The following is a 115,343-nucleotide window of genomic DNA, read 5'->3' as shown; positions in this document are numbered from 1 at the left end:
GAGAGGTCGGCGGAGCCGAAGGCGGCGCGCAGCCGGGCGGTGACCCGTACGGCGAGGATGGAGTCGCCGCCGAGGGCGAAGAAGTCGTCCTCGGCGCCGATCGGGCCGGCGTCCAGGACCTCCGTCCAGGCCCGGGCGACCAGCCGCTCGGCGGGGGTGCGGGGGGCGGTGCGCTCGCGGCCGGCGGCGTAGCCGTCCGGTCCGGGCGCCGGCAGGGCGCGCCGGTCGAGCTTGCCGTTGGGGGTGAGCGGCAGGGCGGTCAGCGGCACGTAGGCGGCGGGCACCAGGTAGGCGGGCAGCAGCCGTTCCAGGTGGGCGCGCAGCTCGGCGGCGCCCGGGGGCCGCAGCGGGTCCGCGCCGACGACGTGGGCGACCAGCCGGCGGGTGCCGGCGGCGTCCTCGTGGACGCCGACGGTGGCCAGGCCCACGCCGGGGTGGGTCTGGAGGGCGGCCTCGATCTCGCCGGGTTCGATCCGGTAGCCGCGGATCTTGACCTGCTGGTCGGCGCGGCCCAGGTAGCGCAGGGTGCCGTCGGCCTGCCAGCGGGCCCGGTCGCCGGTGCGGTACATCCGGGTGCCGGGGGCGCCGAACGGGTCGGCGAGGAAGCGGCCGGCGGTCAGCCCGGGCCGGTTGAGGTAGCCGCGGGCCAACCCCTCGCCCGCCACGTACAGTTCGCCGACCGCGCCCGGGGGCAGCGGGGCCAGGTCGTCGTCGAGCACGTACAGCCGCAGGTCGGCGATGCCGGTGCCGATCGGGCCGGGGCCGCCGGCGGTGGCGGTGGCGAGGTCCAGCGCGGTGTGGGTGACGTGCACGGTGGTCTCGGTGATGCCGTACATGTTCACCAGGCGCGGCGCGTCCTCGGGGTGGCGCCGGTACCAGTCGGCGAGCCGGGTGACGTCCAGCGCCTCGCCGCCGAAGACCACCGTGCGCAGCGCCAGCCGGGCGGAGACCTCCGGGAGCCGGGCGTCGGCGCGGGCCAGCTGGTGGAAGGCGGACGGGGTCTGGTTGAGGACGGTGACCCGCTCGTCGGCGAGCAGCCGCAGGAAGTCCTCCGGGGAGCGGGCGGTGTCCTCGGGCACCACCACCAGCCGGCCGCCGTGCAGCAGCGGGCCCCACAGCTCCCAGACCGAGAAGTCGAAGGTGTAGGAGTGGAAGAGCGTCCAGACGTCCTCGGCGCCGAAGCCGAACAGCTCCCGGGTCCGCTCGAAGAGCCGTACCACGTTGGCGTGCGGCACCACGACGCCCTTGGGACGGCCGGTGGAGCCGGAGGTGTAGATGGCGTAGGCGGGGCTGTCGGGCAGCGGGCGGTGGCCGGGGCCTCCCCGCGGGCCGAGCGGGCCGGCCGGGCGCCGGGCCAGGTCGGCGTGCACCCCGGGGTCGGCCAGGGCGAGGACGGGCACGTCGACGCCGGTCGGCCCGTCCGGGGCCTCCAGCGTCTCCGGGGTCTCCCGCGTCTCCGGGCTCTCCGGGGCCTCCATGGTCACCAGGGCCACCGGGGCGGCGTCGCGCAGCAGTTCGGCTCTGCGTTCGGCGGGCAGGCCCGGGTCGAGCGGCAGGTAGGCCGCGCCGGTCTTGAGGACGGCGAGGACGGCCACCACCAGCTCGGCGGTGCGGGGCAGCGCGAGGGCCACGTACCGCTCGGGGCCGGCGCCGAACTCGGCCAGCCGGTGGGCGAGCCGGTCGGCCCGGGCGTCCAGCTCGGCGTAGTCGACGTGCTCCTCGCCGCAGGTGACGGCCTCGGCGTCCGGGGTGCGGGCGGCCTGCTCCTCGAAGAGCTCGACCAGGCTGCGCCCGGGCCGGCCCTGCGCGGTGCCGTTCCAGTCGACCAGCAGCCGGCGCCGCTCCTCGGCGGTGGTCCAGGCCAGCGCGCGCAGCGGGCGGTCCAGTCCGGCGGCCAGCTCGGTGAGCAGCAGGCAGAGCCGCTCGGCGAGGGCGCGCACGGTCGCCGCGTCGAACAGGCCGGGGTCGTAGGCGAGGTCGAAGCCGACCTGCCCGCCCTGGTAGGCGCGCAGCACCAGCGGGAAGCTGGTGGCATCCCGGGAGGAGACCTCGGCCAGGCGCACCCCGGTGCCGGCGGCCCGGGCGTCGTCGAAGGGGTAGTTCTCGAAGGCGACGATGCTGTCGAACAGCGCGCTGCCGGACGGGACGTCGCTGTAGCCGGTGAGTTCGGCGAGCGAGACCGCCGAGTGCCGGCGGGCCTCGGCCTGGTCGTCCTGGAGTTCCCGCAGCCAGTGGGCGGCGGTGCGGGCGCCGTCCACCCGGACCCGGGTGGGCAGGGTGTTGATGAACATGCCGATCATCGACTCGACGCCGGGCAGTTCCTCGGGCCGGCCGGAGACGGTGGTGCCGAACAGTACGTCCGGTTCGCCGCTGCAGCGGGAGAGCAGCAGCGCCCAGGCGCCCTGGACCACGGTGCCCAGGGTCAGCCCGGCGTGGCGGGCGGTGCGGGCGAGCCGCTCGGAGACCTCCTCGGACAGGGCGGCGCTGTGGCTGCCGGCCGAGCGGGCCCGGTGGGCCTCGTGCCGCACCCGGTCGGCGGGCAGCGGGGTGGCGGTGGCGAAGCCGTCCAGGACGGACCGCCAGTGGGCGCGGGCGGCCCCGGCGTCCTGCCCGGCGAGCCAGTGGACGTAGTCGGCGAAGGGCCGGCGCACCGCCGGGGCGGGCGCCGCGCCGGTGGTGAGCGCCGCGTACTCGGCGAACACGTCGGTGAGCACCTGGGCGAGGCTCCAGCCGTCCAGGATCAGGTGGTGGGAGGTCCACAGCAGCTGGACCCGGGCCTCGGGCAGCCGGACCACGGTGAGCCGGGTGAGCGGGGCGGTGGCGATGTCCAGGCCGAGGGCGAGGTCCTCGGCGCGCAGCCGGGCCAGCCGTTCGGCGCGCTCGGCCGGGTCGGCGGCCCGCAGGTCCAGGTGGGTCACCGGCAGCCGGACGCCCCGGCGCACCACCTGGAGCGGGGCGGGGACGCCCTCCCATACCACCGAGGTGCGCAGCGCGGGCGTGCGGTCGGCGACCCGCTGCCAGGCCAGGGCGAGGGCGTGCGGGTCGGCGACGCCCTCCAGCAGCAGGGCGGCCTGGTCCAGGTAGACGTCGTCCTCGCCGCCGACCAGGCGGTGGAAGAGCATGCCCTCCTGGAGCGGGGTGAGCGGTAGCAGGTCCGTCACGTCCCGGCCGTCGCCGACCAGCCGGTCCAGCGTCTCCTGGTCGAGCCCGGCGAGCGGGAAGTCGGAGGGGGTTCGGCCGCCGGCGCCGGGGCTCGCGCAGTGCTCGACGATGGCGCCCAGGGCGGTGGTCACGGCCTCGGCCAGCCGCCGGACGGTGTCGGCCTCGTGGACCACGTCGCTGTAGTGCCAGGTGAGTTCGAGTTCGCCGTCGGCGACCACGGCGGAGACGTCGAGCAGGTGGGCCGGCGGCTCGTCCGGGGCGAGGTCCGGGCCGGGGGCCGGCCCGGCGGGGGCGAAGTCGCCGGCCTCGGGGGCGGTCCACTGGCCGTGGTAGTTGAAGCAGACCTGCGGCAGCGGGACGTCCCTCAGGGCCCCGGCGCCCTCGGCGGGCGAGCCGAGCCGGGCGAGGGCCTCGTAGCCCAGGCCGCGGCGGGGCACGGCCCGCAGCCGCTCCTTGACCTGCTTGAGGGTGGCGGCCCAGTCGGGGGCGTCGGCGGGGCCGGCCGGGGCGAGGGTGACGGGGTACTGGGTGGTGAACCAGCCGACGGTGCGGGACAGGTCGAGGTCGTCGAAGAGGTCCTCGCGGCCGTGGCCCTCCAGGGCGACGGTGACCCGCCCGGTGCCGGTCCAGTCGGCGAGGGCCCGGCCCAGGGCGCTGAGCAGCACGTCGTTGACCTGGGTGCGGTAGACCTCGGGGACCTTGCGCAGCAGCGCCCCGGTGGTGGCCCGGTCGAGCCGGCTGCGCAGGGTGCGCACCGAGCCGGCCGTGGGGGTGCCGGGCAGGTCGACGGGCAGCGGCTCGGCGGGGGCGGCGGTCTCGGCGCTCCAGTACGGCAGGTCGGCGTCCAGGCCGCCGGCCCGGACGAGTGCGGCGAGCCGGTGGGCCCAGTCGGTGAACGCGGTGGGCTCGGGCGCGGGCTCGGGGGTGGCGCCCGCGGCGGCCCGCCGGTAGGCCTCGGGCAGCTCGGCGAGCAGCACCCGCCAGGAGACGCTGTCCACGGCGAGGTGGTGGGCGGTCAGGAAGAGCTGGGGCCGCTCCCCGTCGGCGGGGCGGAACAGGACGGCGCGCAGCAGGGCGCCGGTGGCCGGGTCCAGTTCGGCGCGGGCGGCCTCGGCGGCCGCGGTCCGGTCCGCGCCCGGGTCGAGGGCGGTCAGCGGTCCCGCGGCGTCGGCGACCGGTTCCTGGCGCCAGCCGGCCCCGGTGCGGGTGAAGCGGGTGCGCAGCGCGGGGTGGGCGGCCACCAGGACGGTCAGTGCCCGTTCCAGGGCCGGTTCGTCCAGGTCGTGCGGCAGGTCGAGCAGCATCGACATGGTGAAGTGGCGCAGCGGACCGTGGGCGGCGAAGAACCACTCCTGGACGGGGGTGAGCGGGGCGGGCCCCTCCTCCCGGTGCCGCTCGACGGCGGCCCCGGCGCCGGCGGTGCGGGCGGCGGCGGCCAGGTCGGCGACGGTCTGGTGGCGGAAGACGTCCTGGGAGCCGATCCGCAGGCCTTCGGCGCGGGCCCGGGAGACGGCCTGGATGCTCAGGATCGAGTCGCCGCCGAGTTCGAAGAAGTTGTCGGTGACGCCGACCCTGGGCACGCCGAGCACCTCGGCCCAGATGGCGGCGAGGGTCTCCTCCTCCGGGGTCCGCGGGGCGACGAACTCCCCTTCCCGGGCCTCGGTCTCGGGGGCGGGCAGGGCGCGGCGGTCGAGCTTGCCGCTGGTGCCGAGCGGCAGCGCGTCGAGCACGGTGAAGGAGGACGGCACCAGGTGGTCGGGCAGCACCCGGCGCAGGGCGGCGCGCAGTTCGGCGAAGGGGCGGACGGCGCCGTCGGCGAACACCAGGTAGGCGGCCAGCCGGTTCTGTCCGTGGGCGTCGGGGACGGCGACCACGGCGGCCGCGGCGACCTCCGGCAGGTCGAGCAGGGCGGCCTCGATCTCGCCGGGTTCGATCCGGTGGCCGCGCACCTTGACCTGGTCGTCGGCGCGCCCGAGGTACTCCAGGCGCCCGTCGGCGGTCCAGCGGGCCAGGTCGCCGGTGCGGTACATCCGGCTGCCGGGCGGCCCGTACGGGTCGGCGGTGAAGCGGGCGGCGGTCAGGCCGGGGCGGCCGGCGTAGCCGCGGGCGACCTGTTCGCCGGCCAGGTGGAGTTCGCCGCTCACCCCGGGCGGCACCGGCCGGAGCCGCCCGTCCAGGACGTAGGCGCGGACGTTGGGCAGCGGGCGGCCCACCAGCGGCCGGTCCCCGCCGTCGATCCGGCAGGCGAGCGCGTCGACGGTGCACTCGGTGGGGCCGTAGTAGTTGTAGGCGGCCGTCCCGGGGCGGGCGGCGAGTTCGCGCCAGAGCCGGGGGGCGACCGCCTCGCCGCCGAGCATCAGTACCCGGGGGCGGTGGCGGGGGTCGTCGAGCAGCCCGGCGGGCAGCAGTTGGCGCAGGTAGGAGGGGGTGAGGTCGAGGAAGTCGATCCGGTGGCGCACGACGTACTCGACCAAGGCGGCCGGGTCCATCCGGGTGGTCTCGTCGACCAGGTGCAGCGGGTGGCCGTCGGCCAGCAGCAGCAGGCCCTCCAGCGAGGTGTCGAAGGAGAGGGAGGCGGTCAGCGCGACGTTCAGCGGCCCGCCGCCGGCGTCGGCGACGAAGCCGGCCCGGTGGGCGGCGAGCAGGTGGGCCAGGGCGCGGTGCGGGACGGTGACGCCCTTGGGGCGGCCGGTGGAGCCGGAGGTGTAGAGCACGTACGCGGTGGTCGAGAGGTCCGGCGGGGCGAGCGGGCCGGTGGCGCCGGTGTCGTCGCCGGTGTCCGGGTCACCGGGGTCGGTGTCCGCCAGGGCGCCCAGGGTCTCCTCGTCCAGCAGCAGGGCCGGGCGGGCGTCCTGAAGCAGGTACTGGACGCGCTCCTCGGGCAGCGCCGGGTCCAGCGGCAGGTAGCCAGCGCCGGACTTCCAGACCGCGAGGACGGCCACCACCAGGTCGGCGGTGCGCGGCAGCCGCAGCGCGACCAGCCGTTCGGGGCCGGCGCCGCGGGCGATCAGGTGGCGGGCGAGCCGTTCGGCGCGGGCGTCGAGGGTCGCGTAGTCGAGCCGCTCCTCCCCGGCGACCAGGGCGAGGGCGTGCGGGGTGAGGGCGGCCCGGCGGCGGAACAGTTCGGGGTGGCTCACGGCTTCGACGGGCAGCGCGGTGGCGTTCCAGTCCCGGGTGACCCGCTCGGTCTCCCGCGCGGAGAGCAGCGGCAGGGTGGCGAGCGGGCGGTCCGGTTCGGCGGCGGCGCCCTCCAGCAGCCGCAGCAGCTGGTCGGCCGTCCGGCGGGCGGTGGGGGCGTCGAAGAGGTCGGCCCGGTACTCCAGGACGCCGGTGAGCGCCTCGCCGTCGGGGACGAACTCCACGCTGAGGTCGAAGGTGGCGGCCTGCCGGGGCACGGTGACCGGGGCGGTGGCGAGTCCGTGCGGGTCACCGGCCGCGGCCGGGGCGGGGTGCAGCAGCACCAGCACGTCGAACAGCGGGTTGCGGCCGGCCTCGCGGGGCGCGCCGACCGCCTCGACGATCCGCTCGAACGGCGTGTCGCCGTGGGCGAGGGCGTCGTTGCCGGTGGCGGTGGCGGCCGCGAGCAGCTCGCGGAAGGAGGCGTCGGGCGCCACCCGGGTGCGCAGGACCACCGTGTTGACGAAGCAGCCGACGGCCCGTTCCAGCTCGGTGCGGGTGCGGCCGGCCATCAGGGAGCCGACGGTGACGTCCTCCTGGCCGGACCAGCGGGCCAGCAGCGCCTGGGTGCCGGCCACCAGCGCGGTGTTGAGGGTGCCCTGCCGTTCGGCGGCGAGTTCGCGCAGCCGGGCGGTGAGCGGCGCGGGGACGGTGAAGGTGTGCAGGGCGCCGGGGCCGGCCTCCTCGCCGCGCCGGGGGTGGTCCAGCGGCAGGTCCGGCGGCACCGCGCCGGCCAGCTTCTCCTTCCAGTGGGCGAGTTGCTTCTCCAGCCGGTCGCCGGAGAGCTGCTCGCGCTGCCACACCGCGAAGTCGGGGTACTGGGCGGCGACCTCGGGCAGCCCGGGTTCGGCGCCGCGGGCCAGGGCGTCGTAGGCGGTGCACAGTTCGTCCAGGACGACGCCCATGGACCAGCCGTCGGTGACGATGTGGTGGGCGGTCAGCTGCAGCACGTGGGCGTGCGGCGACTCGGCCACCAGCAGGGCGCGCAGCAGCGGCCCGCGGGCGAGGTCGAAGGGCCGGGAGTACTCCTGGAGCAGGACGGCGTCCAGGCTCTCGCCGTCGGCCGGTGTGCGGACCGGCAGGTCGACCGGCCCGGCCGGCAGGACGGTCTGCACCGGCCGGCCGTCGCTCTCCGCGAAGGTGGTGCGCAGCGCCTCGTGGCGCGCCACCACGGCGGTCAGCGCCGCGGCGAGGGCCGCGCGGTCCAGCGCGCCGGTGAACCGCAGGGCGACGGCGCTGTTGTAGCGCGGGTCGCCGGGGCGCAGCCGGTCCAGGAACCAGAGCCGCTGCTGGACGAAGGAGGGCGGCAGCGGCCGGCTGCGGTCGGCGCGCGGGATGGCCCGGTCGGCGGCGGCCTGCGCGGTGCCGGCCCGGCCGGCCAGCCGCCGGCGCAGGGCCTCGCGCAGGTCGGCGGGCAGGGCGGCGGCGCGGTCTCGCTTCGAAGTCGTCATGGTCGGCTCCTCACCGTTCGTCGTCGTCGGGGCGGCCGGAGGCGGCGGCTTCGTCGGGTCCGCCCAGGGCGGCGGCTTCGAGTTCGCTGAGCACCAGGTCCTCGACCAGGTCCGCCAGGGCGGCCACGGTGCGGGAGACCAGCACGTCGCGGGGGGTGAGCGTGACGCCGAAGGCGTCGTTGGCCCGGGAGGCGATCAGCAGGGCGCGCACGGAGTCGCCGCCGAGCTGGAAGAAGTCGTCGGTGGCGCCGACATCGGTGTGCAGGGTCTCGGCCCAGATCTCCGCCACCGCCTCCTCGGTGGGGGTGCGGGGTGCGACCCGCTCGGCCGGGCCGGTCTCCTCCGGCCCGGGGGCGGGCAGGGCGGCGCGGTCGGTCTTGCCGCTCGCGGTGAGCGGGAAGCGCTCCAGCACCGCGAAGGCGGTGGGGACCATGGGGCCGGGCAGCGAGCGGGCGGCCAGGGCGCGCAGTTCGGCGCCGGTGGGCGGTTCGGCGCCGGGGGCGGCCAGCAGGTGGGCGACCAGCCGGGGCAGCCCGGGCTCGTCCTCCCGGATGCTCACCACGGCGTCCAGTACGGCCGGGTGGCGCGTCAGCACGGCCTCCACCTCGCCCGCCTCGATCCGGTGGCCGCGCAGTTTGAGCTGGTGGTCGGTGCGGCCCAGGTAGTGCAGTTCGCCGTGGCGGTCGCGGCGCACCAGGTCCCCGGTGCGGTACATCCGGCCGCCGGGCGGGCCGTACGGGTCGGCGGTGAAGCGGGCGGCGGTCAGGCCGGGGCGGCCGAGGTAGCCGCGGGCGAGGGCCGGTCCGCTGAGCCACAGTTCGCCGGGGACGCCGTCGGGCACCGGTCGCAGCCGGGCGTCCAGGACGTACGCGCCGGTGGCGGGCAGCGGGCGGCCGATCGGCGGGGCGGCGCCGTCCGCGGTCAGCGGCGCGGACCAGGTGGCGACCACGGTGGCCTCGGTGGGGCCGTAGGAGTTGACCATCCGGTGGTGCGGGGCCCAGCGGGCGACCAGGTCGGCGCCGCAGGCCTCGGCCCCGACGATCAGCGTCCTGAGGTCGGGCAGGCTGCCGGGGGTGTCGGCCGGCAGGGTGGCCAGGGCGGCGGGCGGCAGCAGGGTGTGGGTGATCCGCTCCGCCCGCAGCAGCCCGGCCAGCCGGTCGCCGAGCAGGGGGCCGGGCTCGGGCACCACCAGCCGGGCGCCGTGCGGCAGGGCCAGGCACAGTTCGAGCACCGAGGCGTCGAAGCTGGGGGTGGCGAAGGCGAGCACCCGGTCCCCCGGGGCGGCCCGGTAGTGCGCGGCCTCGGCGGCGGCGAAGGCCGCGAGCCCGCGGTGGGTGACGACGACGCCCTTGGGGGTGCCCGTGGAGCCGGAGGTGAAGATGACGTAGGCGGGGTCGTCCGGGTCGAGCGGGCGGGTCCGGTCGGCGTCGGTGGGCCGGTGGCCGGGGGCGCCGGCCGGCTCGGCGGCGAGGAGCTCGGCGACCTCCTTGGCGTCCAGGGTCAGGGCGGGGGCCGCGTCGCGCAGCATCGCCTCGATCCGTTCCTCGGGGTAGTGCGGGTCGACGGGCAGGAAGGCGGCGCCGGTCTTGGCCACCGCGAGTTCGGCGAGCACGGTGTCGGCCGAGCGGGGCAGCAGCAGGGCGACGAGCCGCCCGGGGCCGGCGCCGCGGGCGATCAGCCGGTGGGCCAGCCGGTTGGCGAGGGCCTCGGCCTCGGCGAAGGTCAGCTCCAGGCCGGCCGCGCTCAGCGCGACGGCCCGCGGCCACCGGTCCACGGCGGCCTCGACCAGGGCGGGCAGGGTCGCCGGGGGCACCGGGCCGGTCTCCGGGCGGGCCGGGCCGCGCAGCAGCCGCTCGCGTTCGCCGGGCGGCAGCAGGTCGAGTCCGTCCAGCGGGGTGGTGCCGTCCGAGTCGGCCAGCGCGGACAGGGTGTGCAGCAGTTGGTCGGCGAGGCGCCGGGCGGTCTCCCGGTCGAGGAAGCGCGGGTCGTGGCCGAGTTCCACGGCGAGCCGCTCGCCGGGCGAGACCACCACGGTGAGCGGGTAGTTGGTGGCCTCCCGGGCGTCCAGTTCGCGCACCAGCAGGCCGTGCGCGCCGGCCGTGGCGTCGCCGACCGGGTAGTTCTCGAAGACGACCAGGCTGTCGAACAGCTCGGTGCCCGGCGGGACCTGGCCGAGCCCGTGCATCCGGGCCAGCGGCAGGTGGTCGAAGCGGCGGTCCTCGGCCTGCTCCTCCTGGAGGGTGCGCAGCCAGTCGGCGCAGGGCCGGCGGCCGTCGACGGCGACCCGGGCGGGCAGGGTGGTGATGAACAGGCCGACGATGCCGTCGGAGCCGGCCAGGTCGGTGGGCCGGCCGGAGACGGTGGTGCCGAAGCAGACCCGCTGTTCGCCGCTCCAGCGCGACAGCAGCAGCGCCCAGGCGCCCTGCACCACGGTGTTGAGGGTGAGGCGGTGGCGGCGGGCGAACTCCTGGAGCCGCTCGGTGTCCGCCTCGTCCAGCCGGTGCGAGAGCCAGTCCCCGGAGCGGGCCGTGTCGCCCGGGGCGGGGCGGCGGTCGTAGGGCAGCGCGGTGGGGGCGGTGAGGTCGGCCAGCACGCCGCGCCAGTGCTCGACGGCGGCGCCGGTGTCGCGCTCCGCGAGCCAGCCGACGTAGTCGGCGAAGGGCCGGCGCTCGGGCAGTTCGGGCCGCTCGCCGCGGGCGAGGGCGGCGTGGGCGGCCAGCACGTCCGCGAGGACGTGGAAGACGCTCCAGCCGTCCAGCAGCACGTGGTGGAAGGCCCAGACCACCCGGACCCGGTCCGGGCCGAGCCGGATCAGGTCGAGCCGCAGCAGCGGGGCCCGGTCCAGGGCCAGGGGGTGGGCCCGCCGTTCGGCGAGCAGGTCCTCCAGCCGGGCTTCGCGCTGCGCCGCGCCCAGCGCGCTCCAGTCGTGTTCGGTGACTGGGAGCGTCGCCTGCCGGTGGACCACCTGGAGCGGCACGGGAACGTCGCGCAGCACCACGGAGGTGCGCAGCACCGGGGTGCGGTCGACGACGTGCTGCCAGGCGGCGGCCAGCAGGCCGGGGTCGCGGGCGCCGTCCAGGACGAAGGTGATCTGCTCGACGTAGAGGCCGTGTTCGGCCTCGTCGAGGCCGTGCACGACCATGCCGGTCTGGGTGGGGGTGAGCGGCTGGATCTCCGTCACGTCCCGGCCGGTGCCGGCCAGCCGGTCGACGCCGGTCTGGTCCAGGCCGGCCAGCGGGAAGTCGGAGGGGGTGCGGCCGCCGGCGCCGGGTTCGGCGCAGTGGCGGACGATCTCCCGCAGCTCGTCCAGCAGTTCGGCGGCCAGCCGGGCGACCGTCCCGCTGTGGTGCACCTCGCGGGAGTAGGACCAGGTGAAGGAGAGCCGGCCGTCGGCGACCAGGCCGAGCACGTCCAGCAGGTGGGGGCGGCGGGCGGTGCGGTCCATGCCGCCGGTGAGCGGGCCGGCCGGGGCGTGCAGCAGGCCGCCGGGGGTGGCGCTCCGGTCCTGCCGGCCCAGGTAGTTGAAGCCGATCTGCGGCAGCGCGAGGCCGGGCTCCGGCTTGAGGTGGCGCAGGGCGCCGTGGCCGAGGCCGCCGTTCGGGACGGCGCGCAGGCTCTCCTTGACGGCCTTCAGGGCGGTGCCGGTGTCCGCGTCCGGGGGCACGGCCAGGGCGACGGGGTACATCGCGGTGAACCAGCCGACGGTGCGGGACAGGTCGACGCCGTCGAGGAGTTCCTCGCGGCCGTGGCCCTCCAGGGTGACCAGGACCCGGTTCCGTCCGGTCCAGCGGGCCAGCACCCGGCCGAGGGCGCAGAGCAGGACGTCGTTGACCCGGGTGCGGTAGGCCTCCGGGACGTCCTGGAGCAGCCGGCGGGTGTCCTCGGCGCCCAGGGCGAAGGTCAGCGACTCCTCGGCCTCGGCCGTGTTGGCGCCGTCGAGGTCGGTGGGCAGCGCGGTGGCCGCACCGTCCGCCAGGCGCTGCCAGTACGGGAGTTCCGCGTCGAAGCCGCCGGCCGCGGTGTGCGCGGCGAGGCGTTCGGCCCAGGCCCGGAAGGAGGTGGTCTTGGCGCCGAGGTCGGGCCGCTGGCCCGCGGCGGCCGCGCGGTGGGCTCGTTCCAGGTCCTCCAGCAGGATCCGCCAGGACACCGCGTCGACCACCAGGTGGTGCGCGGCCAGCAGCAGCACCGGGCGGGGGTTGCCGGCGAAGCGGCAGAGCGCGGCGCGCAGCAGCGGCCCGGCGGCCAGGTCGAAGCCCTGGGCGAGGCGCTCGCCGAGGTCGCGCAGGGCGCTCTCGCGTTCCTCGCCCCCGGCGGCGGGCAGCTCGTGGACCCGCAGGTCGGGGGCCTGGCCGGGCTCGGTGCCGTACTGGCGCCACCGGCCGTCGGGGAGCGGCTCGCAGCGCAGCCGCAGGGCGTCGTGGTGGTCCAGGACGGCGGCCAGGGCGGCCCGCAGGGTGGGCTCCTCGGTGCCGGGGGCGAGGGTGAAGGAGACGGACTGGGTGAGCCGGGCGGGGTCGCCGTCGAGGGTGTCCAGCAGCCAGTGCTGGACGGGGGTGAGCGGGGTCTCGCCGGTGACGGCGCCCTGGTCGGCGTCCGTGCCGGGGCGCGGCGCGCGTTCGGCGGCAGCGGCGAGTTCGGCGAGGGTCTGGTGGGCGAACAGGTGCCGGGGGGTCAGCGCGAGGCCGGCCCGGCGGGCCGCCGAGACGATCTGGATGCCGAGGATGGAGTCCCCGCCGAGGGCGAAGTAGTTGTCGTCCGCGTTCACCTCGGGCACGCCCAGCACCTCGCGCCAGATCGCGGCGAGGGCCTGCTCGGTTCCGGTGCGCGGCGGCCGGTCGCCGCCGGTGGCCCGGGTGGCCGGGACCGGTTCGGGCAGGGCGCGCCGGTCCAGCTTGCCGGTGGCGCCGAGCGGCAGCCGCTCCAGCGGCACCACCAGGGCGGGCACCAGGTGGTCGGGGAGGGTGCGGCCGAGGAAGGCCCGCCACTCGGCCGGGTCGGGCAGGGCGCCGTCGCGGGGCACCGCGTAGCCCACCAGCCGCTTGTGGCCGTCCTGGTCGACCACCCGGGCGGCGGCCGCCGCCACCTGCGGGTGGCGGGCCAGCGCGGCCTCGACCTCGCCGAGTTCGATCCGGAAGCCGCGCACCTTGACCTGGTCGTCGGCGCGGCCGAGGTAGTCCAGTTCGCCGTCGGCGCTCCAGCGCACCCGGTCGCCGGTGCGGTACATCCGGCTGCCGGGCGGGCCGTAGGGGTCGGGCAGGAAGCGCCCGGCGGTCAGGCCGGGGCGGCGCAGGTAGCCGCGCGCCACGCCGGTGCCGGCCAGGTACAGCTCCCCGGGCGCGCCGACCGGCACCGGGCGCAGCCGCTCGTCCAGGACGTAGGCCCGGGCGCCGCCGACCGGTCGGCCGATCGGCGGGTCGCGGTCGGGGTCGGCGGGGTCGCAGGTGTGGGCGGTGGCGTAGACGGTGGCCTCGGTGGGGCCGTAGATGTTCAGCACCCGGCAGCCGGGGACGGCCTCGCGCACGGTGCGCACGGTGCGGGCGGGCAGTCCTTCGCCGGCCAGCACCACGGTGTCCGCGCCGATTCGCAGGGCGCCGTCGGCGAGCAGTCCGCCGAGGGCCGAGGGCACGGCGCTGAGCAGGCCGGCCCTCCGGGGGCCGGGGTTCTCGGCCAGGGCCAGCAGGTCACGCAGGAGTTCCACGCAGCCGCCGGAGAGCAGCGGCGCGAAGATCTCGAACACCGACACGTCGAAGTTGAGCGAGGTGGCGGCGACCACGTGCTCCAGGCCCCGGCCGGCGAACTCGGCGGCGGCCCAGTCGGTCAGGGCGAGCACCGAGGCGTGGGCGACCACCACGCCCTTGGGGCGGCCGGTGGAGCCGGAGGTGTGGATGACGTACGCGGGGTGCTCCGGCAGCAGGGCGCCGTGCCGTTCCGGGTCGCCGACGGCGTCGGTGCGGGCGGCGGCCAGCCGTTCCCGGCAGGCCGGGTCGTCCGGCACGATCCGGGCGTACGGGCCGTCGGGGAGCCGTCCTGCGGTCGCGGCGTCGGTGATCACGGCGTCGGGCCGGACGTCCTCGAAGAGGTAGGCGATCCGCTCGGCCGGGTATCCGGGGTCGACCGGCAGGTACGCGGCGCCGCTCTTGAGCACCGCGAGGAGCGCCACGGCCAGTTCGACGGTGCGGGGCAGCGCGAGCGCGACGAAGCGCTCGGGTCCGGCCCCGGCCGCGATCAGCAGCCGGGCCAGCCGGTTGGAGCGTTCGTCCAGCTCCCGGTAGGTCAGCAGGCCGTCGCCGGAGCGCACGGCCGGGGCGTCGGGGGTGCGGGCGGCCTGCCGGGCGAAGGCCTCGGGCAGGGTGCGCCGGGGCGCCCGGCGCACCGGGCCGCCGAGGCGTTCCAGCAGCTCGCGTCCCTCGGCCGGGTCCAGCAGCGGCAGTTCGCCGGCCGGCCGGTCGAGGCCGGCCGCCATCCCGGCGAGCAGGGTGCGCAGGCTCGCCCCGAGCCGCTCGACGGTGGCGGCGTCGAAGGCGGCCGGGTCGTGGTCCAGGCTGACCTCGATGGACTCGCCGGGCGCCACCACCACGCCGAGCGGGTAGCTGGTCGGCTCCAGCACGTGCTCGGTCTCCACGCCCAGGCCGTGCCGGGTCAGCGACTGCGCGTCGAAGGGGTAGTTCTCGAAGACCACGATGCTGTCGAACAGGGCGGTGCCGCCCGGCAGTTCGCTCCAGCCCTGGAGCTGGGCCAGCGAGACGGCGTCGTGCCGGCGGGCCTCGGACTGGTGGTCCTGGACCTCCCGCAGCCAGTCCAGCAGCGGGCGCCGGTCGTCGATCCGCACCCGGGTGGGCAGGGCGTTGATGAACAGCCCCACCATCGAGGTGACGCCGGGGAGTTCGGCGGGCCGGCCGGAGACGATGGTGCCGAACACCACGTCCTCGCCGCCACCGTAGCGGGAGAGCAGCAGCGCCCAGGCGCCCTGGAGCACGGTGTTGACGGTCAGCCCGGCCTGCCGGGCGGTGGCCCGCAGCCGCTCGGACAGCTCGGGGCCGAGGGCGACCTTCACCGAGGCCGAGGAGGAGGCGCGGTGGGCGCCGGCCGGGCGGCGGTCCCGGGGCAGTTCGGTGGGGGCGGGGAAGCCGGCCAGGGTGTCGCGCCAGTACCGCTCGACCGCCGTCCGGTCCTGGCCGGCCAGCCAGCGCAGGTAGTCGGCGTAGGGCGCGCGCTCGACCGGGGCGGGGCGGCGTCCGGCGGTCAGGGCGGCGTAGCGCTCGCAGACCTCGTCGAAGACCTGGGCGGCGCTCCAGCCGTCGAGCAGCACGTGGTGGAAGGTCCACACCACCCGCACCCGGTTCGGGGTCAGCCGGATCAGGGCCAGCCGCAGCAGCGGCGCGCCGCCCAGGTCGATCCCGGCCGCCCGGTCCTCGGCGAGCAGCCGGGCGGTGTCCCGCTCGACCTGTTCGGCGGGGCGGCCGGTCCAGTCGTGGTGGGTCACCGGGACGGTGGCCCGGTGCTGGACGACCTGGAGCGGTTCGGCGCCGTCCTGCCAGCTGAGCCGGGTGCGCAGGACGGCGTTGGCGTCGGCGGCCCGCTGCCAGGCCTCGGCCAGCGCGTGCGGGTCGGTGACCCCGGTCAGCACCAGCTGGACCTGGTTGACGTAGGTGTCGCCGTCCGGGTCGAGCAGGCTGTGGAAGAGCATCCCGGCCTGCATCGGCGTCAGCGGGTAGACGTCGGCGACGGTGCGGCCGTCCCCGGCTATGCGGTCCACCGCCGCCTGGTCGAGGCGGGCGAGCGGGAAGTCGGCGGGGGTGCGGCCGCCGGCGCCGGGTTCGGCGCAGTGGGCGACGATCCGCTCCAGCGCGTCGAGCATGGCCTCGGCCAGGGCGGTGACGGTGTCGGCGCGGTGCCGGCCGGCGCTGTAGTACCAGCCGATCTCCAGTTCGCCGTCCTCGACCCGGGCGACCACGTCCAGCAGGTGGGGGCGCTCGGTGCCGGGCGCCTCCGCGCCGCCGAGGCCGCCGGGGACGGCGCGGACCAGGGCGGCGCCGTCGGCGGACCAGTCGAAGCGGCCCAGGTAGTTGAAGCTCACGCCGGGGGCGGGGGCGTCGGCGAGCGCCTCGTCCCGGGCCAGGTGGCGCAGCGCGCCGTACCCGAGGCCGCGGTCCGGCACGGCCCGCAGCTGTTCCTTGACGGCCTTCAGGGCGGTGCCCCAGTCCCCCGGCGGGATGTCGAGGGCGACCGGGTGGAGGGAGGTGAACCAGCCGACCGTCCGGGACAGGTCGAGGCCGTCGAAGAGCCGGTCCTCGCGGCCGTGGCCCTCCAGGCCGACGGCGACGGTGCCGCGCCCGGTCCACTCGGCGAGGACCCGGCCGAGCGCGGTGAGCAGCACGTCGTCGATCCGGGTGCGGTAGACCCCGGGGACCTCGCGCAGCAGGGCGTCGGTGCGTTCGCGGTCCAGCCGGACGGTCACCTCGCGCAGGTCGGCGGCGGTGTTGCCGCCGTCGCCGTCCACCGGCAGCGGGGTGGCGCAGGCCCGGGCGGCGGCCGCCCAGTGGGCGCGCTGGTCGGCGAAGCCGCCGGCCGCGGTGTGCCCGGCCAGCCGGCGGGCCCACTCCCGGACGGAGCTGGTGCGGGCGGGCAGCCGCAGCGGGCGGCCCTCGACGGCCTGCCGGTAGGCGGTCTCCAGGTCCTCCAGCAGCACCCGCCAGGAGACGCCGTCGACCACCAGGTGGTGGACGGCCAGCAGCAGCCGGTCGGGCCGGGCGCCGGCCGCGTCGGCCTGCGGGGTGGCCGGCGCGGTGGCCGTCGGGGCGGTGAACAGCCGGGCGGTGAGCAGCGGGCCGCCGTCCAGCCGGAAGGAGGCGTGGGCGGCCTCGGTCACCGCCGCTTCCGCGCCGTGGTCGTGGACCTCCAGCAGCTCGGGGGCGCTCTCCTCGGCGGGGGCGCAGTGCTGCTGCCAGGTGCCGTCCCCGGCGCGGGTGAAGCGGGAGCGCAGCGCGTCGTGGTGGGCCCACAGGGCGGCGAGCGCGCGGCGCAGGGCCTGCGGGTCGACGGCCCCTGGGGCCTCCACCACGACGCACTGGTCGAAGTGCTCGGCGTGCGGCGGGTTCGGGTCGAGGAACCAGTGCTGGATCGGCGTCAGGCCGACCTCGCCGCTGACCGGTTCGGTCCCGGCGACGGTGACGGCGCTGCCGGCGGCCGCGGCCAGCGCGGCGACGGTGGGGTGGCGGAACAGGTCGCGCGGGGAGAGCGCGAGTCCGGCGGCGCGGGCCCGGGAGACGACCTGGATGCTCAGGATGGAGTCGCCGCCGAGCAGGAAGAAGTCGTCGTCCAGCCCGACCCGTTCGACCCCGAGCAGCTCGGCCCAGATCGCGGCGAGCAGCCGCTCGCGGTCGGTGCCGGGGGCGCGGTGGGGGCGGTCGCCGCCCGCCGACCGGTCGGGGGCGGGCAGCCGCCGGCGGTCCACCTTGCCGTTGGCGGTGAGCGGGAGTTCGGGCAGCGTGACGAAGGCCGCGGGCAGCATGTAGTCGGGCAGGTCGGCGGCCAGGTGGGCGCGCAGTTCGGCGGCGCCGGGCGGCTCGGCGCCCTCGGCCGGCACCAGGTGGGCGGCGAGGCTCTTGCGCCCGGCGTCCTGGTACAGCGAGACGACGGCCTCGGCGACGGCCGGGTGGGCGGTGAGCCGGGCCTCGATCTCGGCGGGTTCGATCCGGAAGCCGCGGATCTTGATCTGGTCGTCGGCGCGGCCGACGAAGTGCAGTTCGCCGTCCTCGCTCCACCGGACGGTGTCGCCGGTGCGGTACATCCGCCCGCCGGGCGGGCCGAAGGGGTCGGCGAGGTAGCGGGCGGCGGTCTCGCCGGGGCGGCCCGCGTAGCCGCGGGCGAGGCCGGCCCCGGCGATGTACAGCTCGCCGGTGACGCCGGGCGGCTGCGGCTGGAGCGCTCCGTCCAGGACGTACACCCGGGTGTTGTCCAGCGGGCGGCCGATGGGCAGGACGGCGGGCAGTTCGTCACCGGCCCGGAAGGCCCGGCGGGTGGCGAAGGTGGTGGTCTCGGTGGGCCCGTAGCCGTCGACCACGGTGAGGCCGGGGCAGGCCGCCAGGACCTTGCGGACGACGGCGCCGGGCACCGCCTCGCCGCCGGTCCACACCTCGTGGGCGCCGCGCAGGCAGCCCGGGTCCTCCTGGGCGAGCAGCCGGAACAGGCCGGCGGTCAGCCACAGGCAGCGCACGCCCCGCTCGGTGACGGCGTGCCGGACGGCGGCGGCGTCCAGGTCCTGCGGCGGGGCGAGCACGGCGGTGCCGCCGCGCAGCAGCGGCACCCACAGTTCGTACGTGGCGGCGTCGAAGGCGTGCGGGGAGTGCACCAGCACCCGGTCGTGGCCGGCGAAGGCGCGGTCCAGGGCGAGCGCGGCGACGTCCCGGCGGCGCACCGCGACGCCCTTGGGGGTGCCGGTGGAGCCCGAGGTGAACATCAGGTACTGGACGTTGTCGGGGTGGACGGCCGCCGCGGCCGCCACCGGCGGCCGGTCGCCGGGGAGGTCCACCCGCAGCACCTGCCCGGCGGGGCGCAGCTCGGCGGCCGTGCCGGCCCGGTGGGCGTCGGTGAGCAGCAGGTCGGCACCGGCCCCGGCCAGCATCCGGTGCAGCCGCTCGCGCGGCGCCCGGCCGTCCAGCGGCACGTAGACCGCGCCGGTGCGCACCAGCGCCAGCTGGGCGACGACCAGCTCGACGGAGCGTTCCATCAGCACCCCGACCGGCTGCTCCACCCGGACCCCGTGCGCGGTCAGCCGTCCGGCCAGCTCGGCGGCGCGGGCGTCGAGTTCGCGGTAGGTCAGGCGCCGGTCGCCGGCCTCCAGGGCGACGGCCGCGGGGGTGCGGAGCACCTGCGCGGCGAACAGCTCGGCGATGTCGGCGGCGGGTTCCTCGACGGCGGTGGCGTTCCAGTCGGCCAGGACGCGCCGGCGTTCCTCGCCGGTCAGCAGCGGCAGCCGGGCCGGCGGGCGGTGGGCGCCCTCGGGCAGGGCGGTCAGGACGGCGGTGAGCTGTCCGGCCAGCTGCCGCACCGTGGACTCGTCGAACAGCCGCGGGTCGTAGCAGAGCCGCAGGGACAGCTCCGGGCCCGGGTAGGCCAGCAGGGTGAGCGGGTAGTTGGTGGTCTCGATCCCGTCCAGGTCGCGCAGCCGCAGGCCGTGGGCGTCGGCCGCGTCCTCGTCGACGGGGTAGTTCTCGAAGACCACCAGGCTGTCGAACAGGCCGGTCCGCTCGGGCAGTTCGGTGCCGGCCCGCATTCTGGTGAGCGGGACGAAGCCGTACCGCCGGTCCTCGCTCTGCTCCCGCTGCAGGGTCCGGAGCCAGTCGACCAGGGTGCCGTCCGCGGGCACCGCGGTGCGGGCCGGCAGGGTGGTGATGAACAGGCCGGTCATGGTCTCGACGCCGGGCAGCTCGGGCGGCCGCCCGGAGGAGGTGGTGCCGAACACCACCTCGGCCCGGCCCGCCCGGCGGCCCAGCAGCACCGCCCAGGCGCCCTGGACCAGGGTGTTGAAGGTCAGCCCGGAGCCGCGGGCGAGGTCCTCCAGCGCCCCGGTCGCGGCGGCGGGCAGGGTGAACGGCACGGCCCGGGTGGACTCGGCGCGGTGGCTCTGCACCGGCTCGCGGTCGTAGGGCAGCGGTGTCGCCTCGGCGAGCCCGGCGAGGCGGGTGCGCCAGTGCTGTTCGGCCTCGGCGTGGTCGCGCTCGCCCAGCCAGGCCAGGTAGTCGCGGTAGGGCCGGCGCTCCGGCACGGTGCCGTACGGGACCTCGCCGTCCCGTCCCGGCCCGGCCAGGGCGGCGTGCGCCGCGAAGACGTCCGAGAGCACCTGGAACAGGCTCCAGCCGTCCAGGACCAGGTGGTGGAAGGACCAGAGCACCCGCACCCGGCTCTCCGGGAGCCGGATCAGCAGCAGCCGCTGGAGCGGGGCCCGCGCCAGGTCGAGGCCGCGGGCCCGGTCGCGGTCCAGCAGTTCGGCGAGCCGGTCGCGGCGCTCCTGCTCGGGCAGTTCGCGCCAGTCCAGGTGGGTGACCGGGACTGGCGCCCGGCGGTGCACCACCAGCAGCGGCTCGGGCACCTCCTGCCAGCGGACGTGGGCGCGCAGCACCGCGGTGCGGTCGGTGACCCACTGCCAGGCGGCGGCGAGGCGGGCCGGGTCGGGCACGCCGTCGAGGACGAAGTCCAGCTGCTGGAAGTAGGCGCCGCTGTCCTCCTCGGCGAGGCCGTGGAAGAGCATGCCGGACTGGGTCGGGGTGAGCGGCAGCACGTCCTCCACCGCGCCCGGGTCGGCGCCGGTGATCCGGTCCACGGCCGCCTGGTCGAGCCGGGCCAGCGGGAAGTCGGACGGGGTGCGCCCGGCGGCGCCTGGGCGGGCCGCGTGGCGGGCGAGGTCGGCCAGTTCCTCGGCGAAGCGCCGGGCCAGCGCCTCGACGGTCCCGCTCCGGTGGACGGCGGCGGAGTGGAGCCAGGTGAACTCCAGCGCGTCGCCGTCGAGGCGGCCGACCACCTCCAGCGGGTGGGGGCGTTCCGTGCCCGGGTCGGCGTCCAGCTCCAGCGGCCGGAAGGTGCCGCGGAACAGCCCGTCCGGGTCGTCCGGCAGGGCGATGCGGCCCAGGTAGTTGAAGCCGATCCGGGCGGCCGGGACCTCCGGCGCCGTGCCGGGGCGCCCGAGGTAGCGCAGCGCCTCGAAGCCGAGGCCGCGCCGGGGGACGGCGCGCAGCTGTTCCTTGACCTGCTTGAGGACGGTGTCCCAGTCGGCTCCGGCGGGCACGGCCAGGGCGACGGGGTGGCGGGTGGTGAACCAGCCGACCGTACGGCCGAGGTCGAGCTCGGCGAACAGTTCCTCGCGCCCGTGGCCCTCGACGTCCACCACGACCCGCTCCAGCCCGCTCGCCCCGCACAGCGCCCGGCCGAGCGCGCTCAGCAGCACGTCGTTGGCCTGGGTGCGGTAGGTGTCGGGCAGGGTGCGCAGCAGGGCGGCGGTGTCGGCGGGGCTCAGCCGGACGGTGACGGAGCGTTCGGTGGCGTAGGTGTCGGGGCCGTCGAGTTCGGCGGGGAACGGTTCGGCGGCGGGCTGCCCGGGCTCTTCGTCGCGCTGTCCGGGCACGGCCCGGGCCCAGTACTCCGTCTCGTCCTCGAAGCCGCCCGCGGCGGCGAAGGCGCTCAGCCGCTCGGCCCACTGCCGCAGCGGCGAGGACTTGCCCGGCAGGGCCGCCGCCCCGTCCCGGCCCTCGCGGCGGGCGCGGTAGGCGGTGTCGAGGTCCTCCAGCAGCACCCGCCAGGAGACCCCGTCGACCACCAGGTGGTGGACGGCCAGGTGCAGGACCGGGGGCCGGTCCCCGGCGCGCTCGTGCAGCACGGCGCGCAGCAGCGGCCCGCCGCCGCCCAGGTCGTGGGGGCCGAAGTGCGGGGTGTCCCGGTCCGGGCCGGTGTGCCGGGCCAGGGTGAGCCGGGCGGCCGGCTCCCGGATGTGCCAGCGCGCGGCGCCGGCGCCGTCCGGGGCGGTGAAGGCCGAGCGCAGCGCGTCGTGGTGGGTGACCAGGTCGTTCAGGGCCTCCTCCAGGGCCGCCCGGTCCAGGTCGCGGGGCAGCAGCAGGGAGAGCGCCTGGCCGAAGTGGCCGGCCCGGTCGGCGGCCCGGCCGAGCCACCAGCGCTGGATCGGGGTCGGCACGGCCTCCCCGGTGGCGGCCGCCGGCGCGGGCGCGGGCGGCGCCTCGGCGTCCTCCGCGGCCAGGGCGAGCGCGGCGACCGTCTGGTGGCGGTAGAGGTCCCGGGAGGTGAGCGCCAGCCCGGCCTGCCGGGAGCGGGCCACCACCTGGATGCCGAGGATGGAGTCGCCGCCGAGGTCGAAGAAGTTGTCGTCGGCGCCGACCCGCTCCAGCCGCAGCACCTCGGCCCAGATCCCGGCGAGCGCGCGTTCGGCGGGGGTGCGGGGGGCGACGTGGCGGACGGCGCCGGCGGCCGGCCCGGGGTCGGGCAGCCGGCCGCGGTCGAGGGTGCCGTCGGGGCCCAGCGGCAGGGCGGGCAGCGGCACCACGACGGCGGGGACCAGGTGGTCGGGCAGGGTCAGGGCGAGGGTGCGGCGCACCGCCTCGGGCTCGACCCGGCCGCCGGGGACGGGCACCACGTAGCCGACCAGCCGACGGGGGTCGTCGGTGAGGACTGCGGCCGCCTCGGCCACCCCGGGGCAGCGCCGCAGCGCCCGCGCCACCTCGTCCGGGTCGGTCCGCAGCCCGCGGGGCTTCGCCCACTGCTCGACCCGCCCGAGGTGTTCCAGCTCGCCGCCGGCGGTCCACCGCACCAGCTCCCCGGTGCGGTGGAGCAGTTCCCCCGGCGCGCCGTACGGGTCGGCGACGAACTGTCCGGCGGTGCCTTCCGGCTGCTCGGGGAAGTCGCCCGAGAGGTACAACTCGCCTGGCACGCCCTGGGGTTGGGGGCGCATCGCGCGGTCGAGGACGTAGCCGCGGGTCCAGCCGGGCAGGCCGGACGCGGTGAGCGCCCCGGGCAGCGCGGTGTCCGGCTTCCAGGCGTCGAGCAGCGCCCGCTGCTCCTCCTCGGGGATCAGCGGCAGCTCGGCGAGGGTGCGCTGCGGGCCGTCCGCCATCCCGGCCAGCAGGCGGTGCAGGTGGTCCGCCAGCGCCGTCACGGTCCGCCGGTCGAACAGGTCGGTGTTGTACTCGGCCGTCAGCGTGCAGCCGCCGTCGTCGTCGTCGGGGGTGAACTCCAGCACCAGGTCGAAGCGGGCGGCCGGGCGGGGCAGCGGGTGCTCGGCGAAGCGCAGGCCCCCGGCGGGCGCCGGGGTGACGGGGGTCTGCTGGACGACGACGACCTGGACCAGCGGGGTGCGGCCGGGGTCGCGGGGCGGGGCCAGTTCCTCGACCACCCGGTCGAAGGGCACCTCGGCGTGGGCGAAGGCGTCCAGCAGGGTGGTGCGCATGCCCGCCACGAAGTCGTCGACGGTGGCCCGCTCGTCCACGTCGCCGCGCAGCACCACGGTGTTGACGAAGAAGCCGGTCACCTCCTCCAGTTCCCGCCGGTCCCGCCCGTTGGTGACGGTGCCGAAGGCCACGTCCCGCTGGCCGGAGTGGCGCGAGAGCAGCAGCGCGCACGCCCCGGCGAACAGGGTGAACACCGTGGTGCCGCGGCCGGCGGCGAGGTGGCGCAGCCGGTCGACCAGGTCGGCCGGCAGCCGGTGGCGGTGCGCCGCGCCGTTGGTGGTGCGCTGCTCGGGCCGGGGGCGGTCGGTGGGCAGGCGCAGGGTCGGCAGGTCGGCGAGGGTGTGCTTCCAGTAGGCGAGGTCGGGTGCGTGGTCGGTCCGGCGGTGCTGCTCCCAGTGGGCGAAGTCGGGGTACTGGAGGGCGGGGGCGGGCAGGGCGTCGGGTTCGCCGGTGGCCTCCGCCCGGTAGAGGGCGGCCAGTTCGCGGGTGAGGACGCCCACCGACCAGCCGTCGGTGACGATGTGGTGCTGGGCCAGCAGCAGCAGGTGCTCCTCGGCGGCGAGCCGGACCAGCAGCGCCCGGGCGAGCGGGCCCCGGGCGAGGTCGTAGGGCCGTTCCAGTTCCTCGGCCAGCAGGCGTTCGGCCGCCGGGGCGCGCTCCTCCTCGGGCAGGGCGCCGAGGTCCTCGGTGCGCAGCGGCAGCTCCGCCCGCCCGGCGACGCGCTGCACCAGCTGCCCGTCGAGGCTGGCGACGGTGGTGCGCAGCGAGTCGTGCCTGGCGGTGAGCCGCCGCAGGGCCCGGTCGAGGGCGTCCCGGTCGAGGGCGCCGTGCAGCCGCAGGGCCACGCCGGTGTGGTTGCCGGTGCCGCCGGGGGCGACGTCGTCCAGGAACCAGAGCCGGCGCTGGGCGCTGGACAGCGGCAGCGGCTCCCCGCGCGGGGCGGGCGGGATCGGCCCGGTCGGTGCGGCGGCGGGCACCGCGTCGAGCAGCGGGGCGAGGGCGGCGACGGTGCGGGCGGTGAAGACGTCGCGCAGGGTGAGCCGGACGCCGAGGCGTTCGGTGATCCGGGTCAGGGTGCGGGCGGCGAGGACGGAGTCGCCGCCGAGGTCGAAGAAGTCGTCCTCCACCCCCACGGCGTCGTGGCCGAGCACCTCGGCCCAGACGGCGGCCAGGGCCCGCTCCCGCTCGGTGCGCGGGGCGGTGCTCCCGGCGGCGGCCTGCCGGGCGGGCGCGGGCAGCGCCCGCTGGTCGATCTTGAGCTGCGGGGTGAGCGGGAACTCGGCCAGCACGACGACGGCGGCGGGCACCAGGTGGGCGGGCAGCGCGGCGGCCAGGGCGGTGCGCAGCTCGGCCGGGTCGGGGGCGTGCCGCGGGTCGGCGGGCGTGGCGTAGCCGACCAGCCGGGTGTGGCCGGGCTCGTCCTCGCGGACCGTCACGACGGCCTGGTCGACGGCGGGGTGGGCGCGCAGCGCGGCCTCGATCTCGCCCGGTTCGATCCGGAAGCCGCGGACCTTGACCTGCCGGTCGAGCCGGCCGAGGAACTCCAGTTCCCCGTCGGCCCTCCAGCGGGCCCGGTCGCCGGTGCGGTAGAGCCGGGCGCCGGGCGCGCCGAAGGGGTCGGCGACGAAGCGCGCGGCGGTCAGGCCGGGTCGGCCGAGGTAGCCGCGGGCGACGCCCTCGCCGCCGAGGTACAGCTCGCCGTCGGTGCCGGGCGGCTGGGGCCGCATGGCCTCGTCGAGCACGTACACCCGGGCGTGCGGCAGGGCGCCGCCGATGGTGGGTGAACCGGCGCCGGCGGTGAGCGGGCCGGTCCAGGTGGCGACGATGGTGGCCTCGGTCGGACCGTAGGAGTTGATCATGCGTCGGCCGGGCGCCCAGCGGTCGACCAGTTCGGCGGAGCAGGCCTCGGCCCCGACGATCAGGGTGCGCAGGTGGCGGCCCGCGCCGGCGGGGACGGTGGCCAGGGCGGCGGGCGGGATCAGGGTGTGGGTGATGCGGTGCTCGTCCAGGACGGCGGCGAGCTCCTCGCCCAGCCAGGGGCCGTCCGGGGGGATCACCAGGGTGGCGCCGGTGAGGACGGAGACGAACAGTTCCAGGACGGAGGCGTCGAAGCTGGGCGAGGAGAACTGGAGCACCCGGTCGCCGGGCCGCAGCGCGTAGTTCTCGACGGCCGCGGCGGTGAAGCCGGCGATCCCCCGGTGGGTGACGACGACGCCCTTGGGGGTGCCGGTGGAGCCCGAGGTGTAGATCACGTACGCCGGGTGGTCGGTGCCGGCCGGGGCCGGATCGCCCGTGCCGTCCGCGGCGTCCGGCCCGTCCGGGCCCGCGGGCAGGGCGGTCTCCAGGGCCCGGCTCACGGCGGCCGGGTCGTCCAGGACGATCGCGGGGGCGGCGTCGGCGAGCATCAGCGCCCGCCGCTCGGCGGGGTAGGCCGGGTCCACGGGCAGGAAGGCGGCGCCCGCCCGGACGACGGCCAGTTCGGCGGCGACCAGCTCCATGGAGCGCGGCAGGACCAGCGCCACCGTCCGCTCCGGGCCGGCGCCGCGCCGGCGCAGGTCACGGGCCAGCCGCTCGACGCGCTCCGCCAGGTCCCGGTAGGTCCAGTTGCGCCGGCCGTCGGTCACCGCGGGCGCGAGCGGGGTGCGGGCCGCCCGGGCGGCGAACAGCGCGTCCAGGGTCCGGGGCGTCGGGGAGGTGCCTGTGGGGACTTCGGTGGTGCCGCCGGCCTGCGGCGGGGCGGACGGGTGCACGGGCCGGGCAGGCCGGTCGGCCATGGCGGAAGGTCCTTCCGATGGGGGCGACGACGAGGGCACCGGGGCAGGCGGTAGCCCGCCCTCGGGCCCGGAGGTACAGGGGAACGGGAACACGGTGGAACAGCGGAACGGTGGTGCGGCAGTGCGGTGGGCAGGCGGTGCGGGGGTCGGGCGTACGGCTGCGGGGCCGACCGGCTCAGCCGGCGGCGGCCCGGCGGGCCGTGCGCCCGGAGACCTGCACCCGGTCGACGCGGCCGGTGGCCAGGTCCCGGTGGAAGCGTCCGCCGGGCTCGGGGCGGCCGGTGTCGGGGGCGAGCAGGTCGTAGGAGAGGTCGGTGTAGCAGCGCAGCGGGATCGGCGGGTCGCCGTCGACCGAGAGGGTGGCCGTTGCGTCGCCGGCCGCCTCGATCCGGTAGCGGACCGAGCCGTTGCGGTAGTCGCCCGCGCATCCGGCCAGGGTCCCGGGTTCGGCGAGCGGCACGGGTCCGCGCGCGTCCACCGGTTCGATCGCCGCGGGCACCCGCAGCCCGGCCGACTCCTCCAGTTCGGCCGCGAGGTCGCGCCAGAGCGCGGTGGCGGCGCCGGCGTTGCCGGTGAAGGCGACCACCACTCCGCTGTCCGGGTCGGCCCGCAGGTGGCAGGAGGTGCCCATGGCGTTGCCGTCGTGGCCGCACCAGAACCGCCCGTCCTGCCGGTAGAGCGCCACGCCGGCGCCCCAGCCGTCCGCGAGCGCTCCGGGCCGGGCGGCGGGCTGCGGGCGGCGCATCAGCTCGGCGACGTCCGGGGGCAGCGTCTTGGACCGGCCGACCAGGGCGGCGCCGAGGGCGGCGAGGTCCGCGGCACTGGCCAGCAGGGCGCCGGCCGGGGCTTCCAGCGGGGCCAGGTTCTGCCGGACCGCCCGGGGCCGGCCGGTCGCGGCGTTGAGCGCGTGGCCGGCGGCGACCGGTCGCCCGGGCGCGGCCGTGTCGACGAACACCGGCCCGGTGCCGAAGGGTTCGAGCAGCAGGGCGCGCGCCGCCTCCTGCCAGGGCATCCCGGTCACCGTCTCGACCAGGCGCCCGGCGGCGACGTAGCCGGCGTTGGAGTAGGAGAAGTCCGTCCCGGGCCGGAACAGCGCGTCCGGGGCGGTGCACACGGCGGACAGGTAGCGGGTGGCGGTGGTGCGGGCGGCGGCGTCGGAGTCCGGCCCGGTGGGCAGTCCGCCGGTGTGGCCCAGGAGGTGACGAATCGTTACTTCAGGCAGCTGCCGGAGCTCCGGAAGGTACTCGGCGGCCGGCTCGTCGAGGTCGACGTCGCCGTCGTCGGCGAGCAGCATCACCAGGGCGGCCGTGTAGGGCTTGGTGAGCGATCCCACCGGAACGGCGGTGTCCTCGGTGAAGGGCTCCGCGGTGGCGGTGTCGGCCACCCCGGTGTGCAGGGCGACGGTCTCCGCGCCGGTGTCCAGCACCAGCTGGGCACCGGGCACCCGGTGGGCGCGCGCGAGCGTGTCGAGCCGGTGCTGCAGCTCGCTGCGCAGGACCTGCGGAACCCGTTCTCGTACGGGCGCCGGACTGGCGTAGGGCATGGCGGAAGCTCCCGTTGACTGGTTCTCGGGTGCGGGCGCGCCGGGCGCCCGCAAGGGAATTGCGGATCGGAGTGCGGCACAGCGGGGAATTTCCGGCCGTCGGCGCCGCCCGCTTCAGGACGCGCGGGAACGAGGGGAATCGCGGGATGCCCCGTCGCCCACGACCGGCCGGCCCGGCATCGGGAATCCCCGGGGCACCGGCGACCGGGCGCCGCACCCGCCCTCGCGGAGCCGTTCCGGGGGCGCATCGACGTGCCCGGGGCGGACGGTGCGAATGCGACCCGAATTCCCCGCCGCACGATGAACGGCGGGCCGGCGCGCGGTGAACCGCGAACGGCCGAATACCCTACCCCGCCGGAACGGTCGGACAGAATCCCGTCCCCCGGCGACCAGCCGCTCTCCCGGCCCCCACCTGCGCAATGGCCGTACCCGGCATGTCCATCCCCCCTGTTTGCGATCCGTCCCCGCACCCGTCGTGCGGAACGCGCCGACGCGGCCGGGGAGCCGCAGAATCCCTGCCGTCCCGAACGCCCGGACGACGAACGCGCAACAGTCTTCACGGCGGGTCAGCCGCTCGCAACCCCTTCCGATTGAACGGAAAGCGACTCCGTCGGTAATCGGAACGCCAAAATCCCTGGTGCGACTCCCGGCCGTGCCCGGAGCACCCGAGAACGGGCTCGAATTCTTTGGCCGAAAATATGAGGTTCAGATCTCACCAGCCACTCGAACAGCTATTCGCAGCAATATCCGAGTGATTTCCCGGACGACTGTGACGGAAGTGCCGGAATACAACGGAATCAATCGGGTGAGCCGTGAGTGAAACCGCCCGGACCCGACAACAGGTCCAGCGCGGCGTCGACGAGCACCCCGGGGGCCGGGCCGACGTCCAGCACCGCACCCCGCTCGTCCGGCTGGAGCGGTTCGAGCGCGGCGAGCTGCGAACCGAGCAGCGACCCCGGCATGAAGTGGCCGGTGCGCCCGCCGATCCGCTCCGCCAGCAGCTCGCGGCTCCCCGTCAGATGCAGGAAGAAGGCGTCCGGGCCGGCCTCCCGCAGGACGTCCCGGTAGCGCCGCTTCAGCGCGGAGCAGGTCACCACACCGCCGGTGCCCGCCGCGTCCCGTTCGCGCAGCCACCGCCCGACGGCCTCCAGCCAGGGCCGGCGCCGCCCGTCGTCGAGCGGGATGCCGGCCGCCATCCGGGCGATGGAGTCCGGCCGGTGGAAGTCGTCCCCGTCCGCGAAGGGCACCCCCAGGCGTTCCGCGAGCAGCCGGCCCACCGTCGACTTGCCGGTGCCGGCCACCCCCATGACCACGACGCACGGGGCGCGGCGCTCGTTGCCCCGGGCCATCGGCGCCCCTACCCCCAGAACTGCGGGGGCGGCCCCTGCGAGCCGGCCGGGTACTCCTCCAGCGGCACCAGGCCCCGCTCCCAGCCGGCCAGCACCGGTTCCAGCACCCGCCAGGCCTCCTCCGCCTCGTCGCCGCGGATGGACAGCGCCGGGTCCCCGTTCAGGACGTCCAGCAGCAGCCGGCCGTAGGCGGGCAGCTCCTGCGGGTCCATCCGCGCGGTCATCGAGAACGGGGCCAGCCCGTGGGCGTGGGCGCCGATGCCGGTCAGGTCCAGGGTCAGCCCCTCCGGCTCCAGTTCGAAGCGCAGCACGTTGGGCCGGGCCTCCTCGCCCCGGCCGAACGGCAGGTGGGGCACCGGGCGGAAGTGCACCGCGACCTCCTTGCGGTCCTCGCCCAGGGCCTTGCCGCTGCGCAGCCGGAACCTCGTCCCGGCCCACCGCCAGCTGGTCAGCTCAAGTTCCACCTCGGCGAAGGTCTCGGTGCGGCGCTCCGGGTCGACGCCCTCCTCCTCGGCGTAGGCGGGGACGTCGCGCTCCCCGATCCGGCCGGGCAGGTAGCGGGCCCGGCGGGTGCGGTGCACCACGTCGTGCTCGGTCAGCGGCCGTACGGAGCGCAGCACGTCCACCTTGCGGTTGCGCAGGTCCCGTTCGCCGAGCGTGATCGGCGGCTCCATGGCCACCAGGCAGAGCAGCTGCAGCAGATGGTTCTGGATCATGTCCTTGAGCGCCCCGACCTGGTCGTAGTACCCGGCCCGGCCCTCCAGCGCCAGCGTCTCGTCCCAGACGATGTCCACCTCGGAGATGTGGGTGCTGTTCCAGATCGGCTCCAGCACCCGGTTGGCCAGCCGGCTGCCGAGGACGTTCTGGACGGTCGTCATGGCCAGGAAGTGGTCGACCCGGAACACCGCCCGCTCCGGCAGGAGCTCGGCGAGCAGCCGGTTCAGTTCCTGGGCGCCGGCCAGGTCCTCGCCGAACGGCTTCTCCAGCACGATCCGGCTGCCGGCCGGCAGGCCCGCCGCGTGCAGGGCGGTGATCGCGGCGGGGAAGAGGGCCGGCGGGAGGGCGAGGTAGACGGCCACCGGTCCCTCGCCGGCGACGACCGCGGCCACGTCCGCGGGGTCGGTGACGTCGGCCCGCCGGTAGCGGACGGCGGCCGCCACCGCCTCCCTGGCCCCGGCCGGGAGGTCGCCGGCGTGCCGGTCGAGCCTTGCCGCGGCCCAGCCGCGGTACCGCTCGGTGTCCCAGTCCTCCCTGCTCGCCCCGGTCACCCGCAGCGAGTCGCCGACGTGTCCCGCCGCCCGCAGCGCGGCCAGCGCCGGCAGCAGGAAGCGGGCGCTGAGGTCCCCGGTCGCGCCGAGGATCGCGAGCCGGTCGATCATCCCCGCCCGCCCGTCCTCGCCCGGCCGAGGCTCACACCGCCGGCGATGATCCCGATGTGGCTGAACGCCTGGGGGAAGTTGCCCATGAACTCTCCTGTGGACGGGTTGATCTGCTCGGACATCAGCCCCAGCGGGCTCGCCCGGGAGCACAGCGAGTCGTACAGCTCCTCCGCCTCCTCGATCCGGCCCTGGCCGACCAGGTTCTCGACCAGCCAGAAGCTGCACAGGACGAAGGCGCCCTCGTCGCCCGGCAGGCCGTCCGGGGACTCCTCGTGGAGGTAGCGGTAGAGCAGCCCGCCGCCCGCCGACAGGCGCTCGGCCACGGCCGCGGCGGTCGCCACCATCCGCGGGTGGTCGGCCGGCACCACCTGGCGCAGCGGCAGCGCGAGCAGGCTCGCGTCCAGCGCGCCGCCGCCGTCCAGGTGGGCGCTGAGGGTCCCGGCGTCCTCGTCCCAGGACTGCTCCAGGATGAGCCGGCGCAGCTCCTCGGCCGAGGCGCGCCAGCGGTCCGTCCCGGCGGGCCGGCCGAGCCGCTCGCCGATCCGCGCGGCCCGGTCCAGGGCCACCTGGCACAGGCCCGCCGAGTAGGTGAACACCCGGCCCTCGCTGCGCACCTCCCAGATGCCCTGGTCCGGCTGCCGCCAGGCCTGCCCGGCGGTGTCGGCCAGCTTGGCCAGGCCGGCCCAGAGCGCGGGCTGGATCTCGCCGCCGGCGCGCAGCCACTGCTCGGCGCAGTCCAGGATCTCGCCGTACACGTCGTGCTGGCGCTGGTCGGTCGCGCCGTTGCCCCAGCGCACCGGGGCGGAACGCTGGTAGCCCTCCAGTTCGCCGTCCTCGATCTCGTCCGGCACCGGGCCGCCCCGCAGGTCGTACATGATCCGGGGCCCCCGGCTGGCCTCGAAGGCGTCCAGGACCCAGCCGAGGAAGGCGTCGGCCTCGCCCCGGAAGCCGATCCGGCGCAGCGCGAACACGGCGAACGCCGCGTCGCGGATCCAGCTGTAGCGGTAGTCCCAGTTGCGGATCCCGCCGATCGGCGCGGGCAGCGAGGAGGTGGGCGCCGCGACCAGCGAGCCGTTGGCCCAGTCGTCGCAGAGCTTCAGGGTGATCGCGGCCCGCCGGACCAGGGGCTCCCGGGGGCCGTCGTACGAGAAGTGCCCCATCCAGCGCCGCCAGGCCTCGGCGGTGCCCTTCAGGGTCGCGTCGGCGTCGAAGCGGTGGTGGCGGTGGAAGCGGCCCCAGGACAGCACGAGGTCCAGGCGTTCGCCCTGCCGCAGCTCGTGGGTGCTGTGCAGGCCGGTCAGCGGACGGTTGGAGCGCAGGTGCAGGCGCAGGTCCGGGCGCCGGTGGGGCCGCACCTCCAGTCCGCTGAACAGGGCCCGGGCCTGCGCGCCGCCGCGCGGCTCCAGTTCCGCGCGCAGCCGGACGGTCCCGTCCACCACCACGGCGGAGCGCACGAGTTCGCCCCGGTCGGCCGGTACGTCGTCGGTGAGGTCGGCGCCGGAGCGCAGGGTCAGCGCGTCGGTGACGCGCACCAGGCCGGTGGGGCCGCGCAGTTCGGTGATCAGGACGCCGGTGTCCGGTTCGTAGCGCTGCCTGGCCTCGACGAGGTCCTCCGGGGCGAGGGTGAAGTGCCCGCCGCGCGCGTGGTCCAGCAGGCCGCAGAACAGCGGTTCGGAGTCGAACCGGGGCAGGCACAGCCACGGGATGGCACCGTCCAGGCCGACCAGGGCGGCGGTCGCGCCGTTCCCGATCAGGCCGAGGTCCTCCAGCGGCAGGTAGCCCTGGCGCCGGTGAACGGGCCGGAACGGTGGGTCGGGGTCGTGCATGCCGCCTCGCTTCCGCAGTGCCGGGGAGTCGGTCGAGGGGGAGGTGGTCCCGGTGCGGCTCCCGCTCCGCCGGCGGCCGGTGACCGGCCGCGCGGCCGACGGCTCCCACCTTCCCGGGGATCGGGCCGGTCCGCGATCCGGCCGCTGCCGGCTGCGGTGCATTCCGGTGAAAGACCCCGGCCCCCGCGGCCCGCCGCCGCCCGCGCGGCCCTGCCGGGCACGGTGGGGCAGCTGCTAGCGTCTGAGCCCGGACGATGGACGGCGGACGGCGGAGGTTGCTGTGGTGGACAGGGGCGCGGAGCGGGCCTTCATCGGGTCGTTCACCTCGACGGGCGGGCGCGGGATCGTCCTGGCCGCGCTGGACCCGGACACCGGGGCGCTGACCGCCACCGGGGCCGTCGACGCCGTGGACCCGTCCTACCTCGCCCTCGGGCTCGCCACGGGCGGCCCCGTGCTCTACGCCGTGTCCGAGACGGCGCCGGGCGCCGTCACCGCCTACGACATCGCCGGTCCGGTTCCCCGCCCGCTCGGCGCCCCGGTCCCGGTGGACGGGGACCACCCCACCCACCTGAGCCTCGCCCGGGGCCGGCTGCTGACCGCCAACTACGGCTCCGGCAGCGTCAGCGTGCTGCCGCTCGCCGCCGACGGCACCCCGCGGCCCCCGAGCACCGTGCTGCGCCACCGGGGCAGCGGGCCGCACCCGGACCGCCAACGGGCCCCGCACGCCCACCAGGTGCTCCCCGACCCGTCGGGGCGCTGGGTGCTCGCGGTCGACCTCGGCACCGATTCGGTGCGGATCTGCGCCCTGGACCCGGCGACGGGAGGGCCGGCCCCGCACTCGGAGACCGCGCTGCCGCCCGGCACCGGTCCTCGGCACCTGGCCTTCCACCCCTCCGGCCGCCACGCGTACGTGCTCGGCGAGCTGCGCCCCGTGGTGACGGTCTGCCGCTGGGACGCGGCGGCCGGGGCCCTCGAACCGGTCGCGGAGGTCCCGCTGTTCCCCGAGGGCTTCGAAGGCCCGGTCTCCCCGTCGGCCCCGGTGGTCTCCCCCGACGGCCGGTTCCTGTGGGCGGCGGAGCGCGGCACCGACACCATCGTGGTGCTCGCCCTCGACGGGACGGGCGAGCGGGCCCGGGTGGTCACCTCGGTGCCCTGCGGCGGCCGCTGGCCGCGGGACCTGGTGCTGGGCCCCACGGGCACCCGCCTGTACGCGGCGAACGAGCACTCCGGCGACGTCACCTGGTTCGAGGTGGACGGCGCGACGGGCGTCCCCCGCCGGGCGGGCTCGCTGGCCGTCCCGTCGGCGTCCACCGTGCTCTTCGGCTGACCGCGGCGCCGGGTCCGCCCCAGGGCGCCCGGCCGGTCACTCCTCCTCGGCGCGGACCACCACGACCGGGACGGTGGCGTGCCGGGTGCAGTGCTGCGCCACCGAGCCCAGCAGCATCCCGGTGAAGCCGCCGAGGCCGCGGCTGCCCACCACCAGCAGGTCCGCCCCCCGGGCCGCCTCGACCAGCGCCCCCGCCGGGGTGCCGTGGCGCGCCTCGGTGCGCACCTCGACCGGCGGCCGCTCCCCCACGGCCTGCCGGACGGCCCGGTCGGCCTCCTGCCGCGCCCGGCCCTCCAGCGCCGCCTCGTCGGTGATCCCCGGGGGGAACCAGCCGCGGGCGCCGTGGTACGTCGGGTACTCCCAGGCGATCACCGCCACCACCGCACCGCCGGTGAGCTCCGCCTGGCGCACGGCCCAGCGCAGCGCCCGCCGGGACGGCTCCGAGCCGTCCACCCCGACCACGATGCGGCCCTTGTCCTCAGGCCGGTCGGCCATGGCTCCTCCTCGACTCGACGGCGGCGGGGGATCGCACCGGTCGGTGGTCCGCCGTCACCGGGCTCGGTGTCCAGCCTGGTACCGACCGCACCGGGCGCGCAGTGCGGCTGGTCCGGGCGGGTGGGCGGGCCGCGGCCGACGACGGGCGGGTCCCGGGTCGGCGGCGCGGGCGCACCGACTGGAAACCCGCACATGAAAACGGATATCGTTTCGCCGGATCCCCCGTGCCGGACCGGTTGCGGGGCCATATGAACATGACAAACACTGGCAGAAGGCGAAGCCTCGAATGCGCACGGACACGGCGGGAGTCGGGATGCGAGTGGACGCCGCGCTGGCCGGGACCTGGGTGGACCGCTGGGAGCGCCAGCAGGAGCGGTACGCCGTGGAGCGCGAGGAGCGCTTCACCGTCATCGCCGACGTACTGGAACAGACCGTCGGACACCGCGGGCGGCCGCTCGTCGCCGATCTCGGCAGCGGCCCCGGCTCGCTGTCGGCGCGCGTCGCCGCCCGCCTGCCGCACGCCGAGATCCTCGCCGTCGACATCGACCCGCTGCTGCTCGCCCTCGGCCGCGCCCGGCACCCCGAGGTCGCCCGCTGGATCGAGACCCTGATCGGCCGCCCGGGCTGGATCGGGGACCTCGGGCTCGACCGCCCGCTGGACGCCGTGGTGTCCACCACCGCGCTGCACTACCCACCGCCGGACGCGCTGCTCGGGATCTACCGCGACCTCGCGGGCGTGCTGCGGCCCGGCGGCGTCCTGGTCAACGGCGACCACCTGATCCCCGAGGACCGGCCGCTCGCCGAGCTCGCCCTCGCGATCGGCCGGCGCCGCGCCCAGCGCCGGGGCGCCGACGCCGCCGAGGACTGGTCCCAGTGGTGGGCCGCGGCCGGGCGGGTCCCCGAGTTCGCCGACCTGCTGACGGCCCGCGAGCGGCAGCTGCCCCCGACCGACGGCGCCGGCAACGGCCTGTCGGCCGCCCGGCACGGCGAACTGCTGCGGGAGGCCGGCTTCCGGCAGGCCGGACCGGTGTGGCAGTACGGCACCAGCTCCGTCCTCGTCGCCCTGCGCTGACCCCGGCCCGGAAAGCGATCCGGAGCGACCCCTCCGGGAGGCGATCCGGAGCACCGGTTTCCGTACCGGCACAGTCTTTGCGAGCGCGTGGCACACGCGCCCTGTTGATCACCCAGGGAAACGGTTAGCGTTTCCCTCGGTCGCCGACGCCCGCCGCGGTGGGAGCCGCACGCGGCGTCCGACCGCGCGCGCCACGCCGACGCGCGGACCGCCGGGGGACGCGGGCCGACACGGGGCAGCCTGTCGGCGGCTGCGGCCCCCTCCGCCGACTTCTCACGGAGAGCTGGTTTCGCATGCGGCCCTTACCGCTGTATCTCGAACCACGGCTGGAGCCCCCGCTCCGATCCCTCCTGGAGGAACGCGACCTCCTCCACACCCTCACCGATGCCCTGGGATCGCCCCTCAACCTGCTCCTGCCCGAGCAGATCGCCGAGAACCTGGCACGCTTCCAGGCGGTCTACCGCAAGCACCACCTCACCGGCCGGATCCACTTCGCCCACAAGGCGAACCGCTCCAGCGCCCTGGTCCGCCGGCTCGCCGCCACCGAGGCCGGACTGGACGTCGCCTCGCTCGCCGAGCTCCAGCACGTGCTCGGAGCCGGCTGCCCGCCCGAGCGGATCATGGCGACCGGGCCGAAGAACCGCGAGTACCTCTGGCTGGCGGCCCGCACCGGCGTCACCGTCCACCTCGACTCCCGCGCCGAACTCGACGACCTGGCCGACCTGGTGCGCAAACAGGCCCTGCCCCCGGTGCGCGTCATGCCCCGGCTGTCGGGCTTCCGGGCCCCGGGGACCACCGTCCTCACCCGGCCGAGCCGGTTCGGCACCGACATCGGCGAGCTGACGGAGCTGATCGACGCGCTCGAACGCCACCGGGACGCCGTGGAGACGACCGGCGTCGCCTACCACCTGGACACCACCGGCGTACCGGAGAAGGCCGTCGCCCTGGAAACCTGCATCACGGTGCTGAACGAGTGCCGGCGCCGGGGGCTGCGGCCCCGCACCGTCGACATCGGCGGCGGGTTCGGGGTCGACTACCTCGCCGACGCCGGCCAGTGGGAGCGGTACACCACCGAACTGACCCGTGCCGTCCTGGGCAAGCGGCCCGCGCTGACCTGGCAGGGCCACGGCTACGGGCTGCGCAACGAGTCCGGCAGACTGCGCGGCACCCTCGGCCTGTACCCGGCGCACCGCCCGGTCGCCGCCGAGGCCTACCTGGACGAACTGCTCTCCTACCCGGCGCCCACGCTCGGACGGCCGCTCGGCACCCTGCTGCTGGAGAACCTGTACGACCTGGCGGTGGAGCCCGGCCGGGCGCTGGCCGACCAGTGCGGGGCCACCCTCGCCCGCGTCCTGGAGGTCCGGCACACGGCGGCCGGCGAACACCTGGTGCGGCTGGAGATGAACGCGCGGGACGTCGGCCTGGAGGAGCACGGGGTGCTGATGGACCCTCTGCTGATCCCCCGGCCCGGCGCGCCGGCCACGCCCGGCGCGTCTGACGGCCCCTCGGACGGCTCACCGGACGGCCCGCCGGGGGACCCGGTCGGGGTCTACCTGATCGGCAACCTCTGCCTGGAGACCGACCTGATCACCCGCCGGACGGTCTTCCTGCCCCGCCTCCCCGCCCCCGGCGACCTGCTCGCCTTCGCCAACACCGCGGGCTACCTCATGGACTTCAGCGCCGGCCGCGCGCTGCGCCAGCCCGTGGCGCGCAAGGTCGCCGCGTACCGGCAGGACGGCGCCTGGCGCTGGCGCCTGGACGAGCAGTACTGGCCCGTCGACGTGACGGCCGCCGCAGGACACCGGGGGGACGGACAGCCATGAGGTACGACAGCATCACCGACGCGATCGGCAACACCCCGCTGGTCCGGATCGACCCGGCGGTCACCGGCCTGCGGCACATCGACCTGTACGCCAAGCTGGAGATGCTCAACCCGTTCGGATCCGTCAAGGACCGCGCCGCCTGGAACATGACCCGCGAGGCCCTGCCCGGCGCCGTCGAACGCGGCGACACCGTCGTGGAACTGTCCAGCGGCAACACCGCCAAGGCACTCGCGCTGATCGCCGGCCTGCACGGACTGCCCTTCAGGAGCGTCACCAACCGGATGAAGGTCCCCGAGGTCAAGGACCTGCTCCTGCTGCTGGGCGCGGAGATCGAGGAACTGCCCGGCCGCACCGAGTGCCTCGACCCGACCGACAACGACGACCCGCTCACCCGCATCCACCGGATGCTCTCCGAGACGGACTCCGGCTACCTGCACACCGACCAGTACTACAGCCCGCTCAACCTCGACGCCCACCTCACCGGCACCGGGCCGGAGATCGTCCGGGACCTCGACGGCCGCGCCCCCGACCACTTCATCGCCTGCGTCGGCACCGCCGGTTCGTCCACCGGCGTCGCGGCCGTGCTGCGCGCCCACAACCCGGCCGTCGAGGTGCTCGGACTGGTCGCCCACAAGTCCGACTTCATCCCCGGCATCCGCACCATCGACGAGGTGCACGAGGTCGGGCTGTTCGACCCCGCCACCTACGACGCCATCGCGTCGGTCACCTCCGACCAGGCCATCGAGGGCATGCTCACCCTGCTGCGCCGCTGCGGCCTGCCGGCCGGCCCGACCGGCGGCGGCGCCCTCTTCGGCGCCCTGCGCCACCTGCGCACCGTGGACGCCGAGTTGACGCGACGGGGAGGCGGCGAACGGCACACCGCCGTCTTCATCGTCTGCGACCGGGTGGAGAGCTACCTCAGCTACGTCCGCCGCCGCCGGCCCGAGCTGTTCAACCAGCCCGCCCGGCCGAACTCGGTGGAGGCCGTGACCCCGGCCGAGCTGGCCGCCGCCCGGACCGTCGAGGTCGACGCCGCCCGGAAGTGGATCGCCGAGGACCGGCCGCTCGTGGTCGACCTGCGCGGTCCGTTCGCCTACGCGGCCCTGCACATCGAGGGCTCGATCAACATCGCCGACGAGCTGTTCGACGAACTCCTGCACGGCGGACTGCCGTTCGGAACCAACCAGCCGGTGCTGCTGGCCTGCCCGGTCGGCGAGAAGTCCGCCCGGTACGCCGCGCTGCTCGCCCGGATGGGACACCGGGACGCGCGCAGCCTCACCGGCGGCATCATCGCCTGGCGCGACGCGGGCGCCCCACTGGTCCGGGACTGAGCGGAGCCGGCCATGACCACCCTCACCGAGCTCCACGACTGGCACCGCGACCTGCGGGCGCAGTTCCCCATCATCACCGGCAACCCGGACCGGGCCTACCTGGACAGCGCGGCCACCTCGCAGAAGCCCCGGGCGGTGCTCGACGCCGTCCAGCGCTACCTGACCACCGCCAACGCCAACGCCGGCCGCGGCACCTACACCTGGGCCAACGCCACCACCGCGCTGGTCGACCGCACCCGCACCCGGGTCGCCCGCTTCCTCGGCGACCCGGCACCGCAGCAGCACTCCGGCGTCCACTTCGTCAGCGGCACGACCGAGGGGCTGCGCACGGTGGCCCGGGACTGGCTCCCCCACCACCTGCGGGACGGCGACGAGATCATCGTGCCGTTCGCCGACCACCAGGCGAACGCGCTGCCGTGGCTGGAGGCCCAGCGGCTGCTGGCCGGCCAGGGCGTGCGCATCACGGTGCGCGAGCTGCCGTACGACCCGGCCTCGCACGACTACGACCACCGCGCGCTGGCCGGACTCGTCACCGACCGCACGGCGTTCGTCGCCGCCACCCATGTGCACCACGTGTACGGCGGCGACATGAACGTCCACCGCATCCGGGCCGCGGTCGGCCCGGACGTGCCGATCTGCCTGGACGCCGCGCAGAGCGTCGGCCACCTGCCGGTGGACGTCGGCACGCTGGACGTCGACTTCGTGGTCTTCTCCGGACACAAGGCCATGGCCCTGCCCGGCACCGGCGCGGTGTGGGCCCGCAACACCCGGGGCCCGGTCTTCACCCCCGGCGGCTGGAACGGCACGCCCAACACCTGCGGGATCGCCGCCCTGGAGGCCGCCCTGGACTGGCTCGACGCCGCCGGGCCGGACCGCGTCCGGCGGTGGAACACCGCCCTGGCCGCCCGGCTCACCGACGGGCTGCGCACCCTGGACCCGTACGAGGTCCTCGGCTGCCGGTCGAGCCTGGCCGCCGGTTCCGCGGTCCAGCAGCGCGAGGGCATCGTCACCTTCCGGCACCGCGGGATCGGCTCCAACGACCTGGGCTTCGTCCTCGACAGCCACGGCCTGATGGTGCGCGCCGACGGGCACTGCCAGGCAAGGGCCGGGGAGCGCGAGAGCTCGGTGCGGGTGAGCCTGCACGTGTACAACGGCCCGGAGGAGATCGACCGGCTGCTCTCCGTGCTGCGCGGGCTGCGGTAGCGGCCCGGCCCGGGCGCGGCGTTCCGCGCCCGGGCCGCTCCGCCGGCGTGGAGTCGGGCGCCGCCGGCGGGCCGTCACATCCGCTGGAGGTTCCGCACCAGTCCGGTCATCTTCGGCGAGGGGGCGACGTTCAGCTCGCGCTGCAGGAACGAACGGTAGTGCTGGTACGAGCGCAGCGCGCTGGCGAGGTTGCCCTCGGCGAGGTGCACCTCGACCACGATCCGGTGGGCCGTCTCACGGACCGGGTCGATGGCGATCGCCGCCAGCGCGGTCTGCAGCGCCGACAGATAGCGCTCCGCGTCGCACAGTTGGTGCGCCAGACCCTCCAGGGCGTACAACCGCAGCTGGTCCCACCGCTCCCGCTCCAGCGTCAGCCACTCCTCCTCCCAGCCCGGCAGCAGCTCGGCGGCGAGGTCGTCCACGATGTCGTCGCAGCTGACCGGCAACCGGTCGAGCCCGGACACGACCTGCCGTGCGGAGCAGCGCGCCGACCGCAGGTCCACCCGGACCGCCGGGGCGAGGCGCAGCCACTGCCCCGGGCTCTCGACCGGTATGGCCCGGCCGCGCCGCACGTGGTAGAGGGCGGTGCGCAGGTTCGCGGCCGAGCGGTGCTGGGTGCAGTCCGGCCAGAGCCGTTCGGCGACCGCCCCGCGCTGGACGCCGCCGTCGTGCAGGGCGAGGAACGCCAGCAGGTGCTGAGCACTCACCGGAAGGGACACACAGCGTCCCGCGTCGGTGGCCTCGAAGCCCCGCAGCAGCTCGATGCCCGGACCGTCCCACAACACACCCCCACTCTGGCCCGGCAGTCCGTCGCCCGCACCCGTTCGGACGTGCCCCGGTTGCGGCCGGGGCCCGTCACGGCCGTGTCCGTCCGGCCCCGGAGCACCGTCGCGCGTGCGTAGCACGGACGTTGTGACGGCGTCACGGTGACGCCGCCCGGGCGTCACGGCCGTCGTCGCCGACCGTGACGGCAACGCCCCGCAGTCGACCGGCCGACACCCTAATGGGCCGCCCCCGAACGGGTGTTGGAGGAGTCGCCGGTCCGTCGTGGACATCCGGACCGGTCCGCGGGACCGCCGGCGGTCACGGCGCGTGCATCCACCGGTCCGTGACGCGGCGAACGGCCGCGGCGGATCCGTCACGAGGACGCGACGCGCCGGCGACGGCACCCGCGCGCCGGCCGTGACGCTCCCCGGCACACTCCCGCGACGGCCGGCCCGTTGACTGGCACCACCTGCTGCCCGGCGGAGCGCACCCGAAGCCCCGCCCGACACCGGAAGGCGATTCCCCATGAAAGCCAGATCGGTGCTGGACGACGTCCGCGCCCCCGAGGACGAACTCCTCGGCGACCCGGCCGTGTGCATCGCCGTCCTGGACGGTCCCGTCGACCTGTCGCACCCCTGCTTCCAGGGCGCGGACCTCACCCGGCTGGACACGCTCGTCGCCGAACCGGCCGGCAACGGCCCGATGTCGCTGCACGGCACCCACGTCGCGAGCCTGCTCTTCGGCCGGCCCGACGGTCCGTACGCCGGGATCGCCCCGCGCTGCCGCGGACTGGTCCTGCCGGTCTTCACGGACGCGGGCGAAGGCCGGGTGCCGCAGCTCGACCTGGCCCGGGCCGTCGAACGCGCCGTGCAGGAGGGGGCGCACATCATCAACATCAGCGGCGGCGAAGCCGGCACGGACGCCCAGCCGGACCCCGTGCTGGAACGGGCGCTGCGGCTGTGCGACGAGAACGGGGTCCTGGTGGTCGCGGCCGTCGGCAACGACGGCTGCGACTGCGCCCAGGTGCCGGCCTCCGTCCCGACGGTGCTCGCCGTCGGCGCGGCCGGACCCGACGGCGAGCCGCTGGACATCAGCAACTGGGGCTCCGCGTACGCCGCCCACGGCGTGCTCGCCCCCGGGAGCGACATCGAGGGCGCCGCCCCGGGCGGGGGCGGCGCCGCCCTGACCGGCAGCAGCTTCGCCACACCGCTGGTGGCCGGGGTCGCCGCCCTGCTGGTCGCCGCGCAGGTGCGCGCGGGGCGCCCGCCCGACCCGCGGGCGGCCCGCCGGGCCCTGCTGCGGGGCGCGCGGTCCGTGCCCTGCGCACCCGCCGACGCACCGGAGTGCCGGCGCCGGCTGGTCGGCCACCTGGACGCGGCCCGGGCCTACGGGCTCACCGCCCGAGGAGACCTGACGGACCGGCCGGCCAGTACCGGGACCACGGCGGACGCCGCCCGCCGCACCATCCCCTCCCCCGAGGTCGGGGCCGCCGCGGCCGGCGCACCCTCGCTGCTCGGGGCCTCCCCTTACGACTCGCACGAGGGAGCCAGCACCATGGACACCCAGAGCGTTCCCGTCGCCACCGCCGAGGCCGTTCAAGCCCCCCAGGTCGCACCGGCCGCGCAGGCCGTACCGGGCCCGGAGGCCGTCCAGGCCTTCCAGGCCGCACCCGCCGCGCAGAGCGCACCGTACGAAGCCCTCCCCCCGGCCGGAGCCGTCGCCGGGGTGGCGGGCGCCACCGCCGCCGGCGCCCAGCCCGCGGGCGCCACCGCCGTCCCGCCGCCCATGCCACTGACCGCGCCCGCCGTGGCCGCGCCCCCGCCGTCCACCGGCGCGACGGTGTCCGGCCAGGCCCCGGCGGCCCCCTGCGCGTGCCAGGGCGGCGGGCCCTCGGGGGCCGGGCTGCCAGGGGCCGTACCGTCGGGATCCGTGCCCTCGGGCGGCGGCGTCCGGCCCTCCTGCGCCTCCACCAACAACCGCCCGCTGGTGTTCGCGATCGGCCAGGTCGGGGTGGACTTCCTGACCGAGGCCCGCCGGGACAGCTTCCGCCAGCTGATGGACCCCGTCGAGGTGCCGGTCGAAGGCAAACCCGATGTGATGAAGGAACTGCCCGCCAATCCCTACGACGCCGACCAGCTGCACAGGTACCTGACCGCCAACCCGTGGGCCTCCGACAAGGTCACCTGGACGCTGAACCTGGAGAGCACACCCGTCTACGCGATGGAGGCCGAACCCGCGGCCGGCATGGACTGGACCAGCAACCCCCTGGTGCAGCTCGGCTCGAGGGCGGAGGTGGAGGCGATCGTCAACGACCGCAGAAAGCTCGCGGACGCCCTGCTGGCACTCGCCGCACCCGCCGCCCCGGTGTCCACGATCTACCGGTCCTTCCGGGACGCCTACCTCGGCCAGCACAAGTACACCCAGGACGAGGACGGCTACATCTCCCGGATCTCGATACCCGGCCGACTGACCGACCGGACCGTACGGCTGTTCTCCGGACAGGTCGTGCCGGTCGTCGAGGTCAAGAGCCGCGGCGTCTACATCTGGTACCAGAAGCAGCTGGTGGACGCCGTGGTGAAGGCCGTCATGCACCAGGCGCACCACGACTCGCTGACGGTCGACGAGACCTACGTCCGCAAGACCATGGACGCGTTCCTCGACAAGGTCTACTACCAGTTCCGCAACCTCGGACAGACCTCCGCCGACCGGGCACTGAACTCCGCCGGGACGAACGCGTTCTCGATCGCCGGCCCGATCAGCAAGGCCATGCTGCTGGGCCAGAGCGTCCCCAGCACCGTGACGGAGTCCGGCAAGCCGATCTCCCTGTACTGCATCGACACCATCTCCGTCGCGAAGAGCCCGTACTGCCGCATGGGATCGGACTGCCAGGACGTGAAGGTGACCTTCTTCGACCCCGAGGACGACCGGCACGCGCGGGTCTCCATGCTGTTCACGATCGACGTCAGCGACGAGTTCCCCGTCACCCTGGCGCCGGCCCACCAGTTCCTGGAGTCCTGAGCACCCGGCACCGTCGGTGGCCACGCCGACCGGACGCCCCCACGCCACCCGTCAGGAGGAGACGGATCATGAAAACCCCCGCAGGGCTCCCCAAGCCCACTCCGAGACTGCCGGTCCTCGCCCCGCCGGTCCGCCGGGACGGCCGGGACGAGGCCGGAACGCTGCCCGGCAACCCGGGCGTCGTACCGGCCCGGTCGGCCTGCGCCGGCCTCACCGGCCCCGCCCGGAGCATGTGCTACGCGGCCCTCTGACGCCCCGCCCCGACGGGCCCCGCCGAGGACGGAGTGCAACCAGCACGACGAGAAGGGATGAGCAGAAATGACCAACGAAGAATTCCGTGAGGAGCGCCGGACGTGGACCCCCACGCCGCAGCTCCCGAAGCTGGCGGAGCCGGTGGACCGCACCCGCCGCACCGGCGGCGCCCTGGGCAACACCCCCGGCATCGAGGCCGACTTCGACTGGGGCAAGCTCGCAGGCACCCTGGCGAACGTGGCCTCCAGCATCTTCTGATGAGGCACCCCGCGCCGGCGACGGGCCCCGAAGGGTCCGTCGCCGGCCACCCGCCCGGTGACGCCGCCTCAAGCGGCCTGTCGCCGGAGCACCGAACAGGAGAGACAGGACCATGTACGAGCAGCCGCCGCCCCAGGTGCCGCCGATCGACCGCACGGTCGGCTACGACGCGTACCTGAAGGTGTACAAGGAGACCGTCGACGTCGGCGACGACCGGAACGCGGCCGCGCGGCCCGTCCGGGCGCCCGTCGGATTCACCGGCGGCCCTCGGCCGACCAGCGTGGTGGCCCCCGCCTTGAAGGAGGGCGCCGATCCCACCGAGCACGCGACCACACTGATCATGGACGGCCCCGGAGGGATCTACGGCCCCAGCTTCGCGGACCCGGCCCCCTGGGCCTGCGGCGGCGCCCCCACCCCCGGCTGCCTGCCGCCCCCACCCCCCGCCATCGGAGGCCTCTACTGAACCCTGCCAGCCGTCCCCGTACACACGAAGGGAAGCGCGACCATGACCATGGAAGACGTCCGCGAGGAACACCGGGTGTGGTCCCCCACCCCGCAGCTCCCCAGAATGGCCCCTCCGATCGACCGCACCGGCCGCACCGGCAGCGCCCTGGGCAACACCCCCGGCGTCGAGGCCGACAGCTTCTGGGACATCGTCAAGACCATCGCCCCGATCGCCGCCAGCGTGCTGCTCTGACGGCATCCACCCACGGACACCTCGTCCGTACCGTGCCGACCGCGCGGCCCATCCGCCGCCCGGCCGGCACTCCGCCGCTCCGCAGCTGCCCGGTTGCCCGACCCCTGTCCGGCCGAACGTCCGTTCAGTAGCATGAACCCGCCTCCGCCCGCGGCCCCGAGGGGACGAGTGACCGCCATGACCACCCTGACCGCCAGCGCCCCGCCCGTCGACGTCCTGGACATCGGCGTCATGGACATCGACGTGGACATCGATCTGCTCCTGGACGGCGACGACGCCGCGGGGGCCCCGGATCCGGGAGCCCTCCTGTCCGGAGCGCCGGTGCTGATGACCCCGCCGCAGAGCACCCAGGCCGTCTTCGAGTTCGACCCGCCGGTCCAGCTCGACCCGCCGCTCCTGGTGGACGCGCTGCCCCCGCAGGTCACCCAGGCGGTCGTGGTCGACCTCCCCGGCCTCGCCGACCACTGACGACCACTGAAGGCCCGCGCCGCCGCATGGACCCCGACCTCCGCTCCGCGCACCGCTACACGCGCCCCTTCGACCGCTTCCCCTCCCGCCGCGAGCACCAGGCCCGGTGGGCCGAACTGTCCCGCGCGATCGCCGCGGCCGGCCCACCGGGCGGTGAACCGTCCGAGCACAAGGGCGAGTTGACCGTCCTCGGATCCGGCATCGAGGCCGCCGGCTTCACCCGCGCCGACGAGCGGCTGCTCCGCGAGGCCGACCACGTCTTCCACTGCGTGGCCGACCCCGCGACGATCGTGCGCATCAACGCCTGGCGCCCGGACGCCTACGACCTCGGCGTCCTCTACGACGACGCGAAGGACCGCTACCTGACGTACGTCCAGATGTCGGAGGCGGTCCTGCACTTCGTGCGGGCCGGGCGCCGGGTGGCGGCGGTCTTCTACGGCCACCCGGGCATCTTCGTGCTGTCCAGCCACCGCGCCGTGCGGATCGCCCGCCGCGAGGGCCACACCGCCGTGATGCGCCCGGGCATCAGCGCCCTGGACGTGCTCTGCGCCGACCTCGGCGTGGACCCGAGCACCCCCGGCATGCAGACCTTCGAGGCCTCCGACCTGCTGATCCGCGACCGGCGCCTCGACCCCGGCCTGCACCTGGTGCTCTGGCAGGTCGGCATCGTCGGCGAACTCGACTACCGGCGCGCCGGGTTCACCAACCGCCACCTGCCCGTCCTGCTGGACCGGCTGGAGGAGGTCTACGGGCCGGACCACACCGTGGTCAACTACATCGGCGCCCGCTACCGGGGCCTCGACCCCGTCACCGCCCGGTACACCGTCGCCGCCCTGCGCGACCCGGCCGTGCAGCGCACCGTCACCAGCGCCTCCACCTGGTACCTGCCGCCCGCCGTCGCCGCCCCGGCCGACCCGCGGGTGCTCGAACGCCTCGGCCTGCTCGAACCCGGCCGGACCGTCCGCCCGCCCGACGGCCCGCTGCGGGTCGTCGACGCGTACGGCCCGCGCGAACTCGCCGCCCTCCGCGGCTTCGCCGACTTCCGCGTCCCGGCCGGCTACCACTGGCAGGAGGACACCCCGGGCGCCCGCTTCGCCCTGGCCCTCGGCGAGGACGGCGCCCTGCGCGAGCGCTACGTCCGGGATCCCGCGGCCGCCGTCGCGGACTGGGCCCCGCCGGACCTCGGAGCCGACGAACGCGCCCTGCTGGCCCGGCGCGAGGACCTGGCCCTGCAGGCCGCCGCCCGGGGCGTCCCCCGGCGGCCCGGGCCGGAGGCGGCACACCGCCTGCGCACCGTGCTCACCCGCAAGTCGGAGGCCCGCCGGCTGGCGCGGGACGGTTCGGCGGGCTGGCCGTCGATCCGGCGGGACCTGGACTCCGTCCTCGCCGGGGCCCTGTACCCGTGGACGGGCCTGTACGGCACCGCGGACGACGGCCTCTCGGTCTACGTCCTGGGCCGCGCGACCGACCCGCCCCGGCACCGGGTCCACGTCGACGGCCTCCGGGTGACCGACCCGAGTTACGCCCACGGCGTGCTGCGCTGGCGCGCGGCGGACGGCGGCGTCGGCGGCGAGCTGCGGACGGAGTTCGGCCGCGACGGCCGGCGCCGGCTGTCCGGAACCGTCGCGGGCGCGGCGGTGCGCCTGACCGAGTACCCGCTGCCGCAGGTGCCGCCGCTCGCCGACCTCGTCGGCGGGTACCGCGGCGAGGGCGTGGGCGTGGACGTCGTACCCGGCGCCCCCGGCTCGGCCCCGCGTCTGCGCGTCACCGTCGACGGCGAGCCCGTGACCGCCGCGGTGGTGATCGGACCGGCGGGTTTCGAGGTGGACGGCGTCACCGTCCCCTTCTCCGCGGCGGTGGCGGAGCCCGCCCCGGGCCTGTTCGGGGACTACCGGCTGCGGCTGCCCGACCGCCCGGGCGGCGCCCTCCTGGAGGTCGCCGCGGACGGCGTCGTGCTCGACGGCCGGCCCGTCCCCGGGGCCGGGCCGAGCGGACGGCGGCTCGGCTGGCGGGACGGACCGGAGCTCCTGCCCTCCGCCGACCTCACCCTGCTGCTCGACCCGATCACCCTGCACCCGATGCTGCACGGCACCGGCCGGACGGCGGACGGCGAACCGTTCCCGCTGCTCGGCATGGTCCCGGTCGACGGCGACGCCGCCCGACGGCTGGCCGCCCGGCCGCGGTTCGGCATCCCGGCCGGCCCCTGGGCCCACCTGACGGCGCTCGCCGCCGGGGCGAGCCACGACGGCGGGCTGTTCTGGTGGCACGGCTGGGAGCAGTCGGCCACCGCCCTGCGGACCGTGGAGCAGGCCCTGCGGGACGGCGGCCGGTAGCGCCCGGCACGGACCCGGCACGGACCCGGCCGGCGACGGCCGGGTCCGTACGGACACGGGAACGGGGACGGGACGGGGATCAGCGCAGGCCGGCGAAGAGGTCGTCCTCGGGAAGGGCCGCGCCGGTGGTGTCCTTGACCCGCACGAAGGTCTCCACGCCCATCAGCTCGGTGAACCGCTCCTTGCCCATCTTCAGGAAGAAGATGTTCTCGCCCTGGCTGGCGTGCGCGGCCAGGGCGTCGAACTTGCGGCCGCCGAACGCGGTGGTGTCCACCCAGGTGGTGATCTCCTCGTCCGGCAGGCCGATCTCCGACATGTCCGGCAGCTCGGACGCCTCCGGCTCCGCCGCCCCGGGCTCCCGCGCCGCCTCCGGCTCCTCCCAGTCCGCGCCGAACTCGCGCATGACCTCGCCGAACCGCTGCATGGCCGAGCGCGGCGCCGTCGTCCAGTAGACCTTCGGCGTCGGATCGGTCAGCTCCAGCGCCGCCATGGTGATGCGGTTGGCCTGGATGTGGTCGGGGTGGCCGTAGAACCCGTTCTCGTCGTAGGTGACGACCACGTCGGGCCGGTAGTGCCGGATCAGTTCGGCGAGGCGGGCGGCGCCCTCCTCCACCGGCGTGCGCCAGAACGACCCGGGCTCGTCGTTGCTCGCCCAGCCCATCATCCCGGAGTCGGCGTACTCCAGCAGCTCCAGGTGGCTGACCTTCAACACCTCGCAGCTGGCCTCCAGTTCCTGCCGGCGCATCGCGGCGACGGCCTCCGGGTCGTGTCCGGGCTCGCCCGGCTTGACCCCTCCCGGTCCGTCACCGCACCGGCCGTCCGTGCACGTCACGAGGACCGTGCGGACGCCCTCCGCCGCGTACCGGGCGAGGACACCCCCGGTCCCGGTGGCCTCGTCGTCGGGGTGGGCGTGCACCGCCATCAGCGTCAAGGGCCGGTCAACCATGAAAATCCATCCTCCGATGTGAAAAGTACTCGCCCCAGTCTGCGCCACGGGGCGGGGTGGTCGCCGGGGTTGTTCCGTTCCGCGTCGCGCACCCGGCAATCCGCGAGACGGCCGCTATCCACGTCCGGCGGCCAGGGTGACCGGCAGGCCCGCCTCGATGCGGCCCAGCAGCCGTCCGCCGTGGACGCCGGGGGTGTCGAAGACGCCCTGGCCGTCGGGGTCGTCGTCGGCGCCGGCGCTCAGGACCTCGGGCACCAGCACCGCCGCCGCGGCGGCGGGCGCCTCGGCGCCGGTGGGCGCCGAGTAGGCGGCGGCGAGGTACGCGGGCGCCAGGACGGGGCCGTGCAGGGTCCCTTCGACCAGGTCGGGCTCGAATCCGGCGGACAGCACCGTGACCCTGGCGTGCAGGTCCCCGTGGACCATGACCAGCTTGTCCGTCATGTTGCCGACGAAGGCCTCCACGTGGACGCTGCCGCGGACCAGCAGCTTGGCGTCGCCCTCCAGGTACACGGCGGCCGCCCGGAGGTCGCCCAGCACTATCAGCGCGGAGCAGCCGTCGTCGATGGTGAGGACGGCGCCGCTGACGTCGAGGTCACCGTCGACGACCAGGCCGGTGCCCTCCAGCTCTGCGGCGTCGAGGTCGAGGTGCCCGTCTATCGCCAGGGCGCCGGCGTGGACGTCGTACGACTCCTCGTAGAGGTTCTCGTACGTGGAGACGGGCAGGCCGCGGCGCTCGAACAGGGCGACGGACTCGTCCCAACTGTGCAGCGTGGTAGTGATGTTCATGGGGCAGACTCTGCCATGCGGCACTGTCAGCCGATCGCAACCGGATCGAGACCGATCGTTTCGCCCGTCCCGGACCCGCCGCTCCCCCGGGTTCCCTACGCTGTGGCCGATCCACTGCGGCCGGCCCGCTCCGGCCGGCCGCGTTCGGTCCGGGATTTTCGAGGGGGAGCCCATGGAGCTCGACGCGTTCATGGAACTGGCCGGTCCACCGATCGGCGCCGCGATCGCCGCGTACGGCGACTCGGTGCTGACGCAGGCGCAGGACGCGGCCGCGACGGCCACCGTGGGCCTGGGCACGCGCATCCTCCAGCGCGTCTGGAACCGGCGCGACGAACGGCAGCGCGAGGACCTGGAGACCAACGTCCTGGAGGCGGCGGAGGAGGGCGCGGGCGCGGACGCCCAGGGCGCGCTGCGGCAGGCCGTGCGGCGCACGCTCCACCAGGACCCGGAGCTGCTGGCGGAGCTGGCCGCGCTGCTGGCGCGGGCGCAGCCGGCGCCGGTCAGCATCGTGGTGAGCGGCCAGGGGGCCGTCGTCAACACCGGCAGCAACAGCGGGACGATGAGCAGCAGGACCGTCGTCCACCGGGACGGCCCCCGGTGACGTCGCCCACCCACCACTTCAGCGGCGCCGGACAGATCGCCAGCTTCAACAGCTCCAACGACGGCCTGATGGTCACCCAGGTCACCACGATCGTGCTGCCCGCCGAGGCGCTGCGCTCCGCGGCCGACACCCCGGCCGTCGACGTCGTCCACCTGCTCCGGCCGAACGGCCGCTTCACCGGCCGGCAGCGGGAACTGGCCGCGCTGCGGGAGGTGTTGAGCGCCGAACGCGCCGGGCCCGGCGCGGCGACGGCGGTGCTCCACGGGCTGGGCGGGGTCGGCAAGAGCACCCTGGCGCGGCAGTACGCCCAGACCTTCCGCACGGCGTACGACCTGGTCTGGTGGATCGAGGCGTCCTCCCCGGGGGCCGTGGAGGAGGCCCTGGCCGAGATCGCCCGGCGGCTGAACCCCGTGTGGGCCGGAACCGCGCAGCGGCCGGAGCTGACCGCCTGGGCGCTGGCCTGGTTCCAGCACCACACGAACTGGCTGCTGGTGTACGACAACGTCGAGGACCCGGCGCTCCTCGCGCCGTACCTGGGCAGCCTCACCGGGGGGCACCACCTGGTCACCACCCGGCTCGCCGACGACTGGGACGCGATCGGCGTCGACTCCGGCGACGCGCTGCTCGCACTCGACGTCCTCCCCCAGGAGCAGGCGGCCGAGCTGCTGTGGTCCTGGGTCTGCGAGTGGGACGGGTCCGACGAGTCCCGCTGGGAGGTCGGGCAGCTGGCCCGGGAGCTCGGCGGCCTCCCGCTCGCCCTCGACCAGGCGGGCGCCTACCTGCGCCGGACCCGCACCACGGTCGCCGCCTACCGCGGCCGGCTCGGGCTCCAGCTGTCCAGGACCCCGGCGGGCCGGGACCCGCAGCTCACCGTCGCCAGGGTCTGGCAGGTCACCCTGGCGGCGGTCGCCGAGGACGATCCGGTCGCGGTCGACCTGCTGCACGCCCTGGCCTGGCTGGACGCCGACGGCTGCCCGCGCGACCTGGTGTACCGGCTGGCCCCGGACGAGATCGCGGCCGACGACGCGCTCGGCGTCCTGCACGCCTACAGCATGATCGGCTACGCCTGGCGCGACGTCCGGGTGCACCGGCTGGTCCAGGGCGTACTGCGCGCCGACGCCCTCGCCCGGCGCCCGGCGGGGGCCGCTCCCCGGGGCCGGCACGAGGCCGAGCAGGCCCTGCTGCGGACCGTGCGTCCGGCCGGGCCCGACCAGGACCCCGACGCCGCCGAGCTGGCCCGCCTGGTCGGCCAGATCCGTGCCCTGGCCGCGACCGACCCCCGGGACGGCTGCGACTCGGCGGTGTTCAACCTCTACGCCGGCGCCGCCCTGCACCTGGAGGCCCGGGGGCAGACCGCCTGGGCGCTGCCGCTGTACGAGGGCTACGACGCCCAGATCCGGCACGGGCTCGGGCCCGAGCACCCGCTCGCGCTGGTGGCCCGCTCCGCACTCGCCCGGGTCCACCTCGCGACCGGCCGGCCCGACCGGAGCATCGGGATCCTCGGCCCGCTCCTGGAACAGAGCCTGCGGGTCCACGGCCCCGGGCACCTCACCACCCTCAACATCCGCAGCAGCCTCGCCTCCACCCACCAGGCCCGCGGCAGCGTCCAGCAGGCGGTCGAGGAGTACGAGCGGGCCGCCGACGACAGCCGGGTCGCCCTCGGCCCGGACCACCTCAGGACCCTCACCCTGCTGAGCGACCTGGCGGGCGCCCACGCGGCCCTCGGCCGGTTCGACCGGGCCATCGGGATCTACGAGGACCTGCTCGGCAGGGCCCCCGCCGACACCGAACCCGACGGCCTGCCGGGGCCCATGGCCGGGCTCAACGGCCTACGGCTGCGCAACAACCTCGCCGGGGCGTACGAGACCGTCGGCCGCTACCGGCAGTCGATCGCCCTCCACCAGGAGGTGCTGGCCGACTTCGAGGAACTCGTCGGCTCCGAACACCCCGACACCCTCAGCTGTCTGAGCAACCTCGGGTACGCCCACCACGCGGCCGGCGACCTGGAACGGGCCAGGGAGATCTACCAGGACGTCCTGACCCGGCGTGCCGACGCCCTGGGCGAGGAGCACCCCGACACCCTGCTCAGCCGGAGCAACCTCGCCCACCTCTGCCTGACGAGCGGTGACATCGCGACCGGGTTCGACCTCTGCCGCACGACACTGACCCAGCGCACCGGTGTGCTCGGCCCGGAACACCCCGAAACCCTGTCCAGCCTCTCCATGCTGGCCTCCGCCCACGACGCGGCGGGCGAGCCGGAGCGGGCGCTCCCCCTGTTCGAGGAGGCCCTCCGGCTGCGCCGCGAGGTCCTCGGCCCGCATCACCCGGACACGCTGCGCAGCGCCGGGAACCTTGCCTCCGCCTACCACGGGCGGGGCGAGTCCGCCCGGGCCGTCCCGCTGTTCGAGACCGTACTGGCCGAACAGGAGCGGGTGCTCGGCCCGGAGAGCCGCGACACCGTGCTCACCCGCAACAACCTCGGGGTGGCCTGCCGGGGCGCGGGCGACCTGGAACGGGCCCGGTCGCTGCTCACCACCGTGCTGGAGCAGCGCGCCCGGCTGCTGGGCCCGGACCACCCGGACACCCTCGGCAGCCGCGCCGCCCTGGCCCGGGTGCACGAGGCGGCGGGCGACCTCACCGGGGCCGTCGAGGGGTACCGGGCCGCCCTCGCCGGGCTGACCCGGGCGGTCGGGACGGACCACCCCGTCTCCGTCGTGGTGGCGAGTCTGCTGGCCGAAGCACTGCGCACGCGCGACGATCCCCGTCCGCGGCAGTAGCCCCGGCCGGCCGCCGCCGGCCGGGCTCCGCCCACGCCCCTTCAGGACAGGTAGTCCTCCAGCCCGCCGTCGCGCCGGGTGTCCAGGGTGACGCAGTGGAAGCCGCCGCCGAGCGCCCGGGAGTGCCGCAGCCGGTGCGGCAGGACGGTGATCCCGGCGTGCTCCAGCTGCTTGATCAGGCTCTCCTGGCCGGACTCGACGATCGCGGTGTCCGGGGAGACCATCAGCAGGTTCATGCTGATCCAGCTCTCGCTGAGCGCGTGCTCGGGCGTGTCCCCGGTGGGCTCGGCCGGCGGGCACCACAGGATGTCCCAGCCCTTCAGCGGCGCCGGGACGGTCTCCGGGCTGATCCGCTCGGGGTTGAGCAGCACCAGCCCCGGCCGCAGCAGCGCGATGGTGCTGTCGATGTGGGTGTACCCGTAGATGTCGCGCAGCGGGTGCAGCCGCAGGCCCCCGTCACCGAGCAGGCCGAGGGTGGACTCCAGCCACCGCAGGCCGAGTTCGTTGCCGCTGCGGGAGACCTGGTAGAACACGTCCCGGCCGAGCCGCAGCACGTTCGCCGCGTCGAAGACCGGCTCGGCCTCGCCCAGCAGCGGCAGCCCGTCCGCGTCGAACTCGAAGAGCTCGTCGCCCAGCCGCGGCCGGGGGGCGGCCACCCAGCGCGCGCCGCGGCGCAGGTAGTCCTGGAAGAGCCCGCGCAGGCCGAACACCTCGAAGTAGCGCTGCCGCATCGGGCTCGCCACCTCGATCAGCGTCTCGCCGGCCACCAGGGTGAGGTCCCGCGGGCAGTAGGAGTGGAAGCCGCCGTCGGCCTCCCAGAGCGGGGAGGCGAACCCGGCCGCGTGGTCGACCGCCTCGGGCCGGTGGACGGTGACGCCGAGGCCGCGCAGGGTGGCCACCAGCGCCTCCAGGTCCTCCTCGGTCTCCTCGACGACCTGCTGGGGGTAGGGGCCCGCCTCGATCGAGGCGAGGTCGGCGGCACTGGTCTTCGGGAAGCAGGACAGCCAGGAGGACGGCTCGGTCTGCTCGGGCAGCCGGGCGCCGGCGGCGGTCCCGACCACGATCTCCCGCAGTGTGGTGAATTCGTCCCAGCTGTGGACCGGACGGGCCGAATCGGACATGACTCTCCCTTGACACGGGTTTGGGGAAACGCGAAAAGGACGGCGGACGCGACGGCTCGGAACCGCGCGGCTTCGAACCGCGCCACAGGACGGCAGCGCCCGGTGGGCTCCGAAGGACCGCGGGCCGTCGGCGGAGCGGGGTCCCCCGGACATGCGGAAAACAGCGGCGGAAATCGGGACGGATTGATCGCCGGAGCGGCTCCGGCCGACCACGGCGTTACGGGAAATCACCGGCCGGGCAGCCGAATTCGCATTTCGGAGGGCCGGGATCGCCTGTCAAGCTACCCGGACGACCGACGGCGGCGCAAGGACCGTGATCGGCACCGAACGCGCCGCCGCGCCGGGCCTCCGGTCGGCCCGTCCGTTGTTCAACTCCCCCGTGCCGAGGCTGATCAACACCGGGGCGAGGGCCCGAAAGCCGACCCCGGGAGCCGACCCGGGCGAGGGCCGGCGGCCGGCCCGGACACGGTGCCCGTGGGACCGGCCGTCGCCTCTGGGCCCCGCGCTCCGGGGCTCACCACCGCCAGGCCCGGCGGATCCGGCTCCCGCCCGCCAGGGCCAGCAGCGCCCCGCCCGCCGCGGCGACCCCGGCCACCGCCAGGTTCTGGCGCTGCGCCCGGCGCCGGCCGGCGGCCTCCGCCCGGGCGGACGCCGCCAGGAAAGCCCGCTCGACCCCGGCCGCGGCCAGCTCGCCGGCCGCCACCCGCCGCTTGAGCTGCTCCAACCGGACACCCCGGCAGAGCAGTTCGGGGTCCTGGTCGGCGGCCTCCCAGCCCCGGGCGGCCGCCGAGAGCCTGCGCTGCTCGCCCAGCGCCTCGCGGCCCTCCGCCAGCCACCCGCGCAGCCGGGGCCAGGCCTGCGGCAGCGCGTGGTGGGACAGCTCGACGGTGTCCCGGTCCACCACCACGAGCCGGGCCCGGACCAGCCGTTCCATCACCTCGGGCACGCCGGGATCGTCGAACTCGGCCCGCCGGACCGGCTTGCGGGTGCCCTCGTCGCCCCCCGGCACCAGGTCTCCCCCCGATAAGAGCCCGCCGCCCGGCGTCAGCCCGTCGCCCAGCGCCGTCGCGCCGCCGGCCGCGTCCTCGCCGGCGCCGAGCAACTCCCCGCCGAGCCGCAGGAACACCGCCCGCGCCCGAGCCTGGCCGGCCGGGTCCAGCCCGTTGTACAGCGACTCCGCCGTCCGGGCCAGCGCGCCCTCGAAACCTCCGGTCGCCTGGAAGCCGGCCAGGGTGAGGGCGTTGCCGCTGCGCCGCCGCCAGGTCTCCAGCAGTGCCGTGGACACCAGCGGCAGCGCGCCCGGCTGCTGCGCGGCGGTCGAGATGAGGACGGCCAGCAGGGAACCCTCGACGGTACAGCCGGACCGCAGGGCCGGCTCGGTGATCGCCCGCCGCAGCTCGTCCGGCGCCGGACGCCCCACCGACAGCACCGCGTTCCGGCCGGCCTCGGCCAGCCCCGGGTGCTCGGCGAACAGCGGCCCGCACTGGTCCGAACGGAGCACCAGCACCACCCGGCACCGGGCCGGCGCCGCCACCGGCAGCCCCTCCGGCGCCTGCCTCGCCGCGCCCGCGGCGGTCGCCACCAGCGCGTCCAGGAAGCGCGCCCGCTCGGCGGCGTCCCGGCAGCGGGTGCGCAACTGCTCGCCCTGGTCCACCACCAGCACCGGGTCGCCGGCCGTCGGCCCCGAGGCGCCCCGCGCGCTCTCCCCGACTCGCTGCCCGAGCCGGGCGAGCGCGAGCGCGTACGCCTCCATCGGTCGTTCGCCGGGAGTCAGCAGCGCCACCGGGACACCGCCGTCGGCCGGGGGCCGGCCCGCTCCGCCCCCGGCCCCGGTTCTCCGCCCGGCGGCCGCGCCGGCGCCCGGAACCCCGCCGAGCCGGGCCAGCAGACCGGCTCTGACCAACGAGGACTTGCCCGCCCCGGACGGCCCGGAGAGGATCACCAGCCGCCGTTCGGCCAGCAGGGCGGCCAGCCGGTCCAGCAGCGCCTCGCGGCCGAAGAAGCGCTCGGCGTCGGCCGCCTCGAACGCGGCCGCACCCGGATAGGGGGCGCTGCCGGCGTCCTGGGAGCGCCGCCGGGCCGCGGTGTCGGCGGCCAGTTCGGCGGCGAGCAGCTGCCAGCGGTGCCGCCACTCCCGTACGTCCCCGCCGCAGGCCTGCACATAGGCGACGGTGACGGCCAGGCTGGGCAGCCGCCGGCCGCCCGCGGCCACCGACAGGCTGGCCGCCGAACAATGGGCCCGCAGGGCGAGTTGACGGTACGGCGGACTTCCGGCGCTCTCCCGCAGGGCCCGAAGATCGCCCGCGAAGCGCAGCAGCGGCCCGTCCCCGGGGTCCAACGGACTTTCCCGACGCGGCACTACGGCCCCCTTCTCCGTTGATGCGGTGTCCTGAAACCTTGAGTGCCCACGCGCCACACGCGCCGCGTGCGCCTCGTGTCCATCCCCCGGTTATTCATCATGCACAGCACCCGTTGGCGTCAAACAATGGTGCGCGCGGGTCGGTTGTTCCGAGTTGATGTTCAATGTCCAGCCGTACGGCGCCGAACAAAGCCGGTGGGATAGAACCGGACCCCGCAGCCTTCGGCGACTTCGGAGACATCCATGAAGTTCACGCGGTACTGCCGTTCCCTCCTGTCCACACCCGCGATGGCAGTGGAGCGGTACACCAAGAGCCATCAGTCCGGAGCCGACATCGCCATGGTCGATCTGGAGGATTCGGTCCCACCCGCCCGAAAGGAGGAGGCCCGTCGACTGGCCGAGGAGTTCTTCGCGCTCCCGTCCGCCAAGCTCGCGCGCAGCGCGGTGCGCATCAACACCCTGTCCGGACCGGACGGGCTGCGCGACCTGATCGCCATCGCCCGGTACCGCGTCAAACCGGACCTGGTGCTGATCCCGATGGCGGAGTCCCCCCGGGACATCGAGATCGCCGCCGGCGCGCTCGCCGCGGACTGCCCGGAGACGGAGTTCCTCGCGGTCGTGGAGACCCCGCTGGGCATCGAGCACGCGCCCGCCATCGCGGCCGCCGGACACCGGCTGCGCGGGCTGGTCTTCGGCTCGGCGGACTACGCCTTCGCGGTCGGCGCCCGGCTCTCCTGGGAGGCCCTGGCCCACGCCCGCGGCCGGGTGGTCAACAGCGCCCGCGCAGCGGGGGTGGAGGCGATGGACGCACCGTTCTTCGAGGTCTCCGACCTCGTCGGGCTGCGCCGGGAGGCCGGGCTCGCCCGGGACTTCGGGTTCAGCGGCAAGATCGCCGTCCATCCGCGCCAACTCGCGCTGATCAACGAGCTGTTCAGCCCGGGCGAGGAACTGCTGGAGCGCGCCCGCCGGGTGGTCGCGGCCGGTCTGGAGAACGGCCGCTCGGTGACCGTGGTGGACGGGGTGATGGTCGGCATGCCGTTCTTCGAGGCCTCGCAGCGTCTGATCGAGCAGTTCGACCCGCCCCGGCCCGACGGTTCGCACCACACGCAGCACCCCCACCGCGCAGAACACGCGCAACACGCGCAACACGTGCAGCACGCGCAACACGCGCAGTACCAACCGCAGGGCCACGAGCCCACCGACCCCCCGAACCACGCGACGGAGAAGTGACGATGACCGAAGAATCCATCCTCGGCCCGCGCCGGTACCGCAACGCCGAGGCCATGCTGGCGAGCGCCGACCCGGTCTGGCAGGCGGCCGCCGCCAACGGTCTGATCGGCATCACCGCGGACTCCGAGTCCAACAACCGGCTGATCGTCCGCGAGACCGGCCACGAGTTCGCCAACATGGTCTCCTGCTCGTACCTGGGCCTGAACAACCACCCCGCGGTCCTGGCCGGCGCGGTGGACGCGCTGACCGAGTCCCGCAGCACCTCGCTGGTCCTCTCCACCACCCGGATCCGGCACAACCTGCTGGTGCGGCTGGAGGAGGAGCTGGGCGAGCTGTTCGGCGCGAACATCCTCCCGGGGGCGTCCTGTACCACGCTCACCGCGGGCATCCTGCCGCTGATCGCCTCCGGCCACCTGGACGGCACCTGCCAGGGCGGCGGCGGCCCCCGGGTGATGGTCTTCGACCGCTTCTGCCACTTCTGCATGGCGTACATGAAGCCGGTCTGCGCGGACGAGTCGCTGGTGCTGACCTGCCCGCACAACGACCTGAACTACCTGGAGGACATCTGCCGCAAGTACCCGCGGGTCGCCTACGTCGCCGACGGCGCCTACTCGATGGGCGGCACCGCGGCCCTCGACGGACTGCTCGAACTCCAGGACCGCTACGGGCTGTTCCTCTACATCGACGACTCCCACTCGCTGTCCATCGCGGGCGAGCGCGGCGAGGGCTACGTCCGCTCCCGGCTGGAGATGAACCCGCTGACGGTGATCACCGCGAGCCTCGGCAAGGCCTTCGGCACCAGCGGCGGCGTCGCGATGCTCGGCAACCGGGAGCAGTTCGAGTTCCTGCACCGGCACGCCGGCCCGATCGGCTGGTCGCAGAACATCCCGCTGCCGATGGTCGGCGCCTCGCTGGCCAGCGCCGCCATCCACCGCTCCCCCGAACTGGCCGACCTCCAGGGAGCGCTGGCCCGCAACATCGAGCTCTTCGACGAGCTGCTGCCGACCACCTTCGCGGGCAACGGCCTGCCGGTGCGCCGGGTCGACGTCGGGGAGGCCGAGCGGGCGGTCAAGCTGTCCGCCCAGCTCTTCGAGCGCGGCTTCTACAGCTCCGCGGTGTTCTTCCCGATCGTGCCCAAGGGCGAGGCCGGGCTGCGGCTGATGCTGCGCGCCGACATGGACGAGCGGCTGATCCGCGAGTTCGCCGGCCACGTCAAGGAACTCACCGCCGACCTCTAGGACCTGGGAGCAACCGCGATGGACGCAACCGAACCGGCCGGCTACCGGCTGATCGGCGAGCGCCGCTACCGCGAGGTGGTCGGGCGCTACTACGAGGAGTTCGAGGTCGGCGAGGTGGTCGAGCACCGCCCCGGGCGGACCGTCACCGAGCTCGACAACGTGCTGATGAGCATGCTGAGCATGAACGACGCCCCGCTGCACATCGACGCCGCCTACAGCGCGCACACCCCCTGGGGGAAGCCGATCGTCTCCAGCCTGGTGACGCTCAGCATCGTCGGCGGGATGACCGCCCGCTCGACGAGCGGGCGCACCATCGCCAACCTGGGCTGGGAGAACATCCGGATGACCCACCCGGTGTTCGCCGGCGACACCCTCTACGCGGAGACGGAGACCCTCGCCAAGCGGCTCTCCGAGAGCCGCGCCGGGCAGGGGATCGTGCGCTGCCGCACCACCGGGACGAAGTCCACCGGCGAGGTCGTGGTGGTGTTCGAACGCAGCTTCCTCGTCCCGCTGCGCGGCCACGGCCTGGACGAGGTCGCCGGGTACTGACCCGGCGCCGGGCCCGACGGTCTCCACCGTCGGGCCCGGCGCGCGCGAGGGGAGGGCGGTCGGCCGGCCGCCCTCCCCTCGCGCGCTTCGTTCACGCCTCGCGGCGGACGTCCACCAGCACCTTGCCCATGGTCTGCCGCGCGGCCATCGCCCGGTGCGCGGCCGCCACCCCGGACAGCGGCACGGTCCGGTCGATCCGCGCCACCACCCGCCGCTCGGCGGCGAGCCGGAACAGGTGGTCGGCGATGCTCTCGAACAGCGCCCGGTCCGTGAGCACGTGCCTGAGCCAGAAGCCCTGCACCCCCGCCGAGCGCTCGGTCAGGTCGCCCATCGTGAAGCCGTCCTCCACGCCCTCCCGCGCCCCGACCGACACCAGCCGCCCGAAGGGTGCCAGTCCGGCCAGCCCGGCGCGCAGCACCCGGCCGCCGACCGAGTCCACGAACAGGTCCAGCCCGCCCGACTCCGCGAGCCGCTCGCCCAGGTCGGGATCCTCGGAGTCCAGCACGGCGTCGGCGCCCAGCGAGCGCAGGAACTCCCGCTTCTCCGGGGTGGAGGCCAGGGCGACCACCCGGCCCGCCCCCAGCTCCCTGGCCAGCTGCACCGCCAGGTGACCGACCCCGCCCGCGGCCGCGGACACCCCGACGGCGTCGCCCGGCCGAAGCCGCCCCGACAGGACCAGCGCGCCGTACGCCGTCGCCCCCTGCTCCAGCAGCGCGAGCGCCTGCTCGTCGTCCACGCCGTCCGGCACCTCCACCGTGTGCGCCGCCTCGGGGACGGCCGCCCCGGCGTACCCGCCGCCGGTGCGCAGCAGCGCGACGACCCTCCGGCCGTCCTCGCGGCGCCGCCCGACCGCGTCGACGCCGAGCACCAGCGGCAGCGGGAGCTGCAGGTACTCGCCGGCGCGGATCTCCAGGTCGGCGTAGTTGAGCCCGGCCAGGGTGACGTCCACCAGCACCTGGCCCGGCCCGGCCACCGGTTCCGGCACCGTCTCGATGCACAGCTCCTCCGGCCCGCCGTAGCGGTGGATCAGCGCGGCGCGCATCCCCTTCCCGTCCCGTTCCGCTTCCGCCTGGCCCACGGTCGTCTCCTCCACGGTCGTCTCGATCTCGGTCGTCTCGTTCACGGTCGTCTCGTTCACGGTCGCGTCGTCCACGCCCGCCCCGGGCCTCATCCGGCGAACAGCGCGAGCAGCGCGCTCTCCAGGGCGCGGACGGCCTCCGGGCTCTCGGCGACCACGCAGTACATCACCGAGCCGTCGGCCGGCCCGAAGTCGTTGCTGTACAGCACGCCGGTGCCGGTCCGCGGGTCGAAGGCCAGCCCGGCCGCGCCGAGCGCCGCCACGGCCTCGGCGAAGGACGGCACCTTGAGGCCGGCGAGCTCCAGCAGGTGGCGCGAGCCGCGGTGCTCCTCGCGCAGCAGGCGGGCGGCGAAGATGTCGTGCAGGTGGCTGGAGCCGGTGAGCCGGCCGTTGGTCTCGTGGAAGTAGATCTCGCCCCCGGGCGTCAGCACGGCGTCCGCGCTGACCGTGCCCCGGTAGCCGATCACCCGCAGCGACTCGCACAACCGGGCGCCCTGCTCGACGAGTTCGGCCAGGGCGCCCGCGTCCGGGGTGACCGGCGGGGTGATCTCGCCGACCACCACCGGCCGCATGACCATCTCACCGCAGCCGGCGAGCACCACGGCCGCGTCGTCGACGAGGAACTGGGCGTACAACGGCGCGCAGTCGGGGAAGTACCGCTCCACCACCACCCGTTGGCCGCGCCCGCCGGTCAGCCAGGTCCACCGCTCGGCCACGTACGCGGCCACCGCCGCCCGGTCCGGCAGCGGAACCACCCGCTCGGCGCCGACCGCCTCCACCTTCTCGTCCCGGGCGAGGATCTCGTTGCCCAGCCCGCCCGCCTGGTACTCGACCTTCAGCATCACGCTGTGCCCCTGCCCCAGCAGGTGCTCGACGGCGGCCTCGACCTCGGCCGGCGAGCCGGCCACCGTCCCGGGCGGGATCGGCACCCCGACGCCGGCGGCCAGCGCCCGGAACCCCGCCTTGCTGTTGACCAGGGCGTTGCCGCCCTGCGCGGCGAAGGGCAGGCCGGGCATCGCGTGCGCCAGGCCGAGCGCGGCCGCCAGCCCGGCCACCGCGCCGTTCGGCGAGACGGCCAGCACCTCGTCGACGGTGCGCCCGTCCAGGACGCGGCGCAGCTCCGCGAGGAAGGCCGGGTCGACCAGGCGGTCGGTGGTGAGCGCCTGGTCGCCGTGGACGCCCGGCGGCGGCACCACGAAGGTCAGGCTGTCGGCCCGCACCCCGGTCAGCCCGGCGACGTACGCCAGGTACTCCGGGTCGGGGCCCCAGGGCAGCACCAGGACGTCGCCGTCCTCGGCCCACCAGAGCATCCGCTGTGCCCCGCACCCGGCGAACAGCTGCTCCAGCGGCGTCGCCCCGGTGAGGTCCCCGACCATCTCCTCGGTGCGGTTGTTCGCGATGCAGAGCGTCGTCATCTGGTGAACTCTCCCGGTGTCCGGCGCTGTCGCGGCCCACGGTCCTGGTCCCGCGCACGACACGGGTGTGGCGTGCGCTACTGGTGTAGCGCACCGGGGTTGTTCTGGTTCGGTCCTCGGTCATTGAACAAAACGCCGAACAACCGGCGGCCGGTCCGCCGCTGGGCGGACCGGCCGTTCCGGCTGTGGCGCCCTGCGGGGCGCGGGCGTCAGTCCAGGGTGCCGAGCGGGATGTCGAGGTAGGACTCGGCACCCCGGGGCGAGGTGAACTCGATGCTGGTGGGGGTGGAGTTGGCGTCGGCGAAGAACTGGTCGTGGGTGCCGATGACCAGCTGGAGCACGCGGCCCTTGGCCAGGGCGTAGTGGGCGGGCTGCAGCGGGAAGGACACGGTGGTGGCCTGCCCGGCCTGCTCGTTGGTGAGGGTGTACGGGGCGTGGGTGATGATGCGGGCCTGGCCGGTGGCAGGGTCGCAGTCCAGCAGGTAGGCCACGATCGTGGCGTCCGTCGCCCGGGGCTTCACCGTCACCCGAAGCTGCACGTCTCCCTGGACGCGCATGGGCTGCTCCAGCGGCGCGGTGGTCCAGATCGCGGCGAGCTCGCGGTCGACCTCGGCGGTCCCGTAGACGTGGGGCCGGCCCAGGCGCTCGGCCAGGCCGGTCTGGACCAGCTTCGGGGCGACGACGACCTCGGTGTCCCGCCCGGTGGCCCTGACGGAGCGGGCCCAGCCCGACTGCGGCTGCCCCTCGGCCAGCCGCGCCTCGCTGTGGCCCGCGGCCGCGGCGGCGAGGTGGAACCGCCTGCGGGGCAGGGCGTAGCTCTCCCAGTCCTCGTGGCGGAGTTCGGACAGCAGGTTGTGCATGTACTCGGAGCGGATGCCGAACTGGGGCGCCGCTCCGTCGCCCGCGTTGCCGCCGAGGTGGTGGTCCATCCAGCGGTAGGCCATCTCGGTGGGCTTGGAGACGAGGCCGAACAGGCCGGGGAGTTCGCCGTTGCCGTGGTCGCCGATCTGGACGAGCAGTGACTTGGGGCTCGTCAGGTTGCTGAAGAGGTCGACGACGGCGGGCACCGAGAAGATCGTCTCGTGCCAGGCGGTGGTCAGCAGGATCGGCGTGTTGGCATTGTTGTACGCGTCCAGGTGCGTCCGGGGCGAACGCACCGCCGCGAACTCCCTGACCTCGTCGTCGACGACGTTGTTGCGGATCTTCTCGATGACGCCGCGGAACTCCTTCGAGCAGCGGTCCTCGCCGAAGAGCTGCACGAGCGCCTCGAAGGCCTTCAGGTGGCGGGTGCCGTTCTCGTACAGCGAGGCGAACAGGTCGCCCCAGGCGCTGGTGCCGGCCACGGCCTTGACCCGCGGGTCCTGCGCGGCCACCAGCAGGCTGGTTCCGGCGCCGTAGGAGGAGCCGAAGAACCCGATCCGGTCCGGGTCGACTCCGTCGATCTGGACCAGCGCGTTGATGATCTCGGTCCCGTCGGCCACGTCCTGCGGACCGGCGACGTGGATCTCGCCGCCGGACTCGGCCAGACCGCGCTGGCTGTAGGCCAGGACGGCGTAGCCGCCGAGGGCCCAGCGCGGGAACATGCCGAGGTAGGCCTTCCGGCCGATCCCGATCAGCGGCGCGGGCATGACGACCGCGGGACAGGTCTGTCCGGGCGCGAGGTTGCGCGGGATGCTCAGCGCCGCGTCGATCATCGTCCCGTCCGCCATGGCGATCGAGAGCTCGCGGTACTCGGCGATCTCCGCGTAGGTCTCGTACTCGTCGGCCAGGCCCCACTGGTCGAGGCGGCCGATCCGGCGCGGCGAGGGGTCCAGTACCGCTTCGCGGATCGCTTCCAGCCTGGAGAGGTCCTCGGCGCTGAGCGCGAACGGGGTCTCCGGGGTTCCTTCGATGGACATGGCTGTGCCCGCCTTTCGCGGCAGTGCTTCTGACTGGGTGTCAGAGACATGCTCACCTCACCGCGATCATCCCGGGGGAATACCTCCCACCGATCACTCGAACGAGTGATCGGCATCGCCTCCGGGCCGGTTGGGGCGCCCTCCTGAAGTACAGGACCCCGGGCGACTCGCACCTCCCGCCCGTCCCCGGGGAGCCGACCCTCGACCTGTCGGCTCCCCTGGGCGATCCACGCGCCGGGGCACAGGCGGTTCACCGCGGACGTTCCGTGCCCGACGCGCCGTGGCGGGATCCCGCGTCAGCCCTTCTCGCCGTCGGCCCAGGTGATGTCCATCTGGTCGATGAAGTAACGGCCGTCGAAGCAGAGGAAGACCTTGTACGAGGTGTCGTTGTCCGCGATCCAGGTCTTGTTCCACTGCACGACGGTGCCGGCGCCGTCGCGCTTGGGGAAGTAGAGGCCCTCACGGCGCTCCGGCCGGTTGTAGAAACCGTGCCCGTTGGGCAGCCGGTACGGCGTCCGGAAGATGGCGTCGCTGCCGCCGATGCGGTCGAAGAGCGCGGCGGGGAAGTTGGTACGGGCGACGAGCTTCGGCGGGACGTAGTGGACGTCGACCTCGGCGGAGTCCACGTAGCGGGCGGGTTCCCCCTTCAGCCGGTGGAAGGCCCTGCGCGCGGCGCCCGCCGTGTCGTAGCTGTCCGTGAAGGTCACGAGACTTCCCTCCCGACCCTCCTTGTACCAGTCGCCCTGGGAGTACTGGTCGAAGTCGAAGGTCTCGATGCGCGTGCCCGGGGTGAGGAGCTCGCCGGGGACCTCCCGGAAGCTGGTCTCGTCGAAGATCTGCTCGATGGTCCGCACGTGCTTCTCGAAGCGGCGGGCCTGCACCCGGACCCGTCCCGTTCCCACCGGGAGGTCGGTGACCTTCGGCGCCGGAGCGGGCGCGGGCTCCGGCGCCGGGACGGGCGCGGGCGCCCAGGCGGTGCAGGACAGGTCCTGGGCGCCCGCGCCCTTCTCCAGCACCAGCGGTCCGCCCGGCCGCTCGGCGGCCGGGTCGGCCAGACCGAGGAGGCAGTTGGAGGAGTCGTGGAGGGCCATCAGCCGGCCGGTGTCGCGCTGGACGTAGGCCCGCCACGCCTGCCGCCAGTACGAGGAATCGCTGCCGGTGTCGGAGAACTTGGGCCGCAGGGTGACCGCGGCGCCCCGGCTCGACTCCTCGGCGGTCAGGTACAGGCCGGTGGCGACGTGCCGGATCCGGTGGTTGAGCACCCGGAACCGCTCGGCCACCCACTGCTCGCCCTCACCGCCGGTCTCGGGCGCGAGCACCACGGGGGTGCCCTCCGGGCTTCCCGCCGCGGCGCCCGCCACCAGGCCGGGAATGCGGTGCAGGCGGAGCGCGAACACTTCGGTGGGCCAGTCGACCAACATGGCGAAAACCTTCTCGTCAAAGAAACATGACAGGACGTCACATCATGATCACCCACTCGGGTGCGGTCGCGCCAGGCGCCTCCCGGCCTGCCCGACCGTGCGTCCCGGGGCCGGCTCCGCCGCTCCCCGGCCGGGCCGGCAGAGCGGCGCACCGTCCTCGTGGGTACCGTGGACGTGCTGGTCGACCGACCCGCCCGGCTCACCCGACCCGTCCGGCCCGGCCGACCCGGCCCGATCCGACCATCGCGGTTCCGTCCGCAGAAGGGGGAACGAACTCCCATGACCACCACCGTCGCCGCCTACGCCGCACCGGGCCCCAAGGCCCCGCTGGAACGCACCACCATCGAGCGCCGTGCGGTCGGCGAGCACGACCTGCTGATCGACATCGCCTTCGTCGGCATCTGCCACTCCGACATCCACCAGGCCCGCGAGGGCTGGGGCGAGGCGGTCTTCCCCATGGTGCCCGGGCACGAGATCGCGGGCGTCGTCACCGGGGCCGGCCCCGGCGTCACCAGGTTCCGGGTCGGCGACCGGGTCGGCGTCGGCTGCATGGTCGACTCCTGCCGCACCTGCGACAACTGCCGGGCCGGCCTGGAGCAGTACTGCGACGACGGCCCGGTGTGGACGTACAACGCCGTCGGCAAGGACGGCCGGCCCACGTACGGCGGCTACGCGAAGAACGTGGTCGTCGACGAGAACTACGTGGTGCGCATCCCGGACGCGCTGCCGCTGGACAAGGCCGCCCCGCTGCTGTGCGCGGGCATCACCACCTACTCCCCGCTGCGGCACTGGAACGCCGGGCCCGGCACGCGGGTCGCCGTCGTCGGCCTCGGCGGGCTCGGCCACATGGGCGTGCAGATCGCCCACGCGCTCGGGGCCGAGGTCACCGTGCTGTCCCAGTCCCTGCGCAAGAAGGACGACGGCCTGCGGCTGGGCGCCGACCACTACCACGCGACCAGTGACCCGGCGACCTTCCAGGAGCTCGCGGGCACCTTCGACCTCGTCCTCAACACCGTCTCCGCCCCGCTCGACTTCGCCGCCTACTTCTCCCTGCTGCGCACCGACGGGGCCATGGTCAACGTCGGCCTGCCGGAGGAGCCCGTGGAGGTCGACCTCCGGCGGCTGGCCGGCAAGCGCCGCAGCATGAGCTCCTCGGGCATCGGCGGGATCGCCGAGACCCAGGAGATGCTGGACTTCTGCGCCGAGCACGGCGTGGCGGCCGAGATCGAGCTGATCGGCGCCGACCGGATCAACGACGCCTACGAGCGCGTCCTCGCCAGCGACGTCCGCTACCGCTTCGTCATCGACACCGCCACCATCTGACGACCGGCCGGGCCGGGCCGCACCGGGCCCGCGCCGCGCCGGGCCGAACACTTCGGAGGAGACCGTGCAACCGATCCTGGTGACCGGGGCCGCCGGCCGCGTCGGGGGCGTCGGGCGGTCCGTGGTCGAGGACCTGCGGCGGCGGGGCCTGCCGGTCCGCGCCCTGGTGCACCGCGAGGACGAGCGCGCGCGGGCCCTGCGGGCGACCGGCGCCGAGGTCGTCGTCGGGGACCTGACCCGCACGGACGACGTCCTCGCGGCCCTGGCCGGCTGCCGCCGGACGTACTTCGGCATGGGCGTCTCCGACCAGTACCTGGAGGCCGCCCTCACGGCGGCGGCCGTGGCCCGGGAGGCGGGGCGGCTGGAGGTGTTCGTGAACATGTCCCAGCTGACCGTCTCCGAGCTGGGACTCTCCGCCGCCGGCGAGTCCCACCAGCACCGGCAGCAGTGGCTGGTCGAGCAGGTACTGAGCTGGTCGGGCCTGCCCGTCGTCGAGGTCCGGCCCACCGTGTTCCTGGAGAACCCGCTCTTCCGGGCCGGACTGGCCTCGATCGCCAGGGACGGCACCGTCAGGCTGCCGTTGGGGCGGGCCAGGACCTCCCCCGTGGCGGCCGCGGACGTCGCCGCGGTCGTCGCGGAGGTCCTGGCCGACCCGGCCCCGCACCTCGGCCGGGTCTACGAGCTGACCGGCCCGCGCTCCCAGGACGGCCCGGCCATCGCCGCGGAGGCCTCCGAAGCCCTCGGCCGGCCCGTCCGCTACGTCGACGTCCCGCTGCGGGAGTGGATCGACCACGACCTCGCACCGCTGGAGCTGCCGGAACACGTCCTCCAGCACATCTCCACCATGGCCCGCCTCCACGCCGAGAACCGCTACGACCGCCGGACCGACGGCGTCCGGCAGGTCACCGGCCGCCCCGCCACCGGCGTGGGCGACTTCGTCCGGCGGAACGCCGACCTGTTCACCGGCTGACCACTGGGGACGCAACGGGCCGGCGCTCCCCCGCCGCGAGCGGCCGGGCCGGCGTGTCTCCTACTGGAAGGAGACGCGGTGGGTGCCCGTCATGGACGTCACCAGGGAGTACAGCGAGGTGGTGGCGGTGATGAACAGCCGGTTCCGCTTCGGGCCGCCGAAGGTGAGGTTCGAGACCGGCTCGGGAACACGGATGCGGCCGAGGAGGGTGGCGTCGGGGGCGTAGCAGTGGACGCCGTCGTCGAAGGCCGCCGCCCAGAGCCGGCCGTCGCGGTCGAAGCGGATGTTGTCGAAGCGGCAGCCGACGCCCTTGACGAAGATCCGGTCGCCGGTGAGGGTTCCGTCCTCCCGGATGTCGAAGACCCGGATGTGCCCGGCCCGGCTGTCGTTGACGTAGAGCTGCCGCTCGTCCGGTGACAGGACCAGTCCGTTGGGCCCGTCGAAACCGTCGGCCGCCAGCCGGACCTCGCCGCTGTGCGGGTCGATCCGGTAGACGTCGCGGGCGCCGATCTCGGATTCGGCCCGGTGGCCCTCGTAGTCCGAGGTGATGCCGAAGTCCGGGTCGGAGAACCAGATCGCGCCGTCCGAGCGGACCACCGCGTCGTTGGGCGAGTTGAGCCGCTTGCCCCGGTAGCGGTCGGCGAGGACGGTGATCCGGCCGTCGTGCTCGGTGCGGGTCACCCGGCGGTCGCCCTGCTCGCAGCTGATCAGCCGGCCCTCGCGGTCGAGGGTGTTGCCGTTGGGGTGCCCGGCCGGGGAGCGGAAGACGCCGACCGTGCCGGTGGCCTCGTCCCAGCGCAGCAGCCGGTCGTTGGGGATGTCACTCCAGATCACCTGGCGCCAGGCGGGCAGGTAGAGCGGGCCCTCGGCCCAGCGGCAGTCGCCGTACAGCTTCTCCAGCCGGCTGTCGCCGTTGGTGCAGCGGCGGAACCGCTCGTCCAGGATCTCGTACAGCTCGGACCCGATGGAGCCGGACATCATTCACCCCGTGTCGCCTAGTACCGAATACCGTCCCGATAATTGGGAGTATGCCAGAACACGGTATGGTCCCACCATGACCATCGATCATCTCGACGACACCGACCGGGCGTTGCTCGCCCTGCTGCAACAGGACGCCGGACAGGCGTACGCGGCGCTGGGCAGGGCCGTGGGCCTCTCCACGGCGGCGGCGCACGAGCGGGTGCGCAAGCTGCGCGAGCGCGGCGTGATCCGCCGCACCACGGTGGAGCTGGACCCCAGGAGCCTCGGGCTCGGGGTGCTCTCCTTCGTGATGGTGGATTCCACGGCCTGGATGGGGGACTCGGCGCCGGCTTTCACCGCGATACCCGAGATCGAGGAGGCGCACATCATCGCGGGCAGCGCCTCGGTGCTGGTCAAGGTGCGGACGGCGACCCCCGAACAGCTTCAGGACGTGCTGCGGCGGCTCTACGCGATCGACGGCGTGAGCGGCACCCAGGCGACCGTCGTCCTGGAGACCTTCTTCGAACGGCCCCCCGCGCCCGAGGGCTTCGACGGCCCGCGCCCCGGGCTCCGAGCCGGGCGCGGCTCCGGTCGGTGACCGGGCCGCACCCGGAGCGGTGCACCGGGGCGCGGGGACGTCGGCGGGAACTCCGGGAGCTCCGGGGACTCCGGGGTGTCAACGCCCCTGGAGGCGCTTGACGTTGTCGCCGAAGGACCAGCCCTTCGAGCCGTCCCAGTTGAGCGACCACGTCATGAGCCCCTTCAGCGAACCGTTGAAGGCGTTCCACGACTGGCCGACCAGGCCCGTGTCCATGTAGCCGCCGCCCGCACCGGGCTGGGCCGGCAGGCCGGGCACCTGCTTGTCGTAGGGCACCCGGATGGTGGTGCCCTGGATGGTCAGGCCGTTGTTCAGGCAGGTGGTCTGCGCGGTGAAGCCCTGGACGGTACCGGCCTGGTAGGAGTCGCCGGAGCAGCCGTACATGCTGCCGTTGTAGTACTGCATGTTCAGCCACCACAGCTGCCCGTTGTCGGCGTACTTCTTGACGATCGGCAGGTAGGCGCCCCAGATCGACCCGTAGTTGACGCTTCCGCCGGTGACGTACGCGGTCTCGGGGGCCATCGTCAGGCCGAAGCCCGCGGGCATCTGGGACAGCACGCCGTCGATGATGCGGATCAGGTTGGCCTGGGAGGCGGACAGCGTGTTGATGTTGCCGCTCCCGGACAGGCCGGTCTCGATGTCGATGTCGATTCCGTCGAAGTTGTACTTCTTCAGGATCGGGACGACGGTCGCGACGAACTTGTCGGCGACGGTGCTGGAGCTCAGGTCGATGCCGGCGGCGGCGCCGCCGATCGACATCAGGATCGTCGCCCCGGCCGCCTTGGCCTGGCACATCTCGGCGGGGGTCGAGACCTTGACGTTGGTGTCCATGCCGTCCTGCCACAGGACGGTGCCGTCCGAGAGGATCACCGGGAAGGCGGCGTTGATGACGTTGTAGCCGTGCGCGGCGATCCGGCTGTCCGTGATGGGCGTCCAGCCCATGCCGGGGTGGACGCCGTTCAGGGCGCCGTCCCAGTTCTCCCAGTACCCCTGGAGGACCTTGCCGGACGGCTTGGGCTTCGTGGGGCAGGTGTCGCTCGGCGGCGTGGTGGTGGGCGGCGTCGTGGTGGGCGTCGACGTCGTCGGCGGTGTGCTGGTGGGCGGCGTGGTGGTCGGCGTCGACGACGTCGGAGGCGCGGTGGTCGGCGTGGTGGCGGTCGGCGAGGGGCTGCTGCCGCCGGGGCCGGTGAGCGACACGTCGTCCGCGTAGAACGCGGGCTGCCCGTACCAGCCGTGCAGGAAGACGGTCACCGAGGTGGTGCTCGCCCCGGTGGTGAAGCCCACGCTGAGCTGGCTGTACGAGGCGCTGTTCGCCGTCCAGGTGGAGGCGTTGGTGACACCGGTGCCGGTGGCGCCCAGGTAGATGTAGCTGCCCTGGACGTAGGCGCTCAGCGTGTACTGGGAGTTGGGCTGCACGCTGATGGTCTGGGTGCACTGGGCGGTGTCCTGGCCGGTCGGCGTGGCCTTGAGCGCGGAGGCGCCGGAGTGGACCGGGCTGCTCACCGCCGCGCCCGCCCCACCGGAACAGGTCCAGTCGGAAAGCCCGTTCTCGAAGCCGGGGTTGGCGACCAGGTTGGGGGTGGCGGCCCCGGCCGTGACGGTGCCGGCCACGGCGATGCCGGCGCCGATGACGGCTGCGGCGCTCACCCCGGCGAGGAAGCGCTTCAGGACGGTCGGCCCGGGCTCGGGGCGGCCGGTCCGGGGCACCTGTACCGCGCGTTCCACGGTCGCCCGCTCCGGGCGGAATCCGCCCGACGGGCGTGGGGTGCGCGACCTCCGACGAAACATGCTGTGCTCCCTTTCCGCCGAGCGTCATGGACATGACCGACGCGTGGGGGCGTGACGCCCGGCTCTGGGTGAGGTGGGGGGAAACATGTGGGGCTGTGCCGGACCGGATCGTAGGAGGGGCGGCAAACGGAGTCAATAGGTCTGGACCAATTGCGGGGGGCGCGGCTCGCCGACCCCGCCATACGGTGAATGCAACCACCTTTAACAGTAGTACTTTTAATAAGTCGTTATGCGCGTTGCCCTTCCTCAGTCACGGCCCACCCGCAAGGCTTCGCCTGTCTCCGCCGGAACGCGCGACCCGCGCCGCCGGCACTTCACGGGGAGGTCTCCACGTGCCCAAGGGGCGACACAACAAGCTTCTGCTGAGCACCGTCACACTGACCGCGCTGGGCCTGGCCACCACCCAGGCGCTCGCCGCGCCCTCCGACGCTCCCGGCCCGCGCCCGCACCAGGCCCAGCACCAGGCCGAGATCGGCCAGAAGCACGCCAAGAAGGTCAAGACCCAGGCAGCCGCCGGCCCGGCGTTCACCGCCAAGTCCGAGGCCCCCGGGGAGGACGAGGGCGACGAGGCGGAGAACTCGGCCGAGGGCACCGCGCAGTACACCGAGGCCCGCACCGCCCCCGGCGTGGTCGCGCCCGGCGCCTACGGCGCGGCCTGGGCCCAGCTGCAGTCGATGCCGCACACCGCCGGCAGCTGGGACCACGTCACCGACAAGCCCTACGACTCCGACGACCCGCGCTACCGGGACGTCAACTCCAACTCCAGCGGCGGCTCCGGCTACGTGACCGGCCGGATCACCGGGCTCGCGGCCGACCAGGACGGCTACGTGTACGCGGGCGGTGCCAACGGCGGCGTCTTCCGCTCCCGCACCGGCGGCGGCCGGTGGCAGTCCATCTCGGACAGCCTCCCTTCCCTCTCGACGGGCACCCTGGACCTCGATGACGGCGGCCGGCTCTGGTACGCCACCGGCGAGTCCAACACCGGCGCGACCTCGTACGTCGGCACCGGCGTGTACGTGCTGCCGGACCCGAAGCGCGGCGAGTTCCAACCCGGCAACCGGGTCGGCGGAGCCGAGCTGGAGTCGACCATCATCCATGCGCTTCGCTTCGGCGGCGGCAAGGTGTGGGCGGCCACCAGCCGGGGCGTGTGGAGCCACTCCACGACGGACCTGTCCGGTCCGTGGACGCTGGAGTTCGCGCCCAACCCGGAGTACCTGCCCGGTGGTTCGAAGGCCGGCGACCCGGCCGCGCCGTACAAGAACATCGCCAACGACATCGCGATCGACCCCAAGGACCCGGGCAAGGTCGTCCTCGCCGTCGGCTGGCGCGGTGGCGACAGCTACAACGGCTTCTACAGCAAGGCCGCGGACGGCACCTGGCAGCGCGTCGGCTCGCTCGGCGACCTGCCGACCGACGCCGCGAACGTCGGCAATGTGACCTTCGCCGCCTCGGCCGACGGCTCGCGCTACTACGCCATCGACCAGTCCCCGGAGGTCTCGGCGACCGACCCCGACACCGGACTCAAGGGCATCTACGCCTCCAAGTCCGGCTCCCCGTTCGGGCCGTGGACCCGGATCGCGGACAAGGACAAGCTGAAGAACTCCGGCTCCGCACTCCAGGACGAGGGTTACCAGCCCGGCATCCAGGCCTGGTACAACCAGTTCCTCCAGGTCGACCCCGCCGACCCGGACCACGTCTACGCGGGCCTGGAGGAGGTCCTGGAGACGAAGGACGGCGGCTCCACCTGGACCGTCCCGGGCCCGTACTGGAACTTCGGCTTCCCCTGCTGGAGCATCGACCCGACCAAGCAGACCGGTGACTGCTCGCAGACCACGCACTCCGACCAGCACGCCGTCGCCTTCGGCACGTACCAGGGCAGGACCAGCGTCTACGTGGGCAACGACGGCGGCGTCTACAGCCGTCCGGTCGCCGGCGCGGCCGACGCCTCCGGCCACGCCACGGACTGGAAGTCCCTGGCCGACGGCACCATGGACACCCTGCAGTACTACTCGGTCGGCGTCGGCAAGGACCCGGCGGACCGCTCGGGCCGGGGCGTGATCGTCAGCGGCGGTCTCCAGGACAACGGCGAGTCCATCCTGCGCGCCCACGACAAGGTGATGGGCTCCAACTTCGGCGGCGACGGCGCCGACACCCTCGTCGACCCGGACAACGGCTGCAACATCGCCGAGGAGTATGTCTACCTCGACGTCTGGGTCACCCAGAACTGCGCCGTCAACAGCGGCGTCTGGAAGACCGACCCGGCCAAGGCCACCTCCTACGAGGTCGCCCCGCCGGACAAGGACACCAGCTCCGCCCGCTTCATCGCGCCGATCACCTCGGACCCCAAGGACGTCAACACCTGGATCGCCGGCGGCCGGCACGTCTGGGTGCAGCACAAGGGCTACGCGATCCGCAGCGGCAGCGAGTGGGCCAACGCCTACGACCTGGGCGCCGGCCACGTCGCCACGGCGGTGGCGACGGTCGACGGCACGGTGTACGCGGGCTGGTGCGGCCCCTGCAACAACGTCGGCTTCAGCCGCGGCATCGCGGTCGGCAAGACCGACGGCACCGGCTGGCACCAGCTCGACCTGCCGGTGGACGGCACCCTGCCCAACCGCTACATCTCCTCGTTCGCGGTCGACGAGAGCGACGCCCAGCACGTCTTCGTCGCCTTCAACGGCTTCTCCCGGACCTGGACCGAAGGCCCCGGCGCCGGCGTCGGCCACCTCTTCGAGACCCGCGACGGCGGAGCCACCTGGACCGACGTCTCGGCCAACCTGCCCGACGTCCCCGCGACCTCGGTGAAGATCCTGCCCAACGGCGGCCTCGCCCTCGGCACCGACCTCGCCGCTTTCTACCGCGCCCCCGGCACCACCGACTGGCGCGTCCTCGGTCGCAACCTGCCCACCGCCGCGGTGCAGCAGCTGAAGACCGGCCCCGACGGCAGGCTCTACGCCGCCACCTTCGGCCGTGGCATCCGGTCCTTCGACCTGCGCCGCCTGGGCCACGGCCGCTACGACGAGACGGACGGCTGACCGGCTCCGCTCCGCCGCACCCGCACGACGCCGCCGCCCGATCCGCTCCTTACGAGCGGGTCGGGCGGCGGCGTCGTGGTCCGACGGCCGTGGTCAGTCCACCGCCGCCCCCACTACCCGTGCGCCGCGGCGGCGGCCGCCGCGAGCGCGGCGACCTGGGGCTTGCGGATGTCGGAGTGCGCACCGGAGAACGGCTCGCCCGCCACGTTGTCGATGACGGTGGCGGCGTTCACCCGGTAGAAGGTCCCGGGCACGAAGGCGTAGTCGATGCCGCCCTCGGCCGGCATCACCCGGTCCCCGGTCGGCGCCACGGCCTGGTACCCGTCCGCACCCATGCCGTCCCAGCGTCCGGCGACATCGGCCTCGGAGTCCTGGCGGGCGAGGAAGGACGCCTTCGGGTACCACACGCCGACGGCCCAGTCGTGGACGCTGTAGGTGGAGACGAGCGGACCGCGCACCCGGTCCGCGAAGGCGTTCAGCGCGCCCGCGCTGCCGAAGGGGTTGTCCTGGGCGTGGGCGAAGGACCAGTGCGAGAACGCCCCCTGGATCAGCAGGAGCGAGGCGACCGGGCTGTCGGCGGGGGCGCCGACGCCGGCCAGGGCGAAGGAGACCAGCCGGGCACCGAAGCTGTGGCCGAGGAGGTGCACCCGCAGGCCGGGCGAGCGGCCGTGCAGGGTGGCCAGCAGCGGCCCCAGGCCGCCCCGGCCGATGTCGCCGGCCCGGGCCTTCATGATCGAGAACGAGAGCACCCGCAGCACGTCCTTCGCGCCGTTCACGGCGTGCTGGAACCAGTCGCCGATGCCCTGCGTGGAGGAGCCGGGCGGCGCGCTGCCGAAGGCCTCGGCGGCGGCCCGGTACGACGTCCTCGGATCGGCGTCCAGGAGCAGCGCGGTCTCGCCCGCGTCCTCGAACCCGCCGTCGGGCCCGGGCGGCGGCACCAGGGACCGGATCAACTCGTGGATCCGCCCCAGTCGTTGCTCCTTGGCCGCATCGGGCTCGGCCGCACCGGCGGCCGCCACCGCCTCGTCGATGCGTCGGCCGATCTCGGCCACCGTCCGCTGCTGCTCGGGGTCGGCGAAGCCCTTGCCCAGCGACGCGGCGATGTCCGCCCCGGAGACGGCCGCCGTTCCGGCGCTGAGGTCCAGCAGGGCGCCGTCCCCGGCCTGGGGCGAGGCGACCGCCGGTGGCGGGGTCGCCGGCGTGGGCGGGAACCAGAGCGCGGGCCAGTGGACGCCCGCGAACCCCACCGTGCCGAGGTTCGCCGCGCCGCTTCCGGCCTGCCGGATCAGCGGGAACATCGCGTCGTAGAGCTCGCGGGCGCTCTGTTCGTCCACGCCCCACCCGTGGCTGAACACGAACAGGTCCGTCACCCCCTCGGCCGTCACCTCGTCGAGGAAGTCACCCGCCGCCGGCGCGGTCAGCACCCCCTTCTCGTCGAAGGCGAGGTCCCACACGGGCTCGTCGGTCGGCAGTCGCCTCATCGCACATGACCTTTCGGATGGCCGTTCGTCGGTTCGTCATACGTTCGCCAGCATCCGCATCAGGTCCACCAGGCCCGCCCCCTGGGCGTACCGCTCCCGGCCGAGGTCGGTGGCGGAGGCGGTGAGCAGGCTCTTGACCTCCCGCGGTCGGCCGATGAACTCCGGGCGGGCGGACAGGAAGGCCGCGATCACACCGGACACGTGCGGCGCCGCCATCGAGGTGCCGGACTGCTCGGCGTACGTCAGCAGGCTCTCCGGCACCGGATCCCCCGGGGCCGGGGTCAGCCCGGCGGTGGCCCGCACGTCGCCGCTGGCCGCCGAGGCGATCCACTCGCCGGGCGCCACGACGTCCGGTTTCATCCGGCCGTCGAGCGTCGGGCCCTTTCCCGAGGTCCAGGTGACGCCGAACGCGTGCGGCGCCTCCCGGTGGGTGGAGCCGACCGCGATGCAGTCCTCGGTGTGTGCCGGTTCGGTGATCGAGCCCATGACGGCCGAGGTGTTGGCGGTGTCCCGGGCCGTGCTCCGCGCACCGAAGTTGCCGGCCGAGATCACCACGACCACACCGGAGGCGACCACCTGGCCCACGGCCTGGCAGAGCGGCGACTGGCCCGCGGCGTACTGGTCGGGCCTCCACTCGCAGCCGAGGCTCATGTTGACGCCGTGCACGCGCAGCACCGCCGGGTCCACGTTGACCTCGGTCCGCAGGTAGGTCAGCGCGCGGATGACCGCGCTGGAGGAGGTCACATAGGTGCCCTGGCGGCTGAGCCTCATGACCTTGATGCTGACCAGATCGCAGTCCGGCGCCATCCCGGACAGCCGGTCCGCGCCGGCCCTGGAGACGAATCCGCCGTCCCCGGGCTCGTCCGGCGTCGCCACCCGCGGCGTCATGCCCTCCGGGGTGCAGCCCGCGATGATGCCGGCGACGTGCGTGCCGTGCCCGCTGTCGTCCACGAGCGGCGACGCCGGGTTCCGGCCCGTCGCTCCGCCGGGCGGCTGCGCCGCGGGGTCGTCCGGGTTCACCAGGAAGCTGAAGTCGCGGTGCAACCGGGTGGTCCTCCCCTGCGGCAGGTCCTCGCCCCGCCCCTCGGCCGCGAGCTCCAGCCGGGAGAAGTGCGGGTGGGCCGCGTCGATGCCGCTGTCGATGACCGCCCACACGATCCCGCTGCCGCGCGCGTCGTAGGCGCGCCAGGCGGCGTTGGCCTTCACCGTGGGTGCCGAGCGGTCGATCTGGGGGTCCAGCGGATAGTCCGGCCACACCCGGAAGATGACGGGCGGCCGCCCGGTCCGGACGGCGGACTGCCGGTCGTCCTCCACCAGCTCGCGGAGGTCCCCCCGGGAGAGGACGGTCTGGTACAGCTTCGGCGCGACCAGCGCGAGCCCCCGCGGCACCTCGGGCTGCACGTGGCTCCCCGAGGTGACCTCCACCGGCCACCACCCGCTCGACCGCCCCGCGTAGTGCTCCCAGAGCGCGTAGAACTCGTCGCGGACCGCCTGGAGTCCGCCGGGAAAGCGCAGGTTCAGCTCGATCAGCATCGGCACCTGCCGCTCCGGGTCGGCCGCGGGCTCCGCGGCCTCGCGGAGCCCGGCGCCGGGCGGGGACAGGTTGAGGTCACCCACGATGGGCGACCGGAAGGGGCTCTCCGGCTCGTACGCCATGACCGTTCTCGTCTCCGGGGCGGGCGCGGCGGCCGACCCGTCGGCGCCACCGCTCCTGCTGCGAGTGTCAGCCGGTCCCACAGCCGCTGCAACTCGCCGGTGCCCGCCCCGGCACGGGCCTCCTCCCGTGCTCGACGGCGCCCGTTCGCCCCACCGGTCCGGCCGTTTCGCCCCCTCTCCCCAGGACCGGCCGGGCAGCACGCGCCGGAACGCGGGCGCTCCCGCCGTCGCGAAGGTGACGGCGGGAGCGCAACGGCCACGGGAGTCGCGCACGAACGGGCACGACGCCGCGACGACACGACAACGCGGGCGCGACGAGGCGACGACGCGAGGGCGCGGGGGGAACGGCGTGCGCCGGGCCGGTGGAAGCCGAGCGCGGAGCGGGTCACGGCCGGGCGGTCGGCGGGCCGCCGGTTCGCCAGGGCGGCGAGGGTCCGCGCCGCGAGTTCGGTCAGAGCTGCCGACCGGTCCGGGGGGTGCCGGTGTCGCCTTCGAGGAGGTGTTCCAGCCTGGTGAGCAGGCCGGCGAGGGCGCGGTGTTCCCCGTCGTCGAGCCCGGCCATCAGCCGCTGTTCCATCAGGCGGTGCCGGGCGATGACCTGGTCGACGAGGCACAGGCCGCGGTCGGTGAGCCTGAGGTGGATGATCCGGCGGTCGCGTTCGTCGCGCTCGCGGGCGATCAGGCCCTTGCGTTCCAGCTGGTCCGCGCGGGCCGTCATGCCGGAGCCGGTGACCATCTCGCCGGCGGCCAGTTGTCCGGTGGTCAGGCGGTGGGAGGGCCCGGCCCGGCGCAGGACCGCGAGGACGTGGAAGTGGGCGACGGTGAGCCCGTTCTCCTTGAGGGCGGGCGCCAGGTGCCCCTTCCAGAGCGCGATGATGCGGTACATGCGGTCGAGCGGCCGTACGGGCGGGGCCGACGGGGGCGGGGGTGCGGGCGCGTCCTGGGACATGGCGGTTCTCTCGGTGGTGCTGGTTCGTCGGTTCGTCGGTTCGCGGGGTCGCCGCCGGCGGCTGTGTCGGAGGCGGCGCCCGGCGGACCGGCGGTCATGGCGCGGGTCCGGTGCCGACCCGGGGAGGGCCGGCACCGGACCCGTCACGGGCGGGTCACCCGGCCGCCGGGGCCGGCTGCGGCACGCGGGCGGGGCTGCGGTGCAGCCCCTTGCGGTCGTAGAGGCGGGTGACGGCGAGGCCGAGGGCGACGGAGATCGCGAAGCCGATGCCGACCATGGCCCAGGCCCGGCCGAGTCCGGCGTCGGCCTGCGCGCCGAAGTAGAGGATGGAGCGGACTCCGTCGACCACCTGGCGGAAGGGCTCGAAGTCGGCCAGGAACCGGTAGAAGTCCGGCAGCGCCTGCAGCGGGATGGTGGCGCCGGCGGACGGGATCGCCAGGCCGACCAGCACCAGCATGGACACGATCGGGCCCGGGGTGCCGAAGGCGGCGAGCAGGGCCAGCCCGGTGATGCCCATCGCGGCCGTGGCGCAGGTCCCGAAGAGCCACAGCAGGGGCAGGTGGGAGGCGTCGATGCCGATGACGCCGACGGCGGCGGCCATCGCGAGGGCCGAGGTCAGCGCCGCGAGGACGACCATGAGCACCGAGGCGACCGCGAAGTGGCGGGTCCGGCTGATGTGCTGGGCGGGCGCCGTGCTGCGGAACGGGCCCTTCTCACTGGAGATGTAGCCGAGCGCCGTGTCCACCTGGGTGTGGATCACGTTGGCGCCGAGCATGCCGCCCAGGACCAGGACGAGGGTGTAGAAGAAGGCGCTCAGGCCGAGGCCGCTGTGGTGGCCGAGCGGGTGGCCCTCCTGGATCACGGCCTTGACCGGGTCGGTGACCATCAGCTGGGCGGCGGCGCCCGGCGCGGCCTGGTGCGCCGCGGAACCGTCCGCCGCGGCCGCGCCCGCCTGGTGCGCGGCCTGCTGCTTCGCGAGCTGCTCGGTGAGCTGGTGGCCGAGCTGGACGGACGTGGCCTGGACGACGTTGCGGTTGATCTCCGTGGCCATGGAGGAGCCGAAGCTTCCGGCCGCGGGGTTGGTCAGCACCGTGATGGTCGGGGGGTGCGGGTCGTGCTGGGCCGGTCCGGCGAGTGCGGCGACCGTGGCGGAGAAGTCTTCCGGGATGACGAGCGCCCCGAACACCTTGTCCTTGCCCAGGAGGTCGTCGGCGGTGGCGCGGTCGACCTGCTTCCAGGAGACCTTGCCCTTCAGGTCGTCGGCCCCGGTGACCTGCGCGACGATCTGCGCGCCCAGGTCGATCCGCTGGCCGGCCACCTGGGTGCCGCGGTCCGCGTTGACCAGCGCGATCGGCATGTCCTTCGTCGAGCCGACCGGGTCGTTGTTGGCACCCAGGTAGAGCAGGGACAGGACGAACGACAGCAGGCCGAGGATCACCGCCGACGGCAGCCACAGGCTCTTCCTGCGCAGCAGTCCGCGGGCGCTCACGTTCGCGACACGGCTCGGCTCAGACATCACTCCTCCCGGAGTTCCGGGGCGGGGCGGGGGTCGCGGCGTGGCGCCCGGTTCCGGTGGGGCTTGGGGCTGGCATGGTGCTCCGGTTGCGGTATCGCGCCGTGACGGCGCTCCAGGTAGGGACGAACAGCCGGTTCCCGGCGTTGTGGCTGTTCAAAAGCCCAACTGGAACCTTCACTATCCAGCCCGATAGTGGCACTATCAGTGGACGGAGTCCATTCGACGGCCTGCGAGACTGATCACAGACACCGAGTCCGAGCGAGAGCGCGCATGAAGATCTCCGACCTGAGCCGGCAGTCCGGGACACCGGTCGCCACCATCAAGTACTACGTACGCGAGGGCCTGCTGCCGCCCGGACGACCGCTCGGCGCCACGCTCACGCTCTACGGCGACGAACACGTCCAGCGGCTGCGGCTGATCCGCGCCCTGACCGCCCGCGGCGGCCTGTCCATCGCCGCCACCCGCGACGTCCTCGCCGCACTCGACGAGCCCCTCGACCCGCTCGCCAGGCTCGGAGTCGTCCACTACGCCCTGCCCACGCCCGTGGACGCCGCCGAGACGGAGGCCGTCGACCAGCAGGCGCACCGGGTCGACGAGCTGCTCGCCGCCATGGGCTGGAACGTCTCCGAGGACTCGCCGCACCGCCGGGCCCTCGCCGCGAGCCTGATGGACCTCGACCGCCTCGGCGTCAGCTACCGCACCGAGGACCTCCTCCCCTACGCCGAGGTCGCCGCCACCGCCGCACGCCTCGACCTCGACCAGCTCGAAGGCATCAAGGACCCCCTGCGGCTCGCCGAGCACGCCGCCATCGTCGTCCTCCTGCTCGAACCGGTCCTCGCCGTCCTGCGCCGCCTCGCCCAGGAACACGAATCCCAGCGCCGCACCGCCTGGGCCCGCACCACCGAGAAGCCCGGAGAGAGCGAGAAGCCCCGGGAGAGCGACTGAGCGAGGGCGCCGATGCGGCCCGGCCCGTTGCTGTACCGTCCATCCATGATCGGCTCCGCGCTGGTGCGCCTGGCGACCTTCAACGTCCTGCACGGGCAGCGGCTCCCGGCCGACGGCCACCCGCCGGCGACGGCCCCCGGCACCGCCGCCGTGCACCCGCTCGTCGACGCCGTCGCGTCCCTGGACGCCGAGGTGGTGGCGCTGCAGGAGCTCGACCGCTTCCAGGAGCGGTCGGGCCGGGTGGACCAGGCGCGGGCGGTCGCCGAGGCGACCGGTGCCGCGGACTGGCGCTACGCCTCGGCGTTCCACGCCCGGGCCCTGCCGGGCCGGACCTGGGTCCGCGACCGCTCCGAACCGGGGCTGCGGGTGTACGGTCCGCCGGGCGCGGGCCACGACGGCGAGGTTCCCTCGCACGGCATCGCGCTGCTCTCCAGGCTGCCGGTCCTCGGCTGGCGGGCCCGGCGGTTCGGCGCGCCTCCCCTCGCCGTCCCGCTGCGCCTTCCCGGGCAGGCGGGCCTCACGGTGATCCGCGACCATCCGCGCACGGCACTGGCCGCCGTCCTGCGGGGGCGGCGCGGCCCGTTCACCGCGGTGGCGCTGCACCTGTCGTTCGTCCCGGGGTGGAACGTCGGCCAACTCCTCGCCGTGCACCGCTGGATCGCCGGCCTTCCCCGGCCGCACGTGCTGCTGGGCGACTTCAACATCGTCGGCGCGATTCCCGCTGTCGCGCTCGGCGCGGCCGAGCTCCTCTCCCCGTCGAGGCCCTCGCAGCCCCGGCCGGACGGCCCGCCGACCCGGTCCGGCTGGCTTCGAGCGGCCCGGGTCCGGACCTTTCCCTCGCACCGCCCCCTGGTGCAGCTCGACCACGTCCTGGCGGCCGGGCTCGGAGCGCACCGGGCGGCTTCGGTGCGGGCGCCCAGGATGCCGGTGTCGGACCACCGGCCCGTGGTGGTCGAACTGCCGCTGTAGGCCGGGCCCGTCCTCCCGTCGGGCGGGAGGACGGGCCCGACCGGTCAGCGGCCGGTCAGCGGCCGGTCACCAGCTGGTCACCAGCTGGTCACCGGCGAACGGTGCCGCTCCCGGTCGGGCGGCGCGGTGACGACGACCGGCCCGGTAGTGGAGGGAACGGTGCCGGGCCGGACGGCGAGGCCGCCCGCGACGGCGTACATGGCCTCGTCGAAGGCCTGGCCGCCGGTCGGCGTCCTGCCGACCGCGAAGACGGCCACGGCCCTGCCGTGGAGGACGGACGTGGAGAGGTAGTCACCGACCATGCCGCCCCCGCTCGTGGCGGCGATCCGGGACACCGACATCGGTCCGGCGACGGTCCGCGGCGCACTCCAGGTGGCGCCCCCGTTGGTGGAGGAGACGAAGCCGACCTCCAACTCGCAGGTGTCGGCGGTGCAGTCGGCGTTCGAGTAGAAGTAGTAGTACAGACCGAGCCTGGCGGTGCGACCGGCGGTGGTGCGGTCGACGCCGAGGCCGGGGATGAAGTGGTCGACACCGCTGGTGGCGGGGTCGATCGGCACCCGGGTCACGGCGGACCAGGTGGTGCCGTCGGCCGAGCTCGCGTAGACGATGTCGTTGGCCGCGCAGCCGGCCCGGAAGCGGCAGTCCTGCCAGGCGACGTAGACCCTGCCGTCGGCGTCGATCTCCGCCGAGGGCAGGCCCTCGCCGTCGCGCAGCCCGCCCGCGACCTCGTGCGCGACAACATCGGCGACCAGGACCGTGGAGCTCCAGGACCTGCCGCCGTCGGTGGAGCTGAACGAGCGGATCGAGGTGGTGTCGGTCGAGAAGGGGACCACGACCGTCCCGTCGGGCCGCACCAGCGGCTGACCGCCGAGGCCCAGGTTGACGCCGGACGGGCCGGTCGGGGCGGACCACGTGGCGCCGCCGTCCCGGGAGGCGGACATCACCATCAGGTTGTCGGAGGAGGGGATGTCGACCTCGACGTAGCAGGTACCGAAGTACGGGCTGGTCGGAGTGTTGTCGCAGACGATCCACTCCTTGTCGTAGGCCTGGCCGTCGTGGCCGACCGCCCGCACAGGGTGCTGCCAGTGCAGGCCGTCGGCGGAGCGGCTGACGGTCACACCCACCGGGTTGCGTCCCGAGTCGATGACCAGGCCGGCCACCATCCAGGTGCCGTGCCTGGCGTCGTAGGCGACCGCGGGGTCGGAGGCGCGGGCCCAACTGCCGCCGCCCCAGTGGGTGGTGAGGCCGGGCAGCATGCCGTGCTGCCAGCTGAGGCCGCCGTCCAGCGAGGTGTTCCAGCCGAGGCCGGCCGCCCCGCCGTCGGTGAACCGCCCCACCTGGGCGGCGGAGACGATCGTGCCGCCGTAGGCGAAGGTGTCGGGCTCCACCTCGGTGGCGTACTGGCTGCCGGCGCTGGTGAACGGGTCGCTGCTCACCCGGACCAGGCTCGGTCCGCCGCCGTCGACGGTCAGGGCGGTCGGGTTGGTGCCGGACGTGGCGTCGCCGGCGGCGCGGGCCGGCGGCGCGGACGCGCCGGCCGGGCTCGCGTTCCAGGCCGCGCCGGCCAGGAGGAGGGCGGCCGCCGCGACGGCGGCGAACGGCCTGCGCCAGGGGGTGGGGGTGCGCGGGTGCTTCATCCGAAGCTCCTTCGCGTGGGGGGGTGGTTCGGACGACCCGGCGGGCGCGGCAGGCCGCACCTCGTGGTCCTTGCCCTTGCCCCGATGCCCGGGCTCGGGCGCGATGACGACGGCAGCCGCCGGGCCCCTCGGCGAGGTGGGGTGTCGTGATGGCCGGCGGCGCGGGAGTCGGCGGACCGCGCGAGCGCGACGATCCGTCCTCTTCCCAGGGGGGAGCGTGACACGGAACGTCCCTCCGACCGCCGGGGATCCCGGCAGGCGCAAGGGTGAAGGGCGCCCATGCGACCGTGCACACATGTTCGCAAATCGGAAGTGTGAGCCGGATCATGACATCGCACAAGATGTACGGCCGAATCTCACGGAACGACGGCTTGGGCGTTTAATCCCCCGCGGGGAACGGGAATCGGGCCCACACACAAGCCCGGATCCACGTCCGCGCCCACGCTCACGGCCCCAGGTCCTCCGCCGGGTGGGCGAGGACCTGGGGCCGCAGAGCCGGTCGGGAGGGTTACGCGGGGAAGGGCCAGGTCGGGCACCACGGCCAGACGATCTGGCCGGGGAGCGGCGGGCCCCACGGCGGGCAGGCCGGGAGGGGCGCCGGGGTGGACGGGGCGGAGGTCCACAGGACCTTGCCGTTCAGGACGACCGCGATCGCGCCCTCGTTGTAGATGGCCAGCTCGGCACCCGGGCGGCCGCCCGTCTGGCTGTTCCACAGCGGCGTGTTGGCGGCGGAGTACACGACGAGGTTGCCGTCGCCCTGCATGACCAGCACGTTGCCGTCGGGCATGGCTCCGGGGGCCACCCAGACCGGCTTGTTGTCGCGGTAGAGCACGACGTTGCCGTCGCCCTGCATGGCGAACACGACCCGGCCGTCCGGCGAGTACCAGGCCTGGTTGCGGGAGATCGCGGTGTTGCCCGGGATGCGGGTGGGCGTGGACAGCGCCGCGACCGCGGCGGGCGCGGCGGCGGGCGCCTGGGCGACCGAGGGGGCGGCCGGGGACGGCGCTGCCGCGGCGGCGTGGGTGGTCCCGGCGGTGAGGGTGGCGAACCCGACGGCGGCGACGGCCGCCAGGGCGGCGGCCCGGGTGCGGAGAGTGGTCATGGCGGGCTTGGGATCCTTCCGGACGGGGACGGCGAGCCACGGGGGCCGCCGTTCTGACGGCGCGTCAGCCTGGTCCTGCGCGCCGGGCGCCCAGGCTATGGCGGCCGTCCCGGGGGGCTGCGGCAGATCGACCGGCAGCTTCCCGGCACCCCCTCGGGTCCCGGTGGCGCCCCTCCGCCCCTCACGCCCCTCCGGCCGCCCGGCCCTCCCGTGACGACCGGTCGCCGTCACGCGAGGGCCGGATGGTGCCTCAGACCGCCGGCTTCCGGGCGGCGGCCGACTCGCCGGTGAGGAGCGCCGTGATCTCCTCGGCGAGGTGCGGGCCGAGCTCGCCCCAGCCCTCCTTGTAGCCGTAGACACCGGCGAGGGTGCGGGCCTCGTAGTCGCCGTTCATGATCTCGAAGTCGTCGGCCGTGATGAGTGCCGGGTGGGCGACGCCGACGGCCGCCGAGACCTTCATCAGCTCCCTGCGCAGGGTGCGCAGGTAGGAGGCGGCCCGGTCGGCCTTCGAGGCCGGGTCGATGCCGCGGGCCAGCCACGGGTTCTGGGTGGCGATGCCGGTGGGGCACTTGTCGGTGTGGCACTTCTGGGCCTGGATGCAGCCGATCGACAGCATCGCCTCACGGGCCACGTTGATCATGTCGACGCCCAGGGCGAAGGCCACGGCGGCGTTCTCGGGCAGGCCGAGCTTGCCGGAACCGATGAAGGTCAGCTCGTCGGTCAGCCCCAACTCGGCGAAGGTGCCGTAGACCCGGGAGAAGCCCATCCGGAACGGCAGCGACACCGAGTCGGCGAACATCCGCGGCGCCGCCCCGGTGCCGCCCTCGCCGCCGTCGATCGTCACGAAGTCGACCCCGCGGTCGCCGCGCGCCATCAGCGAGGCCAGCTCCTGCCAGAAGCCCATCTCCCCCACCGCGCTCTTGACCCCGACCGGCAGACCGGTCTCGGTGGCGAGCAGTTCGACGAAGTCGAGCATCGAGTCGACGTCGCCGAACGCGGAGTGCCGCGACGGCGAGGCGCAGTCCCGGCCCTCCGGGATGCCGCGGATCCCGGCGATCTCGGCCGTCACCTTCGCGCCCGGCAGCATCCCGCCCAGCCCCGGCTTGGCGCCCTGGGAGAGCTTGATCTCTATCGCCTTGACGGGCGCGCCGGCGACCACCTCCTTGAGCTTGTCGAGGTTGAAGGTGCCGTCCTCGTTGCGGCAGCCGAAGTACGCCGTGCCGAGCTGGAGGACGAGGTCTCCGCCGTTGCGGTGGTACGGCGAGAGGCCGCCCTCCCCCGTGTTGTGCATCGTGCCCGCGAGCGCCGCCCCCTTGTTGAGCGCCGTGACGGCCGCGCCGGAGAGCGATCCGAAGCTCATCGCCGAGATGTTCACCACGCTCGCCGGCCGGAAGGCCTTGGCGCGCCCGCGCGGCCCGCCCAGCACCTTGGCCGAGGGCAGCGCGGCCTGCGGGTCGTGCGCGTCGGGCAGCGTGCCGGCGAAGGTGCGCTGCTTCAGGTAGGCGTGCCCCTGGACGTGCTCGACGTCGACCTCGGTGCCGAACCCGAAGTAGTTGTTCTCCTCCTTCGCCGACGCGTAGATCCACGTGCGCTGGTCACGGCTGAACGGGCGCTCCTCCTCGTTGGAGGTCACGATGTACTGCCGCAGCTCCGGCCCGATCGTCTCCAGCAGGTACCGGGCGTGCCCGACCACCGGGAAGTTCCGGAGCAGCGCGTGCCGCTTCTGCACGAGGTCGCGGGCCGCCAGGAGGGCCACCGCTGTGGCGGCGGCCGCGCCGATCTTCCGGGCTTGCATGGACGTTCCTCCTCGATGTACGGCTCCACCGCCGGGCGGTGGAGCCGTCGTGTCGTACGGGGTGCGGGACGGCGGGGACACGGCCAACCGGGCAGCAGCTCCGTCGAAGAATGCGACACGATGCTAGAAGGCCGCGCCGACCCTCCTGCGACCAGGGGGTGCCAGCGCGCCTTCCCGGGCGACGAAGGCACGCTGGCTAGCGTGGTGCCTCCACCCGATGCCCGGTCCCGAGGAGACCCGCCATGGCCAAGATCGCTCTGTACGGCGCCACCGGCATGATCGGCAGCCGCATCCTGCGCGAGGCGCTGGACCGCGGCCACCACGTCACGGCCGTCGTCCGCGACCCCGGGAGGCTCACCGAGAAGCGTCCCGGCCTCACCGTCATCACCGGCGACGTCCTGGACCCCGCTTCGGTGACCGCCGCGGCCCAGGGGCAGGACGTGGTCGTCAGCGCCGTCGGCGGCAGCGACGGGCCCGGTCACATCGCCACCATCGCACCCTCCGCCGAGTCCCTGGTGGCCGGGCTGCGTCCGCTGGACGGCAAGGCCCCGCGGCTGATCACCGTCAACGGCGCCGGTTCGCTGCGCACACCCGACGGAAAGCAGGTGTGGGACGCCGAAGGACTGCCCGAGCCCCTGCTGCAGATCATGCACGCCCACGGCGACGCCCTCGACTTCTTCCGCTCCGTCCACGACGTCCGCTGGACCTGCCTCAGCCCCGCCGGACAGATCGAGCCCGGCGAGCGCACCGGCACCTACCGCACCGCCCTCGACGACCTGGTCGTGGACTCCGAGGGCAGGAGCCGCATCTCCGCCGAGGACTACGCGGTGGCCCTCGTCGACGAGATCGAGCAGCAGAACCACGTCGGCGAACGCTTCGCCGTCGGCGACTGAACCCCGCGCTCCGCCCGTGGTGTCCGCCCGGTGGCGGCGAGAGCGGGTCGGGCCGAGGTGCGGGCGGCCCCGGGAACCCCTCCCCCGCGGTGTGCGCGCCTGTACGATCTCCTCACCGGAGCGGCCGGTGAAGCTCCACTTCTCCACCGCTCCAGCGGACTTCACCGGTTCGGCGTTCCCGCCCGGGTCGGGGACGAGCCCCTGAGGAGCAGAGCGGATGACCACTCCCGAGACCTTCGCGGCCTTCCACTCCTCCCTCGGCGCCCTCACACCGGCCCCGGTCGGGGCGGCGGGTGCGGCGGCGGCGCCGGGTGGGGGGCCGGCCGTGCCGCCCTGGCTGGCGCAGGTGTCGGAGGCGCTGTTCGAGGGCATGGACGCCGACGCCGCGCGGGCCTGGGCACGCCGTGTGCGCCGGGAGATGGAGCGGCTGAACGGCAGGGTGCCCTTCAGCGTGGTCCACGACTGGTACTGCTCCGCCGTCGGGCCGGTGCTGACCGAGGCGAGCGCACGGCGCGGCGGGTCCGTGGCGCAGCACCGGCACGTCCAGGCGCTGCACGCGGACGCCCTGGGCGGCGGTCGGATCGACGAGGGCACGTGGCGCGCGGCGCTCGAACCGGAGCTGCGGGAACTCTTCCACCACGCGTACCCGTACGCCGAGGCCCACGCGGCGGCCGCGGCCGCCGCCGGCTCCTACGCGCTGGCGAACGGCTACGACGCGGCCGAGGCCGCCCAGTACGGCGAGACCTACGCGGAGCTCAACACCACGGCCAACGTGCGGGCCCATGCCGACGCGAACGCCCTGGCCAACGCGGCCGCCGTGGCGGCCGCGTACGCGGCGGCGGACCCGGCCGCCTACGCCGCGACCTGGCCGTCCGCCCGGGTCCGCGCGGTGGTGCTGGTGCACGCCGACCGGCGGGACGAGCGCGGCGAGCGCGCCACCCGGGCGCGGCTGGCCGACGGCCTCGCCGCCTGCCTGGCCCGCGCGGAAGCCGCCTGACCCGGAGCTGAGCCCGGCACCCTGAGTCCGGCACCCGGGGTCAGGCACCCGGGTCCGGGCCCCGGGCTCAGGTCCGGGCGCGGACCGGATCAGCCCTTGAGCGGCCCGCCGTTGATCGCGACCCGGCGACCGTAGCGGGTGTGCGGGTGGTAGTCGTACGTGGCGTGGTGCTGGACGCAGCGGTTGTCCCAGAACACCAGCGTGTTGGGGGTCCAGCGGATGCGGCAGCTCAGCAGGGGCCGCTGGGCGGGCAGCGCGCAGAGCAGGTCGAGCAGGGCCCGGCTCTCGTCGGGCGACAGCTGGGGGATGCGCGCGGTGTAGGCCTTGTTGACGTAGAGGATCCTGCGGTCGGTCTCGGGGTGCCGCACCACCAGGGGGTGTTCGCTCTTGGGGATCACGTACCCCTCGGGCGGGGTGTAGCCCTGGAAGGCGACGAGGCCGTCGTGGATCGCGGTCAGGCCGTCGAGCAGCTCGCGCATCGTCGGGGACAGCATCTCGTACGCCAGGTGCATGTTGGCGAACAGGGTGTCGCCGCCGCTGCCCGGTTCCGGTACGCGGGTGATGTGGAGCATCGACCCGAGCGAGGGTTCGGCGTCGGCGGTGCCGTCGGCGTGCCAGCCGTTGCCGGCGACGTTGTCCGCCTCGGCACCGGTGCTGATCTCCAGGACGTACGGATCCGCGTCGACCGGGGGCGGGTTGACCGGGCGCAGTTCGCCGAAGTGCCCGGCGAAGCGCTTGTGGTCCTCGTCCGTCAGCTCCTGGTCGCGGAACACGAGGACGTGGTGGTCGAGGAACGCCTGCTTCAGCTCGGCCAGTTGATCGTCCGACAGCTCCTTCGAGAGGTCGACGCCGGAGACCTCGGCGCCGATCACCGGAGTGACCGGGTCGACCGTGACGGTCCGGTACTCCTTGGCGGGCCTGGTGGTGACGGCCCTGACCGCGTCCAGCTCGTACTGCTCCATGACCTGCTCCTGTGGTGGGGGGATTCGGTGTCGTCACAGCCCGCGTGCCAGCAGGTCCGCGAGGACCAGCCGGCCGAAGGCCAGGTTGCCGTGGATGGAGTCGTCGGCCTCGCACAGCTCGGGGCGCTGGAAGCCGTCCGGTCCGGTGGTGCGGGCCCTGAGGTCGACGAGCTCGACGCCGAGGGCGTCGAGCGCGCTTCGGACCGTTTCCTGCGCGGCCGTGAACACCACCGGGTCGGACTGCTCCGGTACGCGCTGCGGCGGCAGCACGGCCAGCACCCGCAGGCCGAGGCCGAGCGCGTGGCGGTAGAAGGCCAGCGCGTCGCGGACGGTGGCGCGGACGACGGCGTCGAACAGCGGCCCGGAGAGGAAGCCCGGGGCGAACCCGCCGTCGCGGCCACGGTGGAGGTGCCAGTTCTCCCGGGTGGCGACGAAGTGCGCGCTGAGGCCGAAGGTGGACACCAGGGGGACCGTGAGGCCCCCGAGGCCGTCCGCGTCCATGCCGGCCAGGAAGCCGCGATAGTGGGCGTCGGCCTCCGCCTTGTGGAACACCACGTCGTGCTCGCGCGGCGCGAAGAAGTCGTCGGTGAACTCGCGCCCGGCACCGATCGGGCCGCCCTGGAAGGGGATCCGGGCGGCCTTCGCGGCTCGTCCGATCGGGCCGGCGTGCGAGTCGCCGAGCAGCAGGAACCTAGCGGGGGCGGTAGTAGTCGAGGACGGCGTCGTCACAGGTGTCCACCCCCTTCGGTCCTGCGGCCGGCGTACCGGTTCGGACCGGTCGCGGCTCCGCCGAAGGCCGCGACAGCCCGGCCATGAAGTGGCGCATCACGAAGTCGACGCCCTCGGAGGTCACTTCACGCAGGTTCGGCGCGTAGAACCTGCTTCGGAACGGGAGACCGGTGATGAGTTCGTACGACGGGAAGTAGTCGACGTCGTCGAGGTCCTCGGTCAGCTGCCCGGCCACCGTCCGCAGCAGCGACTTGGAGTGGGTGTTGGCGGTGAGAGCGTGGCCGCCGGTCGCGGTCGCGGTCAGCGGAACCGGTGAGACGGTCAGCAGGACCCGCAGCCGCGGATTGGCCTCGCGGGCCAGTGCCACGGCGTCCGTCAGGTCGCGGCGGACCTCGTCGAAGGTGAACCGGTGGAGGACGTGGCGGTCCGGGTCGAAGGTGCCGCGCACGGTGCCGGGGCAGGACGGCAGGACGGTGCCGTCGGCGCGGTCCCGCCACGCCTCGGTCAGGCCCAGGGTGAAGACCAGGCAGCCGGCTTCCGTGACGGCCTCGCGGATGGCGGCGAGGGTCGTCCCCCGGGCCGCCAGCATCTCCTCGGCCGAGGCGTGGCCGCCGGGTTCGACGGACGGACGGCAGGGGTCGTGGTACCTGCCCTCGTCCAGCCACGCCCCGGTGGGCGGGGTCGTGCGGCCGAAGGCCCAGGAGAGCCACTGCCGTAGCACGGCGGCGGTGTAGATGTTCCCGGTGCGGAACGAGAACACCCCGTAGTGGCGGGCCCTGCGCTCCTGCTCGGTCAGCCCCGGCGGGGCCGGCTCCGCGTCGTACCAGTTCATGCCCCGCTCCAGCAGGGCGCGGCCGATGTGCGCGGCGAAGCAGGACCCCGCGGTGAGGATCGGCTCGTCCTGCCCGATCGCGAACGCGGGCGTCCAGAGGTCTTCGATGGCGAGCGGGTCCGGCTCGGCCACGGCGGAGCGCCAGAACGAGCGCGCCGGTAGCGCCTGGTAGGGGTTCACGGGGGATGGTCTCCGATGGTCGGACGGCGGCGGTCGAAGGGGGCACGGGTGCGGGACGGCTGAGGGGCTGGGGCCGGGGCCGGGGCGGACCGGGCCTGCGGCCCCGCCGGCGGTCCGGGCCCGATGCCGCCCGGACCGCCGGTGCGGGGAGCGCGCCGGATCACGCCCGGGGGCGGTCGACGCGGTCCCCGGGCGGGTCGTCCGACGCCTCGGCGATCGCCGCCGCCACCGCGTGCACATGCGGCGGGCGGACGATGCCGTAGTGCGTCGTGTCGAGCCGGTGCCAGGTGCTGGGTTCCGGGAGGTACGGGCGCCACAGCTCCCGCTGCCGCTCCGGCGACCCCGCCCAGGGCAGCCCCTCCACCGGCCGCCCGGCCAGCCACAGCCGGCTGGGCGTGGCGCTCAGCATCGGCATCCGGTAGTCGGCCATGCTCCGCAGGTTGGCCCGGCAGCACCGGACCAGACGTTCGGCGTAGCCGTGGGCCTCGGCACCGGCCGGCACCGACCCGCCCTGGCCGAGCTCGTGCGCGAACACCGCCTGGAGCTGCGCATCGTCGTACTCCTGGAAGAGCCCGCCGGAACCGGGCGGCGGCGGGTCGATCAGGTGGACGCCGTGGACCGGCCGGCCGATCGCCTCCGCCTCCGCGGCCATCCCCATCACCGCCCAGGCGCCGAAGGACCAACCGGCCAGGTGCAGCCGCCGGGTGCCGTCCGCGAAGCGCGCCCGCAGGGCGGCGGCGTAGCGGCGGGCCCGCTCGGGCAGTGTCCAGTCCGCGGTCCCGGGCCGTTCCAGCGCGGGATCGGCGATCAGACAGACGGTCGGCCGGGGGCCCAGTGCCGACACCAGGGACCGGTAGGCCTGGATGTCGCCGCCGACCGGGTGCACCAGGCACAGCACGTCGGTTCCGGTGCCCTGCTGCCAGACCTCCGGAACCACGCCCTCCGTGGCGACGGCCCCGGCGGGTGTCGCCTCGGACAGCCGGGCGAGGATCTCGCTGAGGGAGACCCGGTGGCTGAGCCGTGACAGTTCCAGCTCTACATCGAAGTGACGTTTCACCAGGCCGATCAGGTCGAGCAGGGTGAGCGAGTCGGCGCCCAGGTCGTAGAGCGGGGCGTCGGGATCGATGCGGTCGAGATCCAGCCAGTCGCACAGCCGGTCGCGGAGCAGGAGGGCCGCGCTGCCGTCGGCCGTCTCGGCCCCCACGGTGCCTCCGGCGGACACCGGCGCGGTCCCCGTGAGCACCTGCGCGGCGCCAGCGGACGGCGCGGCGCCAGCAGACGGCCCGGTCCCGGTGGGCAGGGCGGGAGCGGGCGGCACGAGGGCCCCGGCGCCGGGCGCCGAGTAGAACGCGCGGGACGCGTGGAGGTCGGTGGTGGAGACCAGCACCTGCGGCAGCTGCAGTCCCATGGCCCGCGCGAACACCCGCTTGCCCTCGGCCACCGTCAGCCCGACCGACAGATGCGTCCGGTGGCGTGCGTCGGCCCGCGGCGCGCGCAGCGCCATGCCGGCCTCGCTCCACACGTCCCAGTTCACGCCGAGCCGGACCGTGGTCCCGGCGTCACCGGACGACCGGTACTGGGCGAAGCCGTCGAGCAGGCTGTTGGCGGCCGCGTAGTCGAACTGGCCGACACCGCCGAGCTCCGCGGACATCGACGAGCAGTACACCGCCACCGACGGCCGGTAGCGCTCGATCACCTGCTCGACCAGCAGCGCGCCCTGCAGCTTGGCGGCGGACGCCCGCCCCATCGCCTCGGCGTCGCGCCGGGCGATCAGCCCGCCGCTCGCCACCCCGACGGCGTGGATCACGCTGTCGAGACGCTCGGTGCGGCGGCCGATACGGGCCATCACCTCCTCGGGCGCCGACTCGGCGAGATCGGCTTCGACCAGCTCGACCCGGTCGGCCCAGGGCGTCAGCTCCTCCGGCAGCCGCGGACTCCTGGCCAGCAGCAGGACCCGGGCGCCGCCGTTCTCCAGCAGCCAGCCGGCGATGCTGCGGCCGATCCCGCCGGTGCCGCCCAGGACCAGGTGCACGCCTCCGACAGGCAGCCCGACGGGGCCCGGGCCGGCCGTGGACACCGGCAGCGTGACCTGTTCCCACCAGTGGCCCTGGCGCAGCGCCAGCCGGCCCGGAAGGGCGGCCGCGGCCGCCGGGGTCGCGGCCCCGGCCAGCAGTGCCGCCAGCGGTACGGCCCAGTGGGCGGGGTCCGCACCGGGGACGTCGACCCAGTGGCCCGCCCCGGCTCCCTCCTGGGGCGCCACCTCGGCGGCACCGGCCAGCAGGCCCGCCTCCGGCCGCTCCACCGGGCCGTCCACCGGCCTCGCCCGGTACGACAGCCACCACGGCCTCAGCCGCAGTGGCCCGGCCGCGTCGGCCACGGCCCGCAGCAGTGCGGCCGGCGTGTCCAGACAGGCCCAGCGGGCCCGGGCCAGGCTGTCCCGGCCGACCGGTCCGCCGATCCCCAGCGGCAGCGCGTGCACCCAGTCGATGCCGTCCTCGCCCGCACCCGAACCTGTGCCCGTACCCGTACCCGCCAGTGCGTCGAGAAGCCGGCCGAGCGAGGCGGGGTCGGCCGGGTCGACCTCGTAGGCGTCGTCGCCCAGCCGGGCGAACGCCCCGGCGGCACGGACCCGCACCACCCGGGCGTAGGCGGCCTCGAAGGCGCGGACCGCCTCCGGGGGCTCCGGTCCGTCCGTGAGCAGCACCAGCGGCCGGGAGGTGCGCGAGCCGATCGCCGAGCCCGCTCGGCGCAGCCGCGCCCAGTGCGGCTGGTGCAGCCAGGCGTCCTCCGGAAGGCGCCGCGGAACGTCGGCGGCGGCCGGGCCGGCCGGGTCCGGGGCCGCCGGGACCGGGGCCGCCGGGACCGGGGCCGCCGGGACCGGGGCCGCCGTGGCGCGGGGGAAGTCGAACTCCGCCAGCTCGAAGGCCGGCGGCGGGAAGTCCCACGGTGCCTGGGCAGGGCCGGCGGGCCAGTCGATCCGCTCGCCGGACAGCCAGGCCGCGGCCGTCTCCTCGACGGTGAGGCCTTCACTCGAAACCGGTGCCCCTGCGTGGGCCTCCCCCTCCCCCGCTGCCGCGTCCGTGATCCGGCCCGCGCCGCGCAGCCAGGCCACGGCGGCGGAGGCGTCGGGGCAGACCGCTGCCAGCCGTCGGCGGCGTGCGGGACGGCCCGCCTGGAGGTGGCGCAGCACCTGCGGATAGGCGGAGGGCCGGGCCTCCAGGTAGTCGGCGATCCGGGCGGCGTCGGCGCGCAGGCCCGCTTCGCTGCTGCTGGAGAGCAGCAGGCAGGGAGGCACGGGGGTGTCCGGTGCCGCGTCGCCCGTCGTCGGGCCCGATCCGCCCGTCGTCGGGCCCGATCCGCCCGTCGTCGGGCCCGCTGCGCCCGTCGTCCCGGGGGCCGGCCGGTCGGCCTCCAGGACCGCGTGGGCGTTGGTGCCGCCGATCCCGAAGCTGCTCACCGCCGCGATCCTGTCCCGGTCCGCGGGCCAGGGCCGGGCCTCGGTGGGGACGTAGAACGGCGTGGGGTCGGCGCCGAGCTGCGGATTGAGGGCGTGGAAGCCGACGTTGGGCGGGATCACGCCGTGGTGGACCGCGAGCGCGGCCCGTACCAGCCCGACCACGCCGGCCGCCGCGCCCAGGTGTCCTATCTGGCTCTTGACCGAGGTCAGCGCGCAGTGGCCGGACCGGTCCAGGTCGAAGGCCTGGCGCAGGGCGCCGACCTCGACCGGGTCGCCGAGCCGGGTGGCGGTGCCGTGGGCCTCGACATAGCCGAGGTCGGCGGCGCTGCGGCCGCTGCGGCGCAGGGCGGCGCGGATCACCTCGCGTTGCCCGGCGAGCGAGGGGGCGCTGTAACTCAGCTTGTCGGAGCCGTCGTTGTTCAACGCCGTGCCGGTGATCAGGGCGTAGACGGTGTCGCCGTCGCGTCGGGCCAGCCGGAGCGGCTTGAGCACCACCGTGCCGACGCCGCTCGCGCCGATGGTGCCGCTCGCGTCGTCGCTGAAGGGCCGGCAGCGACCGTCCACGGAGAAGATGTGCTGCGGCCGGTGGCGGTATCCGCCGGTCAGGGTCGGGTCGACCAGGACTCCGCCCGCCAGCATCACCTCGGCGTCGCCCTGGCGCAGCATCCCGGCGGCGACGTGGACGGCCACCAGCGAACTGGCGCAGGCCGCCTGGGTGGTGAAGGCGGGCCCCGTCAGCCCCAGGTGGTAGGCCGCCTTGGTGGCGAGGAAGTCCTTGTCGTGGTGCAGGGCCAACTGAAAGCCGTCGGGCAGGCGTTCGGGGTCGGCCTCGCGGAGCATGGACTGGAAGTAGGTGCTCTCACCGGCTCCGGCGACCAGGCCGACGCGCGCACCCGACGGGTCGGCGATACCGGCGTGTGCCAGGGCCTCGACGCAGCTCATCAGCAGGTGCCGCTGCTGGGGGTCCATCAGCCGGGCCTCCTGCCGGCCGATGCCGAAGTGGTCCGGGTCGAAGTCCAGGGGGCCGTCCAACTGGCTGCGCGCCCCGACCAGGCCGTCGGCGGCGTCGAAGTGCTCGATGCCGGTGCCGCCCGTGGTGACCATCCGCCAGAACGCGGCGAGATCGGACGCGCCCGGAAGCCGTACCGCCATGCCGACGACCGCGATCGGCTCGTCCGGGGCGATCGGGCCCGCGGTGGTGGCCTCGGTGGCGGCGGTGGGGCCCGTGGTCGCGGCGCGTGGGGGTCCGCCGTCCGCGGCCGTTGCCGACCGGTCCAGGAAGTCGGCCAGCGCCCGTACGGTGACGTGTTCGAACAGGTCGGCGACGGTGAAGCGCAGGCCCGCTTCGGTGGTGCAGCGCAGCTGGAAGCGCATCAGGCCCAGGCTGGAGGCTCCGGCGTCGAAGAAGGTCTGCCCCGGGTCGATCGCCAGGCCGGTGACCGCCTCGAACGCCTCGGTCAGCAGGGCCTCGCGCGCCGACAGGCCGGCGGCACGGGCCGTCGGGCGGCGCAGTTCCCGCCCGGCGGAGCGCAGCGCGCCCCGGCGGTCCAGCTTGCCGCTGGGGGTCCTGGGCAGCTCCCCCATCACCCGGAAGCGGGCGATCCGGACGTGGCCGGGCAGCATCGGCGCCAGGTGCGCGGTGAGGTCCTCGACCGTGGGCGCGTCCCCACGGCATTGCAGGCAGGCCACCAGTTCCTCGCCGTCGCGGACCACCACGGCGTTGACGACGTCCGGGTGCCGCAGCAGGGCCGCCTCGACCTGTCCCGGCTCCAGCCGGTGTCCGCTCAGCTTGATCTGGTCGTCGTCCCGGCCCAGGAAGTGCAGCCGGCCCTGCCGGTCGAAGCGGGCCCGGTCGCCGCTGCGGTAGCACAGGCCGACGCCGGGCAGCTCGACGAAGCGCGCGTCGTTGAGCGCCGGGTCTCCCAGGTAGCAGCGCGCCGCCATCGTGCCGCCGATCAGCAGGGTGCCGGCGCGGCCGGGGGGAACGGGCTCGTCGGCCTCGTCGACCACCGTGAGCACCGCGTTGGCCACCGGCCGGCCGATGGCGGGACGCTCCGGCCACAGGGCCGGATCGCCGTCCAGGCACAGGCTGCTCACCACGTGCGTCTCGGTCGGGCCGTAGTGGTTGAACAGCCGGGCGCCCGGCAGGCCCGCGAACCAGCGGCGGATCGCCTCGGTGCACACCAGTTGCTCGCCGGCGGTGACCACCTCCCGCAGCCGCGAGGGGTAGCGGCCCAGGTGGACGCCGTGCTCGGCGAGGAGCTGGAGTGCCACGTAGGGCATGAAGACGCGCTCCGCGCCGGCCGTCTCCAGCTGCTCCAGCAGCGCGGGGGCGTCCTGCCGCCAGCCGGGCCGGACCAGGTGCAGGCAGCCGCCGGCGCACAGCGTCCCGAAGACCTCCTGGAAGGACACGTCGAAGGAGAGCATGGAGAACTGCTGGGTGGCCGCCGGGGCCGCCAGTCCTCCCGACTCCGCCTGCCACTGCAGCAGGTTGCACAGGGTGCGGTCGGACACCTGAACGCCCTTGGGGACACCGGTGGAGCCCGAGGTGAACAGGGTGTAGAGCGGTCGGGCCCCGCGGTGCGCCGGGGCGGTGGCCGCGGCTGGTACGGCTGGTACGGCGGGCGCGGCGGGCGACAGCACCACCGGGTGGCGCGCGACGCGGCCCGGGTCGACCGCGTCGAACTCCGGGTCACCGCCCGGGGACAGCAGCACGCACAGCGGCTCCACCTGGTCCAGCACCTGGCGGCGCAGGGCCGGTGGATAGGACGGGTCGAGCGGCACGATGGTCACGTTGAGCCTGGCCAGCGCCAGCAGCGCCACCACGTGCTCGACCGACGGCCCCAGGTGCAGCGCGACGCAGCACGGACGGTCGTCCCCGTCCGGCAGCGGGTGGGCGGCCCGCAGTTCGGCGGCGAGCGCCGCCGCGTGGGCGTCGAGTTCGGCGTAGCTCACCGGTCGGCCGTCGGACATCAGGGCCGGTGCGTCGGGTGTCCGGGCGACCTGCCGGGCGAAGCCCTCGGCCACCGTCGTCCAGGCCGGCACCGTCGGGGCGCCGCGACCGGGTTGCGGCAGTGCGCGGCGGTAGGGTGCCGCGAGCTCGGCCGGGGTCGCCGTCCCGCCCTCGGCGAGCAGGTCCAGACCCCGCCGGAACAGGCCCGCCATCGCCGCCGCCTCGGCGGCGTCGAAGCGGTCGTCTGCGTACTCCCACAGGCAGTCGAGACCGCCCTCGCGCTCGACCACGGACAGCGTCATCGGGCACTTGGCCTCGGCCGGGGCCCACCACAGCGGGCGGGCGGCGCAGCCGGGCAGGGCCAGCGCGCCGAAGTCGGTGTTCTCCAGGACGAACAGGTAGTCGAACGGGGAGTCGCCCCGGGCCGGCTCCCGGTCGGCCAGGACGTCGGCCAGCGCCACGTCCTGGCGGTCCAGCACCCGGCGGGCTTCGGCGCCCTGGCGCAGCAGCTGGCGGCGCAGCTCCTCGCGGGGCGCGACGGCCTGCGGCAGCAGCACGGTGTTGGCGAACATGCCGACGCTGCCCTCGAACTCCTGGACCGGCCGGTTGGCCACCGGTGCGGCGATCCGCGGCCTGGCCGAGCCGGTCACCCCGTACAGGCTCCAGGCGAAGACGCCGAGCAGCAACTCGAAGCGGGTCATGCCCAGTTCGGCGCAGATCCGGTCCACGGCGGCGCGCCGCACGACGTCCAGCGAGGTGTGCAGCAGGCCGGCCCGGGAGAAGGGCGGGGCTCCGGCCGGGTCACCGGGCTCGTGGTCCACCGCCTCCTCCGACCGGGCGTAGTGGGCCCGCAGTTCGGCGCGCTGGGCCTGGTAGGCGGGGCCTGCGAACCAGTCGGCCTGCCAGGCGGCGTAGTCCAGCGGGGTGGGCACCGGGGCGGTGTCCGTCCGCCGCGAGGCCTCGGCGGCGCCGTCGAGGGCGTGCCGGTAGCCGGACGACAGGTCGTTCAGCAGGACGTTGAGCGACCAGCCGTCGACCGCGATGTGGTGCAGGTGGAGCAGCAGCACCCCTCCCCCGTCCTGCGGCAGCCAGCGGGCGCGCAGCATCCGGGGGCGGGCCAGGTCGAACGGCACCGCGAAGAAACGTTCCGCCGTGGCGCGCGCATCGTCCTCGCCGCCGATGCCGACCACCCCCGGGTCGGATTCGGCCCGCAGGCCGGGTTCGGTCCCCGGGTCGGGTTCGGTCCACGGGTCGTACGGGTCCCCGACCAGCTGGCGCAGGCCGTCGGGCGCGGCCTCGAAGGCGGTGCGCAGGGCCGCGTGGAGCCGCACCAGTTCCCGCAGCGAACCGCGCAACGCGGCGGTGTCGACCGGGCCGTCCAGGCGGAAGGCCAGTTCCACCGCGTAGGCCCGGGAGCGCGGCGCCCGCTGCTGCAGCAGCCACAGGCGCTGCTGCTCGCTGGTGGCGGACGCCGAGCGTGCCCGGGTCGGCGCGGGCGGCACCGGGTACGGCGAGTCGGCGGCTCCGGCCTCCGCCACCGCCCGGGCGATCCCCGCCACGTCCCCGGTCAGCACGCGGGCCTGGGGCAGTTCGCAGCCCCAGCGCCGGCGCACCTCGAAGCGCAGCCGCAGCGCCTTGAGCGAGTCGCCGCCGGAGGCGATCCAGCGGTCGCCCAGCCGCAGGTCCGGCACCCCGAGCACCTCGGCCGCCAGGGCCAGCACCTCACGCTGCCGCGCGGTGACGGCCGCGGCGCCCGGACGGTCGCCCTCCGGGCCGCGCCAGGGCCGGTCGCCGCGGCGCAGCAGGGCGGCCCGGTCGACCTTGCCGTTGGCGTTCAGCGGGAGCGCGTCCACGAGGTGGATGTGATGGGGCCTCATGTAGCCCGGCAGTCCGGCCGCCAGATGGCGGTCGAACTCCTCGAACGGGACATCCTCCCCCAGCACGACGTACGCCAGCAGCTCGTTCGGTCCGTCCTCCCCGCGCCTGCGGGTGCACACGTACGCCTGCCGCACCGCCGGATGCGTGACGATCTGCCGCTCCAGCTCGCCGGGCTCGATCCGGAAGCCGCGGACCTTCACCTGGCGGTCGGCGCGTCCGACGTACTCGATCAGGCCGTCGGCGCCGGCCCGCACCAGGTCGCCGGTGCGGTAGTGCGTCGTGCGGCCGTCGTCGTACCAGGGCAGCCGGACGAACCGGCGCTCCGTCTCCTCGGGCAGCTCGCGGTAGCCGGCCGCGAGACCGGCGCCGGACAGATGGAGTTCGGCCACCTCCCCGGGCGCCGCGACCCGGTCGCCGTCCGGGGCCACCAGCACGGCCCCGGTCCCCGGCAGCACCCGTCCGATCGGCACCAGGTCCCCGTCGAAGTCCCGCGGGATCGGGTGGCACAGCGCGAAGGTGGTGGCCTCGGTGGGGCCGTAGACGTTGTGCAGCCGGGTGGGGGCCGCCGCGTTGTGCCGGTACCAGCGGCGGATCAGCCGGGCGTTGAGCTGCTCCCCGCCGACCAGCAGCTGTCCGACCCCGGCGAAGCAGGACGGCTCCGTGTCCACCACCGCGTTGAACAGGGCCACCGTGACGAAGGCCGTGTCGATGCGCTCCCGCAGCAGGGCGGCGGCCAGCCGGTGCGGCGTCTGGACGGCCTCGTCACCGAGGACGACGCAGCAGCCGCCGGTCAGCAGCGGCACCCAGACCTCGAAGCTCAAGGCGTCGAACGCCGGATTGGACAGGCAGGAGTAGCGGGCTCCCTGCTCGATGCGGATGTACCCCGGGCTCGCCAGCCGCAGGATGCCGGCGTCCCGCACCTCGACGCCCTTGGGGCGGCCGGTCGTGCCCGAGGTGTAGAAGAGGAAGGAGACCGGCGCCCCGGTGAAGACCGCCTCCAGGTCGCCCGGTCCGGCCGCGAGCAGCGCCGCCGCCTCCAGCGGGCGCACCCGGACCGGCAGGTCGTCGGGTGCCGTCCCGCCGTGGACCACGGCCACGCTGGACGAGTCCGTCAGGATGTGGCGTCGGCGTTCCGCCGGGCTCTGCGCGTCCAGCGGGACGACCAGGGCGCCGAGCCGCAGGACGCCCAGCATGACGCAGACCAGCTGCCAGGAGCGCGGCAGGCAGACCGCCACCGCCTCACCGGGGCGGACGCCGGCACGGCGCAGCCCGCGGGCCACCGCCGCGGCGGCGGCCTCCAGGCCCGCGTAGTCCAGCCGGACGTCGCCGTCGACCAGCGCGACGGCCCGGGGGGTGCGCAGGGCCTGCTCGTGCACCGCCAGGGCGAGGCCGGTGGCCGTGGGCGTGCCGGGCGCTGCGCTCACGGCGCTCTCGGCGGGCATCAGGCCTCCCCGGCGGACGCGGCGGACGCGACGCACGCGACGGACGGCTGTCCGGGTACGGGCTCGGCCGGGGCGGGCGGGGGCACCGGATGGCGGTCCAGCTCGGCCGCGATCAGCTCGGCGATCCGGGGCACCGCCGCGCTCTCCAGCAGGTCCCAGTGGCCGCCGGCGACCGGCTCGACCAGCAGGCCGCCGCCGGCGCGCCGCTGCCAGAACGCGCGTACGGCACGCGCCGCTTGCTCCTCCTGTTCCCGGTTCGCGTCCCCGGCGGCCACTGCGTCCCCGGCGGCCTCGACCAGCACCAGCCGGGCCGGCGAGGGCGGCGTCCGGTAGTCGCGGGCGGTCATCCGGTTGTGGTTGTAGATGCGGAAGTACCGGTCGATCTGCTCGTCCTCGATCCCCGGGTACATCCCGTTGAACCTGATGAGCTTGTCGCGGAACTCGGCCATCGGCACGGGTTCGATCGAGGCGAGCTGCTCCGTGTCCTCGGTTCCGTGGGTGTCGAGCAGCACCACGCTGAACCGGGTGTGCCCGGCCCGGGCCAGTCGGCGCCCCATCTCGTGGGCGACCAGGCCGCCGTAGGAGAGACCGCACAGCACCAGCGCCTCGTCCGGACGGGGGTCGACCAGCGCCAGGTACTGCTCCGCCATGGCCTCGACCGTGGGCAGCGGCGTCTCCCCGGGGTTGATCCCGGGCGACTGCACCCCGAGGACGCCGACCCGGTCGGGCAGCGCCGCGGCCAGCGGCAGGTAGCAGAAGGCGGTACCGCCGGCCGGGTGGACGCAGACCACCCGCTGCTGTCCGTCCCCCCGGCGGAACTCGACCAGGTTGCCGTCCGGTGCGCCCGACGCCCCCGCCCGGAGCCGTTCGGCCAGGGCCTCGATGGTCGGGTTCTGCACGAGGTCGCGGATCGGCAGGGTCTCGCCGAACTCCTCACGGACGGCCAGGGCCACCTTGATGGCCGATATCGAAGTGCCGCCCAGATCGAAGAAGTTGTCGGATATCCCGATGCCGGGGTGGAGCAGCACCCGCCGCCAGATGGTGTGCAGCGCCATCTCCACGTGGTCCCGCGGGCTCGCCGTGTTCACCCGGGCACGGGTCGCGGAGCGGGCCGCGTCCAGCAGCGCGGCGCGGTCCGGCTTGCCGCTGCGGTTGAGCGGCAGCCGCGGCAGTTCCACGAAGAGCGCGGGGATCATGTAGTCCGGCAGCCGCCGCGCCAGGGCGGCACGCCACTCGTGCGGTCGGCGCGGCTCCGCGTCGCCCCGGCCCACGCCCGCCACCAGGCGCAGCTCGCCCGCGGCGTCGCGGTCGGCCAGCACCGCCGCCTCCCGCACGCCGGGGAGGGCCAGCAGCGCGGCCTCGACCTCCCCCGGCTCGATCCGGAAGCCGCGCAGTTTGACCTGGTCGTCGCCGCGGCCGAGGTACTGGGCGTTGCCGTCCGGAAGCCAGCGGGCGAGGTCCCCGGTGCGGTACAGGCGTTCACCGGGCGCGAAGGGGTCGTCGACGAAGCGCTCGGCGGTCAGGTCCGGACGGTGCAGGTAGCCCCGGGCCAGGCTCGCCCCGCCGAGGAAGACCTCGCCGGTCACCCCGGTCGGCACCGGCCGGAGCCGCCGGTCGAGCAGGTAGAGGCGGGTGTTGTCGAGGGGGCGGCCGATCGGGCACGGCCGGTCCAGCGGCCGCGGGTCGGTGTAGGCGGTGCTGTACAGCGTCGCCTCGGTGGGCCCGTAGCCGTAGCAGATACGCAGGCCGGGCAGCGCCTGCTGGATGCGGTGCAGCGCCTTCTCGGGGAGGGACTCCACCCCGGTCAGCAGCTGACGGAGCACCAGCCCGTCCAGGCGCGCCTCGGCGTCCTCGTCGATCCACGTGACGTAGGAGGGCGGCAGGAAGGCCTGCACGACGCGGTGCTCGCGCATCCAGCCCAGCAGTTCCTCCGGGTCGCCGCGCAGCTCGTCGGGGACCAGGTGCAGCACGGCGCCGGTGGTGAGCGGCATCAGCAACTCGTGCACCGAGGCGTCGAATCCGATGCTCGACCAGGCGGAGGCCGCCTCGCCGGGGGTGGCCCCGAAGCGCGCCAGCCAGGTGTCGAAGAGGTTGAGGACGCTGCCGTGGGTCACCGCCACGCCCTTGGGGCGGCCGGTGGAGCCGGAGGTGTGGATGACATAGGCGAGCTGCGACGGCCCGACGGTGATCCCCGGTGCGTCGTCGCGCTCCGCCTCGGCCTCGACCGCCCGCACCGGCTGCCAGCCCCCGGGCGGCACGTCGGCGTCGCTGAGCACCAGGGCCGGCGCCGCGTCCTCGACCATCGCGGCCAGCCGCTCGACCGGCTGCCCCGGGTCCAGCGGCAGGTAGGCGGCGCCCGCCTTGAGGATGCCGAGGACGCCCACCACCAGCTCGGTCGAGCGCCCGGAGTGCAGGCCGACGACCTGGTCCGGGCCGACGCCGCGGGCGATCAGCGCGTGCGCCAGCCGGTTGGCGCGGCGGTCGAGCGCGGCGTAGTCGAGCCGCTCCCCGTCCCGGACCAGGGCCGGAGCGGTGGGGCGGGTTCGGACCTGGGCCTGGAAGCGCTCGACCAACCCGGCCGGGGCGGCAGCGGCGGGCGTCGCCGACCCGTCGGCGCGGTCGCCCTGATCGTCCCGGTCGTCCCGGCGGTCCCGGCCGTCCCGGCCGTCCCGGCCGTCCTGGTCGTCCCGGTCGTTCTGGCTGGTGCCGTCGTCCCGGTGGGCCCGGTCGGCGCCGCTCCACTCCGACAGCACCCGGCGGCGCTCCTCCTCGTCCATCAGTTCCAGCTCGTCCACGCCCAGGTCGGGCCGGTCGACCAGCTGGGCCAGCACCCGGAGCAGATAGCCCGCGTAGCGCTCGGCCGTCGGGTGGTCGAACAGCGCGACGGCGTAGTCCAGATGGCCGGCCACCCGGCCGTCGTCCTCCTCCGCCAGCGACAGGGCCAGGTCGAACTTGGCCCCGGCGTACGGGATGCCGAGCGGCTCGACCTCGATCCCGGGCAGGTCCAGCAGGCCCTTCCGGGAGGGCTGCCAGGCGACCATGGTCTGGAACAGCGGGGTGTGGGCGGTGCTGCGCGGCGGGTTGATCAGCTCCACCACCTGCTCGAACGGCAGGTCCTGGTGCTTCAGGGCGGCCCGCAGTGCGCCGCGCACCTGCTTCAGCACGGCCGACCCGGTCGGCGAGTCCGCCAGGTCGACCCGCACCGCCAGGGAGTTGACGAAGAATCCGATCAGGTCGGAGAAGGTGCCGCGGCGGCGGTTGGCCGTCGGGACGCCGACGACGATGTCGCTCTGCCCGGTCAGCCGCGACAGCACCACGGACCAGCCGGCCAGCACGGCCGTGAACAGGGTCCCGCCCTGCCGGCGCGCGAGCGACGTGAGGGCGGTGCCGAGTTCCCGGTCGATGGAGAGCGGCACCCGGCCGCCGCGGTGGTCCTGCTCCGGCGGTCGGGGGCGGTCGGTGGGCAGTTCGAGCAGGGCCGGGGCGCCGGCGAGGGCTTCCCTCCAGTGGGCGGCCTGCACCGCCGGTTCGTCCCCGCACGCCCACTCCCGCTGCCAACGGGTGTAGTCGGCGTACTGCAGGGGCAGCGGCGGCAGCGGGGAGTGCGCGCCGTCACGGAACGCCGTGTACAGCGTTCCGAGTTCACGCAGCATCACGGTCATGGACCAGCCGTCGAAGACCGCGTGGTGCAGGGTCAGCAGCAGCACGTGGTGCCGCTCGGCCAGGACGACCAGACGGCCGCGCGCCAGCGGGCCGCGGCTCAGGTCGAAGGGCGTGTCGGACTCCGCGCGCTGCAGGGCGGTGACGCGCGCCCCGGCGTCCGGGAGCCCGGTCAGGTCGTCCACCGCGAGGGTGTAGCCGGAGTCGGACGGACCGATCAGCTGGTGGAGGCCGTCTCCGCCGGCGACCAGCCGGGTGCGCAGGACCTCGTGCCGGGAGACCAGTTCGTCGAGCGCGCGGGCGAGCACCGCCCGGTCGAGGGTTCCGCGCAGGGTGAAGGCCAGGGTCTCGTTGTACGCGGCGTCGGCGCCGTCCAGCTGGGACAGCGCCCAGAGCCGCTGCTGTCCCGGCGCGGGCTCCGGGAGCCGGACCCCGGCCGCCGCCGGGGTGGCGGCCCCGAGCGCGGGACGCGGGTCCGCCTGGTCGGTGGTGGTGCCGTGGGGCTCGTACGTCTCCGACAAGGCCAGACCTTTCCTGGGGGAGGGTCGTTGCAGGGATCGACGGCGCGGTGGCGGCGCTGGGGGGAGCGGCCGGTGACCCCGGTGGTACGGATCGGATCGCCCGGACCGAGGCCCCCGATCGGATCGCACGGATCGCTTCGAACGCGCGCGGAACCCCGGGGTGACGGACGGTCGGCATCCGTTGGAGCTCGGGCGGTCCAGGGCGGCACACAAGGGTGCCCGTGAAGCCGGCGATGACGACGTGCAGTGGATCAACGCCTCTGAATGCATAGTTAAGATGACTAATTCGGCCGGGGCAAGAGCCTGGATCTTCTTCCGCCGTCCGTCCGCGCGCCCGCCGTCACCGGAGCACGGCGCCCGTCCGTCCCGTTGCCCGCACGAGCCGCGATCAAGGATGATGCTCCGCCGTGACGTACCTCATCCTCGGCGTGCTGGGCATGCTCGCCCTCGCCGCCGTCCTCAGGTTCCGCAGGAACAAGGCCCGGAACTGGGCCCGGACCGAGTTCGACGCGCCCACGTACGGCATGGCCCCCCGCGACCGGCTCGACCCGGGCCGCGCCGGGCCGCCGCCGCCCCCGCACCTCCGCCAGGAGTCCCTGGCGATCGCCGAGGCGGCCTGGGCCGGGGACTGGAGGCCCGCCGCCGCGTACGTCGAGGCCGCCGGGCAGGACTGGGACGAGCGCTGGTACCGGCTCGACCTGCTGGACTCCATCGCCGACCGGAACGACAGCTGGCTGAAGACCTGGCGCGCGGCCGAGCCGGGCAACTGCGACGCGGCCACCCTGGAGGCCGGCCGGATGGTGCAGGCGGCCTGGACGGTCCGCGGCTCCCGGGACACCCACGAGGTGCCCGAGGAGGCCATGCTGACCTTCCGGGCCATGCTGCCCGCCGCCGTCGAGGCCGCGAAGCGGGCCGCCCTCCTGGCCCCCGCCGACCCGGGCCCCTGGGTCGTCATGGTGACCGCCGCCCGCGGCGCGCAGTACACGCCCAAGCAGTTCGAGGAGCTGTGGCGCGGCCTGGTCGAGCGGGCGCCGTTCCACTACGAGGGCCACTGGCAGGCCATGCAGTACTGGTGCGCCAAGTGGTCCGGCTCGGACAAGAAGATGCTGGCCTTCGCCAAGCGGGCGCTCAGAAAGGCCCCGGCCGGCAGCCCGCTGCCCGGCCTCTACCTGCAGGCGCTGTACGAGCTGGAGCTGCGCGGCGCCCTCGGCACCACGCTGAGCGGCGAGCTGGGCAGGGACCCGGTGCGCAAGGTCGCGGCCGCGCTGGCCCGGGTCCGCCCGGACCACGACCGGCTGCCGCACCTGCGGCACCTGCTCGCCCACTACGCGGGCATCGCCGGGCTCCACCGCATCGCCCTGGAGCAGTTCCGGGCGATCGGGCCGTGGTGCGGCAGCCCGCCGTGGACCCGCACGGAGGACCCGGCGCTCGCCTTCGACCTCGCCCGCGGCGCCGCCGTACGGCTGTCGGGCGCGAAGCCGACGCCGGCCCTGCTGCGGCCGAAGGCCGGGCCGCGGGACAGCGCATAGGGATCCGGGAGGACATGGCGGTCGAGCCACGACCGGCCGGCGACCACCGACGGACGAGGGCCGCTCCCGCCGTTCGGCCCCGCCGAACGGCGGGGGCGGCCCTCGGGTGTGACTTCCGTTCCCGGATTGAATCTGACAGCATCGTCCGCTATCCGGTGACCGAATGCCGGTGATCAGTGCGCCGGTTGGGCCCGCAGGGTGCCCGTCCGCAGCCGACCTCCCCGGACCGGATCGACGCGTGGGGCCGGGATGCGACCGGGGCGCGACCGGGGGAGGAACGTGATGCTCGGCTCCGTTGTGCGCAGGCTGCGCCACGTGGAGGAGAAGTGACCGCCCGGGCCGGCACCCCCGTGCCCACCCGCGACTCCGCCCACCGCCCACCGCGCTGGGTCCGCACCAGGCTGCGGGCGAACCCGCTGTCCGCGCTGCTCATGGCGGCCCTCGCGTTCGTCACCGTCTTCCTCGCGGCGGCCCTCCCCCGCATCGCGGACCGGGGCGCGGACACGGCACTCCAGGACTTCGTCAGCGGGAAGGGCCCCAACCAGACCAGCCTGCAGACCACTTCCAGGACCCGGGACGACGACACCGCCGTCGAACTCGACCGGGTGCAGCGGCAACTGGTCGAACAGGTCGGCCGGCGGCTGACGCCGTCCCGAGCGGGGCAGGCCTACGGTGCCCGCGCCCTGGGCGACCACTCCATGGCCAATCCGGGGTACGCCCACATCTCGGACAAGGAGCCCTACCCGGTCCTCAGCCTGCTCCACCTGCACGACCTGGCCGCCCGGGCCACCCTCACCGACGGCACCTGGCCGACCCCCGGCGCCGTCGGCGGTCCGCTGCCGATCGTGGTCAGCGAGAAGGCCGCCGAGACCATCCGCATCAAACTCGGTGACGTCATCGACAACGGCGTCGAGAGCTCCGGCGCCAGGCGGACCACCGTGGTGGTCGGCCTCTACCGGGTCAACGACCCCCAGGACCCGTTCTGGGACGACCTCGGCTGCCCGGCCCGCGCCTGCCTGAACACCAAGCCCGACCACGAGCACTGGACGACCAGCGGGTTCGTCGACGGCGGCAGCCTGCCCGCGCTGGTCCGCTGGGGTTCGACCGCCGAGAACTTCTGGCGGCTGCCCGTCGACCCCGCTTCGCTGCACGCCGACCGGATCGACCGCACCCGCGACGTCATCAGATCCTTCCTGACCGGGCGCGACGCCACCGCCCTCCTCGACGCGACCGGACGCGCCGACCTGCAGACCGTCTCCGGCCTGCCCGACGTCCTCACCCGGGCGGACGAGCGCTACCGTGCCTCGCTGCCGCTCAGCGCGATCGGCCCGGCCGGCGTCGCGGGCGTCGCCACCGTGGTGCTCTTCCTGGCCGCCGCGCTCACCACCGACCGGCGCGCCGCCGAGATCCGGCTGCTCCGGGCTCGCGGCGGTTCCCTCGCCGGGGTGCTGCGACGGCTGATCGGCGAGGGGGCGGTCACCGTCCTGCCCGCCGCCGTGCTCGCCACGGCCCTCGCCCTGGTGCTGCTGCCCACCCCCCGGTGGGACCGCGCGGTGTCGGCCGCCCTGGTCGCGACCCTGATCGCGCTGCTGGCCTTTCCGGTCCGCGCGGCCCTGCTGTGGTCCCGTCGACGACCGGCCGGCGGCCGCCGCCGACTGGTCGGCGAACTCGCCGTCCTGGCGGTCACCGCCGCGGCCGTGGCGGAGGTCCGACGCCGGGGTGTCGGCCACCCCGGGGCCGGGGTGGACCCGCTGCTGGTCGCCGCGCCGCTCCTGCTCGCCGTCACCGGCGGACTGCTGCTGGCCAGGATCGAACCGGTGGTGGTCGGCCGGCTGGCCGCCCTCGCCGGCCGGGGCCGCGGCCCGATCGGCTTCCTCGGCCTCGCCCGGGCCGCCCGCGACGGCTCCGGCCGCCGCAAGCCCTCCGTGCTGCCGCTGCTCGCCCTGCTGATCGCCGTCACCACGACCGGCTTCGGCGCCACCGTGCTCGACACCGTCGACCACGTGCGGACCCGCGCCGCGCGCATCGCCACGGGCGGGGACATCGGCGTCGCCCTCCCGGACTACGCCACCCTGACCGCGCCGTTCACCGAGGCCGCCGCCGCCCTGCCCGGCGTCCGGGCCTCGACCGCGGCCTGGATCGAGCCCAGAGCCCGCTTCTTCGCCACCGACCGGGACTACACCGAGGCCGACCTGGTGGTGGTGGCCGACCCGGCGGCGTACGCCGAGATAGCCCGGGCCCTCGGCGTCGGCGGGTTCGATCCGGCAAAGCTGGCCGGGACGTCCGGCGGCGGCCGGGACACCCCGGTGCCCGCCCTGGTCAGCCGCGACCTGGCCGAACGCCTGGCCGCAGGGCCGTCCCGGGTGCGCACGCCCAACGGCAACGACCTGCACCTCACCGTCGCCGGTGTCGTCGGCGCCACCCCCGCACTGCCGGACCCGGGCAAGCCGTTCGTCGTCGTCCCCGCCGGCCCCGCCTGGGAACGACTGCCGGACACCAGGCGCGTCAACACGTGGTTCGCCGTCGGCGACGTCGACCCCGACCGGGTCAGAACGGTCCTGCGGGACAACAGCGGGGACCGGCCGGTCGGACTGGCCAAGCTGATCGCGGAGGACGCCACCGCCGTCGGCAAGGACACCCACGGCCTGCCCTCGGGATACACCGTGCACAGCAGCCGGGAGACCGCCGCCGCGCTCGGTGACGACCCGCTGCAGCACGCCGCCGGGCGGCTGTTCCGGTACGCGGCCGCCGCCGGAGCCGGATTCGCCCTGCTCGCCGTCCTGCTGACGCTCTTCCGGGCCGCGCCCGACCGCACCGCCGTGCTCGCCCGACTGCGCACCATGGGCATGCGGCCGCGGCAGGGGCTGGCACTGATCATGACCGAGGCGCTGCCGCAGACCCTGGCCGCGGCCGTCGGCGGCGGCCTGGTCGCACTGGCGGCGGTCGCCCTGCTGGGCGGGGCCTTCGACATCTCGACGCTGGTCGGCGCCAAGGTCGGGGACGTCGTCGTCCCCGTGCTGATGCCGGTGCTGCTGCCCACCGCGGGCCTGGCCCTGCTGGTCGGGCTCGGGGTGGTGGTGGAGACGCTGGTCGCCGGCCGGCGCCGGATCGCCACCGAACTGCGGGCGGGTGAGCAGTCGTGACACCCGGAGCAGCCAGGGCCCCCGGTCGGCGCCCCGGTCGCCCGGTCGCTCCGGTCCCCGGGGCCGGGGGCGGGGCCGGGCCGGGCCGCCGGACGCGGGGGTGCGGCGGTCAGTACTCGTTCTTGACGACGAAGAACGAGCCGCGGATGACACCGGCGAGCTTCGACTTCTGCCGGGCGAACTTGAAGCGGGAGGCGAGCTCCTCCGGGATCTCCATCCCCTCGGAGAGCTTGAACCCGACCGCCCGCTTCTTGGCGTCGTCGACGGTGTACATCACGTTGACCGACAGCCCGCTCTCGTAGAAGACATAGGCCATGCGGATGTTCTCGACCTGGAAGGCCGTGGCCTCCAGCGGGCGGGACGCGATGACGATGTCCCGTTCCTCCTTGAGGATCCGGTGCACCCAGTCGACGGCCTCCCGGGCGTCGCCGGCCGGCTCCACCGTGAAGGCGTGGTCGTACTTGTTCCTGAAGTAGCGGGCCTCGTTCGCCCGCAGACCGGCCAGCGCCTCCGCGACGGGTGAAGACTCCAGACCGACGGTCGAGACGGTGTCGAAATCCACGGTGTAGGTCATGGCGGGTTCTTCCTCGTCGGCGTCGGTGGACGGCGGACGCCCCGGCACCCGCGCCGGAACGAGTGCTGCCTCGTCCCGCGTCCCACGTCCCGCTCCGAGCGCTGGTCGCCGTGGACCGGGATGCCGTCGGCTCCCGCCAGTATGCGGGCCGGGTGGGGCTGGTTCCAGGTCCTGAAGGTGGTGTCGCGCCCGGTGAAGCCGTTCTCCGACCTGCCTGGACGGTGCGGCCGGGGTGCCGGAGGCCGCGGCGGACGTCCGTCGCACCGTGCCCGGCGCCGCCCTGGTTCCCGTCGACGCCACGGGTCACCAGGTGACAGGCAGTGCGTCGAGGCCGTAGACCTCGTTGTTGACGCGGTAGGGCACGTCCTCGGCGGGACACGCGAGCGCGAGACCGGGCAGACGCCGCAGGAGCGCGGGCACCGCGATCCGCAGTTCGGCGCGGGCCAGCGGAGCGCCGAGGCAGTGGTGCGGGCCGTGCCCGAACGCCAGGTGCGACACGGGTTTGCGTGCGATGTCGAAGCGGTCCATCCCGGCGCCGAGCGCCGGGTCGCGGTTGGCCACCGGCAGTTGACAGACGACCTGGTCACCGGCCTTGATCGGCACGCCGCCGATCTCGGTGTCGCACCGCGCGGTCCGGGCCAGCGCGGTGCTGGACACGGACAGGTACCGCAAAAGTTCCTCGACGGCGGTGTCGATCACCGGATCGCCCTCGGTGGCGTCGCGCAACCGGTCGGCCTGTTCCGGGTGCGACAGCAGGGCGAGCACGCCCAGGCCGATCGTGTTGGACACCGTGACGTGGCCGGCGAGCAGCAGCAACTCGCAGACGCCGACCAGTTCGGAGTCCGACACCGCGCCGCCGTGCTCCCGGACGAGCATGCCGATCATCCCGTCGTCCGGGCTGCGCCGCTTCTCCGCCACCAGGGAGGCCATGTACGCGTGCGATTCCCGGCCGGCCGCGAGCCGTTCCTCGATGGGGAGCCCGAGATCCAGCGTGGTACGGGACCAGCGGTGGAACTGCCCCTGGTCGGGGTCGGGAACGCCGAGCATCGCGCAGATCACCCCGAGCGGCAGCGGCAGGGCGAAGTCGGCCATCAGGTCCGCCGTGGGACCCCGCGATTCCATGGCGTCGATCAGCTCGCCGACCAGGGTGCGGATCATCGGCTCCAGTGAGCGGATCCGCTTCCCGGTGAACTCCGGCGTCAGGACGTGGCGCAGCCGTGTGTGCTCCGGCGGGTCCATGTTGAGGAGCTCGTTCGGCAGGACCGGAGCGCGTTGCGGGTCGTACATCGCGAACGTCTCCTGGTCGGCCAGCACGCGCCGCACGTCGGCGTGCCGGGTGACGAGCCAGTACTCACCGACCCGGTGCAGCCAGAAGTCCTGGACGCGCCGAACCCGGTCCCCGCGCTGGACCTCACCCAGTGCCGGGCCCGGGCCGAGCCCGTCGCGACGGTAGAAGATCGAGATCGGCGGCACTTCCTGCTGCTCACTCATGGAACCTCCCGTGATCGCCCGATACCCACTTGCCGATACCGACTTCCCGATACCCAGGCGCTCGTGCCGCTGCGCGCGTCGGCCTCGGTCCTGTGCGGCGCGCGGGGGCGCGGAGGCCTCGCACCCGCTCCCTCCCCCGAGCCGGAGCCGCCCCCGGCCCCTGTTTCCTCCCCGGCCGTTCCGCTGGGTGCGTCTTTTCCGGGAACCCCTTGACAGGTATAGACCATTCCGCTTGAGTCTGGGTCAGCCCGCACCGGCCCGCACCCCGGTCGGCCCGTCCCCCACGACGTGCCCCCACCCGCGGGGCCCGGCTCCCCTGCCCCGACGTCCCTACCTCCACGACCGTGCGGCCCCACACCGCACAAGGGGTGATCAAGTGTCCACGAAACGCCTGCTCGCACTGCTCTCCGCCGTCGCCACGGCGCTGGCGGTGGTCCTGCTGCTGCCCGCGGCCAACGCCAGCGCCGCCGTCTGCGCCACGCCCTGGAACTCCTCGGCCGTCTACACCGGCGGCGCCGCCGTCTCCTACGACGGCCACAACTGGCTCGCCAAGTGGTGGACCCAGAACGAGCCGCCCAGCACCGGAGGCTCCGGCGTCTGGTCCGACCAGGGCGGCTGCGGCACCGGCCCGACGACGACCCCGACCCCGACCGTCACGCCGACGTCCACGTCCACCGGCACGCCGAACCCGAGCGGATTCCCGGTCAGCCAGGCCCAGTTCGACCAGATGTTCCCGAACCGGAACCCCTTCTACACCTACCAGGGCCTGATCGACGCCCTCGCCGCCTACCCCGCCTTCGCGGCCACCGGCAGCGACACCGTCCGCAAGCAGGAGGCCGCGGCCTTCCTCGCCAACGTCAACCACGAGACCGGCGCGCTGGTCTACGTGGTCGAGCAGAACACCGCCAACTACCCCCACTACTGCGACACTTCACAGCCCTACGGCTGCCCGGCCGGGCAGGCCGCGTACTACGGGCGCGGCCCGATCCAGCTGAGCTGGAACTTCAACTACAAGGCGGCCGGCGACGCCCTCGGCATCGACCTGCTGCGCAACCCCAACCTGGTGCAGACCGACCCGGCCGTCGCCTGGAAGACCGCACTCTGGTACTGGAACACCCAGAACGGGCCGGGCACCATGACCCCCCACAACGCGATCGTCAACGGCTACGGCTTCGGCGAGACCATCCGCAGCATCAACGGCTCACTGGAGTGCAACGGCGGCAACCCCGCACAGGTGCAGAGCCGGATCAACGCCTACCAGCGCTTCACCCAGCTGCTCGGCACCGTACCGGGCAACAACCTGAGCTGCTGAACACCCAAGACCCGTCCGACAACTGATCACCTGCCCGGTCCGCGAAGCCAGCGGACCGGGCAGGCCGGCGCCGGCAGGCGGTCCGGCCCTGCTCTCGGACCGGACCGCCCACCGCGTGCTACTCCTCGCCAGGCCGCCCGGCCCGCCGGGAGGAACAGGCGACCGGGGCCGCTCGGGCAGACCTCGCTCCGGGGTCCAGCGGTACAGGAAGCGCTCCACCAGGAGTTCGTACCGACGCGCTTCCAGTCGGGGCGGAACCGGGTACGCCGATGGCCTTCACGGGCGCCCAGGGGGTCGGGGAGTGCGTCGAAGAGATGAGCGTCGCTCGCGGAGAGCGCGCGGATGACCGGATCGGTCATGGATTCCTCCGGGATACAGGCTGCTTGGAGCGCTCCCGGTCAGACCTCACGAACCACGCCGGGACAGCGGAAGAGGGAGCGCTGGAAAGGTGTGAACCGCACGGCACTCGCCTCCTTCCGTTCGTCTCGGGGCGTGGAGCCACACAGTACGTGATCTTCCGTGCGGCCGCCCACGGATTTCCGCACCCCTTGAAGGAGGGGCGGTAACCAGCCATCCTGCCCACCCGGTTCGGTCACCTGCCCCTGCCCCTGCCCCCGCTCGTCCTCTCCCTCGGCCCGGTCGCCCAACAACATGCTCACCACGTACAGTTCCAGCCCCGCCCTGCACGCCGCGGGCCTCCGCATCCGCCCGTGGGGCGGCTCACCTGGACATCCTCACCGCCACCGCGACCGTGCGCCGATGATCACGAACTGCGGGTGCCGAGAATGTAGTTGACCTTCAAGCCATCGCCCCACACACTGAGACATGTGCAATGTTACATTGCAACAACACTCCGTTCGTCTCGGCGAAACCCATGCGGGATGCCTATGCAGAAGGAGAGCCCCTCGTGTCCCACGTCGCCCTGGCGGATGTCCCGTGCGGTGAGTCCGACGAGTCCCTTGTCGCAGGCCAGAGCTGCAGCAAGGACGGGGATAGCGTTGGCCCGGTCGCCGACCCGCTCCTGTCGCACGGTCAGCTGGCGGTGGCCGAGCAGCCAGGAGACGGTGCGTACGGCCTTCCCCCCGTGGCAGTCACCCCGCTCGCCACTGTCGAGTCCGGGCCGGACCACCGGACCACCATGACCAGGGCCTCGAAGGCCCGGCCGTCGCGGGGGCGGCGCACCGGCGGTGTACGGTCGACAGCGAGACGCCGAACGCCGGGACAAGGGACCGACGGAGTGGCCAGGCCCCCCCGTTCGTGGAGATCCGGCCGGCAGGACAGATCCACCCCCATCGGGATGCACCACTCCGCTTGACGCGCCGGCCCCGCACGAGACATTTTCCAGATGGCCAGTTCGCGAATGCTGTCGCAAATTTCGCCACCCCGGTGGCATCATTTTCCGGACCGCCGAACGGCGAAATCCTTGCCAATTTACTGTGACTGGTTGTCTATGATGGTAACTTCATGACCAAAAAGCCGGGAATTTTAGAAGACCGAGGGTTCAGGGGGCTCTTCGCCGCTACGGCAGTGAGTGCCGCCAGTGTCAGTGTGGCGAGGATCGCCATCCCGCTGGTCGCAGTCCTTGCGCTGGATGCCGGAGCGTTCGAAGTGGGGCTCGTCTCCACCTTCCTCACTCTCCCGTTCCTGCTGGTCGGCCTGCCGGCCGGCGTGTGGGTGGACCGGCTTCGGCGTCGCAGAATCCTTGCCCTGTGCCAGCTTGCGCGTTCTCTCATTCTTCTTTCCATTCCTCTGTGCTGGTGGGTCGACCTCCTTTCGATCTGGCAGCTCTACGCCACCGTTCTCCTGTTCGGCGTGTGCAACGTATTCTTTGACGTCGCGTACCAGAGTTATCTCCCCAGCCTTGTGGGTCGGGACAGGGTACTGGAGGGGAATGCGAAGCTCACCGGCGTCCAGCAGGTCTTTGCCGTGGGTGGCCCTTCACTGGGCGGTCAGGCCGTGGCACTGCTCACGGCTCCGGTCTCCTTCGTGGTGACCAGCGTCGGCCTTCTGATCTCCTCGGCCTGCATCGCACGGATTCGCGCCGAAGAGGCGGAGCCGGTCCGTGGAACGGAATCCCGTATGCTCCAGGAGATCGGGGCTGGGCTCCGTCTGGTGCGCGGAAGCTCTCGGCTCCTCGCGATCGCCGGGTCCTCCGCCTGGCTGAACTTGACGTGGTATGCCGCTTACACGGTGATGATGCTCTTCCTGGCGAGGACGCTCGATCTGTCGCCCGCCTTGATCGGAATCTTCCTGAGCGTATCCGGAGCGGGTGGGCTCCTCGGGTCCTTCCTGGCGAGGCGGATTTCCGAGAAGGCCGGCCCCGGTCCTGCCATGTGGTTGATCCTGCTCCTCGGCTCCCCTTTTGCGCTCGTCCTTCCCTTTGTCGGATCCGGCTGGACGCTCTGGATCGCGGCCTGCGCCGACGGTGTCACGGCGTTTATGATCGTCGTCTACAATGTCACTCAAGTCAGCTGCACACAGACCCTGACCCCCGATGAATATCTCGGGCGAGTAAATGCCACGATGCGATTCCTGACCTGGAGCTTCATGCCCGTCGGCTCCGTACTGGGCGGCGCCGTGGCCGGGTGGCTCGGGGTACGCCAGGGGCTTTTCGTGTGTGCCGCCGCGGGCTGTTTCGCCTTTATTCCGATTCTCCTTTCGCCGCTGCGCACCATGCGGAAGTTCCCGTCGTCGCCCAACGGTGACGATGAGGCTCCTGAAGGAGTTGCGGCGGCGACCGCCAAGCGCTGAGCACCTCATTCTTGAGTGTTGTCCGACTGGCTTGTCTTCATTCTTGATGTGCCCCCTTCATTGTGCGCTGCGAGCTCTCCTGCATGCCCTGCGGAGAGAACTCCAACCCGCACGAGAGGGGTGCCGACCTGTGCCTAGAGAGGTTCTCGGAGCGATGGCTGTGGGTAGCGACGACTTATCCGCATCGGTTGTTGATGGTCAATTGGCCTACTGGCGTGAGGCGTTGGCGGGTCTGGAGCCGTTGGAGCTGCCGACGGACCGGCCGCGGCCCTCGGTGCGGTCGGGTCGCGGGTCGAGCCTTGAGTTCGAGGTGCCGGCCGAGGTGACCGGTGGGCTGCGGGAGCTGGCGCGGCGCGAGGACTGCACACTGTTCATGGTGCTGCTCGGCCTGTTCCAGGTGCTGCTCTCCACGTACTCGGGGCAGTCCGACGTGGCGGTCGGCGTGCCGATCGCGGGACGGAACCGGCCGGAGACCGAGGGGCTGGTCGGGTTCTTCCTGAACAACCTGGTCCTGCGCGCCGACCTCGGCGGCGACCCGACGGTCCGTGAGCTGTTGCGGCAGGTCAGGGGCCGCGCGCTGGACGCCTACGCCAACCAGGACGTCCCCTTCGAACGCCTGGTGGAGGAACTGGCCCCACAGCGCGACCTCTCCCGCACCCCGCTCTTCCAGGTGATGCTCGCCGCCCAGGACGGCTTCGACGGACAATGGGAGTTCAAGGGACTGGACGCCGAACCGCTGTCCCTGGAGGCCACGACCTCCGCCCTCGACCTGACGATGTCGTTCCGCGAGGACGGCAACCGCATCACGGCCTGCGTCGAGTACTCCACCGACCTCTTCGACCGCGCGACGATCGAACGAATGACAGGCCACTTCGGAGAGCTCCTCGCCTCCGCGGCCGCCGGCCCCGACCACCGGATCGGCGAACTGAACCTGCTGACCGCCACCGAACGCGAACGGCTCCTGGTGGAGTGGAACGACACGGCCGCACCCTTCCCGGTGGACCTCGGCGTCCCCGAGCTCTTCCAGGAACGCGCACGCGAACGCCCGGACGCCGTGGCGCTGATCTCGGGCGAACAGTCCCTCACCTACCGGGAGTTGAACGCCCGAGCGAACCGGCTCGCCCGCCACCTCAGGACACTCGGCGTGGGCCCCGCCACGCTGGTCGCGGTATGCCTCGAACGCGGACCCGACCTGGTCGTCGCCCTGCTCGCCGTTCTCAAGGCCGGCGGCGCCTACGTGCC

The 115,343-nt window shown here is 74.7% G+C and carries 61 protein-coding genes and 3 pseudogenes (1 of these 64 running past the window's edge); 30 read left to right on the top strand and 34 right to left on the bottom strand.

Going from position 1 to position 115,343, the window contains the following annotated elements; genetic code table 11:
• The 6 genes from ACGFSC_RS04580 to ACGFSC_RS04555 all read right to left on the bottom strand — a co-directional run.
• Nucleotides 1–7,790: the 5' end (the start) of a non-ribosomal peptide synthase/polyketide synthase gene (locus ACGFSC_RS04580; RefSeq protein WP_359903888.1), read on the bottom strand. It extends 12,178 nt beyond the left edge of the window; 7,790 of the gene's 19,968 nt are visible here — the first part of the coding sequence; it begins with the start codon at nucleotides 7,788–7,790; the stop codon falls past the left edge of the window.
• Nucleotides 7,791–7,800: 10 nt separating this feature from the next.
• Nucleotides 7,801–25,515, bottom strand: a complete 17,715-nt coding sequence (locus tag ACGFSC_RS04575) for a non-ribosomal peptide synthase/polyketide synthase (RefSeq protein WP_359903891.1) — start codon at nucleotides 25,513–25,515, stop codon at nucleotides 7,801–7,803.
• Nucleotides 25,516–25,690: 175 nt separating this feature from the next.
• Nucleotides 25,691–27,058 carry a serine hydrolase domain-containing protein gene (locus ACGFSC_RS04570; RefSeq protein WP_359903894.1) on the bottom strand — a complete coding sequence of 456 codons (1,368 nt, stop codon included), beginning with the start codon at nucleotides 27,056–27,058 and terminating at the stop codon, nucleotides 25,691–25,693.
• 797 nt (nucleotides 27,059–27,855) lie between these two features.
• Nucleotides 27,856–28,407 carry a gluconokinase gene (locus ACGFSC_RS04565; RefSeq protein ID WP_359903896.1) on the bottom strand — a complete coding sequence of 184 codons (552 nt, stop codon included), beginning with the start codon at nucleotides 28,405–28,407 and terminating at the stop codon, nucleotides 27,856–27,858.
• A gap of 8 nt (nucleotides 28,408–28,415) precedes the next feature.
• Entirely contained in the window at nucleotides 28,416–29,786 is a 1,371-nt protein-coding gene (locus tag ACGFSC_RS04560) for a glucose-6-phosphate dehydrogenase (protein WP_359903898.1), read from the bottom strand.
• On the bottom strand, nucleotides 29,783–31,612 hold the full coding sequence (locus ACGFSC_RS04555; protein ID WP_359903900.1) for a glycoside hydrolase family 15 protein: 1,830 nt from the start codon (nucleotides 31,610–31,612) through the stop codon (nucleotides 29,783–29,785). The genes ACGFSC_RS04560 and ACGFSC_RS04555 overlap by 4 nt, the downstream gene beginning before the upstream one ends.
• A 280-nt stretch (nucleotides 31,613–31,892) precedes the next feature.
• Between ACGFSC_RS04555 and ACGFSC_RS04550 the strand changes: the two genes are divergently transcribed.
• Nucleotides 31,893–32,939, top strand: a complete 1,047-nt coding sequence (locus tag ACGFSC_RS04550) for a lactonase family protein (protein WP_359903902.1) — start codon at nucleotides 31,893–31,895, stop codon at nucleotides 32,937–32,939.
• Between the two features lie 36 nt (nucleotides 32,940–32,975).
• On the opposite strand, the gene ACGFSC_RS04545 is transcribed toward ACGFSC_RS04550, so the two are convergent.
• Complete coding sequence (locus tag ACGFSC_RS04545; protein WP_359903904.1) at nucleotides 32,976–33,434, bottom strand: universal stress protein; 459 nt, start codon at nucleotides 33,432–33,434, stop codon at nucleotides 32,976–32,978.
• Nucleotides 33,435–33,747: 313 nt separating this feature from the next.
• Here ACGFSC_RS04545 and ACGFSC_RS04540 point away from each other — a divergent pair, with 313 nt between their 5' ends.
• From ACGFSC_RS04540 to ACGFSC_RS04525, 4 genes are all read left to right on the top strand, one after another.
• Complete coding sequence (locus ACGFSC_RS04540) at nucleotides 33,748–34,506, top strand: class I SAM-dependent methyltransferase (protein WP_359903906.1); 759 nt, start codon at nucleotides 33,748–33,750, stop codon at nucleotides 34,504–34,506.
• A 293-nt stretch (nucleotides 34,507–34,799) separates the two neighbouring features.
• Nucleotides 34,800–36,329 carry a Y4yA family PLP-dependent enzyme gene (locus ACGFSC_RS04535; RefSeq protein WP_359903908.1) on the top strand — a complete coding sequence of 510 codons (1,530 nt, stop codon included), beginning with the start codon at nucleotides 34,800–34,802 and terminating at the stop codon, nucleotides 36,327–36,329.
• Complete coding sequence (locus ACGFSC_RS04530; RefSeq protein ID WP_359903910.1) at nucleotides 36,326–37,660, top strand: pyridoxal-phosphate dependent enzyme; 1,335 nt, start codon at nucleotides 36,326–36,328, stop codon at nucleotides 37,658–37,660. Before ACGFSC_RS04535 ends, ACGFSC_RS04530 begins: the two co-directional genes overlap by 4 nt.
• A gap of 12 nt (nucleotides 37,661–37,672) precedes the next feature.
• Complete coding sequence (locus ACGFSC_RS04525; RefSeq protein ID WP_359903912.1) at nucleotides 37,673–38,863, top strand: aminotransferase class V-fold PLP-dependent enzyme; 1,191 nt, start codon at nucleotides 37,673–37,675, stop codon at nucleotides 38,861–38,863.
• 74 nt (nucleotides 38,864–38,937) lie between these two features.
• On the opposite strand, the gene ACGFSC_RS04520 is transcribed toward ACGFSC_RS04525, so the two are convergent.
• Nucleotides 38,938–39,648, bottom strand: a complete 711-nt coding sequence (locus ACGFSC_RS04520; RefSeq protein ID WP_359915540.1) for a BTAD domain-containing putative transcriptional regulator — start codon at nucleotides 39,646–39,648, stop codon at nucleotides 38,938–38,940.
• A gap of 505 nt (nucleotides 39,649–40,153) precedes the next feature.
• Here ACGFSC_RS04520 and ACGFSC_RS04515 point away from each other — a divergent pair.
• The 7 genes from ACGFSC_RS04515 (at nucleotide 40,154) to ACGFSC_RS04485 (ending at nucleotide 46,654) form a co-directional block, all read left to right on the top strand.
• A complete protein-coding gene (locus tag ACGFSC_RS04515) occupies nucleotides 40,154–42,646 on the top strand; it encodes a S8 family serine peptidase (protein ID WP_359915542.1) in 2,493 nt (830 codons plus the stop codon).
• Nucleotides 42,647–42,714: 68 nt separating this feature from the next.
• The gene (locus ACGFSC_RS04510) at nucleotides 42,715–42,897 is read left to right on the top strand and encodes a hypothetical protein (protein ID WP_359915544.1); all 183 of its coding nucleotides are present in this window, start codon (nucleotides 42,715–42,717) and stop codon (nucleotides 42,895–42,897) included.
• Nucleotides 42,898–42,964: 67 nt separating this feature from the next.
• Entirely contained in the window at nucleotides 42,965–43,156 is a 192-nt protein-coding gene (locus ACGFSC_RS04505) for a hypothetical protein (protein ID WP_359915546.1), read from the top strand.
• Between the two features lie 112 nt (nucleotides 43,157–43,268).
• Nucleotides 43,269–43,619 carry a hypothetical protein gene (locus ACGFSC_RS04500; protein ID WP_359914708.1) on the top strand — a complete coding sequence of 117 codons (351 nt, stop codon included), beginning with the start codon at nucleotides 43,269–43,271 and terminating at the stop codon, nucleotides 43,617–43,619.
• 42 nt (nucleotides 43,620–43,661) lie between these two features.
• Nucleotides 43,662–43,853 (top strand): hypothetical protein, encoded by a 192-nt coding sequence (locus ACGFSC_RS04495; RefSeq protein WP_359914706.1) that lies wholly within the window; start codon nucleotides 43,662–43,664, stop codon nucleotides 43,851–43,853.
• Nucleotides 43,854–44,030: 177 nt separating this feature from the next.
• Nucleotides 44,031–44,321: a hypothetical protein gene (locus tag ACGFSC_RS04490; protein WP_359914703.1), complete on the top strand. Its 291-nt coding sequence runs from the start codon at nucleotides 44,031–44,033 to the stop codon at nucleotides 44,319–44,321.
• A 26-nt stretch (nucleotides 44,322–44,347) separates the two neighbouring features.
• Nucleotides 44,348–46,654 carry an SAM-dependent methyltransferase gene (locus ACGFSC_RS04485; protein ID WP_359914700.1) on the top strand — a complete coding sequence of 769 codons (2,307 nt, stop codon included), beginning with the start codon at nucleotides 44,348–44,350 and terminating at the stop codon, nucleotides 46,652–46,654.
• A 79-nt stretch (nucleotides 46,655–46,733) separates the two neighbouring features.
• Here ACGFSC_RS04485 and ACGFSC_RS04480 read toward each other — a convergent pair whose 3' ends face one another.
• Nucleotides 46,734–47,600, bottom strand: coding sequence for a PIG-L family deacetylase (locus ACGFSC_RS04480; RefSeq protein WP_359914697.1), 867 nt, complete (start codon nucleotides 47,598–47,600; stop codon nucleotides 46,734–46,736).
• Nucleotides 47,601–47,714: 114 nt separating this feature from the next.
• Nucleotides 47,715–48,386, bottom strand: coding sequence for a hypothetical protein (locus ACGFSC_RS04475; RefSeq protein ID WP_359914694.1), 672 nt, complete (start codon nucleotides 48,384–48,386; stop codon nucleotides 47,715–47,717).
• 172 nt (nucleotides 48,387–48,558) lie between these two features.
• On the opposite strand from ACGFSC_RS04475, the gene ACGFSC_RS04470 reads away from it, so the two are divergent.
• Both ACGFSC_RS04470 and ACGFSC_RS04465 read left to right on the top strand, forming a co-directional pair.
• On the top strand, nucleotides 48,559–48,987 hold the full coding sequence (locus ACGFSC_RS04470; RefSeq protein WP_359914691.1) for a hypothetical protein: 429 nt from the start codon (nucleotides 48,559–48,561) through the stop codon (nucleotides 48,985–48,987).
• Nucleotides 48,984–51,764, top strand: a complete 2,781-nt coding sequence (locus ACGFSC_RS04465) for a tetratricopeptide repeat protein (RefSeq protein ID WP_359914689.1) — start codon at nucleotides 48,984–48,986, stop codon at nucleotides 51,762–51,764. Before ACGFSC_RS04470 ends, ACGFSC_RS04465 begins: the two co-directional genes overlap by 4 nt.
• A gap of 41 nt (nucleotides 51,765–51,805) precedes the next feature.
• Here the strand turns inward: ACGFSC_RS04465 and ACGFSC_RS04460 are convergent, their stop codons facing one another.
• Nucleotides 51,806–52,885, bottom strand: coding sequence for an inosamine-phosphate amidinotransferase 1 (locus ACGFSC_RS04460; protein ID WP_359914686.1), 1,080 nt, complete (start codon nucleotides 52,883–52,885; stop codon nucleotides 51,806–51,808).
• Between the two features lie 514 nt (nucleotides 52,886–53,399).
• Complete coding sequence (locus tag ACGFSC_RS04455; protein WP_359914683.1) at nucleotides 53,400–55,223, bottom strand: hypothetical protein; 1,824 nt, start codon at nucleotides 55,221–55,223, stop codon at nucleotides 53,400–53,402.
• A 264-nt stretch (nucleotides 55,224–55,487) separates the two neighbouring features.
• Between ACGFSC_RS04455 and ACGFSC_RS04450 the strand changes: the two genes are divergently transcribed.
• Genes ACGFSC_RS04450 through ACGFSC_RS04440 form a run of 3 tightly spaced genes read left to right on the top strand, consistent with a single transcriptional unit; the run spans nucleotide 55,488 to nucleotide 58,261 of the window.
• Complete coding sequence (locus ACGFSC_RS04450; RefSeq protein ID WP_359914680.1) at nucleotides 55,488–56,474, top strand: aldolase/citrate lyase family protein; 987 nt, start codon at nucleotides 55,488–55,490, stop codon at nucleotides 56,472–56,474.
• Between the two features lie 2 nt (nucleotides 56,475–56,476).
• Complete coding sequence (locus ACGFSC_RS04445) at nucleotides 56,477–57,712, top strand: aminotransferase class I/II-fold pyridoxal phosphate-dependent enzyme (protein ID WP_359914677.1); 1,236 nt, start codon at nucleotides 56,477–56,479, stop codon at nucleotides 57,710–57,712.
• An 18-nt stretch (nucleotides 57,713–57,730) separates the two neighbouring features.
• Nucleotides 57,731–58,261 carry a MaoC family dehydratase gene (locus tag ACGFSC_RS04440; RefSeq protein ID WP_359914674.1) on the top strand — a complete coding sequence of 177 codons (531 nt, stop codon included), beginning with the start codon at nucleotides 57,731–57,733 and terminating at the stop codon, nucleotides 58,259–58,261.
• A gap of 91 nt (nucleotides 58,262–58,352) precedes the next feature.
• Here the strand turns inward: ACGFSC_RS04440 and ACGFSC_RS04435 are convergent, their stop codons facing one another.
• The 4 genes from ACGFSC_RS04435 to ACGFSC_RS04420 all read right to left on the bottom strand — a co-directional run bounded on the left by ACGFSC_RS04435 (nucleotide 58,353) and on the right by ACGFSC_RS04420 (nucleotide 64,073).
• A complete protein-coding gene (locus ACGFSC_RS04435; protein WP_359906769.1) occupies nucleotides 58,353–59,384 on the bottom strand; it encodes a zinc-binding dehydrogenase in 1,032 nt (343 codons plus the stop codon).
• A 44-nt stretch (nucleotides 59,385–59,428) separates the two neighbouring features.
• The gene (locus ACGFSC_RS04430) at nucleotides 59,429–60,754 is read right to left on the bottom strand and encodes a peptide ligase PGM1-related protein (RefSeq protein ID WP_359906772.1); all 1,326 of its coding nucleotides are present in this window, start codon (nucleotides 60,752–60,754) and stop codon (nucleotides 59,429–59,431) included.
• Nucleotides 60,755–60,963: 209 nt separating this feature from the next.
• A complete protein-coding gene (locus ACGFSC_RS04425) occupies nucleotides 60,964–62,652 on the bottom strand; it encodes a CocE/NonD family hydrolase (RefSeq protein WP_359906774.1) in 1,689 nt (562 codons plus the stop codon).
• Between the two features lie 296 nt (nucleotides 62,653–62,948).
• Entirely contained in the window at nucleotides 62,949–64,073 is a 1,125-nt protein-coding gene (locus ACGFSC_RS04420) for an RICIN domain-containing protein (RefSeq protein ID WP_359906777.1), read from the bottom strand.
• A gap of 279 nt (nucleotides 64,074–64,352) precedes the next feature.
• Here ACGFSC_RS04420 and ACGFSC_RS04415 point away from each other — a divergent pair, with 279 nt between their 5' ends.
• Both ACGFSC_RS04415 and ACGFSC_RS04410 read left to right on the top strand, forming a co-directional pair.
• Nucleotides 64,353–65,396 (top strand): NAD(P)-dependent alcohol dehydrogenase, encoded by a 1,044-nt coding sequence (locus tag ACGFSC_RS04415; protein ID WP_359906780.1) that lies wholly within the window; start codon nucleotides 64,353–64,355, stop codon nucleotides 65,394–65,396.
• Nucleotides 65,397–65,460: 64 nt separating this feature from the next.
• Nucleotides 65,461–66,366, top strand: a complete 906-nt coding sequence (locus tag ACGFSC_RS04410) for an NAD(P)H-binding protein (protein WP_359906783.1) — start codon at nucleotides 65,461–65,463, stop codon at nucleotides 66,364–66,366.
• 60 nt (nucleotides 66,367–66,426) lie between these two features.
• On the opposite strand, the gene ACGFSC_RS04405 is transcribed toward ACGFSC_RS04410, so the two are convergent.
• On the bottom strand, nucleotides 66,427–67,344 hold the full coding sequence (locus tag ACGFSC_RS04405; RefSeq protein ID WP_359906857.1) for an SMP-30/gluconolactonase/LRE family protein: 918 nt from the start codon (nucleotides 67,342–67,344) through the stop codon (nucleotides 66,427–66,429).
• A 76-nt stretch (nucleotides 67,345–67,420) separates the two neighbouring features.
• On the opposite strand from ACGFSC_RS04405, the gene ACGFSC_RS04400 reads away from it, so the two are divergent.
• Nucleotides 67,421–67,924 (top strand): Lrp/AsnC family transcriptional regulator, encoded by a 504-nt coding sequence (locus ACGFSC_RS04400; protein ID WP_359906786.1) that lies wholly within the window; start codon nucleotides 67,421–67,423, stop codon nucleotides 67,922–67,924.
• A gap of 78 nt (nucleotides 67,925–68,002) precedes the next feature.
• Here the strand turns inward: ACGFSC_RS04400 and ACGFSC_RS04395 are convergent.
• Nucleotides 68,003–68,956 (bottom strand): annotated as a pseudogene (locus ACGFSC_RS04395) (chitinase); the annotation flags it as partial.
• A 255-nt stretch (nucleotides 68,957–69,211) separates the two neighbouring features.
• Nucleotides 69,212–69,712: pseudogene (locus tag ACGFSC_RS04390) on the bottom strand (carbohydrate binding domain-containing protein); the annotation flags it as partial.
• A 332-nt stretch (nucleotides 69,713–70,044) separates the two neighbouring features.
• Between ACGFSC_RS04390 and ACGFSC_RS04385 the strand changes: the two are divergent.
• Nucleotides 70,045–72,747, top strand: a complete 2,703-nt coding sequence (locus ACGFSC_RS04385) for a glycosyl hydrolase (protein WP_359906789.1) — start codon at nucleotides 70,045–70,047, stop codon at nucleotides 72,745–72,747.
• Nucleotides 72,748–72,860: 113 nt separating this feature from the next.
• Here the strand turns inward: ACGFSC_RS04385 and ACGFSC_RS04380 are convergent, their stop codons facing one another.
• From ACGFSC_RS04380 to ACGFSC_RS04365, 4 genes are all read right to left on the bottom strand, one after another.
• A complete protein-coding gene (locus tag ACGFSC_RS04380) occupies nucleotides 72,861–74,228 on the bottom strand; it encodes a hypothetical protein (protein ID WP_359906792.1) in 1,368 nt (455 codons plus the stop codon).
• Between the two features lie 36 nt (nucleotides 74,229–74,264).
• Nucleotides 74,265–75,884 carry a S8 family peptidase gene (locus ACGFSC_RS04375; RefSeq protein WP_359906795.1) on the bottom strand — a complete coding sequence of 540 codons (1,620 nt, stop codon included), beginning with the start codon at nucleotides 75,882–75,884 and terminating at the stop codon, nucleotides 74,265–74,267.
• 451 nt (nucleotides 75,885–76,335) lie between these two features.
• A complete protein-coding gene (locus ACGFSC_RS04370) occupies nucleotides 76,336–76,833 on the bottom strand; it encodes a MarR family transcriptional regulator (protein ID WP_359906798.1) in 498 nt (165 codons plus the stop codon).
• A gap of 154 nt (nucleotides 76,834–76,987) precedes the next feature.
• Nucleotides 76,988–78,349 (bottom strand): DUF3533 domain-containing protein, encoded by a 1,362-nt coding sequence (locus ACGFSC_RS04365; RefSeq protein WP_359906801.1) that lies wholly within the window; start codon nucleotides 78,347–78,349, stop codon nucleotides 76,988–76,990.
• Nucleotides 78,350–78,619: 270 nt separating this feature from the next.
• On the opposite strand from ACGFSC_RS04365, the gene ACGFSC_RS04360 reads away from it, so the two are divergent.
• Nucleotides 78,620–79,294 (top strand): MerR family transcriptional regulator, encoded by a 675-nt coding sequence (locus ACGFSC_RS04360; RefSeq protein WP_359906804.1) that lies wholly within the window; start codon nucleotides 78,620–78,622, stop codon nucleotides 79,292–79,294.
• A 45-nt stretch (nucleotides 79,295–79,339) separates the two neighbouring features.
• Nucleotides 79,340–80,263 (top strand): endonuclease/exonuclease/phosphatase family protein, encoded by a 924-nt coding sequence (locus tag ACGFSC_RS04355; RefSeq protein ID WP_359906807.1) that lies wholly within the window; start codon nucleotides 79,340–79,342, stop codon nucleotides 80,261–80,263.
• A gap of 77 nt (nucleotides 80,264–80,340) precedes the next feature.
• On the opposite strand, the gene ACGFSC_RS04350 is transcribed toward ACGFSC_RS04355, so the two are convergent.
• The 3 genes from ACGFSC_RS04350 to ACGFSC_RS04340 form a co-directional block, all read right to left on the bottom strand.
• On the bottom strand, nucleotides 80,341–81,900 hold the full coding sequence (locus ACGFSC_RS04350) for a sialidase family protein (RefSeq protein ID WP_359906809.1): 1,560 nt from the start codon (nucleotides 81,898–81,900) through the stop codon (nucleotides 80,341–80,343).
• Between the two features lie 508 nt (nucleotides 81,901–82,408).
• Nucleotides 82,409–83,002, bottom strand: coding sequence for a hypothetical protein (locus tag ACGFSC_RS04345; RefSeq protein WP_359906812.1), 594 nt, complete (start codon nucleotides 83,000–83,002; stop codon nucleotides 82,409–82,411).
• A 250-nt stretch (nucleotides 83,003–83,252) separates the two neighbouring features.
• Complete coding sequence (locus tag ACGFSC_RS04340; protein ID WP_359906815.1) at nucleotides 83,253–84,797, bottom strand: FMN-binding glutamate synthase family protein; 1,545 nt, start codon at nucleotides 84,795–84,797, stop codon at nucleotides 83,253–83,255.
• A gap of 242 nt (nucleotides 84,798–85,039) precedes the next feature.
• Here ACGFSC_RS04340 and ACGFSC_RS04335 point away from each other — a divergent pair, with 242 nt between their 5' ends.
• Nucleotides 85,040–85,690: an NAD(P)H-binding protein gene (locus ACGFSC_RS04335; RefSeq protein WP_359906818.1), complete on the top strand. Its 651-nt coding sequence runs from the start codon at nucleotides 85,040–85,042 to the stop codon at nucleotides 85,688–85,690.
• Between the two features lie 217 nt (nucleotides 85,691–85,907).
• Entirely contained in the window at nucleotides 85,908–86,687 is a 780-nt protein-coding gene (locus tag ACGFSC_RS04330; protein ID WP_359906821.1) for a SpcZ, read from the top strand.
• A gap of 89 nt (nucleotides 86,688–86,776) precedes the next feature.
• On the opposite strand, the gene ACGFSC_RS04325 is transcribed toward ACGFSC_RS04330, so the two are convergent.
• The 5 genes from ACGFSC_RS04325 to ACGFSC_RS04305 form a co-directional block, all read right to left on the bottom strand.
• Nucleotides 86,777–87,649 carry a TauD/TfdA family dioxygenase gene (locus ACGFSC_RS04325; protein ID WP_359906824.1) on the bottom strand — a complete coding sequence of 291 codons (873 nt, stop codon included), beginning with the start codon at nucleotides 87,647–87,649 and terminating at the stop codon, nucleotides 86,777–86,779.
• Between the two features lie 33 nt (nucleotides 87,650–87,682).
• Nucleotides 87,683–88,378, bottom strand: a complete 696-nt coding sequence (locus ACGFSC_RS04320) for a hypothetical protein (protein ID WP_359906827.1) — start codon at nucleotides 88,376–88,378, stop codon at nucleotides 87,683–87,685.
• Nucleotides 88,341–89,390 (bottom strand): GSCFA domain-containing protein, encoded by a 1,050-nt coding sequence (locus ACGFSC_RS04315; protein WP_359906830.1) that lies wholly within the window; start codon nucleotides 89,388–89,390, stop codon nucleotides 88,341–88,343. Before ACGFSC_RS04315 ends, ACGFSC_RS04320 begins: the two co-directional genes overlap by 38 nt.
• Before the next feature lie 160 nt (nucleotides 89,391–89,550).
• Entirely contained in the window at nucleotides 89,551–99,120 is a 9,570-nt protein-coding gene (locus ACGFSC_RS04310) for an amino acid adenylation domain-containing protein (protein WP_359906833.1), read from the bottom strand.
• Entirely contained in the window at nucleotides 99,120–103,301 is a 4,182-nt protein-coding gene (locus ACGFSC_RS04305; RefSeq protein WP_359906836.1) for an amino acid adenylation domain-containing protein, read from the bottom strand. Before ACGFSC_RS04305 ends, ACGFSC_RS04310 begins: the two co-directional genes overlap by 1 nt.
• A 407-nt stretch (nucleotides 103,302–103,708) precedes the next feature.
• On the opposite strand from ACGFSC_RS04305, the gene ACGFSC_RS04300 reads away from it, so the two are divergent.
• Both ACGFSC_RS04300 and ACGFSC_RS04295 read left to right on the top strand, forming a co-directional pair.
• Nucleotides 103,709–104,830: a hypothetical protein gene (locus ACGFSC_RS04300; RefSeq protein ID WP_359906839.1), complete on the top strand. Its 1,122-nt coding sequence runs from the start codon at nucleotides 103,709–103,711 to the stop codon at nucleotides 104,828–104,830.
• A gap of 326 nt (nucleotides 104,831–105,156) precedes the next feature.
• On the top strand, nucleotides 105,157–107,973 hold the full coding sequence (locus tag ACGFSC_RS04295) for a hypothetical protein (RefSeq protein ID WP_359906842.1): 2,817 nt from the start codon (nucleotides 105,157–105,159) through the stop codon (nucleotides 107,971–107,973).
• 109 nt (nucleotides 107,974–108,082) lie between these two features.
• Here the strand turns inward: ACGFSC_RS04295 and ACGFSC_RS04290 are convergent, their stop codons facing one another.
• Together ACGFSC_RS04290 and ACGFSC_RS04285 are read right to left on the bottom strand one after the other, a co-directional pair.
• Nucleotides 108,083–108,547, bottom strand: coding sequence for a phage tail protein (locus ACGFSC_RS04290; RefSeq protein WP_359906844.1), 465 nt, complete (start codon nucleotides 108,545–108,547; stop codon nucleotides 108,083–108,085).
• Nucleotides 108,548–108,850: 303 nt separating this feature from the next.
• Nucleotides 108,851–110,038: a cytochrome P450 gene (locus ACGFSC_RS04285; RefSeq protein WP_359906846.1), complete on the bottom strand. Its 1,188-nt coding sequence runs from the start codon at nucleotides 110,036–110,038 to the stop codon at nucleotides 108,851–108,853.
• Nucleotides 110,039–110,414: 376 nt separating this feature from the next.
• On the opposite strand from ACGFSC_RS04285, the gene ACGFSC_RS04280 reads away from it, so the two are divergent.
• Complete coding sequence (locus ACGFSC_RS04280) at nucleotides 110,415–111,350, top strand: glycoside hydrolase family 19 protein (protein WP_359906848.1); 936 nt, start codon at nucleotides 110,415–110,417, stop codon at nucleotides 111,348–111,350.
• Nucleotides 111,351–111,565: 215 nt separating this feature from the next.
• Here ACGFSC_RS04280 and ACGFSC_RS04275 read toward each other — a convergent pair.
• Nucleotides 111,566–111,709 (bottom strand): annotated as a pseudogene (locus ACGFSC_RS04275) (GNAT family N-acetyltransferase); the annotation flags it as partial.
• Nucleotides 111,710–112,814: 1,105 nt separating this feature from the next.
• Between ACGFSC_RS04275 and ACGFSC_RS04270 the strand changes: the two are divergent.
• Together ACGFSC_RS04270 and ACGFSC_RS04265 are read left to right on the top strand one after the other, a co-directional pair.
• Nucleotides 112,815–114,101 (top strand): MFS transporter, encoded by a 1,287-nt coding sequence (locus tag ACGFSC_RS04270; RefSeq protein ID WP_359906851.1) that lies wholly within the window; start codon nucleotides 112,815–112,817, stop codon nucleotides 114,099–114,101.
• On the top strand, nucleotides 114,058–115,343 hold a 1,286-nt coding region (locus tag ACGFSC_RS04265), incomplete at its 3' end, for a condensation domain-containing protein (protein ID WP_392862406.1). The genes ACGFSC_RS04270 and ACGFSC_RS04265, both read left to right, overlap by 44 nt.

The sequence above is a fragment of the Kitasatospora sp. NPDC048715 genome, assembly GCF_043198905.1.
Classification (GTDB): Bacteria; Actinomycetota; Actinomycetes; order Streptomycetales; family Streptomycetaceae; genus Kitasatospora; species Kitasatospora lactacystinica.
This window is presented reverse-complemented; position numbering and strand designations above follow the sequence as displayed.

What these genes read in the sequence shown, in the direction of transcription:
- ACGFSC_RS04480 (WP_359914697.1), bottom strand. Translation starts at nt 47,600, where the DNA reads ATGGTTGACCGGCCCTTGACGCTGATGGCGGTGCACGCCCACCCCGAC.
- ACGFSC_RS04555 (WP_359903900.1), bottom strand. Translation starts at nt 31,612, where the DNA reads ATGCACGACCCCGACCCACCGTTCCGGCCCGTTCACCGGCGCCAGGGC.
- ACGFSC_RS04375 (WP_359906795.1), bottom strand. Translation starts at nt 75,884, where the DNA reads ATGGCGTACGAGCCGGAGAGCCCCTTCCGGTCGCCCATCGTGGGTGAC.
- ACGFSC_RS04515 (WP_359915542.1), top strand. Translation starts at nt 40,154, where the DNA reads ATGAAAGCCAGATCGGTGCTGGACGACGTCCGCGCCCCCGAGGACGAA.
- ACGFSC_RS04270 (WP_359906851.1), top strand. Translation starts at nt 112,815, where the DNA reads ATGACCAAAAAGCCGGGAATTTTAGAAGACCGAGGGTTCAGGGGGCTC.
- ACGFSC_RS04370 (WP_359906798.1), bottom strand. Translation starts at nt 76,833, where the DNA reads ATGTCCCAGGACGCGCCCGCACCCCCGCCCCCGTCGGCCCCGCCCGTA.
- ACGFSC_RS04460 (WP_359914686.1), bottom strand. Translation starts at nt 52,885, where the DNA reads ATGTCCGATTCGGCCCGTCCGGTCCACAGCTGGGACGAATTCACCACA.
- ACGFSC_RS04575 (WP_359903891.1), bottom strand. Translation starts at nt 25,515, where the DNA reads ATGGCCGACCGGCCTGCCCGGCCCGTGCACCCGTCCGCCCCGCCGCAG.
- ACGFSC_RS04470 (WP_359914691.1), top strand. Translation starts at nt 48,559, where the DNA reads ATGGAGCTCGACGCGTTCATGGAACTGGCCGGTCCACCGATCGGCGCC.
- ACGFSC_RS04285 (WP_359906846.1), bottom strand. Translation starts at nt 110,038, where the DNA reads ATGAGTGAGCAGCAGGAAGTGCCGCCGATCTCGATCTTCTACCGTCGC.
- ACGFSC_RS04415 (WP_359906780.1), top strand. Translation starts at nt 64,353, where the DNA reads ATGACCACCACCGTCGCCGCCTACGCCGCACCGGGCCCCAAGGCCCCG.
- ACGFSC_RS04420 (WP_359906777.1), bottom strand. Translation starts at nt 64,073, where the DNA reads ATGTTGGTCGACTGGCCCACCGAAGTGTTCGCGCTCCGCCTGCACCGC.
- ACGFSC_RS04500 (WP_359914708.1), top strand. Translation starts at nt 43,269, where the DNA reads ATGTACGAGCAGCCGCCGCCCCAGGTGCCGCCGATCGACCGCACGGTC.
- ACGFSC_RS04510 (WP_359915544.1), top strand. Translation starts at nt 42,715, where the DNA reads ATGAAAACCCCCGCAGGGCTCCCCAAGCCCACTCCGAGACTGCCGGTC.
- ACGFSC_RS04475 (WP_359914694.1), bottom strand. Translation starts at nt 48,386, where the DNA reads ATGAACATCACTACCACGCTGCACAGTTGGGACGAGTCCGTCGCCCTG.
- ACGFSC_RS04380 (WP_359906792.1), bottom strand. Translation starts at nt 74,228, where the DNA reads ATGAGGCGACTGCCGACCGACGAGCCCGTGTGGGACCTCGCCTTCGAC.
- ACGFSC_RS04355 (WP_359906807.1), top strand. Translation starts at nt 79,340, where the DNA reads ATGATCGGCTCCGCGCTGGTGCGCCTGGCGACCTTCAACGTCCTGCAC.
- ACGFSC_RS04535 (WP_359903908.1), top strand. Translation starts at nt 34,800, where the DNA reads ATGCGGCCCTTACCGCTGTATCTCGAACCACGGCTGGAGCCCCCGCTC.
- ACGFSC_RS04440 (WP_359914674.1), top strand. Translation starts at nt 57,731, where the DNA reads ATGGACGCAACCGAACCGGCCGGCTACCGGCTGATCGGCGAGCGCCGC.
- ACGFSC_RS04405 (WP_359906857.1), bottom strand. Translation starts at nt 67,344, where the DNA reads ATGTCCGGCTCCATCGGGTCCGAGCTGTACGAGATCCTGGACGAGCGG.
- ACGFSC_RS04365 (WP_359906801.1), bottom strand. Translation starts at nt 78,349, where the DNA reads ATGTCTGAGCCGAGCCGTGTCGCGAACGTGAGCGCCCGCGGACTGCTG.
- ACGFSC_RS04425 (WP_359906774.1), bottom strand. Translation starts at nt 62,652, where the DNA reads ATGTCCATCGAAGGAACCCCGGAGACCCCGTTCGCGCTCAGCGCCGAG.
- ACGFSC_RS04570 (WP_359903894.1), bottom strand. Translation starts at nt 27,058, where the DNA reads ATGCCCTACGCCAGTCCGGCGCCCGTACGAGAACGGGTTCCGCAGGTC.
- ACGFSC_RS04445 (WP_359914677.1), top strand. Translation starts at nt 56,477, where the DNA reads ATGACCGAAGAATCCATCCTCGGCCCGCGCCGGTACCGCAACGCCGAG.
- ACGFSC_RS04450 (WP_359914680.1), top strand. Translation starts at nt 55,488, where the DNA reads ATGAAGTTCACGCGGTACTGCCGTTCCCTCCTGTCCACACCCGCGATG.
- ACGFSC_RS04360 (WP_359906804.1), top strand. Translation starts at nt 78,620, where the DNA reads ATGAAGATCTCCGACCTGAGCCGGCAGTCCGGGACACCGGTCGCCACC.
- ACGFSC_RS04335 (WP_359906818.1), top strand. Translation starts at nt 85,040, where the DNA reads ATGGCCAAGATCGCTCTGTACGGCGCCACCGGCATGATCGGCAGCCGC.
- ACGFSC_RS04490 (WP_359914703.1), top strand. Translation starts at nt 44,031, where the DNA reads ATGACCACCCTGACCGCCAGCGCCCCGCCCGTCGACGTCCTGGACATC.
- ACGFSC_RS04545 (WP_359903904.1), bottom strand. Translation starts at nt 33,434, where the DNA reads ATGGCCGACCGGCCTGAGGACAAGGGCCGCATCGTGGTCGGGGTGGAC.
- ACGFSC_RS04540 (WP_359903906.1), top strand. Translation starts at nt 33,748, where the DNA reads ATGCGAGTGGACGCCGCGCTGGCCGGGACCTGGGTGGACCGCTGGGAG.
- ACGFSC_RS04345 (WP_359906812.1), bottom strand. Translation starts at nt 83,002, where the DNA reads ATGACCACTCTCCGCACCCGGGCCGCCGCCCTGGCGGCCGTCGCCGCC.
- ACGFSC_RS04485 (WP_359914700.1), top strand. Translation starts at nt 44,348, where the DNA reads ATGGACCCCGACCTCCGCTCCGCGCACCGCTACACGCGCCCCTTCGAC.
- ACGFSC_RS04530 (WP_359903910.1), top strand. Translation starts at nt 36,326, where the DNA reads ATGAGGTACGACAGCATCACCGACGCGATCGGCAACACCCCGCTGGTC.
- ACGFSC_RS04565 (WP_359903896.1), bottom strand. Translation starts at nt 28,407, where the DNA reads ATGGCCCGGGGCAACGAGCGCCGCGCCCCGTGCGTCGTGGTCATGGGG.
- ACGFSC_RS04495 (WP_359914706.1), top strand. Translation starts at nt 43,662, where the DNA reads ATGACCATGGAAGACGTCCGCGAGGAACACCGGGTGTGGTCCCCCACC.
- ACGFSC_RS04330 (WP_359906821.1), top strand. Translation starts at nt 85,908, where the DNA reads ATGACCACTCCCGAGACCTTCGCGGCCTTCCACTCCTCCCTCGGCGCC.
- ACGFSC_RS04560 (WP_359903898.1), bottom strand. Translation starts at nt 29,786, where the DNA reads ATGATCGACCGGCTCGCGATCCTCGGCGCGACCGGGGACCTCAGCGCC.
- ACGFSC_RS04505 (WP_359915546.1), top strand. Translation starts at nt 42,965, where the DNA reads ATGACCAACGAAGAATTCCGTGAGGAGCGCCGGACGTGGACCCCCACG.
- ACGFSC_RS04290 (WP_359906844.1), bottom strand. Translation starts at nt 108,547, where the DNA reads ATGACCTACACCGTGGATTTCGACACCGTCTCGACCGTCGGTCTGGAG.
- ACGFSC_RS04430 (WP_359906772.1), bottom strand. Translation starts at nt 60,754, where the DNA reads ATGACGACGCTCTGCATCGCGAACAACCGCACCGAGGAGATGGTCGGG.
- ACGFSC_RS04340 (WP_359906815.1), bottom strand. Translation starts at nt 84,797, where the DNA reads ATGCAAGCCCGGAAGATCGGCGCGGCCGCCGCCACAGCGGTGGCCCTC.
- ACGFSC_RS04400 (WP_359906786.1), top strand. Translation starts at nt 67,421, where the DNA reads ATGACCATCGATCATCTCGACGACACCGACCGGGCGTTGCTCGCCCTG.
- ACGFSC_RS04525 (WP_359903912.1), top strand. Translation starts at nt 37,673, where the DNA reads ATGACCACCCTCACCGAGCTCCACGACTGGCACCGCGACCTGCGGGCG.
- ACGFSC_RS04325 (WP_359906824.1), bottom strand. Translation starts at nt 87,649, where the DNA reads ATGGAGCAGTACGAGCTGGACGCGGTCAGGGCCGTCACCACCAGGCCC.
- ACGFSC_RS04350 (WP_359906809.1), bottom strand. Translation starts at nt 81,900, where the DNA reads ATGAAGCACCCGCGCACCCCCACCCCCTGGCGCAGGCCGTTCGCCGCC.
- ACGFSC_RS04310 (WP_359906833.1), bottom strand. Translation starts at nt 99,120, where the DNA reads ATGCCCGCCGAGAGCGCCGTGAGCGCAGCGCCCGGCACGCCCACGGCC.